Raw genomic sequence first — 110,278 nt, forward strand, 5'->3', positions numbered from 1 at the left:
TTTCTTTGCCTACTTTCTTTTGGCGAAGCAAAAGAAAGTAGGTCGCCCGCCGGGGCGAGACCCGGCCAACGGCCTAACCAAAAAGCGCACCCTCAAAAAACATCAAGCCCTGAACCTCTTCCGAGTCAAAGCCAACGCCACCCAAAACGCCACCCCCGCATAGACCACCAACACAGCAGCATGCCGAGCCCACCCAACAGGCCACTGGTCCATGAACAAAGGCCGAACCAACGCCACCGCATTAGCCAACGGCAACCACCCCGCCACCACCTGCACAGCCTCAGGCAGTTGCTCGAGCGGAAAGAACACCCCACTCAAGAACATCATCGGCGTCATGAACAAGGTGAAGTAGTACGTGAAGAAGTCATACCCCTTCGCCATCGCATTGAAGATCAGCGCGATCGATGAAAACGCGACCCCCGCCCCCGCCAACACCAGCCAGGCCACGAACAGCTTCGGACTGTGACTGATCCCCAGCCCCAGCATCACGAACAGGATCGCCGTCACCGTGAAGATCGACTTGAATGCCGCCCACAGCATCTCCGCCAGCACGATGTCGTCGAGCCCCACCGGCGCGTTCATGATCCCGTCCCACGTCTTCTGCACGTGCATGCGCGAGAAGGCCGAGTACAGCGCCTCGAACGAGGCCGCGTTCATCGCGCTCATGCAGATCGAGCCGCTCGCCAGGAACAGGATGTAGGGCACCTTCGTCTCGCCCACGCTCACCTGTCCCACCAGCGCCCCCATGCCGTAGCCGAAGGCCACGAGCCAGATCAGCGGCTCGGCGATGTTGCCGATCAGGCTCGGGATCGCGAGCTTGCGCCACACCAGCAGGTTGCGCAGGAACACGGGCCACCAGCGCATCGACAGCTGCGGCGGCCGCCACGCGGAAGGCGAGGGTGGCGAAGAAGAGGAGAAGGGCTCGGTGGCGAGGGTCGGAGTGGTCATGCGATCGGTGTGTCTCTGGGTTGTCGTTCTGCGGCGTGCACGAGGCGAGGCCCTCAGCCGTCCTCGCGAATCTGCCGCCCCGTGAGCTTGAGGAACAGGTCCTCGAGGTTCGCGGGCCGGTGGAAGGTGCGCAGGCCCGGGTGCTGCGACAGCGCCTCGAGCAGGCGGCGCGCGTCCTGCGTGTAGAAGAACACCGTCTCGCCGCTGACCTCGACGCGCGCGGCCAGGGCGCGCAGTGCGTCGACGTTCGCCAGCGCGAGCGCACCGTTGCCGTAGACCTCGACCACGTCGGGCTCGAGGTGCTCGGCGATCAGGTCGCGCGGGCGGCCCTCGGCGATCTTGCGGCCGTGGTCGAGCACCAAGAGGCGCGAGCACAGGCGCTCGGCCTCGTCCATGAAGTGGGTGGTCAGCAGGATCGACTTGCCCTGCTGCAGCAGCACCTGCAGGCGCTCCCACATCAGGTGGCGCGCCTGCGGGTCGAGGCCGGTGGTGGGTTCGTCGAGCAGCAGCAGCTTGGGGTCGTTGACCAGCGCGCGCGCCAGCGAGAGCCGGCGCCGCATGCCGCCCGAGAGCTCGCCGGGCTTGGCATCGGCCTTGTGCGAGAGCGCCGCGAACTCGAGCAGCTGCGGCACGCGCTCGCGCACCTGCTTCTTCGCGAAGCCGAAGTAGCGGCCGTAGACCACGAGGTTCTCGGCGCAGCTGAAGTCGGGGTCGAGGGTGTCGAACTGCGACACCACGCCGAGCTGCGCCTTGATCGCGAGCGCGTCGCGCGGCATCTGCAGGCCCAGTGCCTCGATGCTGCCGCCATCGGGCGCCGTGAGGCCCAGGCACATGCGGATGGTGGTGGTCTTGCCGGCGCCGTTCGGGCCGATCACGCCCAGGCACTCGCCGGGCGCGATGTCGAACGAGAGATCGTCGACCACCGTGGTGTCGCCGTAGCGCTTGCGCAGGTTCGCCACGCGAAAGAGCGGCGCGGCGGGGGCGGCGGCCGGCGAGGGAGGGGAGGCAGCTTGGGAGGAGGAGTACACGGGCGGGACCAGAAAGAGGAAGACAAGGAGGACCGCGGAACGCGACGATTCTGACGCAGGCCCGCGCGCGGCGCCGTCCGTCGGGGGACCAGGGTTCACCGCGAGCCCATGGCGCGCGCGAGCGAGACACAATCGCGGCTTCGCCGGCCCTGGCCGCAGTCCGTCCACGCATCCTTTCGTCCGACCTTCCATGCAGACAAGCCACAGGCCGTGCACTTCCTTCTTCTTCCGGGTCCGCGGCCGATGACGGCAGCGACCGCGTCGCGGCCGTGGCGCGCGCTGCTGCTCGTGCTGTGCAGCGCGCTGCTCGCGGCCTGCGCGCCCTTCCATCGTTCGATCGGCGCGGCGGAGCGCGCGAAGCTGCCCGAGGTCGACGTGCGCGTGGTGGTCGCGCAGGAGAGCTTCATGTTCTCGGCCCAGCCGCCCGGCGCGGCCGCGGCGCTCGGCGGCGGCATGATCGGCGCGCTGATCGACTCCTCGGTGCAGCAGGCGCGGCAGAAGGAGATGAGCGCCGAGGTCGGCGCCACGGTCGGGCCGCTGCTCGACTACGACTACCGCACCGAGGCCGGCATCGCGCTCGGCGAGATCGGTGCCACCGGCCTCTATCCGCCGCTGCGCATCGCCTCGGCGCAGGTGCTGCCCGCGATGCCGCCCAAGGCACAGCACGAGGCGCGCATCGCGGCCACGCGCAACGGACCCGCCTACCTCGTGCTGCTGCTGCAGTACGCGCTCGAGCCGGGGCTCGGTGCCTTCACCACGCGCACCACCGCGCTGCTGTGGCAGGACGGCGGCAGCGAGCCGGTCTACCGCGCGGGCGCGATCTACCAGTCGCCGATCGGCGGCGGCACGCGGCCCACGGTGGTGCGGCGGCTGGTCGCCAACGATGGGCAGGCGCTGCGCGCCGTGATGCGCGACTCGGTGATGCAGACGATGCGCCTGTTCGCGCTCGACATCGCGGGCGCACGCTCGGGGCCGGTGAAGACCGGGCGCTTCAACGTCAACGGCACCTGGGTCGTGATCGGCGGCCAGGGCATCGAGGACACGCAGGCCGGTCCGCCGCGCGTGCTGTTCCGCGACGAGGACAAGGCGCTGTATTCGATCCGGAGCACCGTGCCATGACGCGCCTTCGCTTCCATCGCGCCGCCGTGCTCGTGCTGTTGGCCGGCGCGCTGACGCCGTTGGCGCACGCGGTCGACGAGAACGAGCCGCTGAGCATGGTCTTCGAGTCCTCGCCCGAGCCCGGGCAGCGGCCCGACGAGGCACCGGTGCTGGCGTTCCGCATCGCGCAGCGCTGCACCTTGTTCCTCGCGCGCGTCGACGACATCCGTCGCAACAAGAGCCACATGGGCAACCTCACGCGCATGCTGCCGACGGTGCATGCCACGCCGCGCCGCGTGGAGTCGCTGCGCGGCGGCGATGCCGTGCCCTGGGTGCGCGACGCGCTGCTGGCGACGCGCCGCTACGGCTTCGACACGCTCGCGGCCGCGCCGCCGGCCGCGGGCCTGGCGCGCCGCCAGCTCGGCGCCGAGGTCTCGCTGCGGCTCGCGCATGCCTGGTCGGTCGACCTCAACCTGGTGTCGCACGTGGCGATCAAGGTCGACTACCGGCTGCCGGGCGGCGCCACCGTCTCGCGCCAGTACCACGGCATGGGCACGCGCGCCAACTGGGCCAGCGCCAACGGCGAGTTCATGGCGGTGCTGAACCTCGGCCTCGAGGAAGCGGTGCGCGGCATGGTCAACGACGCCGAGCGGCTGTGCGACGGCCGGCCGCTTCCGCCCGAGGCGCCCTGAGCCCGGCACCAGCTACATCCGCAGCCCGGTGAACTCGTCCTTCATCCAGTCGATGAAGGCGCGTGTGCGCGCCGGCAGCAGCCGCGCGTTCGGATAGATCACGCTGACCGGCCGCGGCGGCGGCTCGAAGTCCTCGAGCACCAGCGCGAGCCGGCCCTGCGCCACCAGCGGCAGCACCTGGTAGGAGAAGAAGGTGCCGAAGCCCATGCCCGCGGCGCAGGCCTCGACGGCCGGCGCGAGGTGGTTGAACTCGAGCCGCGTGACGGTCGCGACATGGATCGTGCGGCTGCCTTCGTGGAAGCTCCATTGCGCGGGCGCATCGAGCCGGCCGCGCACCGCGGGCGCGCCGGCCAGGTCGCGCGGATGGCGCGGCGTTCCGTGGCGCTTCAGGTAGGCGGGGCTCACGGCCACCACGCGGCGGATGCTGCCGAGCGTCTGCGCGACCAGCGAGGAGTCTTCGAGGCTGCCGATGCGGATGCCCACGTCGATGCCTTCCTCGAGCAGGTTCACCGTGCGGTCGTACAGCAGCACGCTGCAGCGCACGCGTTCGTGGCGCTGCATGAAGCGCGTGATCGCGGGCGCCACGTACATGTGGCCGAACAGCACCGGCGCGGTGATCGTGAGCCGGCCCTCGGGCTCGCGCGCCTCGGCCTGCAGCGCGAGGTCGGCGGCGTCGGCCGCCAGCAGCACCTCGCGCGCGGCGGGCAGGTAGTGGCTGCCTTCCTCGGTCAGCGACAGCCGCCGCGTGGTGCGGTGGAACAGCCGCACGCCCAGGTGCGCCTCGAGCGCGGCGAGCGCGCGCACCACCGCGGGCAGCGAGGTGCCGAGCGCCTCGGCGGCGCGGGTCAGGCTGCCCTGGTCGGCAATCTGCACGAAGGTCTGCATGGCCTTGAAGCGATCCATCGGGCGATTAGAGCGGATTAATCCGAAAAACGCAGCAGTCAAATCCGATGACGTGTATTCCTTCGATCGACGCAAGAGAGAAGAATCCATTCCGACGCCACCACTTCGAGGATTCCGACCATGACCGCTTCCCGCCAACCGGCCCAGTTCATCAAGCTCTACGGCACGCCGATCTCGGGCCACGTGCACCGCGTGCGCCTGTTCCTGTCGCTGCTGGGCCTGCCCTTCGAGGCGATCGAGATCGACATGCGCGCCCGCGCCAACCGCACGCCCGAGTTCCTCGCGCGCAATGCCTTCGGCCAGGTGCCGGTGATCGAGGACGGCGAACTCACGCTCGCCGATTCGAATGCGATCCTGGTCTACCTCAACGAGCGCTATGCCCCCGACCCCGGCCGCTGGATGCCGCGCGATGCCTTCGGCGCGGCGCAGGTGCAGCGCTGGTTCTCGGTGGCCGCGGGCCAGCTCGCCTTCGGGCCGGCGGCCGCGCGTGTGTTCGCGCTGTTCGGCCGGCCCGACGATCCGAGCGAGGTGCGCAAGCGCGCCCATGCGCTGTTCGAGGTGATGGAGCAGCACCTCGCGGCCCAGCCCTTCCTGGTGGGCGAGTCGGCCACGCTGGCCGACATCGCGAACTACGCCTACGTGGCCCATGCGCCCGAGGGCGGCGTGTCGCTCGATCCCTATCCCCACGTGCGGCAATGGCTCGCGCGCGTCGAGGCGCTGCCGGGCTTCGTGCCGATGGTGCGCTCGCCCGTCGCGCTGGCCGCCTGATCGCGTCCACCCTCACCGAAGAAACTCGCGGAGGTCCGCCATGATCGATGTTCCCTTCCACGCCGGCGAACGCGCGATGCAGCTGCAGGCCGGCTCGCGCGAGGTCATGGCCGCGGCCGGCTCGCGCGTGATCCGCGACTTCATGCCCGACCAGCACCGCGACTTCTTCGCGCTGCTGCCCTTCCTGGTCACCGGCAGCATCGACGCCCAGGGCCAGCCCTGGGCCAGCATGCTGGCCGCGCCGGCCGGCTTCGCGCATTCGCCCGACCCGACGCACCTGCGCATCGATGCGCTGCCCGATGCCGGCGATCCGCTCGCGGCCTCGCTGCGCGACGGCGCGACGCTCGGGCTGCTCGGCATCCAGCCGCACACCCGGCGGCGCAACCGCATGAACGGCACGGTCGAGGCGCTCGACGCGGCGGGCTTCACGCTCGAGGTGCAGCAGAGCTTCGGCAACTGCCCGAAGTACATCCAGGCGCGCGAGCCCGCCTACCGGCCGCCGGCCTCGGCACCCGCGGCGGCGCAGTGGCTCGATGGCCTCGACGACGCGGCGCGCGCGCTGATCCGGCGCGCCGACACGCTGTTCATCGCCAGCGCCCATCCCGCGAGCGCGGCCATCGATGGCGACGAGGTCGATGCCAGCGCGCGCGGCGTCGACGTCTCGCACCGCGGCGGCCGGCCCGGCTTCGTGCGCGTGGACGACATCGGCGGCGGCGTGCTGACGGTGCCCGACTTCACGGGCAACCGCTTCTTCAACACCTTCGGCAACCTGCTGGCCTATCCGCGCGCGGGCCTGTTGTTCGTCGACTTCGACAGCGGCGAGATGCTGCATGTCGCGGCCACGGCCGAGATCGTGATCGACGGGCCCGAGCTCGCGTCCTTCGAGGGCGCCGAGCGGCTGCTGCGGCTGCGCGTGCAGCAGGTGCTGCGCCGGCCCGGCGCGCTGCCGCTGCGCTGGGGCGCGGCACAGCTGTCGCCGTTCCTGGAGCGCATGGGGCAGTGGGCCGAGGCAACGGCCTGAGTACCGGGCGCCGTGTTCAGTCGAACTGCGGAATGCGCCCGTTGACCGAGGGCCGATAGCGCCAGCCGCGTTCGAGCAGCCCCCCGACCTCGGCGCGGCGCTCGCGCAGCAGGGCCTCGAGTCCGGCCGCCGCGAGCGTGCAGGCCAGCGCCTGCCCCGGGCACGCATGCAGGCCATGCCCGAAGCCCAGCATGCGGCGCCGCGCGCGCAGCGGCTGGAAGCGATCGGGCTCGGGGTTGAAGGCCGGATCGCGGTTCGCGGCCGCCAGCACCAGCAGCACCGCATCGCCCGCGGCCAGCGTCGTGCCCGCGATGTCCACCGGCTCGGCCACGAAGCGCCGCGTGTTGTGCACCGAGGGATCGTGGCGCGCGGTCTCCTGCACCACCATCTGCAGGCCGTCGCGCGTGGCCGCGGCCTCGCGTGCGGCCGGTTCGCGCCGCCAGGCGATCAGGCCGTTGCCGAGCAGGCCGGCCGTGGCATCGCAGGTCTGCGACAGCAGGCCGACGAGGTTCGCGAGCAGCGCGCGCGAGGGCGGTGTGCTCGCGGGCTCGGCCTCGCGCACCGCCGCGAGCAGCGTGCCGCGCGCGGCCGGTGCGTCGGCCACCAGGGCCTCGAAGCGCGTCATCAGCGCGGCCGCGGCAACGCTCGCCGCACGCAGCTGCGCTTCGCTCGACAGCGGCGACAGGCAGGCCACGAAGTCGCGCATCCAGCCATCGACCCGCGGCAGCGCCGCATCGCCGAAGCCCAGCAGCCGCGCCACCGCGCGCAGCGGGATCGAGAACAGCGCGTCCGACAGCGGCAGCGCGCGCGTGCCCGTGGCCGCCTCGAGCGCGGTGGCATGCGCGCCCTGCAGGTCGAGGCCCGCGAGCGCGCGCTGCAGCGCGGGCCGGTGCGCCTGGTGCGCCGCGCCTTCGTTCATGCGCACCAGGTGGCCGAAGACCTCGCCCGCGGGCTGGCCGACGATGGCGCGCGGCACCGGCTCGGCGGCCGGCCGCACGCGCAGCGCGCCATGGGCCTGCAGCAGCGTCTCGATGACCTCGGCGCGGCTCGCGACCCACAGGCGCAGCGTGGCGTTCCAGGCCAGCGGCGGGCCGTCGCGCAGGGTGGCGTAGTAGGGATAGGGATCGGGATGCACGACGGCCTTGACGGGGTCGGTCGGGGCCATCGTCTCGAGGGTGGGGTGCGGCGTGCTCATGGCCGAAGTCTGCGCCGCCCGTGTCCGCCACACTTCGCTCGCGACCGAAGTGTGGGATGGCATGGCACCTTAGGATCGCCGCATGAACACCGCCGCCTCCGCGAACCCGGACCTCCAGCTCGCCCGCCTCGCCGGCGCCATCGCCGAGCCCGCGCGCGCCCGCATGCTCAGCTGCCTGATGGACGGCCATGCGCGCACCGCCACCGAGCTCGCGACCGTGGCCGAGGTCGCGCCCTCGACCGCGAGCGCGCACCTCGCGCGGCTCAAGGAGGAGCGGCTGGTCGCGCTGCTGGTGCAGGGCAAGCACCGCTACTTCCGGCTCGCCGACGACGACGTGGCGGCCGCGCTCGAAGGACTGATGGTGGTGGCCGGCGCGCCGCGCGTGGCCGGGTTCAAGCCCAGCACGCCGAGCCGGCTGCGCAGCGCGCGCACCTGCTACGACCACATGGCCGGCACGGCGGGCGTCGCGCTGCACGACCGGCTGCATGCGCAGGGCTGGCTCAGCGGCCTCGCGAGCGGCTCCTACGAACTCACGGCCGAGGGCGCGGTCGCGCTCGAGAGCCTGGGCGTGGAGGTCGATGCGGTGCGGCGCTCGCGCCGCCGCTTCGCCTGTGCCTGCCTCGACTGGAGCGAGCGCCGCCCGCACCTGGGCGGCGCGCTCGGCGCCGCGTGGCTGCAGCTCTCGCTGAAGCGCGGCTGGGTGCGCCAGGAGCTCGACGGCCGCGCGCTCGCGCTCACGCCCAAGGCCGTGCGCGAGATGCCCGAGCTGTTCGCCGGTGCCTGATCGGGCCTCGAGTCAGGCCTTGAGCTTGAGCAGGTAGATCAGCGGGCCCGCCATCGCGGTGTCGAGCTCGAGGAAGCCCTCGAAGTCCTTGCCCGCCATCCAGTAGGCGTCCCAGTTGTTCTTCCGGATGGTCTTCTGCCAGAGGTCGGCCACGGTCGCGCGGCGCACCGCCTCGAGCAGCACGGCGCGCCGCTCGGGCGTCACCTTCTTGCCGGTGAGCACGCCGCGCCAGTTGGCGAGGTCGGCGTCCACGCCCTGTTCGCGCACCGAGGGGATGCCGAGGAAGGGCCGCCTGGCCGACACGCCGATGGCGCGCAGCTTGCCGCTCGCGAGGGCCTCGCTGAATTCGCTGTAGCCCGAGATGCCGGCCGCCGACTTGCCCGACTCGAGCGACTCCACCACCTGCGCGCCGCCCGGGTGCGGCTGGTAGACCAGCGCCGCGGTGTTGCCCGCCACGCGCGCCAGCATGCCGGCGTACATGTGGTCCACGCCGCCGGCCGAACCGCCGGCGATCACGGTCTTGGCGGCGTCGGCGCGCAGCTGGGCGATCAGGTCCTTGGGCGTCTTGATCGGTGAATCGGCGCGCACCGCCACCACCTCGTAGTCGCTCGTGAGGCGCGCCACCGGCGCCACCTGGGCCAGCGTCACGGCCGGTTTCTGCAGCGCCACCGCGCCGACCATCACCATGCCGCTCATCAGGATCGCGTCGGGGTCGGCGTCGTACTTCTCGACGTACTTCGCGAGCCCGATGGTGCCGCCCTTGCCGCCGATGTTCTCGTAGACCACGTCGCCCACCGCGCCCGAGGCCAGCATCGCGGCGCCGAGCGCGCGGCCGGTCTGGTCCCAGCCGCCGCCCTCGTTGGCGGGGATCACGATGCGAAGCTTTGCGGTCAGCTGCGGCTCGGCCGCGCGCACCGCCCCCGTTCCCAGCACGGCCATCGCGCCCAGCCAGGCATGGAAGCGCCGGCGTCCGGGCGAAGGCGGCAGGGCAGTCGGGTGCGGCATGTTTGTTTCCGATTGTCTAAAAAGGTAAACAAATGATGACGCAAGGCGCCTGTCGTGTCGGTGACAGGCACCCAGGGGAAAACCCGGGGAATGGGCCCTCAGTCCCTCTAAATGCGGAACTAAGTCACGCTTTTGGCGGGCCAGGCCTTACTGGAACGCCACTTCCGCGAAGCTGCGCAGCTTGCGGCTGTGCAGCCGGGTCGAGCCTTCCTGGCGCAGGATCTCGATCGCCCGCATGCCGATGCGCAGGTGCTGCTCCACGCGCTCGCGGTAGAAGTGGTTGGCCATGCCGGGCAGCTTGATCTCGCCGTGCAGCGGCTTGTCGCTGACGCACAGCAGGGTGCCGTAGGGCACGCGGAAGCGGAAGCCGTTGGCCGCGATGGTCGCGCTCTCCATGTCGAGCGCCACCGCGCGGCTCTGGCTGAAGCGGCGCTGCGGCTGGTTGCCGGGCAGCAGTTCCCAGTTGCGGTTGTCGGTGCTCGCCACGGTGCCGGTGCGCATGATCTTCTTGAGCTCGGGCCCCTCGCACTTCGTGACGTCGGCCACCGCCTGCTCGAGCGCGAGCTGGATCTCCGACAGCGCCGGGATCGGCACCCACAGCGGCAGTTCCTCGTCGAGCACGTGGTCCTCGCGCACGTAGGCGTGGGCCAGCACGTAGTCGCCGAGCTGCTGCGTGTTGCGCAGGCCCGCGCAGTGGCCCAGCATCATCCAGGCATGCGGGCGCAGCACCGCGATGTGGTCGGTGATGGTCTTGGCATTGGCCGGGCCGACGCCGATGTTGACCATGGTGATGCCGCTGTAGTCCTCGCGCACCAGGTGGTAGGCCGGCATCTGCGGCAGCCGCGGCGGCGCCGTGCCCTGGCTGCCGTCGAGCAGGTGGCCGAAGGTGGCGCTGGCGCCGGCCGAGAGCCCGCGCCGGCGCGTCACCACGTTGCCGGGCTCGATGAAGGCGATGTACTCGCTGTTCTCGTCGGCCATCGCCTCGTGGCCCAGGCGCACGAACTCGTCGATGTAGAACTGGTAGTTGGTGAACAGCACGAAGTTCTGGAACCAGTCGGGCAGGGTGCCCGTGTAGTGGCGCAGCCGGTGCAGCGAGTAGTCGACGCGCGCGCCGGTGAACAGCGCCAGCGGCTGCGCCTCGCCGGGCAGCGCCTCGAAGGTGCCGTTGGCGATGCCGTCGTCCATCGCGCCCAGGTCGGGCAGGTCGAACACGTCGCGCATCAGCGCGCGCCGCTCGGGGCTCATCGTGCCCTCGATGTGGTCGTTCTCGGCGAACGAGAAATGGATCGGGATCGGCTGCGTGCTGGTGCCCACCTCGAGCTCGACCTGGTGGTTCTCGAGCAGCAGCCGGAACTGGTCGAGGTAGTAGCGCGCATAGAGGTCGGGCCGCGTCAGCGTGGTCTCGTAGCGCCCCGGTCCGGCCACGAAGCCGTAGCTCAGGCCGGCATTGGCCGGCGGCGTGTGGCGCGCCACCGTGTGGGTGTGGACCCGCACGAAGGGATAGCAGGCGCGCACGCGGCCCGGCAACTCGTCGCCGTCCACGAAGCGCAGCATCGATTCGCGCAGATGGGCGAGTCCGCCCTGGTAGATGGCCTTCACCTGGTCGAGCGCGGCGGCGGCGTCGGTGAAGCGGGCGGGTGCGACGAAGGGGGGCATGTAGGGCATGGCGGCATTGTGCAATGCCGTCGTGACCGCTTTCGGAACGCTTCCGGCCGGCTCGCCCTTCAGGCCAGCAGGCAGCCCAGCACCTTCGCGAGCATGTCGTCCGCATCCGCCGCCTGCACCGCGCCCGGCAGCTCGACGTCGCCATGCATCACGAACACCGGCTTGCCCCACTTGAGGCCCATCGCCATTTCCGACAGCGTGCCCATGTTGCCGCCGATGGCGACCAGGCACAGGCCGCTGCGCGCGACGATGCCGTTGCGCAGCTCGCCCATGCCGGTGGGGATGGCCACGCTGAGCCATTCGTTGGCGTTGCGGTCGTCGTCCTCGGGCAGGATGCCCACGGCGATGCCGCCGGCCTCGGCGGCGCCGCGCGAGGCCGCGGCCATCACGCCGCCGCGCCCGCCGCACACCACCGCCATGCCCGCGCCGGCCAGCGCATGCGCCACCGCATAGGCGGCCTCGCACTCGGCCGGGCCGCCGTCGCCGGGACCGATGATCGCCACCGGCTGGCGATGGCGATCGGGCCCGCGCTGCCGTTGCGCGAGGCGCGCCAGCGCCTCAATGACCGGCGCCGACCACCGCACCGCGTTCGCGCCTTCGCGTAAGCACATCGCCCACTCCCATCACGATCACACACACCACCATCAGCACCAGCGACAGGGCCGCCGCCACCGCGAAATCGGAACCGCCGTCGCCCACCTGCGCCAGCAGCATCAGCGGCAGGATGTTGAGCTGCGTGCCCACCAGCGCCAGCGCCGTGCCGTAGGTGCCCATCGCGATCGCGGCCACCATGCAGGCGTTCGACAGCACCGAGGGCGCGACCTCGGGCAGCACCGTGTCCCAGAAGGCGCGTGCGCGCGAGGCGCCGAGCGTGCGCGCGGCCTGCGCCGGGCGCGGGTCGAGGTTGGCGAACACCGGGTACAGCGACAGCGCCACGCGCGGGATCAGGTAGTAGGCATAGGCGAAGCCCAGGCCCGACACGCTGTAGATCCAGCTGCCGAGCACGGCAGGATCGGCGCCGAGCCCGGCCATGAGCTGGGTCACGAAGCCCGCGCGGCCGAAGGCCAGGATGAAGCCGTAGGCGATCACCAGCCCCGAGAACGCCAGCGGCAGGCCCAGCAGGGTCATCAGCCACTGGCGCCGCGCGGCCGGCTGGCGCGCGAGCTCGATCGCGATGCAGGTGCCGACCAGCGCCGACACCGCGCCCGCCGCCAGCCCGAGCGCCAGCGTGTTGCGCAGCGCGCCGAAGAACAGCGGGTTGCCGACCAGCCGGCCGAAGGCGCTGCCGCGCTCGGCGAAGGCCTCTGGCAGCAGCGCCGCCAGCGGCACCGCGAAGAACAGCGCCATGAAGGCCCAGGCGGGCCAGGCACCGAAGCGTCTCATCACGAAGCGCCTACTTCCCCAGCGCGGCCTGGGCCCAGAGCTTGTCGAGCTCGGCCTTGCGCTCCGAGGCCTTCACCACGTCGAGCGGCTTGATCTGCGGCGCGGCCGGCATCTTGGCCGCGACGTCGGCGGACAGCGGCGTGCCCGGCACCGCGGGCCGCACGAAGCCCTGCGCGAACAGCGACTGGCCGGCTTCGCTCATGATGAAGTTGAGCCACAGCTTGCCGGCGTTCGGGTTCGGGCCGTTCTTCACCAGGCTGATCGCATAGGGCGCGGCCACGCTGGCCTCCTTCGGGATCACGACCTCGACCGCGTCGCCCATGCCGTCGACATGCTTGGCCTTGAGGCCGTCGTTCTCGTAGCTGATCCAGACCGGGATCTCGCCCTTGAGGAACTTGGCGTACGGCGTGGTGCCTTCCACGCGCAGCACGTTGCCGGCCGCATGCAGCTTGCCGAGGTAGTCGGTGCCGGGTTGCACGTTGTCGACGCCGCCGCCGTTGGCATAGGCCGCGGCGAAGGTCAGCACCTGGCCGATGCCGGTGGAGCGCGGGTCGAGGTAGACGACCGTGCTCTTGAACTCGGGCTTGAGCAGGTCGGCCCAGCCGGTGGGCACGTTCTTCACCAGCTTCTTGTTCACGAGGAAGGCGATGTTGAGCGTGTGGATGGTGAACCAGCGGCCCTCGGCCTCGCGGAACACGGCCGGCAGCTTGTCGAAGTTGACGGGCTTGAACGGCGCGACCACGTCCTTCTTCGCGGCATCGACGGCCGAGGCCGCGAAGTAGTAGGCGGTGTCGGCCTGCGGGCGGCGCTTGGTCTTCTCCAACGCGACCACGGTGGCGGCCGAGCCGATGTCGTTGTAGGTCAGCTCGATCTCGGGATAGCGCTTCTTGAAGTCGCGGAACAGCGACTTCCAGTTGGCCCATTCGGGGCCGGTGTCGAAGGAGACGCACAGGCCTTCCTTCTGCGCCTCGGCGTAGAGCGCCTTCTCGCCCGCGTAGAGCTCGGGGCCGTCGAAGGCGAAGGCGGTGCGCGCGAGCGCCAGCACGGGCAGGGCGCCGGCGGCCTGGATCAGATGTCTGCGTTGCATGGGTGACTCCTCGGGAGTAGATGATTCAGTGGTCGAGCAGGCGAAGGTGTTCGGGCGCGATCGCGATGGCCTCCGTGGCCGGCCGCGCCGATTCGGCGAGAAAGGGCCTGGCGGCGCCCGGCACCTCGAAGTCGTAGCGCGTGAGCGAGCCGAGGTAGCGCTGCGCGCCGCAGCGGCCCGCGATGCGGTTCGGCGTGCCGGGCGCGGGATCGGCCGCGATGTGCTCGGGCCGCACCAGCACGTGCAGCGCGGTGCCGGGCGCGCGCATGCCGGTGGGCGCCGCGAGCTGGGCGAAACCCAGGTCGAGCTTGTTGAGGCCCGCCACTTTGGCCGGCAGGATCGTCGAGAGCCCGACGAACTCGGCCACCGCGCGGCTCGCGGGCTCTTCGTAGATCTCGCGCGGCGTGGCGATCTGCAGCAGCCGGCCGTCCTTGAGCATCGCCACGCGGTCGGCCATGGCGAGCGCCTCTTCCTGGTCGTGCGTGACCAGCAAGGTGGTGGCGCCGAAGCGCTGCTGGATCGCGCGGATCTGGTCGCGCAAATGGCCGCGCACGCTGGCATCGAGCGCCGACAGCGGCTCGTCGAGCAGCAGCGCGCGCGGGTCGATCGCGAGCGCGCGCGCCAGCGCCACGCGCTGCTGCTGCCCGCCCGAGAGTTGCGCGACGGCGCGCCGCGCGTACTCGCCCAGGCCCACGGTGTCGAGCAAGGCCTGCGCGCGCTGGCGGCGCTCGGCGGTCGCCACCTTGCGCAGCTTGAGGCCGTAGGCCACGTTGTCGAGCACGCTCAGGTGCGGGAACAGCGCATAGCTCTGGAACACCATGCCGATGTGGCGCCGGTGCACCGGCGTGCGCGACATGTCCTCGCCGTCGAGCGCGATGCGGCCCGTGTGGCCGGTCTCCAGGCCCGACACCAGCTTGAGCAGCGTCGACTTGCCCGAGCCGCTGGGCCCGATCACCGCGACCAGCTCGCCGGTGCGCACGTCGAGCGAGACCTCGTGCAGGCCGTGCGTGCTGCCGGGGTAGTTGTAGCTGACCGTGTCGAGGAGGAGGCTCATGGCGTGACGGCGCGTTGCTTCACCAGGGAGGAGGAAAGAAGCGCCGACGCGCTCGCCAGCACCAGGAGGATGACCGTGGCCGCGCAGGCGAAGCCCGTGGCGCCGTAGAAGGCCTGCAGCAGCACCACCGGATAGGTGCGGTTCTGGAAGCTGGTGAGCAGGTTCGACACGCCGAACTCGCCGACCGAGATCGCCGCCACCATCACCAGCCCGCTGATCAGGCTCTGGCGCAGGCTCGGCAGCACGATGCCGCTGAACTGCTGCCAGCCCGAGGCGCCGAGCGTGGCCGCGGCCTGCTCGAGCCGGTCCAGGTCGAGGTGGCGCAGGTCGGTCAGCAGCGTGTTCGTGAGGTAGGGCAGCGTGAGGATCGCGTGCGCCGCGATCAAGAGCGGCATCGAGCCCAGCCAGGGCGCGAGGTCGGTGTTGAACACGATCATGTAGCCGAAGGCCAGCGTGATCGCCGGCACCGCCACGGGCGTGGCGCTCACGATGCGCGCCGCCAGGCTGCCGCCGCGCCGCGCGCCGTGATAGAGCGCATAGGCCAGCGGCAGCGCCAGCACGGTGTTGATCGCGCAGGCCGAGAGCGCCACCACCAGGCTGCTCACGAAGGCCTTGCGAAACGAGGTGTCGAGCCAGAGGTCGACATACCACTGCCCGGTGAGGCCGGTGGGCAGCAGCGTGTTGGTCCAGTTGCCACCCACGCTGCCGACCAGCAGCAGGGCGATGGGCAGCAGCAGGTACAGGCCGTAGAGGAGCGAGATGCCGCGAACCAAGGGTTTGTCTCCGTGTCACGCGCGGCCGGCATACTTTCCGGATGCGCTACTGTCTGCGCCGGGTCTTCCGCCGCATCGGGCTGAATTCTAGGAAGCGCCTGCGTATTCATGGGTGAAAGTTGGATGACGACACTTGAGTGCTTGGCAACTGTTTTTCACCGAACTTTCATCAACCGGAGCCATGCATGAAGCGCGACTGCCCCACCATCCAGGAGCTGCTGGCCTTCGACGCGGTGGCGCGCCACGAGAGCCTGACGCTCGCGGCCGGCGCCCTGTGCATCACCGTGAGCGCGGTCAGCAAGCAGATCGCGGGGCTCGAGGCCTTCCTCGGCCGTGCCCTGCTGCAGAAGAACGGGCGCGGCGTGCAGCTCACGCCGCAGGGCCGCGTCTACTGGCAGAAGATCGCGGGCGGCCTGCGCGCGATCGAGACCGCCACCTTCGAGGCGCGCTCGGGCGATGCCGGCGCCGGCCTGCTCACGCTCGCGAGCGTGCCCACCTTCCTCACCAAGTGGCTGATCCCGCGGCTGCCCGCCTTCAGCCAGAAGAGCCGCCACGTCATGCTGAGCTTCAGCCGCCATCTCGAGCCCAGCGACGGCATCCCGGCCGGGGTCGACGCGGCGATCCGCTACGGCCCCGACGGCTGGCCCGGCGTGGTGTCCGAATACATCGCGGGCCGCGAGTTCGTGCTGATCGTCGCGCGCTCGCTGGTCGAGGGGCGGCACCGCATCGCGCAGCCGGCCGACATCCTCGGCCATACGCTGCTGCATCACGAGGGCGCGCCCACCGCCTGGCGCCAATGGGCCGCGCAGCACGGCGTGCCCGAGGTGCAGACCGTGGCCGGCCCGCGCTTCGCGCAGTACTCGGCGCTGATCCAGGCCGCGCTCAACGGGCTTGGCATCGGCCTGGTGCCGAAGCTGCTGGTGCAGGAGGAGTTCGCCGAGGGCTCGCTGCTCAGTCCCTGCGGCACGCCGGTCGGCGTGAACCAGGGCCACTACCTCTGCTACCGGCCCGACCGGCTCGACCTGCCGGCCTTCGCGGCCTTTCGCGCCTGGCTGCTCGACGAGGGCCAGAAGTCGCGCGGCGTCGAGGCCGAGGCATGAAAACGCGCGAGTGGTTACGCTCGCCATCCCTTCTCACGACAAGGACGATGCATCGATGAAAGTCGCAGTCATGGGCGCCGGCGCGGTCGGCTGCTATTACGGCGCCATGCTGGCGCGCGCGGGCCACGAGGTGGTGCTGATCGGCCGGCCCGCGCACGTGGAAGCCGTGCAGGCGCGCGGCCTGCGCCTCGAGGCCCAGAGCTTCGACGAACACGTGCCGATGACCGCGAGCACCGAGCCCGACGCCGTGCGGGGCGCCGACCTCGTGCTGTTCTGCGTCAAGTCGACCGACACCGAGGCCGCCGCCGCGCAGATCGCGCCGCACCTCGCGCCCGGCGCGCTGGTGCTCACGCTGCAGAACGGCGTGGACAACGACGAGCGCGCGCGCTCCGTGCTGCGGTCCCACGAGGTGGCCGCGGCCGTGGTCTATGTCGCGACCGGCATGGCGGGCCCGGGCCACGTCAAGCACAACGGCCGCGGCGAACTCGTGATCGCGCCCTCGGCCCGCGGCGAGGAAGTGGCGCAGGCGTTGCGCGCGGCTGGCGTACCGACGGAGATCTCCGACAACGTGCGCGGCGCGCTGTGGGCCAAGCTGGTGCTCAACTGCGCCTACAACGCGCTGTCGGCGATCACGCAGCTGCCTTACGGCGTGCTGGTTCAGAACGAGGGCGTGCCCGGCGTGCTGCGCGACGTGGTGGCCGAATGCCTCGCGGTCGCGCGGGCCGAGGGCGTGACGATCCCGGGCGACATCGATGCCGCGGTGGCGGGCATCGCGCGCACCATGCCCGCGCAGTTCTCCTCCACCGCGCAGGACCTCGCGCGCGGCAAGCGCAGCGAGATCGACCATCTCAACGGCTTCGTGCTGCGCCGCGGCGAGGCGCTGGGCGTGCCGGTGCCGGCCAACCGGCTGCTGTGGACGCTGGTGCGGCTGCTCGAGGACAAGCCGGCGCAGGCCTGAACCGGGCCTCAGCCCGGCATCGGCTCGCGCATCGTCACGAACTCCTCGGCAGCAGTGGGGTGGATGCCCACCGTGCTGTCGAACATCGCCTTGGTGGCGCCCGCGCGCATCGCGACCGCGAAGCCCTGCACCACCTCGCCGGCGTCGGCGCCCACCATGTGCAGGCCCACCACGCGGTCGCTCTTGGTGTCGACCACCAGCTTCATGAAGGTGCGCTCGCTGCGGCCCGAGAGCGTGTGGCGCAGCGACTTGAACTCGCTCGAGAACACCGTGACCTGGCCGAACTTCGCGCGCGCGTCGAGCTCGCCGTAGCCGCAGGTGCCGATGTTCGGGTGCGTGAACACGGCGGTGGGAATGAACTCGTAGTCGAGTCGGCGCTTGCCCTTGCCGAACAGTTCGTCGACCACCACCATCGCCTCGGCCAGCGCCACCGGCGTGAGCTGCACGCGCGTGGAGACGTCGCCCACCGCGTAGATCGAAGGCACCGAGCTGCGGTAGTGCGCATCGACCGCGATCGCGCCGCGTTCGTCGAGCGCCACGCCCGCGGCCTCGAGGCCCAGGCCCTGCGTGTTGGGCACGCGGCCGGTGGCGAACAGCACCGTGTCGGCTTCGATCTGCTGGCCGCGCGCGAGCGTGGCCACCAGGCCGTCGGCGGTGCGCGTGACCGAGGCCACCTCGCAGTTCAGGCGCACGTCGACGCCGGCCTTGCCCATCTCGTTGGCGAGGAACTGCCGCACGTCGTCGTCGAAGCCGGTCAGCAGGTGCGCGCGGCGGTGCAGCAGCGTGACCTGCGCGTCGAGCCCGTTGAAGATCGAGGCGAATTCGCAGGCGATGTAGCCGCCGCCCACCACCAGCAGGCGGCGCGGGAACGGGTCGAGGTCGAACATCGCATCGGAGGTCACGATGTGCTCGCGGCCCGGGATGTCGGGCACGAAGGGCGTGCCGCCGGTGGCCACCAGCAGGTGGCGCGCGGTGTAGCGCTTGCCGTCGACCTCCACCGTGTGGGCATCGGCGAGCTGGGCCCAGCCCGTGACCAGCGTGACGCCCGAGTTCTTGAGCAGCGAGGCGTAGATGCCGTTGAGCCGCGAGATCTCCGTGGCGCGCTGCGACTTCAGGTGCGACCAGTCGAACACCGGCTCGCCCGGCAGTTGCCAGCCGTAGCCCGCCGCTTCCTCGAAGGATTCGGCATAGCCGGCCGCGTAGCTGTAGAGCTTCTTGGGAATGCAGCCGACGTTGACGCAGGTGCCGCCGAGTTCGGCGGCCTCGGCCAGGCCGACGCGGGCACCGGTCTGCGCGGCCATGCGCGCGGCGCGCACGCCGCCGCTGCCGCCGCCGATGACGAAGAGATCGAAGTCGTAGGGGGTGGACATGGAACAAGGCTCTCCTTTGCGAGCGCACTGTAGCCCTCGCCGATGACCGCTGCCGGGCACGGGGCTTGGGGCCCGCGCGCGCCGGTGGCGGCGGTGGAGCGAGAATCCGCGCTCGTCGGCAACGAAGGACAGAGACAAGCGCATGAAGAACGACCCCAGGCACCTTCCACGCGGCGCGGTTGCGCGCCGGCTCGCGCTGTTCGTGTCGTGCCTGTCCGTTCTCGTGCCCCTGCCCGCCGATGCGCAGCTCGCGCGCAAGCCCTCGTTCTATGACGCGCAAAAGCGCGTGGAGGAACCGGCCTCGCCCGTGCGTCCCGCCGGCGGCGCCTCGTCGCTGCCCGCGCTCGCCAGCCGCGCCGACTTCGACGCGCTCGCGCGCACCTACGACGCCGGCACGCCGATGGCGCTGCCGCATGTGCTGTTCGTGATCGACCGGCGCGCGAAGCCGGCGCCGCGCGTGTACTACCTCGACACGCCGCGCTGGCAGCTCCATGTGCGTTTCGTGCGCGACACCGGCCTGGCGCCCCACGCGGGCAAGCGCGAGATCGATCGCAACTACCTCGTGCCCGACCGCCGCTTCCTGTTCGGCACGCTGAGCTGGCAGCAGAACGTCGCGGGCTTCGGCTACGAATTCTGGGAAGGCGACCGGCTCACCGCGCCGCTGCTGCGCGAGGCCGACCGCGCGGTGAAGGCCAGCTTCTTCGCGCCCGTGAAGTTCAAGACCAACTCCACGCTGCACGAACGCGTGGCACGCGAGGCCGGCGTCGACTTCGTGACGCAGGAGGCGCTGATCCGCGAGCAGCCCTACCTGCCGATGAACCTCGGCACCGCCAGCGGCCGGGTGCGCATCGTCGAGGACGATGGCGCGGTCAACGCCCTGCTGCCCGAGGACATCGCGGTGCTGCGCCAGGTGCCGATCGCGCTGCCGCCGGTGGCGGGCGTGCTGACCGAGCGGCCGTCCACGGCGCTGTCGCACGTCAACCTGCTGGCCAAGGGCTGGGGCATTCCCAATGCCTACGTGCGCGACGCGGCCGAGGCGCTGCGCGCGCATGCGGGCCAGTGGGTGGCGCTCAAGGTCGCGGCCTCGGGCTACCAGGTGCGCCCGCTCACGCCGGAAGAGATCGCGGCGCTGCCCACGCGCGCCGCGCGCACGGCCGCCATGGGCCGCGGCAGCGCCGCGCCGGGTGGCGCCGCGGCCGTGCGGCCCGACCTGCGCGAAGCGCGGCTGCTGCCGCTGGCTTCGCTGCGCGCTCGCCACAGCGCGCAATGCGGCGTGAAGGCGGCCAACCTCGGCGCGCTGCAGGCCGCGCGCATCCCGTCGACCAGCGTGCCCGACGGCTTCTGCATTCCGTTCGCGCACTACGACCGCTTCATGCGCGCCAACGGCCTGGCCGAGCGCATCGCGCGCATGCAGCAGGCGCCGGGCTTCGCGGCCGACCCGCTGGTGCGCCAGCGCGCGCTCGAGGCACTGCGCGCCGAGATCGTGCAGTGGCCGGTCGATCCCGCCACCGCGGCCGCGTGGCGCGCGGCCTGGCAGTCGCAGCTCGGCGGCGGCGGCGTGTTCGTGCGCAGCTCGTCCAACTCCGAGGACCTGCCGGGCTTCAGCGGCGCCGGCCTCTACACCACCGTGCCCAACGTGAAGAGCGGCGACGCGCTCGAGCTCGCGGTGAAGAAGGTCTGGGCCTCGGTCTTCAATGCCGAGGCCTGGGAGGCGCGCGGCGCCGCGGGCTTCGGTGCCGAGTCGGTGCTGATGGGCGTGTTCGTGCAGACCGCGATCGACGCCACCAGCGCGGGCGTGATGATCACGCGCGACCCCTTCGACGCCGGCCATCCGCACGTCACCTACATCTCGGCCAAGCGCGGCATCGGCATCCGCGTGGTCGAGGGCCGGCGCGTGGCCGAGCAGCTCATGTACTCGAGCTGGTCGAAGGCGATCCAGGTGCTGAGCCGCTCGGCCGAGGACAGCGCGCTGCAGCTCGACAAGGACGGTGGCGTGAAGGAGGTGCCGCTGGAGGCCGGCCGCGGCGTGCTGACCGACGAACTCGTGGTGCGGCTCGCGAACGTGGGCGCGGCGGTCAAGCGCGGCTTCGGCGGCGTCGACCAGGACATCGAATGGGCCACCGTGGGCGAGCGCATCGTGCTGCTGCAGGCGCGGCCCTACGTCGAGCGCCGCCGCTGAGGCACGGGCCCACGCCATGAACCTGCACCGCCTCGACCTGGTCTCGCTGTCGCTGTTCAACCTGGTGGTGCGCACCGGCAGCATCAGCAAGGGCGCCGAGCTCGCGCACCTCGCGGTGGGCGCGGCCAGCAAGCGCATCTCCGACCTCGAGGCGGCCGTGGGCACGCCGCTGCTCGAGCGCCATTCACGCGGCGTCACGCTCACGGTGGCGGGCGATGCGCTGCACCGCCATGCGCAGCGCATCCTCGACGACGTCGACCAGCTCGCGGCCGACCTGTCCGACTACGCCTCGGGCGTGCTCGGCGTGGTGCGGCTGTGGGTCAACACCTCGGCCGTCACGCAGTTCCTGCCGCGCGGGCTGTCGGGCTTCGTGGCGGCCAATCCCGGCATCCGCATCGAGCTCGAGGAACGCAACAGCAGCGAGATCGTGCTCGCGGTGCTCGACGGCCGCGCCGACGCGGGCATCTTCGCGGAGGGCACGCCGAGCCTCGGGCTGCACCTCGTCAACTACCGCGTCGACCGGCTGGTGATGGTGGTGCCGCGCGGCCATCCGCTGGCGCGCCGGCGCAGCGTGCGGCTCGAGGAGGCGACCGAGTACGACTTCGTGAGCCTGCCGGCCGAGACCTCGCTCGCGCAGCGGCTGCAGGCCGCGGCCGAGGCGCTGGGCCGGCGGCTGCGGCTGCGCATCCAGGTGCGCAGCTTCGATGCCGTGTGCCAGATGGTGGCGGCCGGCATGGGCGTGGCCGTGCTGCCGCACGCGGCGATCCAGCCGCACCTGCGCTCGATGGGCCTGCGCGAGATCGCGCTCGACGACGCCTGGGCCGAGCGCCGGCTGCTGATCGGCCTGCGCGACGCCGGCGTGGTGCCGCGCCACGTGCGCACCCTGATCGACCACCTCTGCCAGGGTTAACCCTCGGGCGCTTTCGCGTTCCGCGAAAGCTGCGTGCGCGCCTTTGTCGTTCTCCCGCGCGGCCGCGCTGCCCAGAATCCGGGCAACGAATGCGGCGTCGTGCTGGCGAGCCGCGCAGACAAAGGCTCCCATGGCTACCCCCACCTCCCTCCTCGACGACGACGGCGCCATCGTGCGCAAGGTCGCGTGGCGAATCATGCCGCTCATCATGGTGTGCTATCTCTTCGCCTTCTTCGACCGCATCAACATCAGCTTCGCCAAGTTCGCGCTGCAGAGCGACCTGGGCCTGAGCGACACCGCCTACGGCTTCGGCGCCGGGCTGTTCGTGGTCGGCTACGTGCTGTTCGAGGTGCCGAGCAACCTGATGCTCTACAAGGTCGGCGCGCGGCGCTGGATCGCGCGCATCATGGTCTCGTGGGGCGTGGCCACCGCGCTCATGATGTTCGTGCAGACCGAGTGGCAGTTCTATGCGCTGCGCTTCGTGATCGGCGCGATGGAGGCGGGCTTCGCGCCCGGCGTGCTGTTCTACCTCACGCTGTGGTTCCCCGCCGCGCACCGCGGCCGCGTCACCTCGATGCTGTTCCTGGCCTCGGCCTTCGCGGGCCTGTTCGGCGCGCCCGCCGCGGGCCTGGTGCTCGCGCACTTCGATGGCCTGCTCGGCATGGCCGGCTGGCACTGGCTGTTCCTGGTCGGCGGGCTGCCGTGCATCGCGCTCGGCCTGCTGGTGTTCGTGCGGCTCGACGACCGCATCGCCGACGCGCACTGGCTCACGCCCGACGAGCGCACGCGGCTGTCGCAGCGCATCGCCGAGCAGGGTGGCGCGGCCGGCGCCCATGGCTCGCTGCTCGACGCGCTGAAGACGCCGGGCTTCCTCATGCTCGGGCTGATCTACTTCCTGATCCAGGTCGCGTCCTATGGCCTCAACTTCTGGGCCCCGCACCTGATCCGCGCCTCGGGCAGCACCGATCCCACGGCGATCGGCCTGCTGACGGCCGTGCCCTACCTGTGCGGCGCGATCGCGATGGTGGTGGTCGGGCGGCTGTCGGACCGCAGCGGCGAGCGCCGCCGCTTCGTGATCGCGCTGCTGCTGCTCGCGGCCATCGGCTTCTTCGCGGCCGGCCTGTTCGACCACCACACCGACCTGCTGGTGCTCGCGCTGGCCGTGATGGGCGCGGGCGTGATCGCCTCGATCCCGGCCTTCTGGGCGCTGCCGCCCAAGCTGGTGAGCGGCGCGGCCGCGGCCGGCGGCATCGCGCTGATCAACACGCTGGGCCAGCTCGGCGGCATCGTGAGCCCGGTGATGGTGGGCCGCATCAAGGACCTGAGCGGCAGCACCACGCCCGCGCTCTACGTCATCGGCGCGCTGGCGCTGCTGTGCGCCGCGCTGCTGGCCTTCGCGCTGCCCGAATCGCTGCGCCGGCGCGAGCCGCGCCCGTCGGTCGCTTCACGTTCCCCCGCGAGCGGCGCGCTGCATGCGTCCGCCGTCGCCTTCGCCGAGAAAGCCCCCAAGCCATGAACCTTCCCCTGAGTCCCGGCGCGCTGCAAGGCCTGCGCGTCATCGAGATGGGCCAGCTGATCGCCGGCCCCTTTGCCGGCAAGACGCTCGGCGAGTTCGGCGCCGACGTGATCAAGATCGAGCCGCCCGGCAGCGGCGACCCGCTGCGCAACTGGCGCCTGCTGCAGGACGGCACCTCGGTCTGGTGGCAGGTGCAGTCGCGCAACAAGCGCTCGCTGGCGCTCGACCTGCGCAGCGAGGAGGGCCAGCAGATCGCGCGCCGGCTGATCGCCGAGGCCGACGTGCTGATCGAGAACTTCCGCCCCGGCACGCTCGAGGGCTGGGGCATGGGCTACGAGGTGCTGCGCGAGCGCAACCCGGGCCTGGTCATGCTGCGCATCTCGGGCTATGGCCAGACCGGCCCCTACCGCGACCTGCCGGGCTTCGGCGCCATCGGCGAGGCCATGGGCGGGCTGCGCCACCTCACGGGCGAGCCGGGCCGGGTGCCGGTGCGCTGCGGCATCTCGATCGGCGACACGCTGGCCGCGCTGCACGGCACCATCGGCGTGCTGACCGCGCTCTACCACCGCAAGGTCAACGGCGGCCAGGGCCAGGTCATCGACGTGGCGCTCAACGAGGCGGTGTTCAACGTGATGGAGAGCCTGGTGCCCGAGTACAGCGCCTTCGGCGCGGTGCGCGAGGCCGCGGGCAGCGCGCTGCCGGGCATCGCGCCCTCGAACGCCTACCGCTGCGCCGACGGCTACGTGCTGATCGCGGGCAACGGCGACAGCATCTTCCGCCGGCTCATGCAGAGCATCGGCCGCGACGACCTCGGCGCCGATCCCGCGCTCGCGAACAACGCGGGCCGCGTGGCGCGCGTGCCCGAGATCGACCAGGCGATCGAGGCCTGGACGCTGCCGCAATCGGTGGCGACGGTGCTCGAAGTCCTCGGCGCGGCGCGCGTGCCCGCGGGCAAGGTCTACACCGCGAAGGACATCGCCGAGGACCCGCACTACCGCGCGCGCGAGATGCTGCTGCGCCAGTCCACGCGCGACGGCCACGAGATCGAGGTGCCCGGCGTGGTGCCCAAGCTCATGGGCACGCCGGGCACGGTGCGCTCCTCGGCGCCGCGGCTGGGCGACGACACCGACGCGGTGCTCGGCGAGATCGGATTCACATCGGAAGACATCGCCGCCTTGCGCGGCAGGAAGGTGGTTGCATGAACGACGCGGTCTGGAACGGAAGAACATTCGACGGCGATCGCCGCGTGCGGATGTGCGAGGTGGGCCTGCGCGACGGCCTGCAGGTCGAGGCGGCCTTCGTGCCGACCGAGGACAAGATCGCGCTGTGCAACGCGCTCTCGCGCGCCGGCATGGCGAAGATCGAGGTCTCGGCCTTCGTCTCGCCGCAGGCCATTCCCGCGCTGCGCGACGCCGAGGTGGTGCTGCGCGAGATCGAGCGCGTGGACGGCGTGGCCTACACCGCGCTGGTGCCCAACGTGCGCGGTGCCGAGCGCGCCATCGATGCGCGCGTGGACGAGATGAACCTCGTGATGTCGGCCAGCGAGAGTCACAACCTCGCCAACCTGCGCATGATGCGCGAGCAGTCGTTCCGCGCGCTGGCCGAGGTGGCCGCGCTCGCGCGCCAGGCCGGCGTGGCGGTCAACGTCTCGCTGTCGTGCAGCTTCGGCTGCCCGATCGAGGGCGACGTGCCCGAGGCCGGCGTGCTCGGCTGGTGCGAGCGCTTCGTCGAGGAGCTCGGCGCCGGCGGCGTCACGCTGTGCGACACCACCGGCATGGCCTGGCCCGGCCAGGTGCACGGGCTCGCGCGCGCTTTCCGGCAGCGCTGGCCCGGCACAGAGCTCACGCTGCACTTCCACAACACGCGCGGCATGGGGCTGGCCAACGTGCTGGCCGGCATCGACGCCGGCGCACGCCGCTTCGATGCCTCGATCGGCGGCATCGGCGGCTGCCCCTATGCGCCGGGCGCCACCGGCAACGTCTGCAGCGAGGAGATCGTGCATGCGCTCGAGCTCTCGGGCTGGGACACCGGCGTCGACCTCGAGCGCGTGATCGATGCCGCGCGCCGGCTGCCGGCGCTGATCGGCCACGACATCCCGAGCCAGATCGTCAAGGCCGGCCGCCGGCTCGACCTGCATGCGCCGCCCGCGGACTTCGAGGCCACGCGCGAACGCGCGCTGGCGCGCGAGGCCGCGCGCGCGCACTGAGACCGCTTCGCTTCCCTTTCATCCCACAAGACCAGGAGACATTCGAATGCAACCCCTTCGCTTCATCGCCGCGCTGGCCGCGGCCGCGCTGCTCGCCGGCCCGGCCATGGCCCAGACCTATCCCTCCAAGCCGATCACGATGCTGGTGCCCACGGCCGCCGGCGGCACCACCGACATCGCCGGGCGCATGCTCGCCGACCCGCTGGGGAAGGCGCTGGGCCAGCCGGTGGTGGTCGACAACCGCGGCGGCGCCAGCGGCGTGATCGCGGCGGTGGCGGTCAAGCGCGCCGAGGCCGACGGCCACACGCTGCTGATGCAGTACTCGGGCTACCACGTGATCTCGCCCCACGTCACGAAGCAGAAGGCGCAATGGGTGCCCGAGGACTTCCGCGCCGTGGCCAACGTGCTGAGCGCGCCGCAGGTGGTGGTGGTGCGCGAGGGCCTGCCGGTGAAGACCATGGCCGAGCTGATCGCCTATGCCAAGGCCAACCCGGGCAAGCTGACCTATGCCTCCTCGGGCCCGGGCTCGCTGCAGCACGTGACCGGCGCCATGCTCGAGCAGCAGGCCGGCATCCAGCTCACGCACATCCCCTACAAGGGCACCGGCCCGGCGCTGCAGGACCTGCTGGGCGCGCAGGTCGACATGACCTTCGGCACGCCGCCGCCGTTCATGCCCTTCATCCAGTCGGGCAAGCTGCGCGCGGTGGCCGTCACCGGCAAGGCGCGCGTGGCCTCGCTGCCGAGCGTGCCGACCGCGGCCGAGGTCGGGCTGCCGAACCTCGACGCGACCTCGTGGTTCGCCGTGTTCGCGCCCGCCAAGACGCCGCAGCCCGTGATCGACAAGCTCAGTGCCGAGATCGCCAAGGTGGTGGCCACGCCGGCCTTCCAGCAGAAGGCCGCCGAGCTCGGCGCCACGGCCGACTACATGAACCCGCAGAAGCTCGCCGACTACAGCAAGGCCGAATACGTGCGCTGGGGCAAGGTGGTCGAGGCCGCGAAGATCGAGGGCGAGTGAGACCGCGCGCATGGCGGCGGTCGGTGGTCGGCCGCCGCCATGCGTTTCCCCTCCGCCGTCGTTCTTACTACTTGTAGAGCAGCTGCGGCAGCCACAGGCCGATCTGCGGCCACATGTAGAGCAGGAAGATCGCGAGGACCTGGATGCCCATGAAGGGCAGCATGCCGAGGAAGATCTGGTTCAGCGTGACATGCGGCGGGCTCACGCCCTTGAGGTAGAAGGCCGCCATCGCCACCGGCGGCGACAGGAAGGCGGTCTGCAGGTTCAGCGCCACCAGCAGGCCGAAGAACAGCGGATCGACGCCGAAGTTGTCGAGCAGCGGGATGAAGATCGGCATGAAGATCACGATGATCTCGGTCCACTCGAGCGGCCAGCCGAGCAGGAAGATGATCACCTGGCTCAGCAGCAGGAACTGCACCTTGGTGAGGTTCATGCTCAGCACCCATTCCTCGACCAGCGCCTGGCCGCCGAGCAGCGCGAAGGCGGCCGAGAAGATGGCCGAGCCCACGAACAGCCAGCACACCATCGCCGAGGTCTTGGCGGTGAGGAACACCGACTCCTTGAGCACCGTGAAGTTGAGCCGCCGGTAGGCCGCCGCCAGCAGCATGCCGCCGAGCGCGCCCATGGCCGCGGCCTCGGTGGGCGTGGCCAGGCCCAGCACGATCGAGCCCAGCACCGAGAGGATCAACAGCAGCAGCGGGAAGAAGGAGGCCAGCAGCATCTTGAAGATCTCGAGCCGCGCGAAGCTCAGGAACAGGTAGAACAGCGCCGTGAGCGCGCCCAGCACCGAGAAGGTCGCGACCCACCAGGTGGGCGGCGGCCTGGTGCTGGCACCGGCCGGCGTGGTCTGCGCGGTCTCCGTGGTGGCGGGCGCGGGCGCCGCCGGCGGTGCTTCGGCACCCGGCGGTTCGGCGACGGCGCCGGCCGCGGGCTCCTCGCTCGGCGGTTCCTGCAGCCCGCCCTCGCTCGGCGGCTCCTGCAGGCCACCCTCGGCCGGCGGTTCCTGCAAGCCGCCCGAACTGCTGCCGCTGCTGCTGCCGCGCGAGGCACCGATCTCCTCGATGTCGTAGCGTGCCTCGGCCTCGACCGTGGTCACGGCCTTGTAGCTCGACAGCGCCAGCAGCGCGTAGATGACGGCGGGCAGCGCCACGATGCCGAGCTGCTTGAGCACGTGCGAGAACGGCACGTCGCCGTTGCGCTTGCCCTTGAGCAGGCCGACCAGCGCATGCGCGGTCGGGCTGCTCGCGAGCCGCTGCGTCAGCGGCGGCAGCGGCACCACGCGCTCGGCGGCCGACAGCGGCGGAGCCCACTGCGGCTTGAGCTTCGCGATCAGGATCACGTAGAGCACGTAGAGGCCCGACAGCATCAGGCCCGGGAAGAAGGCGCCCGCATAGAGCTGCACCACCGACACGCCGGCCGTCGCGCCGTAGACGATCAGCAGCACCGAAGGCGGCAGCAGGATGCCCAGGCAGCCGCCCGCGGTGATCGCGCCCGCGGCCAGCGGCACGCTGTAGCCGCCGCGCAGCATCGCGGGCAGCGCCAAGAGGCCCATCAGCGTGACCACCGCGCCGACGATGCCGGTGGCGGTCGCGAAGATGGTGCAGGTCACGAGCGTGGCGACCGCGAGCGCGCCCGGCAGCCGCGCGAGCGCGAGGTGCAGGCTCTTGAACAGCGACTCGATGAGGTTGGCGCGCTCGACCAGGTAGCCCATGAAGACGAACAGCGGCACGGCGATCAGCACGTCGTTGGCCATGGTCTTGTAGGCCGACTGCACCATCAGGTCGAGCGTGCGGTGCCAGTCGCGGTCGTAGGCCAGGAAGGTGAAGAGCATGCCCATGCCCATCAGCGTGAAGGCGGTGGGAAAGCCCAGCATGATCGCCACCACCACGAGCGACAGCATCAAGAGGCCCAGGTGGCCGTTGGTGATGGTCTCGGCGCGCAGCAGCACGGTGGCGCCGCCGATCACGATCAGGGCCATGAAGGTGAGGCCGAACCAGAGTTCGCGGCGGATCTTCATCGCGCGCCCTCCCGTGCCTCGTTGGCGACCACCACGCGGTCGAGCGCGGCGATGTCGGCGTCCTTCACGTGCACCATCTCCTTGAGCTTCTCGACGTCGACCTCCTCGACGTCCTCCTCGCGCGAGGGCCAGGCGCCGTCGCGGATGCACTGCACGCAGCGGATGATCTCGACGATGCCCTGCAACAGCAGCGTGAAGCCCGCGAGCGGGATGACGAACTTGAACGGGTACAGCGGCAGCGGCTCGGCCGAGAAGGTCTGCTCGCGGATTGCGAGCGCCTCGCTCGCGTAGATCCAGCCGGCCCAGGTCAGCGCGATGATGCCGGGCAGGAAGAAGACGATGTAGAGCACCAGGTCGACCAGCGCCTGCGTGCGCGGCATGAAGAAGCCGTAGAGCACGTCGCCGCGCACGTGGCCGTTCTTCGAGAGCGTGTAGGCCCCGGCGGTCATGAACATGGCGCCGTAGAGCATGATCTGCGCGTCGAGCACCCAGGCATGCGGCCGGTTGAGCACGTAGCGCGAGAACACCTCCCAGCTGATCAGCAGCGTGAGCAGCAGGGCACACCAGGCGAAAGTCTTGCCGATCCACGTCGAGAACCGGTCGACCGCCAACAGGAAGGATTGCATCGGGACGAACTCCTCGCCGGGCGCTGCGCGTGTCGTGCGCGGCCCGCGCCTGGCGAAATCGGGAATGAGAAGAGGGCACCCGCCTCGGGGTGCCCTCGCGTTCTTTCTCTGGCCGGAAGACCCGTTCAGGTCTTCTTGGCCTGCCGTCCGAAGTAGTGGTTGTAGGCCATCTTGAAATCGACCGAGTAGTCGTTCTGCCACTGGCCCGCGCGCTCGGCGAAGGCGCGCTGCGAATCGAGCACCTTCTTGAACAGCGGGTTCTCGGCCGACTTCTTCGCGATGGTCTTGTCCCACGAGGCGAGCTGCGCGCGCAGCACCGAGTCGGGCGTCTTGTAGAACTTGATGCCGCTCTTCTTGAGCTCCTCGTAGTCCTTGGAGTTGCGGTCGATCGCCTTCCAGCTCATGTCGGCGCTCGCGGCCTGGGTCGCGTACTCGATCACGGCCTTGAGCTCGGGCGGCAGCGCGCGCAGCTTGGCGCCGTTCCACAGCACCTCGAACTGCTCGCCGCACTGGTGGAAGCTCTGCAGCATGCAGTTCTTCGCCACGTCGGGGAAGCCCAGCACGCGGTCGCTCGAGGCGTTGTTGAACTCGGCCGCGTCGATCAGGCCGCGGTCGAGCGCGGGCACGATCTCGCCGCCGGGCAGCGGGTTCACGGCCGCGCCCATGTCGGTGAACACGTCGACCGCGAGGCCCACGGTGCGGAACTTCAGGCCCTTCATGTCCTCGGCCTTGGACACCGGCTTCTTGAACCAGCCCAGCGGCTGCGTGGGCATCGGGCCGTAGAGGTACGAGGCGACGTCGAGGTTGAGGCTCTTGTAGATCTCGTCCATCAGCGCTTTGCCGCCGCCGTAGGTGTGCCAGGCCAGGATCATGTTGGCGTCCATGCCGTAGCCCGGGCCCGAGCCCCAGAGCGCGAGCGCGGAGTTCTTGCCGTACCAGTAGGCGACCACGCCGTGGCCGCCGTCGAGCGTGCCCTTGGCGACGGCATCGAGCAGCTGGAAGGCCGGCACCACCGAGCCCGCGGGCAGCACCTCGATCTTGAGGCGGCTGCCGGCCATGTCGTTGACCTTCTTGGCGTAGTCCTGCGCGTACTCGTGGAAGATGTCCTTGGCCGGCCAGGTGCTCTGGAAGCGCAGGGTGGTGGTCTGGGCCATGGCGACCATCGGCGCCGACATGGCGCCTGCGGCCACCGCGGCGCCCTTGAGCAGGCTGCGACGGCGGGTCGATTTGCTGTCTGTCATGTTGTCTCTCTCCATAGGTCTGACTGGGGAAATCCCAGGCCGCCGTCTTGGAGTTATGGTTGACAGGCCCAAGCCGCCATCTTTGGCGCGCAGCAAAACACGACAAACAGGGTTTTCACGAACCGGTGAAAAATTTCACCATCCGACGGCCACCGGGAACCGGTAAAGATGGCCGCCGCTTCGTGGGAACCCTCTTGCCATCGATCGAATTGGAAGGAATGCAAAAGATGACCGAACCCGTGGGTGAAAAAGGCTATGCCGGCGACGTGACGCCCGAGCAGGCGGCGCAATGGATGGCCAGCGGCGAGGCCGTGCTGGTCGACGTGCGCACCGATGCCGAGCGCGAGTGGGTCGGCTTCGTGCCAGGCGCGGTGCCGCTGGCGTGGAAGCAATGGCCGGGGATGGCGTTGAACCCGGGCTTCGACGAGGGCGTGCGCGCGGCTGGCGAAGGTGGGAAGAAGGTGGTGCTGTTGTGCCGCAGCGGTGTGCGTTCGATCGCGGCGGCGAAGCGGGCGACGGAGCTGGGGGTGGAGGCTTACAACATCCTCGAGGGGTTCGAGGGGAATCCGGACGAGAACGGCCACCGGGGGTTTGTTGGGGGGTGGCGCAAGCGTGGGCTGCCCTGGAAGCAGAACTGAGCCGCTAAGGGGACAGCAGATCGGGCCGATGGGCGCGCAGCCAACCCTCGGCACCAGCCAGCAATTGCGCGGCTTGGTCGATGCAGGCCTGGAGCGCGGCATTGGAGATCGGGTCGCCCTCGTAGTCGCTCACGTTGCGTTGCCGGCGCAGCGCATCGAGCACGATGATGTCCGGTTGCGCCACGCCGATCGTCAGCCCCAGGCTCTGGATGGCCGTCTGGTGGTGGCCCGGTTGGCTGGTGGCCGTGCGGTAGCCGTTGGCCCACAGGCCCAGCATCGCGCATTGCATGATGCACTTGTAGGCCGCATCGAAGCGGTTGTCGGTGCTGACCTGTGCGACATGCGCGTCGGCCAGGTTGCGACGCGCCGCCTGAAGCAGCTTGGCGATGCCCGCGGCATCAGGCTGGTGGACCTGCAGCCGCCCGATCGCCTGCAAGTTCTGCAAGCTCATCCGCTCCTCCCTTCACGAGCAGTTTGGGTTTGGCGAGTATGTCGCGTGCGAAGGCATCGCCGGCGCGTGCGCGCCGTGCAAATTCCTCGGTTGTGTAGAGCACCGTGTTCACTTCGCGGCCCAGCGTCGCGTGCAGGGGAAACACCGCCTGCGCGAGCGTCATGAAGTCGACGCTGCCCAGCACGAGAAGATCCACGTCGCTGCCCGGAGACGGCGTGCCGCGCGCGATCGAGCCGAACACCAGCGCGAACCGGATCTGCGCATCCAGCGGTGCCAGTGCTTCGCGCACGGCGGGCACCACGCCATGTGTCTTGCGAAACATCGCCGCGAGGTCCTCGAACAGAGGATGGCGGGTGTCAGCGTTGTAGCGCACCTGGTTGCCTTGTTCGCTGCGCTTGAGCAGGCCGGTGCGCGCCAGCTTGTCCACCTCGCGCGCGAGCGTGCCCGCATGGCTGTCGGTCAGGCGCGCCAGCTCGCGCAGATGGAATGCGGACTGCGGCTGCAGCAGCAGCACCGCCAGCACGCGCTGCCGCGCGGCGGGGAACAGCAGGTCCATCAAGGAAGAATCGTTGCTCATTGGGCGACGATTGTTGCTATTGAGGCGACATTCGGCAAGTCGCCGAGTTCAAAGAAAAAGGCCCGCGGGCAAGCCGCGGGCCTTTTCCTGTACGAGTCGCGAAAGATCAGTTCAAAGGCGGAATCCGCAGCTTCTGCCCCGGATAGATCTTGTCCGGATGCGAAAGCATCGGCTTGTTGGCCTCGAAGATCGCGTTGTACTTGTTGGCGTCGCCGTAGTACTTCTTGGAGATGGCCGACAGCGTGTCGCCCTTGACCACGTCGTGGTACTGCGCGGGCGGTGCCGCGGGCGCGACCAGGTTGTTCTCCACGCTCGTCACGTTGGCCACGTTGCCGGCCGCGAGCGAGGCTTTCTCGCTGGCTTCCTGCGAGGGCGCGTTGCCCGCCAGCGTCACGATGCCGGTGCTCGCGACATAGGTCACGGCGAGGTTCGTGAGGCCGAGGTTCTGCGTCTCGATGTAGGTCTTGATGGCGGCCGCGGCCTTGTCGTTGGCATCGGGTTCGGCCGCCTGGGCCGACGAGCCGCCGAACAGCTTCTCGCCCGCTTCCTTGATGAAACTCAACAATCCCATGGTTCTCTCCTTGGTCGGTGGTCGATGGAATTCGCGAATGTAGCGGCGCGCCGGGGTGCCCCCGCGTAGTCCCCGACCGCGACCGACAACACCGCGACAGCAGGAATAGTCACAAAGTCGCAATAATGCCGCGCATGTCCGCAGCCACCGCTCCCTTTCTCGCGATCGACATCGGCAACACGCGCCTCAAGTGGGCGCTCTACGATGCGGCTCGCCCCGGCGCCGCCCTGCTGGCGCAGGGTGCAGAGTTCCTCGATCACATCGAGCGGCTCGCCGACGGCCCCTGGGCCGATCTTCCATCGCCTTCCAGCATGCTCGGCTGCGTCGTCGCCGGCGATGCGCTGCGCCGCCGCGCCGAGGAGCAGGTGGTCGAGCGCTTCGACTGTCCGCCGCGCTGGGTCATGCCCAGCCTCGCCGAGGCCGGCATCGTCAACGGCTACGACCATCCCACGCGCCTCGGTGCCGACCGCTGGGTCGCGATGATCGGTGCGCGCCACCGCATGCTGCGCGAAGGCGCGCCGCGACCCATGGTGGTGGTGCTGATCGGCACCGCGGTCACGGTCGAGGCCGTCGATGCCGACGGCAAGTTCCTCGGCGGCCTGATCCTGCCGGGCCACGGCATCATGCTGCGCGCGCTCGAGTCGGGCACCGCGGGCCTGCACGTGCCCACCGGCGAGGTGCGCGAATTCCCCACCAACACCAGCGATGCGCTGACCAGCGGCGGCACCTACGCCATCGCCGGCGCGGTCGAGCGCATGGTGCAGCACGTGCGCTCGCACTGCGGCGCCGAGCCGGCCTGCTACATGACCGGCGGCGCGGGCTGGAAGATGGCGCCCGTGATGAACGGCCACTTCGAGCTGGTCGAGAGCCTGATCATGGACGGGCTGCTGGTGATCGCGCAGCAGCGCGCCGGCTGAAGCTCGCCGCTCAGGCGCGCAGCAGCTGCGTCGCCGCGTGGATGAGCAGCCCCACGAGCCCGCCCACCAGCGTGCCGTTGACGCGGATGAACTGCAGGTCGCGCCCGATGTTGCGCTCGAGCTCGGCCGTCATCTCCTCGGTGTTCCACTGCGCCACGCGCTCCACGATGTAGCGCCGGATGTCCTCGCGGTAGCGCTCGATCGCGAGCGGCGCCGCGGCCTCGATCTGCTCGTTGATCCAGCGCCGGATCGCCTCGTCGCCCTGCAACCGCTGGCCGAGCGCGGCCGCCATCGTGGCGATGCGCCGGCGGATCGTCGAGTCGCCGCGGCCGAGGTCCTCGTGCAGCCACGCCAGCAGCTCGCCCCACAGCCCGTGCAGGTAGTCGCCCAGCGCCGGATGCGCGATCAGCTCGGCGCGGATGCGCTCGCCGCGCGCATGGAACTCGGGGTCGTGCCGCAGCCGCACGATGAAGTCGTCGACGAAATGGTCGAAGCGCCGCCGCATGGGGTGTTCAGGCTCGGCCGCGAGCTCGGCGATGGTGTGGGCCACGGCCGCCACGATCTTGCGCGTGGCCAGGCGCGCCGCCACCTGGTCGAGGCCGACGAAGCGCAGCGTCTTGATCTCGCGCGCGATCGCCTCCGTGATGTGCGCCTGCACCTCCTCGCCGTCGAGCACGCCCGCGATCTGTTCGAGCACCCCGTCGAGCAGCGCCTGGTGGCGCCCGCCCGCGGTCAGCGCGCCCAGCGTCTGGCCCATGAGCTGCGACAGGTCGATCTTCTCGAGCCCGGCCGCCGCGGCCTTGCCGATGAAGTCGCGCACGCGCGCGTCGTCGAAGGCCGAGAGCCCGTAGCGCGTCGCGGCCACGCCCCATTCGCCGAGCCGCTCGCCGCTGGCCGGCCGCGCGAGCCACTCGGCCATGCGGCCGGCCGGATCGAACTCGCGCAGCTTCGCGAGTACCTGCGCGGTGCTCAGGAAGTTGTTGCAGATGAAGCCCGCGAGCTTGGCGCCGATGCGGTCCTTGTTGCTCGGGATGATCGCGGTGTGCGGGATCGGCAGCCCCAGCGGATGGCGGAACAGCGCCACCACCGCGAACCAGTCGGCGATGGCGCCGACCATCGCGGCCTCGGCGAAGGCCGCGAGGTAGCCGAACACCGGGTGCCGGTCGTGCAGCACCGTGGCGACCGCATAGAGCGCCGCGGCGGCGCACAGCAGGCCCAGCGCCACGCGCTTCATGCGCCGCAGCGCGTCGTCGCCCTCGGCGGCCGGGGTCGTCAACGCAGCCTGTTCAGCCGATGGCCGGCGAGGACGCCAGGCGGTGCATGAACAGCTCGCAGCGCGCGAGCTGGTCGAGGCTCACGTACTCGTCGGGCTGGTGCGCCTGCTCGATGCTGCCGGGGCCGCACACCACGGTGGGGATGCCCGCGTTCTTGAACAGGCCCGCCTCGGTGCCGAAGGCCACCAGCGTGGTGCGCTCCTCGCCCGCCAGGCGCTGCGCGAGCTTGGTGATGGCGTCGTTGGCGCTGCCGAGGAAGCTCGGGATCTCGCAGATGGTGTCGAAGCTGAAGCCGGCGTCGGGCGCGACCTTCTTCATCGCCGGCTCGAGCGAGCCCGCATAGGCCAGCACCTCCTGCTGCATGCGCTTCGCGTCGGCCGTCGGCAGGTCGCGGAACTCGTAGCGGAACTCGGCGTCGCGCGGCACCACGTTGTCGGCGATGCCGCCGTGGAACTGGCCCACGCTGGCGGTGCTGAAGGGCACGTCGAAGCCCTCGTAGCGCGGCTCGTCGCGCTCGAAGCCCTCGGCCATGTCGCGCACCTTGCCGATCACGCGCGCGGCCATCTCGATGGCGTTGACCGACTTCGGCGTGAGCGAGGAGTGCGCCTCCTTGCCACGCACGCAGCACTTGTAGCGGTACACGCCCTTGTGCGCGATGGCCGGCACCATGCTCGTGGGTTCGCCCACGATGCAGGCCAGCGGCTTGATGCCCGCGTCGCGCATGTCGGCGATCAGCTCCTTCACGCCGAAGCAGCCGATCTCCTCCTCGTAGCTGAAGGCGAAGTGCACCGCGAAGGGGGCCTCGCTCTCGAGGAAGCGGTGCGCATTGGCCAGCGCCACCGCGATGAAGCTCTTCATGTCGGCCGAGCCGCGGCCGTACAGGCGCCCGTCGCGCACCGTGGCCGAGAGCGGGTCGACGCTCCAGTCCTGGCCGTCCCAGGGCACCGTGTCGGTGTGGCCCGAGACGATCACGCCGGCCGGCTTGCCCTCGCCCAGCGTGGCGAACAGGTTGGCCTTGGTGCGTTCGGCGTTGTAGGTGATGCGGCTCTTCACGCCGAGGGCGGCGAGATGGGCCTGCGCGAAGTCGATCAGTTGGAGGTTGCTGTTGGCGCTGATGGTGTTCATGCGCACCAGGGCCTGGGCCAGTTCCAGGCTGCGGGGGGAAAGCGTGAGGGACATGCGGCGCATTGTCCCGGAACTCGGCGCGGCGCGCGCGGATGGCCGCGGCCGCCGGTTTCCGGTATCTTGGGGCGAGCCGGGCACGGCGATTGCTGAGATCGTCGGTCCGCTGCGACTTGCAACGGATTCCATCGACATGAACACACCCGCCTCCCCATCCGCCGACCTGTCCCCCCGCGACCTCGAGCTGCTGCGCATGACGATCGCGCTGTCCGAGGAATCGAAGGCCCGCGGCCGCCACCCGTTCGCGGCGCTGGTGGCCAACGAGCACGGCGAGGTCGTCGTCAGCGCCGGCAACAACTCGATGCCGCCCGAGGGCGATCCCACGCAGCATGCCGAGCTGGTCGCGGCCGCGCAGGCGGCGCGGCTGCTCACGCCCGAGCAACTCGCGCGCTGCACGCTCTACACCAGCGCCGAGCCCTGCTGCATGTGCGCCGGCGCGATCTACTGGACGAACATCGGCCGCGTGGTCTATGCGCTGTCGGAGCACGCACTGCTCGGCCTCACGGGCGACCATCCGGAAAACCCGACCTTTTCGCTGCCCTGCCGCGAAGTCTTCGTGCGCGGCCAGCGGCAGGTGGAGGTCGTCGGACCGGTGCTCGAGGACGAGGCGGCCGCGCCGCACCGCGGCTTCTGGACCCACACCCCATGAAGCCCTTGGGTCGGGTGTTTTCCGGTGTGCTCGGAAATGCCTTAGTGGATAGACTGGCGTTTTGAGAGCAAGCCATGAAACTCATCGATTCGCTCGTCACGCAGGCGGCCGGCATCGCCGCCGTCCGACGTGACCTCCACGCCCACCCCGAACTCTGCTTCGAAGAAGTCCGCACCGCCGACGTGGTCGCGGGCAAGCTCACCGAATGGGGCATCCCGATCCACCGCGGCCTCGGCACGACCGGCGTGGTGGGCATCGTCAAGAACGGCACCAGCAACCGAGCGGTCGGTCTGCGTGCCGACATGGATGCGCTGCCGGTCACCGAGCTCAACACCTTCGCGCATGCGAGCAAGCACCACGGCAAGATGCACGCCTGCGGCCACGACGGCCACACGGCGATGCTGCTTGCCGCGGCGCAGCATCTGGCCAAGAACCGCAACTTCGACGGCACCGTCTACCTGATCTTCCAGCCGGCCGAGGAGGGCGGCGGCGGCGCGCGCGAGATGATCAAGGAGGGGCTGTTCGAACAGTTCCCGATGGACGCCGTGTTCGGCATGCACAACTGGCCGGGCATGAAGGCCGGCCAGTTCGCGGTGAGCCCGGGCCCGGTGATGGCCTCGGGCAACAAGTTCTACGTCAACGTGGTGGGCAAGGGCGGCCATGCGGCGCTGCCGCAGACCGGCATCGACCCGGTGCCGATCGCCTGCGAGATCGTGCAGGCCTTCCAGACCATCCTCACGCGCAAGATGAAGCCGACCGACTCGGCCGTGATCTCGGTCACCACCATCCATGCCGGCGAAACCAACAACGTGATCCCCGACAACTGCGAGCTGTCGGGCACGGTGCGCACCTTCTCGCTCGAGGTGCTCGACATGATCGAGGCACGCATGAAGCAGATCTGCGACCACATCTGCGCGGCGCACGACGCGACCTGCGAGTTCCGCTTCGAGCGCTACTACCCGCCCACCATCAACACCGAGGCCGAGGCCGACTTCGCGCGCCGCGTGATGGGCGGCATCGTCGGCCCCGAGAACGTGCTCAAGCAGGAAGCCGCCATGACCTCGGAAGACTTCGCCTTCATGCTGCAGGCCAAGCCCGGCGCCTATGCCTTCATCGGCAACGGCGACGGCGCGCACCGCGACGTGCACCACGGCGAGGGCCCGTGCACGCTGCACAACGCCAGCTACGACTTCAACGACGACCTGATCCCGCTGGGCGCCACCTGCTGGGTGCAGATCGCCGAGCAGTACCTCGCCACCGGCGCCGCGAAGAAATGATCGGCATCGGCGAGGCTTTCGCGCCGCGCTATGCGCAGGCGCGCCAGAAATTCCTGCAGGCCTGCCTGAGCGCGGGCCTGACCGTGGAACCCCATCTGCTGCCGATGCGCGGGCGCGACGGCGAGGAACTCTCGTGCGACGTGGCCTTCGACGGCGCGCCTGACGCCGACCGGCTGCTGATCCTCAGCAGCGGCTGCCACGGCGTGGAAGGCCACTGCGGCAGCGGCGTGCAGGTGTTCGCGCTGCACGACGCCGAGTGGCGCGAGAAGGCGCGCTCGGCCGGCGTGGCGGTGCTCTACGTGCATGCGCTCAATCCGCACGGCTTCTCGTTCGGCCGCCGCGTGACGCAGGAGAACGTCGACCTGAACCGCAACTTCGTCGACTTCACGCAGCCGCTGCCGGTCAATGCCGCCTATGCCGAGCTGCATGCGCTGCTGGTGCCCGACACCTGGCCGCCCACGGCCGAGAACCAGGCCGCGGTCAATGCCTGGATCGAGAAGAACGGCATCGGCGCCTACCAGACCGCGGTGAGCGGCGGCCAGTACCAGTTCGAGGACGGCCTGTTCTTCGGCGGCAAGGCGCCGACCTGGAGCCACCGGATGATCCGCGCCGTGCTGCGCCGCCATACGCGGCGCACGCGCCGGCTGGCCTGGATCGACCTGCACACCGGCCTGGGCCCGAACGGCATCGGCGAGCGCATCTTCGCCTGCCGCGACGACAAGATCGCCTACGAGCGCGCCAACGCCTGGTGGGGCAACGGCGCCGGCCAGGCCGACGCGGCGCCGGTCACCTCGATCTACGACGGCTCCTCGACCTCGGCGCTGCTGCGCGGCCTGATGTGGGATGCCGTCTACGATGAATGCCCGCAGGCCGAGTACACGGGCATTGCGATGGAGTACGGCACCGTGCCGGTGCTCGACGTGCTGACCGCGCTGCGCGGCGACCACTGGCTGCACCGCCATCCCGAGGCACCGGCCGACCTGTCGGACGCGATCCGCCGGCGCACGCTCGAGGCCTTCTACACCGACACCGATGCCTGGCGCGGCCAGATCGTGAGCCAGGCGCGGCAGGCCATGTTCCAGGCCGCCGACGGGCTCAGCGGGCGCTGAGCCGCCCGAACCGGGCGGACCGCTTCAGGTCCGCACCTTGCCGTCGCCCGTGAGCATCGAGAGCTCGACGAACTTCGAGCCCACGTGGTTCTTCGCCGAGAACGAGACCTCGAAGCCGCCGAGTTGCAGCCGGTCGATGCTCTCGAGGCCGGTGATCAGCCCCTCGCGCGACAGCTTGCCGGGCGCCTTGCGCAGGCCCTCGACCAGCACCTTGGCCGCGAGGTAGCCCTCGAGGCTCGAGAAATTGGCGCTGGCGCCGTTGCCGGCCTTGCGCACCGCCTCGGTGAACTCGCGCGCGATCGCGTTGGCCTGGCTGTAGGGCGAGGGCACGACCTGGGTCACGAGCACGCCCGCGGCCTCCTTGCCGAGCTCGTCCGACAGCGCCTGGGTGCCGACGAACGAGAGGTTGAAGAAGGTGCCGCCGAAGCCGGCCTTGCGCGCCTCGCGGATGAAGGCTGCGCAGGCCTTGTAGGCGCCGACCTGGACCACCGCGTCGGGCCGCGCCGCCAGCAGCGTCTTCACGGCCGGCGCCACCTCGGCCGAGTTGCGCTCCACCGTGGCCTGCGCGATCGGCTTGAGCTGCTGCTCGGCCAGCGCCAGCGTCACGCCGTCGAGGCCGGCCTTGCCGTAGGCGTCGTTCTGGTGGAACACCGCGATCTTCTTCAGGCCCAGGTGGGTGAGCTGCCTGACCATCAGCGCGGTCTCGTCGTTGTACGAGGCGCGCAGGTGGAACACGTTCTTGTGGAAGGGCTCGCGCAGCGCCATCGCGCCGGTGAAGGGCGCCACGAACGGCACCTTGTCCTTCACCGCCAGCGGCAGCGCCGCCAGGCTGGTGGGCGTGCCGATGTAGCCGAACAGCGCGAACACGTCCTCGTCGATCAGCTTCTGCGTGTTGGCCGCGCAGCGATCGGGCTCGTAGCCGTCGTCGAGCGTCTTGATCTGCACCGCGCGGCGGCCCGATTGGGCGTTGTAGGCGTCGAGGAACACCTTGGCGCCCTGGTGGAACTGGATGCCCAGTTGCGCCGCCGGGCCGGTGAACGGCGCCGACTGGCCGAGCACGATCGGGCCGTCGCCCTGGGCCCGGGCGACGGCGGCGAAACCGCCGAGCGCGGCGGCACCGGCCGCCATCGAGAAATGCCTGCGATTCATCATTGCGAAAACCCCCTCCTGCCATACGTCATGCGCCGAACCCGCCGCATGCCCTGAAAACGCCAAAAACTTTAGACTCGCCCGATGGCCCACGCCTCGAACGACACCCCCCACGACTCCTCGCCTGCCGCTGCCGCCACGGTGCTCGGCGCCTGCCCCCACGACTGCCCGGACACCTGCGCGCTCGTCACCACCGTCAAGGACGGGGTGGCGGTCAAGCTGCAGGGAAATCCGGCCCATTCGCACACGGGCGGCGTGCTGTGCACCAAGGTGTCCCGCTACATCGAACGCAACGACCATGCCGAACGGCTGGTCCAGCCGCTCAAGCGCGTCGGCCCCAAGGGCAGCGGCCGCTTCGAGCCGGTGAGCTGGGAGGCCGCGCTCGACGGCATCGCCGCGCATCTTCGGTCATTGCGCGCCGATCCCGAGGCCATTCTCCCCTACAGCTATGCGGGAACCATGGGCCTGGTGCAGGGCGAATCGATGGACCGGCGCTTCTTCCACAAGCTCGGAGCCAGCCTGCTCGACCGCACCATCTGCTCGATGGCCGGCGGCGAGGCCATGGTCCACACGCTGGGCGGCAAGGTGGGCATGCGCATCGAGTTCTTCGCCGAGGCGAAGCTGATCCTGATCTGGGGCAGCAACTCGATCGCGAGCAACCTGCACTTCTGGCGCCATGCCCAGGCGGCCCGGCGCGCCGGCGCGCGGCTGGTGTGCATCGACCCGCGCCGCACCGAGACCGCCGACAAGTGCGACGAGCACATCGCGCTGCTGCCGGGCACCGATGCCGCGCTGGCATTGGCGCTGATGCACGAGCTGATCGTGCACGACTGGCTCGACCACGACTACATCGCGAACCACACGCTGGGCTGGGAGCAACTGCGCGAACGCGCGCTGCAATGGCCGCCCGCGCGCGCGGCACGCGTGTGCGGCGTGCCCGAGGAACAGATCGTGGCGCTGGCCCGGGCCTATGGCACCACGAAGCCGGCCGCGATCCGCCTGAACTACGGCATGCAGCGCGTGCGCGGCGGCGGCAACGCGGCGCGCGCGGTCGCCTGCCTGCCGGCGCTGGTGGGCGCCTGGCGCGACCGCGCGGGCGGGCTGCTGCTGAGCAGCTCGGGCCATTACCCGGTCGACCGCGCCGCGCTGCAGCGGCCCGACCTGCTGGCCGGCCGCCGGCCGCGCACCATCAACATGAGCACCATCGGCGACGCGCTGCTCGACACCGCGAAGCCGGTCCAGGCGATCGTGGTCTACAACAGCAACCCGGTGGCGGTGGCGCCCGAATCGGCCAAGGTGGCGGCGGGCTTCGCGCGCGAGGACCTGTTCACCGTGGTGCTCGAGCAGTTCCGCACCGACACCGCCGACTATGCCGACTACCTGTTGCCGGCCACCACGCAGCTCGAGCACTGGGACATCCACTGCAGCTACGGCCACACCGACGTGCTGCTGAACCGCCCGGCCGTGGCGCCGCGCGGCGAGGCGCGCAGCAATGCCTGGGTGTTCCGCGAGCTGGCGCGCCGCCTGGGCTTCGACGAGCCCTGCTTCGCCGAGAGCGACGAGTCGCTGTGCCGCACCGCCTTTGCCGAGGGGAGCATCGACTTCCCGCAGCTGCTGGCGCAGGGCTTCACCAGCGTGAAGCTGGCCGAGGCGCCGTTCGCCGAGGGCCGCTTCCCCACGCCCTCGGGCCGCTGCGAGTTCTTCAGCGCGCGCCTGGCGGCCATGGGCATGGACGGCCTGCCCGACCACGTGCCCAACTGGGAGCCGGCGGGCAGCTCCACCGAATTCCCGCTCGCGATGATCTCGCCGCCGGCGCGCAACTTCCTCAACTCCACCTTCGTCAACGTGACCAGCCTGCGCGCGATCGAGGTCGAGCCGCTGCTCGAGATCCACGCCGACGACGCGGCCGTGCGCGGCATCGAGGACGGCGCGCTGGTGCGCGTGTTCAACGGCCGCGGCGAGCACCGCTGCCGCGCCGAGGTCTCGCGCCGCGCGCGCCCCGGCGTGGTCAACGGCATGGGCATCTGGTGGCGCAAGCTCGGCATGGACGGCACCAACGTCAACCAGCTCACGAGCCAGCGCCTGACCGACATCGGCCGCGGCCCGACCTTCTACGACTGCCTGGTCGAGGTCGAGCGCGTGGCCGGCGCGCAGGCGGCGGCCGCGTGAAGGCCGCCTCCATCGTGGCGCTGGCCGGCGCGTTGCTGCTCGGCGGTTGCGCCGACCTGCGCTACTACTGGCAGTCGGCCAGCGGCCACATCGGCATCATGCGCGCCGCCAAGCCGGTGCCCGACTGGCTGGCCGATCCGGCGGTGCCCGCGGCGCTCAAGGCCAAGCTCGAGCTCACGCAGCGCATCCGCCGCTTCGCGAGCGACGAGCTGGGCCTGCCCGACAACCCTAGCTACACCGCCTACGCCGACCTGCACCGCGCGGCCGCGGTGTGGAACGTGGTGGCGGCGCCGCCGTATTCGCTCACGCTCAAGAGCTGGTGCTTCCCCGTGGCGGGCTGCGTGGGCTACCGCGGCTACTACAGCGAGGAGGCGGCCAAGGCCGAGGCCGAGGCGCAGAAGCGGCAGGACCTCGAGGTCTCGGTCTATCCCGTGCCCGCGTATTCCACGCTGGGCTGGATGAACTGGGCCGGCGGCGATCCGCTGCTGTCGACCTTCATCGGTTACCCCGAGGGCGAGCTCGCGCGGCTGGTGTTCCACGAGCTCGCGCACCAGGTGCTCTACGTGGCGGGCGACACGGTGTTCAACGAGTCCTATGCGACGGCGGTCGAGCGCATCGGCGGCGCGCTGTGGCTGCAGCGCGAGGCCGGCGAGCCGGCGCGCCGCGAGTACGCGCAGTTCGACGCCCAGCGCCAGCAGTTCCGCGCGCTCGCGCTCGACACCCGGCGCGCGCTCACGCGCGTCTACGAATCGCCCGAGGCCAAGGCCCAGGACTGGAAGGCCGTGGCCGCGATGAAGCAGGCCGCGATGGACGACTTCCGCGCCCGCTACGCGGCGCTGCGCGAGGGCTGGGCCGGCCCGCGCCAGCATGCCTACGACGGCTGGGTGGCGCGCGCCAACAACGCGGCCTTCGGCGCGCAGGGCGCCTACGACGACCTGGTGCCGAGTTTCGAGGCGCTGTTCGAACGCGAGGGCAGGAGCTGGCCGCGCTTTTACACTGAGGTCCGCCGCATCGGCCGGTTGCCGACCATGGAGGAGCGCCGCCAGGCGCTCGCCACGGCCAGCGGCATCCTGCAGACGCGGCGCGGCCGCGGCCACGACAACAACGGAGAACACGACGGTGCCTGACATCCATATCGAACGCCAACACACCCTGGGCATCGCCCGCGCACGCCAGGTGGCACGCAAGTGGGTGCGGCAGGCCGAGCAGGAGTTCGGGCTCGATTGCGTCTACACCGAGGGCGAGGAGCGCGACGTGGCGACCTTCACGCGCGCCGGCATCGACGGCACGGTCGAGGTGACGGCCCAGACGCTCACCTTCGATGCGACGCTGGGCTTCCTCTTCAGCAGCTTCAGCGAAATGATCGAGCAGAAGATCAGCCGCAACCTCGATGCGCTGCTGGGGCCGGCCGAGGGCGGCAACCGCTTCGCCTGAAGCGCCGCCGTTTCAGGCGATGGTGTAGCCGCCGTCCACCGGCAGCGATGCGCCGCTGATCATCGACGCGCCCTCGCTCAGCAGGAAGAGGATCGGCGCGACCACTTCCTCCACGCGCGCGAAGCGCCCGAGCGGAATGCCCGCGATGGCGGCCGCGCTCTTGGCCGGATCGGCCCAGGCCTGCGCGGCCATGGGCGTGAGGGTGACGGTGGGATTGACGCTGTTGACGCGGATGCCGTGCGGCCCGAGTTCGAGGCACAGCGAGCGCGTGATCGCATCGAGCGCGGCCTTCGAGGCGCAGTAGCAGAGGTGGTCGTCGAGCGCGACCAGCGCGGCCTGGCTCGAGACATTGACGATGCTGCCGCGCACGCCGGCCGCGGCCATCGCCTTGCCGCAGCGCGCGGCGACCAGCGCGGCGGCACGCGCATTGACGGCCATGACGGCATCGAAGCTCCGGGCCTGCAGCTCGAGCGCCGGTTCGAGCAGCGCGATGCCGGCGCAGTTCACGACCAGGTCGAAGGCGGGGAGCTTTGCCAATGCCTGGTCGAGGGCTTGCGGGTCGGACACGTCGAGCACGAGTGGGGTGCAGCCGGTCTCCACTGCCAGCTCGTGAAGGGCTTCGGCGTTGCGTCCCACGGCGGTGACTGCGGCGCCCAATCGTGCGAGCTGCGTGGCCACGGCCTGGCCGATGCCGCTGCTGGCGCCGGTGACCAGGGCTTTGCGGTTGCTGAAATCGAAGGTGAGGGTCATGTCGGGTGGCTCTTGTTCGGGGGGCGTGCACAGGACAGCGGGTACTTCCCTCCGCGAATGTCCCCCGGCCTTCGGCCTCCTCCTTGATTTCGCTGCGGGAAGCACCCGCTGCCCTGTGCACGGGAGGCGTGGCGGTAGTTCGGTCGGTGCAGTGGGTGTGCGTTCATTGGAGCCGGTGCATCGCATCGCGCAATGCGGGGTACAGCGACTTGTATATCTCGAAGCGTTCGCGGTAGATCGCCTGCGCTTCGGGCTCCGGCCTTGCGCGTTCCACCAGCGTGACCCAGCCTCGCTCGGCCGTCGCCGCATCGACCAGCCCCGCGCCCAGCGCCGCGAGCATTGCCGCGCCGAGGGCAGCCTCGACCTCTTCCTCGATGGTGAACACGGGGTAGCCGGTGATGTTGGCCACGATCTGCATCCAGAGGTCGGAGTGGGCCGCGCCGCCGACCACGATCAGGCGCGGGTCCAGCGGCTGGCCGCTTTGGCGTCCGGCCTCGATGTTGTGCTGCAGCGCGAAGCTCACGCCCTCGAGCACGGCGCGGTAGAGGTGGGCGCGGCCGTGCGCGAGCGAGAGGCCGATGAAGGCGCCCTTGGCCTGCGCATCCCAGATCGGGCTGCGCTCGCCCATCAGGTAGGGCAGGAACACCAGGCCCTGCGCGCCCGGCGGCACGTCGACGGCCTGGCGCTCGATCAGCGCATGCGCGTCCTCGCCGGTGCGCGCGGCCTCGGCCAGCTCGGCCTGGCAGAAGGTGTCGCGAAACCAGGTGACGGCCGCGCCCGCGGCGATGGCGCCGCCGAACACATAGCTGCGGTCCGCGCCGCGGTACACGTGCGGCATGCCGATGAGCCGGTGGCGCGCATCCACGCTCGGGCTCACGAAGCCCCAGCACATGCTGGTGCCGATCATCGCGACGTGGTCGCCGCTGCCGGTCACGCCCGCGCAGAAGGTGGCCACCGCGGCATCCACGCCGCCGCCCATCAGGGGCATGCCTTCGGCGAGGCCGAGCCGCGCGGCCCATTCGGCCTTCAGGCCGCCGACCACGTCGCTCGATTCGACCAGCCGCGGCGGCATCATGCGCGCCGGAATGCCCAGCATGCCGAGCGCCTCGTGGGACCAGCCGCGCCGCGCCGCGTCGTACACGCCGCCGATGTTGCCGGCCGAGCTGTGGTCGACCGCGAGCTCGCCGGTGAGGCGCCAGTTGACGTAGCTGTTGGGCGGCAGGAACCAGCGCGTCTTCGCCCACACCTCGGGCCGGTGCTCGCGGAGCCACAGCATCTTGGTGTAGCCGTAGTAGCTGTCCACGCCGTTGCCCGTGATCGCCTGCAGCTTCTCGACGTCGACCGTCGCGTTCACCGCATCGACCTGTGCGGTGGCGCGGCGGTCCATCCAGATCAGGCAGGGGTGCAGCGGCTGCATGGCCTCGTCGACCGGGATGCCGGCGCCGCCATAGAGGCTGCTCACGCACATCGCGGCGATGTCGCCCGGCGCGACGCCGCTCTTCGCGACGCAGGCGCGCACGCTCTCGCACACGGCATCGAACCACACGGCGCAGTCCTGCTGCGCCCACAGCGGCTTCGGCGTCTCGGGCTGGTAGGCCACGCCGGCCTGCGCGCGCACGCGCCCGTCGATGCCGACCAGCAGGCACTTGGTGCTCTGCGTGCCGATGTCGACGCCGATCACGTACTTCATGGGGCGGTCCGCGGCTGCGGCTTGAGCAGCACCTTGATCGAGTCGAGCGAGTTGGCGAGCGCGAAGGCGCGTTCCCATTCGGTCAGCGGGAAGTCGTGCGTGACGATGCCCTTCGAGGTCACGAGCCCGCGCGCCAGCAGGTCGATGGCGATCGGGTAGCAGTAGGGCCCGAGGTGGGCGCCGCGCACGTCGAGCTCCTTGCGGTCGCCGATGATCGACCAGTCGGCGCTGGTCTCCGAACCGAAGACGCTGAACTCGACGAAGCGGCCGAGCTTGCGGATCATCTCCAGGCCCTGCGTCACGCCGATCGGCGCGCCCGTGGTCTCGATGTAGACGTCGCAGCCATAGCCTTCGGTCAGGCCCTTGACGATGGCGTCGGCGTTCTCCGTCTTCGGGTTGATGACGACGTCGGCGCCGTACTGCTTCGCGAGCGCGAGGCGCTCGGGCACGAGGTCGATCACGATCAGCTGCCTCGGCGTCTTGAGCGCCGCCACCTGCGTCATCATCAGGCCGAGCGGACCGGCTCCCGCGATCACCACCACGTCGTCGAGCTGGATGTCGCCGCGGTTCACGGTATGGATCGCGCACGACAGCGGCTCGATGATGGCCGCGTCCTCGAGCGCGATGCCATCGGGGATCCTGTGCACGCGCGCGGTCGGCGGCAGCCGCATGTAGTCGGCCATGCCGCCGTCGGCCACGATGCGCTGGAAGCCGAAGATGTTGTGCACCTCGCACATCCAGTACTTGCCCGAGGTGCAGAAGCGGCACTTGCCGCAGGGCACGATCTGCTCGGCGATCACGCGGTCGCCCTTGCTGACGCCGAAGTGCTCGGCCGCGCCTTCGCCGAGCGCCTCGACGTAGCCGAAGAACTCGTGGCCCGGGATCACCGGCGGCTTGACCCACGAGGGCTGGCCGTCGCCGCCCCAGAACATCTTCGCGCCCGAATGGCACTTGCAGTCGGAGGCGCAGATGCCGCAGGCCGCGATCGAGATCAGCAGTTCGTTGGCGCCGATGGCGGGCACCTCGACGGTCTCGAGGCGGTAGTCCTTGGGGCCGTGGCAGACGACAGCCTGCATGGCGAGTTGGGCTATGGCGCCCGTGCTGCCGGACTGGAGCTTTTGATAAGACATGGGTTCCTTGTGAGGAGAGAGGGTTGGGTGTTTCTCCCTCCCCCGCTGGGGGAGGGCCGGGGTGGGGGCACGCAGCCTCCCGAACGAGCGCCGCGTGCCCCCATCCCGGCCTTCCCCCAGAGGGGGAAGGAGCAAGGCGGAAGAGGGAGGGGTCTAGCGCTTCGCTTCGCGGCTGATGAAGATCGCGAGCAGCACGATGCCGCCCTTGATGATCAGTTGCAGGTACGGCGACACGCCGATCATGTTGAGCCCGTTGTTGAGCACGCCCAGCAGCAGCGCGCCGACGAGGGTGCCGACGATCGCGCCGCGGCCGCCGGCGATCGAGGTGCCGCCCATCACCACGGCGGCGATGGCGTCGAGCTCGAAGCCCACGCCCACGCCGGGCTGGCCGCTGGTCACGCGCGAGGCCTGCACGATGCCGGCGACCGCGGCCGTGAAGCCGCTGAGCGCATACACCAGCAGCTTGTAGCGCGCCACCCGCACGCCCGACAGCCGCGTCGCTTCCTCGTTGCCGCCGATGGCGTAGACGTAGCGGCCGAAGGGCGCCATGTTCAGCAGCACGTAGGCCGCGAGGTAGGTGGCGAGCATGAGCAGGATCGGCACCTTGATGCCCGCGAGCGTGCCGCCGCCGAGGAAGGCGAAGGACTCGGGCAGGCCGTCGATCGGGTAGCCGCCGGTGTAGATCAGCGCGATGCCGCGCGCGATGCCCATGGTGGCCAGCGTCACGATGATCGGCGGCATGCGCAGGTAGGCCACGCAGTAGCCGTTGAACAGGCCGATGACCGCGCCCACGGCCAGGCCCAGCGGCACCGCAAGCAGCGGCGGCAGCCCGAACTGCACCATCAGCCCCGAGGCCAAGGTGCCCGACAGCGCCACCACCGCGCCCACCGAGAGATCGATGCCGCCGGTGAGGATGGCCGCGGTCATGCCGACCGCGATGATGGCGTTGATCGAGGACTGCAGCGCGATGTTCTGCAGGTTGCCCCAGGACAGGAAGTTGTCGGTCGCGACGATCATGAAGACCGAGATCGCGACCAGCCCGACCAGCGGCAGGAAGGCCGTGGAGCGGCGCAGCTCGGTGAGGAATCCGCCGGCGGGAGCGGGCGGCGCGGGATGGCTGGCGGTGGCGTTCATGGCGAACCCCCTGTGGTTGCGTGGCGCATGATGTCGCCGGAATGGATGGAGGCGCCCTCGAGCGTGGCCACGATGGACCCGCCCGAGAACACCGCGACGCGGTCGCACATGCCGACGATCTCGGGCAGCTCGCTCGAGATCATCAGCACCGCCTTGCCCTGGCGCGTGAGCTCGCGCATCAGGGCGTAGATCTCGGCCTTGGCGCCGACGTCGATGCCGCGCGTGGGCTCGTCGAAGATCAGCACCTCGCAGGAGTGGCCGAGCCAGCGCGCGATCACCACCTTCTGCTGGTTGCCGCCCGAGAGCGTGGCCACGCGGGTCTCGAGGTCCGGCGCCTTCACGCCCACGCGGCGCGCGAGCTCGGCGGCCTCGCGCTTCTCGGCGCCCTCGCGCACCAGGCCCGCGCGGCGGTGCCGGCCCAGGTTGTTGAGCGTGATGTTGAAGCGGATCGTGAAGTCGGTGATCAGCCCCTGCACCTTGCGGCTCTCGGGCAAAAGGCCGATGCCGTGCGCCAGCGCCTGCGTGGGATCGTCGAGCCGCACGGGCGTGCCGTTGCGCAGCACCGTCTTGCGGTGCGCGCGGTCGGCGCCCATCATGCCGAGCGCGAGCTCGGTGCGGCCCGAGCCGACCAGGCCCGCGAAGCCGAGGATCTCGCCCGCATGCAGCTCGAAGGCGTTGACCGGCCCGCCCTTCGCGAGCTGGATCGCGGGCACCTCGAGCAGCTTGCGCGCGCCGGCCGCATGCGGTGCCGGTTGCGGCTTGGGCGGAAAGCTCTGCTCGATGCGCCGGCCCACCATCATCTCGACCAGCGCGTCGATGTCGGTCGCGCCGACCTCCGCATGGCCCGCGTTGGCGCCGTCGCGCAGCACGCTGATGCGGTCGCAGACCTCGAAGATCTCGTCGAGGTGGTGCGAGATGAAGATCATCGCCACGCCCCGGTCGCGCAGCGAACGCATGATCCGGAACAGGTGGTCCGCCTCGTTCGGCGTCAGCGTGGCGGTCGGCTCGTCGAGCACCAGCAGGCGCGCCTTCAGCGACAGTGCCTTGCCGATCTCCACGAACTGCTGCTGCGCCACCGAGAGCCGGCACACCGGCACGCGCAGGTCGATGCGCACGCCGAGCTCGTCGAACAGCTGCTGCGCCGCGCGCCGCATCGCGGACTTGTCGATCAGGCCGAAGCGGCGCGTGGGGTAGCGCCCCAGGAAGATGTTCTCGGCCGCGTCCAGGTGTGGGATCAGGCTGAACTCCTGGAAGATGATCCCCACGCCCGCCGCGATGGCGTCGGCATAGCCCGCGAAGCGGCGCTCGCTGCCGTCGATGTAGATGCGGCCCTCGTCGGCCTGGTGGATGCCGCAGAGGATCTTCATCAGCGTCGACTTGCCCGCGCCGTTCTCTCCGAGCAGCGCATGCACCTCGCCCTTGCGGATCGAGAGGTCGATGCCCGAGAGCGCCTGCACGCCGGGAAAGCGCTTCGAGACGCCCTCCAGCCGCAGCATCTCGGCGGTGTCGTTCGTGGTCACGGCCAGGGTCCGCCCGCGCCTTACCAGCTGAAGCTCTTCGCGCCTTCGGCGTCGATCAGCTTCACGTCGACCGGCACCGCCGCCGGCACGTTGGCGCCCCACTTCTTCGCGAGCGCGATGCCGATGGCCAGCCGGATCTGGTCGCGCGGGTACTGCGCGGTGGTGGCGATGAACTTCGAGCCCGGCTTCTGCATCGCCTTGATGGCCTCGGGCGCGCCGTCGACGCTGGTGAGCTTCACGTCCTTGCCGCTGGCCTCGATGGCCGCGAGCGCGCCCATCGCTCCGCCGTCGTTGACGCTGAACATGCCCTTCAGGTCCTTGTTGGCCTGCAGGATGTTCTCGGTCACGGTGAGCGCGGTGGCGCGTTCCTGCTTGCCGTTCTGCGTGCTCACCACCTTGATGCCCGGGTACTTGGCGAGTGCCTCGCGGCAGCCCTTCACGCGCTCGAGGATCGGCACCACCGGAATGCCGTCGAGGATCGCCACGTCGCCCTTCTCGCCGATGGCCTTGGCCAGGTGCTCGCAGGCCAGCCGGCCCGCGTCGGTGTTCTTCGAGCCGACGAAGGAGTCGACCGGGCCCTGCGCGTTGGCATCGACCGCCACCACCACCAGCCCGGCCTTCTTGGCCGAGCGCACCGCCGACTGCACGCCGGTGGAGTCGGTCGGGTTCAAGAGCAGGATGTCGACCTTCTTCTGGATCATGTCCTCCACGTCGCCGATCTGCTTGGCCACGTCGTGGCGCGCGTCGGTCGCGACCACGCTGGCGCCGATGCTCGCGGCCGCTTCCTCGAGCGCCTGCTTCATGGTCACGAAGTAGGGGTTGTTGAGCTCCTGGAAGCTCATGCCGATGCGCAGCGGCTGCTTCGGCGCCTGGGCCTGCGCGGCGGAGGCGGCGCACAGCAGCGCGGCGAGGGTGGCGGTGGCGAGGATGTTCTTCTTCATGGCATGTCTCCTTGGGTGATGACGGTTGAAACGACGCGGGCAAGGCTTCGCCCCGCGCGGTGCCCGGACGGGCCCGCGCCGATGGCGATGCGGGAAACGGGGGCGGGCCGCCTACGGCGGGCTGGCGCCGCGCAGGTGCGCGGCCTGCGCCGCCTGCATGCGGTGGAAGTTGCGGAACTTGGTCGGCGGCATGCGCTTGTGCAGCAGGAACTGCCGGTTGAAGTTCGACACGTTGTTGAAGCCCACGTCCATGCAGACGTCGAGCACCGGCTTCTCGCTGCTGGTCAGCAGCTCGCAGGCGCGGCTGATGCGCAGCCGGTTCACGTAGCGCACGAAGGACTGGCCCGTGTGCTTGCGGAAGGCGCGCGAGAAGGCGCTCGGGCTCTGGCCCACCAGCTCGGCCAGCATCGGCTCGCGCAGCTCGTCGCCGAGGTTGGCCGCGATGTGGGCCAGCACGTTGTTGATGGCGTGCGACATGAAGGCCTTGGGATCGGGCTTGAAGGCCGGGCTCGCGAGCCGCTGGCGGTCCTGGCTCGCGGCCAGCAGCTCGAGCAGCGACAGCAGCAGGATCACGCGGCGCAGCCCGCGCGCCTCGAGCAGCGCCTCCATCAGCGGCTTGGCGGCCGCCGCGGTCTCGGCCGAGAACAGCAGGCCCGCGCCCGACTCGGCGATCAGCGGCGCGATGCGCGCGAACTCGGGGAAGCTCGCGGCCATGCGCTGCACCAGGCCGGCCGGGAACTGGATCACGATGCCGCGCCGCTCCACGCTCTGGCCCGCGGGCACGTCGCTGATCCAGTTGTGCGGCAGGTCGGGGCCCATCATCACGAGGTTGCCGGGCTCGAAGTGGCCGACGTGGTCGCCCACGAAGTACACGCCCTGGGTCTCGACGATGAGCTGGATCTCGTACTCCGGATGGAAGTGCCAGCGCACGGTGCGGTAGGGATAGCCGTGGGCCCAGCAGGCGAACGATTCGTCACCGCGGACTTCGACGATTTCCAGATCGGGTTGCATGGGGCTCGGTTTCCTTGTCTCTGCCGCTGGGCGGTTCTTCGGGATGCGTGACAGCTGGGGCGGACTGTACGAATCGCTCCCGATGCCAACAACCAGAGATGGCGGCTCGAATCGATACTTTTTTGATGCGAGGGCGAGGGCGGGTGGCGTGCATCGCGGCCCGCGCTGCGGCGCAGCAAAGGGCTTTCTCCCCGAGGGAAACGGCCTGGGCGGGCCTGGATTGTTGCGGCGCGGAAGGGCGGCCGCGACCGCGCCTTGCCAGCGTCAAGAATTCATAGGTGTTTTCCCGCCCCGAAGCCTCGCGGAACCCGCGCGACGGCGCGCGGCACACTCGCAGGCCATGACGACATCCACCGCTTCCTCCTCCGCTCCCGCCGCCGGCCCGCTCGCCGGCCTCAAGGTCATCGAGCTCGGCCAGCTGATCGCCGGCCCCTTCGCGGCCCGCACGCTGGCCGACTTCGGCGCCGAGGTGGTCAAGATCGAGCCGCCGGGCGCGGGCGATCCGCTGCGCAGCTGGCGGCTGATGAAGGACGGCACCTCGGTCTGGTGGCAGGTGCAGTCGCGCAACAAGCGCTCGCTGGCGCTCGACCTGCGCGAGGCCGAGGCGCAGGCCATCGTGCGCCAGCTCGCGGCCGAGGCCGACGTGCTGATCGAGAACTTCCGCCCCGGCGCGATGGAGGGCTGGGGCCTGGGCCCCGAGGCGCTGCTCGCGGCCAATCCCGCGCTCGTGATGCTGCGCATCAGCGGCTATGGCCAGACCGGGCCCTACCGCGACCGGCCGGGCTTCGGCGTGGTGGCCGAGGCCATGGGCGGGCTGCGCCACCTCACGGGCGAGCCGGGCCGCGTGCCGGTGCGCGTGGGCGTGTCGATCGGCGACACGCTGGCCTCGCTGCATGGCGTGGTCGGCGTGCTGATGGCGCTGCAGCACCGCCATGCCACCGTGAGCGCCGAGCATCCCAAGGGCCTGGGCCAGGTGGTCGACGTGGCGCTTTACGAGGCCGTCTTCAACTGCATGGAGAGCCTGCTGCCCGAGTACGGCGCCTTCGGCGCGGTGCGCGAGGCCGCGGGCAGCGCGCTGCCGGGCATCGCGCCGACCAATGCCTACCGCTGCGCCGACGGCGGCTATGCCATCGTCGCGGGCAATGGCGACAGCATCTTCCGCCGCCTCATGGGCTGCATCGGCCGGCCCGATCTGGCGGCCGATCCCGCCCTGGCGAACAACACCGGCCGCGTGGCGCAGGTGGAACTGCTCGACGCCGCCATCGGCGACTGGGCCGCCAGCCGCACGGTCGACGAGGTGCTGGCCGCGCTCGATGCCGCGCACGTGCCGGCCGGGCGCATCTACACCATCGCCGACATCGCGGCCGACCCGCACTACGCGGCGCGCGGCATGCTGCAGCGGCTGCGCATGAACGACGGCAGCGAGCTGTCGGTGCCGGGCTTCGTGCCCAAGCTCTCGCGCACGCCGGCCGCGCACCGCCTGAACGCGCCCGCGCTGGGCGCGGACACCGACGCGGTGCTCGAGGAGATCGGATTGACCGCCGGCCAGATCGCGGCGCTGCGCGAGCGCGGGATCATCGGCGGGGCGTGAGGGAAGCCGGCGCTCAGCCGCGCAGCGACTCGATCAGCGCGATGTACTGTTCCTTCGCCTCGTCGCCGCTCAGGCCCTTGCGCGAGGTCCAGGCATCCCACTTGGCGCGCGCGACGATGTCGCTGAAGCTGGGCTTCTTGGCCGTGTTGTCGCCCTCGGTCGCCTGCTTGAACAGGCCGTAGATCTTCAGCAGCGTGGGGTTGTCGGGGCGTTCGGCCAGCAGCTTGGAGTTGGCCTGGGCGGTCTGGAAGCGTTCGTCGAGGTCGGACATGGCGGGGGATGCGTAGGTGGGTGGAAGGAGTCGGGCATCTTACTGACCCGACAGTCACCCGCGTTCGAGCCCGCGCCGCGTGAAGGGCCTCAGGTCGTGGTCTGCACGTGCAGCCGGCTCGACTTGCAGCGGTGCAGCGCGCGGTAGTGCTCGAGCGGCCGGCCATTGAGCCCGTAGGCGATCGACTCGATGCGCAGCAGCGGCTCGGGCGCGGGCAGGTTCAGCAGCTCGCAGGTCTGGGCGTCGGGCAGCACGGCGTCGATCCAGCGCTCGGCGCGCACCAGGCGCAGGCCGTACTGGCGGCGCAGCACGTCGTAGAGCGAGCGGTCTTCCAGCCGGATGCGGTGCAGGCCCGGCGCCATGTCGGCCGGCACCACGGTCTCGACCAGCAGGCGCAGCTCGCCGTCCACGCTGCGCAGGCGCTTGAGCGCGACCACCTGCGTGTCCTCGGTCAGGCCGAGCGCGCCGGCCTCGAGCGCGGTGGGCAGGCGCAGTTCCTGGGTCAGGATCTGGGTGCGCACCGAGCGGCCCTTGCGCTCCATCTCGTCGGAGAAGCCCAGCACGGTGGAGACGAAGTCCTCGTCGCGCTCGCGCGCCGCGACGAAGGCGCCGCGGCCCTTGATCTTGTAGATGAGGCCGTTGCGCACCAGGTCGGCCAGCGCCTCGCGCACCACGATGCGCGAGATGCCGTACTGGTCGCCGAGTTCGGCCTCGGACGGCAGCTTGGCGCCGATCGGCAGTTCGCCCTGCAGGATCTGCAGGCGGACGGCGTCGCGAAACTGGGCCCACAGGGGCGATTCGGAATTCCGGTCGAGGGCGGGCGCGGTCAAGGTCGGGCTGTTCACGTGAGGACGGGCTTCGAGGCCATCAATGATGCATCCAAAGGGGAATCCGCGGCCGGGGCGGCGGTCTGCAGGCGCACGCCGTGGCGTTCGCGCAGCGCGGTGGCGCAGGCATGGAGCTCCTCGCGCTGGCGCTGCGCATCCCAGCCCAGGGCCTCGGCCGCGATGCCGGCGATCTCGGCCAGCGCGGCGTCGGTGACCTGGCCGCGGATCGCCAGCAGGGTGCGGCGCACCACCAGGTCCGACAGGTGGATCACGCCGGTCTCGAGGCACAGGTAGCCGATCTCGGCCACCGAGTGGTCGGGCGCATGCCGCAGCGGCACGTCGCCCGAGGCCGCGAGTCGTTGCGCCAGCGGCAGCGCCTTGGCGCCGTAGCGCGCGAACAGCGCCTGGGCGCGGCGGCGGCTCGCGCCGGTGGCCATCAGGCGCTCGAGCAGGCGCTCGGTGGCGGCCGCGTCGGCCGGGAACTCGGCGCCGCCGCCGATCGGCAGCATGTCGGTGGAGGCGGTGCGCGCGCGGCCGAGGTGGCGCAGCACCGCGTCGGTGGCCTCCTCGGCCAGCGCGCGGAAGGTGGTCCACTTGCCGCCCACCAGGCAGACGATCGGGATGTCGCGCGTGGCATTCGGCGGGTCGATGGCCACCGAGTGGTCGCGCGAGATCTGGCCCGGCTTGTCGGCATCGGAGCGCGCCAGCGGCCGCACGCCGACATAGGTGTAGACCACGTCGGCCGGGTCGAAGGCGAGGTTCGGGAACACCTCGCGCAGCACCTCGAGCAGGTAGTCGACCTCCTCGGGCTCGGTGGCGATCTGGTCGGGGTCTTCCACCGGGATGTCGGTCGAGCCGACCAGCACGCGGTCGAGGAAGGGATAGACGATGCACACGCGCCCGTCCATCGCCTCGAAGTAGGCCATGCGGCCGTCGAGCGCATCGCGCAGCGCGGGATGGTCGAGCACCAGGTGCGAGCCCTTGGTGCCCATCACGCGCGGGCCGCCGCCGCCGAGCACCGCGGTGCTGCGGTCGAGCCAGGCGCCGCTGGCATTGACCACCGTGTCGGCCGTCACGCGCACCAGCTCGCCCGTGATCTCGTCGCGCAGGGTGAGGATGTTGCCGGCGCAGCCCATCACGCGGCAGTGGTTGACCGCGGTGGAGCGCGGCTGGTCGCGGCAGGCATCGGCGATCAGCTCGAGGATCAGCCATTCGGGATGGCTGATCCAGGCATCGAAGAAGGTGGCGGTCCAGCGGATCGCCGCGCGGAACAGCTGGCGGTCGCGCGGCGGCACGCGGTCGATGCGATGGCCCGGCATCACGCGCTGGCGCCGGCCCAGCAGGTCGTAGAGACGCAGCCCCAGCGCCACCGCGAGCAGGCCGCGCGTGCGCGGCGAGGCCGGCCGGCCGAGGAAGCGCAGCGCGCTGCCCAGCATGCCGCCGAACAGGCTCGCGAGCGGCACCACCGTCTTCAGCGGCTTCACCAGGTGCGGCGCGTTGCGCAGCAGCAGGTTGCGTTCGCGCGTGGCCTCGGCCACCAGCGAGAAGCTGCCGTTCTCGAGGTAGCGCAGGCCGCCGTGGATCATGCGCGAGGGCGCGCTGCTGGCGCCGGCGCCGAAGTCGCCCTTGTCGACGATCAGGCAGTCCACGCGCTGCAGCGAGAGGTCGCGGAACACGCCCACGCCGTTGATGCCGGCGCCGACGATGACGGTGGAGAAATGGCGTCCGGCGAGCGAGGCGGGACGGGTGAAGGGCAGTTGCCAGGCGCTCATCGTGCGGAATCCGGCATGCGGGTGGTGCCGGTGGTCAGGGTGAAGGCCGGTGCGAGGCTGTCGAGCAGCGCATCGAAGCCGGCCAGGAAATCGGCGCAGGCCGGGATGTCGCCCGCTTCGGGCGCGAGGGTCTCGCAGGGCGCGAGCAGGTGGGCGTTGGCGGGCGCGTCGAGGTCGAGGCCCTGCGAGATGGCGGCATAGAGCGCCGCGCCGCGCGCGCCGGTCTCGTCGTCGCCGCAGCGCGCGACCGGCCGGCCGAGAAAGCCGGCCAGCAGCCGCGCCAGCCGGGCGTCGCGCGCGCCGCCGCCGAGCATGGTGAGCGCTTCGGGCAGCAGGCCGTGGGCCGCGAGCCGGCCCAGGTGGCGCGCATGCAGCGCCACCACCGCGTCGACCACCGCGCGCGCCATGTCGGCGCGGCCATGGTGGCTGCGCAGGCCGACGAAGCCCGCGCTCGCGCCTGGCGGCGCGCTGCCCCCGTTGACGAAGGGCAGGAAACGCACGCCATGCGCGCCCAGCGGCGAGCCCATGGCGGCATCGATCACGGCCTGTTCGCTGCCGAAGCCCAGCGCCTCGGCGGCCCAGGCGATGTTGGCCATCGACGAGGGGCTGTTCTCCATGTAGAGCCGGCGCTCGGCCGGCCCGAAGTTCACCACCGCGGCCACCGGCGGCTTGGGCGCGCCCACGGGCGTGGCCGGGCCGATCGCGGCATTCACGCTCCAGGTGCCGAACACCGCCACCGCATGGCCGCGCGCCTCGGCGCGGATCGCGGTCATCGAGGCCAGCAGGTCGATCGCGCCCATGGCCACCGGCACGCCCGCGGGCAGGCCGCAGGCCGCGGCCTGAGCCGGCAGCAGCCGGCCGAACACCTCGCCGCTGGGCACGATGCGCCCGAGCGTGCGCGGCGACAGGTCCGACAGGCCCGCGGCGTCGAAAGCCTGCTGCGACCAGCGGCCGCTGGCCAGCGAGACCAGCCCGGCGGTGCTCGCGTCGCTGAGGTCGGTGGCGGTCTCTCCGGTCAGCAGGAAGCCCAGGTAGTCCTTGGCGAACAGCAGGCGCTGCAGTTCGCCGCGCTGCACCGCGTCGTGGCCGAACAGCTCGGCCGCGATCAGCGTCGGCTGTCCGGGCCAGGGGCCGCAGCCCACGTCGTCGAACAGCGCGGCGCCGTGGCTTTGCGCGAGCTTCAGGGCGCGCGCGGTGGCGCGCTGATCGGTGGAGGCGACCGCGCTGCCGCCGACGAGGCGGCCCGCGCCATCGAGCGCATAGAGGCCGGCGCCGTGGCCGGTGCAGCCGATGGCGCGCACCGCGGCGGCCAGCGGGCCGAGCTGGCCCGCGATGGCGCCGAGCACGCGGCCCAGCGCCGCATGGATCGCCGCCTCGGCCACCTCGCAACCGCCGCCGGGGCGCCGGTCGTGCGGCAGCGCGGCGCGCGCCAGCGCCACCGTGCGCCCGCTGTCGGCATCGAGCGCGAGCGCCTTCAGGCTGCTCGACCCCATGTCTATACCCAGGTAGATGTTCGTTGTCATGTCATAACAGCTTCGGGCAATTTGGTTCGGATCGCAGTAGCGTTTCCCCTAGTATTCCAGCCAAAACGAGCCGCATACATTCTGACCTGTCATGACAACATGCATGACGCCAAGAGATCCAAAGCCACCCTCCAAGGCGGCCCATCTGCCAGGTCTGAGCAACACGAGGAGACAGAAGTGAGAAGAGATTTCCTGAAGTCCGCGGCGGCCGCCGCAGCCACCACCGGCCTGGGCCTGGCCGGCTCCAGCGCCTTCGCCCAGCAGCCCGCCGCACCGGCCGCCACCGGCCTGCGCGGCAACCCGAACGACGTCTACGTGATGAACGTGATGGTCTCGGGCGTCGAGTACTGGTTTCCGGTCTACGAAATGATGAAACAGCTGGGCCGCACGCTGGGCGTGCGCACCCGCTACACCGGCACGCCCGAGTACGACGTGAACAAGCAGCTCGCGTCCTTCGAGCAGGAACTCGCGCGCAAGCCCGCGGGCATCCTGCTGCACCCGATGAACCCCGACCCGTTCATCGAGCCGATCAACCGCGCGGTGGCGGCGGGCATCCCGGTCGTGACCTTCGCGGCCGACTCGCCGAACTCCAAGCGCGCCTCGTTCATCACCTCCGACAACGACCGCGAGGGCACGCAGGCGGCCGACGCGATCGCCGCCGCGCTCGGCGGCAAGGGCGAGTACGCGGTGCTCGAGAACCCGGGCCAGGACAACCACGACCGCCGCATCGCCGCCTTCGTCAACCGCATGAAGACCAAGCACCCGGGCATGAAGCTCGCGGGCCGCGCGGCCAGCAACCAGGACCCGAGCAAGGCCTACCAGGCGGTGCTGAGCCTGGCGCAGGCCAACCCGAACCTGGGCGCGCTGTTCATGCCCGAGGCCAACTCGGCGCTCGGCGCGGCGCAGGCCAAGATCGAGTCGAAGAAGAACATCCGCGTGATGTGCTGCGACGTCAACGCCAAGATCCTCGACATGATCAAGGCCGGCGACGTGTTCGGCGCCATCAATCCCAACCAGGGCATGCAGGGCTACATGGGGATGATGATGCTGTTCCTGGCCAAGAACCCGCAGCTCATCGATCCGATGAACGACGCCAAGCGCAACGGCACCAACCCGATGTCGGTGCCCTTCCTCGACAACGGCCTGTCGGTGGTGAGCAAGGCCAACGCCGACGACTTCTACTGGGACAAGTACCTGGCGCGCCGCGGCACCAAGGGAATCGGCGAGTGAGCGACGACCCGAAGCCGCTGCTCTCGCTGCGCGGCATCAGCAAGCGCTTCGGCGCTTCGCGCGCGCTCGCGGGCGTGGACTTCTCGCTGCGTGCCGGCGAGATCCACGCCCTGTGCGGCGAGAACGGCGCCGGCAAGTCGACGCTGATGAACATCATCGACGGCATCCACCAGCCCGACGAGGGCACGATCGCGCTCGACGGGCTGGATGTGCGCATCGACGGCCCGGCCCATGCCATGCGGCTGGGCATCGGCCTGGTGCACCAGGAGATCGCGCTGTGCGGCGACGCCACCGTCGCCGAGAACATCTTCATGCCCGAGATCAACGCGGGCGGCCGCGCCTTCATGGACTACGGCGGCCTCAACGCGCGCGCCGCCAAGGTGCTGCGCCGGCTCGGCCAGGACATCGACCCGGCCGCGCGCGTCGACGAGCTCGGCATCTCGAGCCAGCAGCTGGTGGAGATCGCCAAGGCGCTCACGCTCGACTGCAAGGTGCTGATCCTCGACGAGCCCACGGCCGCGCTCACCGAGCTCGAGTCGGCCGCGCTGTTCCGCGTGCTGCACGACCTCAAGGCGCAGGGCATCGGCATCATCTACATCAGCCACCGCATGGCCGAGATCTTCGCCAACTGCGACCGCGCCACCGTGCTGCGCGACGGGCGCAACGTGCACTGCGGCCCGCTCGCCGGCACCACGCCCGACGAGCTGGTGCGCCGCATGGTGGGCCGCGACCTCGGCAACTACTACCCGCCGCGCGCCACGCTGCCCGAGGCGCCCGAGACGCTGCTGCAGGTGGACGACATCGCCGATGGCGAGCGCGTGCAGGGCATCTCCTTCGCGCTCAAGCGCGGCGAGATCCTCGGCATCGCGGGCCTCATGGGCGCCGGGCGCAGCGAACTCGCCGAAACGGTGTGCGGGCTGCGGCCCGCGCGGCGCGGCAGCGTGCGGCTCGGCGGCAAGACGCTCGCGATCCGCAAGTACGCCGACGCGCTGCGCCACGGCATCGCCTACCTCAGCGAGGACCGCAAGGCCGCGGGCGTGTTCCTCGACCTGCCGATCGCGCAGAACGTCTGCGCGATGGCGCTGCGGCGCGTGAGCTCGCGCTTCGGCCTGATGGAACGCGCGGCCGAGCGCAAGCTGGCGCAGGACCTCGGCGCGCAGCTCAACCTCAAGTCCGACGGCGTGGCGATCGAGGTCGCGAGCCTGTCGGGCGGCAACCAGCAGAAGGTGGCGATCGCCAAGCTGCTGGCCACGAAGCCGTCGGTGCTGCTGATGGACGAGCCCACGCGCGGCGTCGACGTGGGCGCGAAATCCGAGATCCACCACATCCTGCGCGCGCTCGCGAACCAGGGCGTGGGGGTGATCGTGATCTCGTCGGAACTGCCGGAAATCATCGGTCTGTGCGACCGCGCGCTGGTGATCCGCGAAGGCCGGCTGGCCGGCGAGCTCGGCACGGCCGAGATGACGGAAGAGGGCCTGCTGCGGCTGGCCTCGGGACTGGGCGAACAGGAGATGCAGTGAGCTACCAATTCAGAATAGACGGCACCAACCCCGCGAGCACCGCCGGCACCGGCACGGCGGCGGGGGCCAAAGGAGACGCCGTGAACCTTCCCTTCCGACTCGGCAGCATGCGCGAGGCCGGCCTGCTGCTGATCATCGCGGTGCTGTGCGTGGGCATGAGCTTCGCGTCGCCGTACTTCCTCACCTGGGAGAACATCCGCGCGATGCTGCTGTCGTTCTCGATCGAGGGCATCGTGGTGGTCGGCATGACCATCCTGCTGATCGTGGGCGGCATCGACCTCTCGGTGGGCTCGGTGGTGTGCCTCGCGATGGTGATCACCGGCAAGCTGTTCCTCATGGGCGTCGACCCCTGGCTCGCGAGCGCGATGGCGATCGGCGCCAGCGCGATGATCGGCGCCATGATCGGCGGCTGCGTCACGCGCATCGGGCTGAACCACTTCATCGCCTCGCTGGCCTTCATGGTGATCGTGCGCGGGCTGTGCCTGGCCTTCACGCAGGGCACGCCGCAGTCGCTGTTCTCGCTGCCGGCCGAGTTCAAGTTCATCGGCCAGGGCACGCTGTTCGGCATCCCGGCCGTGATCCTGATCTTCGTCGCGATCGTCGCCATCAGCGACTTCGTGCTGCGCCGCGCCACCCTGCTGCGCAAGGTGTTCTACGTCGGCAGCAACGAGAAGGCCGCGCTCTATTCGGGCATCCGCGTGGGCCGCGTGAAGTTCTGGGTCACGGTGCTGTGCTCGGCCTCGGCCGGCCTGGCCGGCGTGATCTACACCGCGCGCTTCGGCGCCGCCACGCCCACCTTCGGCATGGGCATGGAACTCAACGTGATCGCCGCCGCCGTGATCGGCGGCGCCAGCCTCAAGGGCGGCTCGGGTACCGTGCTCGGCGCGGTGCTCGGCCTGGCGCTGCTGTCGGTGGTGACGAGCTCGCTGATCCTGCTCGACGTCTCGCCCTACTGGCAGGACGTGATCAAGGGACTGATCCTGCTCGTGGCCGTGACCATCGACCACCTGCTCAACGTGAGGAAGACCAAGAGATGAAGACGACGACGCTGGGACCGTCGGGCATACGCTGCTCGGCGATCGGCCTGGGAACCTGGGCCATGGGCGGATGGATGTGGGGCGGCGGCGACAACGCGGGCGCGACGCTGGCGATCCAGGCCTCGCTCGACGCGGGCGTGACGCTGATCGACACGGCGCCGGCCTACGGCCTGGGCCGCTCCGAACGGCTGGTGGGCACCGCCCTCAAGGGCCGGCGCCACGAGGCCGTGATCGCCACCAAGTGCGGCCTGGTGTGGCATACGCAGAAGGGCACGCACTTCTTCGAGGAGGACGGCCACCCGGTCTACCGCTACCTCGGCCGCGATGCGATCGCGTACGAAGTGGAGCAGAGCCTCGCGAACCTGCAGACCGACTACATCGACCTCTACATCACGCACTGGCAGGACGCCACCACGCCGGTGGCCGAGACCATGGGCGCGCTGCTCGACCTGAAGAAGCAGGGCAAGATCCGCGCGATCGGCGTGAGCAACGTCGATGCCGCCACGCTCGCCGAGTACCTGCGCCACGGGCCGGTCGACGCGGCGCAGGAGCGCTACAGCCTGATCGACCGCGAGATCGAGGCCACGCTGGTGCCGCTGTGCAAGGAGCATGGCGTGGCGGTGATGGGTTATTCCTCGCTCGCGCTGGGCCTGCTCGCGGGGCCGATCGATCCCTCGCGCACCTTCACGGGCGACGACCAGCGCGCGAGCAATCCGCGCTTCAGCGCCGACAACCGCGCGCGGCTCGCGGCCTTCTTCGCCGACCTCGAACCGCTGCGCGCCGCGCTGGGCTGCTCGTTCTCCGAAATGATGATCGCCTGGACGCTCGAGCACGGCGCCGTCTCGCTGTCGCTGTGCGGCGCGCGCAACCGGCAGCAGGCGATCCAGAACGCCGCGGCCGGCTCGGTCGCGCTCGGCGCCGACGCGCTGCTGCAGATCGATACCGCCGCGAAGCGGCACCTGGGCGCGCTCGGCTGAGACGCGTCCCGCCCCTCGAACCATCTTCCACCTTCAAGGAGTTCTTTCGTATGTCGAAAGGCAAAGAGGTCCGCATCGCCCGCCTGCTGAAGGCCGGCCGCGGCCTGGACATCGCGCTCGATCACGGCGTGTGCAACGAGCCCAGCTTCCTCGACGGGCTCGAGGACATGCCGGGCGTCATCGACCGTCTGGTGGCCGCGGCGCCCGATGCGATCCAGCTCAACTACGGCCAGGCCGACCTGCTGCAGCTGCGCCCGGGCCGCGAGCGGCCGGCGCTGGTGATGCGGCTGGACATGGGCAATCCCTACAACGCCACGCGCCACCGCTCGATGTGGGCCGTGCTGCAGAACGAGCACGACCCGGTGCTGCCCGCAGTGCAGATGGACGCGGCCTGCGTGGTCGTCAACCTGTTCATGCTGCCCGACGAGCCCGAGCTGTTCCGCCAGTGCGTGCAGAACATCGCGCGCGTGCGCGCCGACTGCGACCGCTACGGCATGCCGCTGATGATCGAGCCGCTGGTGATGCAGGCGCACGGCGCGGGCCGCGGCGGCTACATGGTCGACGGCGACGCCGAGAAGATCGTGACCCTGGTGCGGCTCGCGCGCGAGATGGGCGCCGACATCGTCAAGGCCGACCCGACCAGCGACCCGAAGGACTTCCACCGCGTGGTGCAGGCCGCGCGCTGCCCGGTGCTGGTGCGCGGCGGCGGCCGCGAGGACCTGCAGCAGGTGTTCGCGCGCTCGCGCGTGCTGCTCGACCAGGGCGCGGTGGGCATGGTCTACGGCCGCAACGTCTACCAGCACGCCAATCCGTCCGCGGTGGTGAGCGCGCTGATGGCGATGATCCACGAGGGCGCCAGCGCGGAAGCGGCCTGGGCCCTCTACGAATCGGGCGGCGCGGTGCGAAGCCGATAGCGCGGCTGTAGGCGAACAGGTTTTTTTCGTCACGGCAGGCGACGCCCGTCGCCCGCCGGGATGCGCGCTGCGCGCGCATGTCGTGATTCGAGCCAGAGAAGAACGAGTCAGCAGATTCCCCTGCGAACTTCCAACAACACTTGGAGGCAAACGATGAAGATCCGGTATTACCTGATGGCATTGATGGTGCCGTTCGTCACCCTGTTGACGCACGCGGCGATCACCGGGGTCAGTCCGATGACGACCCTCGGCAACATGGCGACCGCGGTGTCCGAGGCCGTCGCCGATCCCCTCCCGCTGCAGGGGCCGGGGCTGGGCAACCTCACCTACACCTCGGAGGAACTGTTCAAGCCGGTGTCGGTGATCACCAGCCCGGCGCATCCGCTCGACCCCGCGCACAGCAGCGCCAACGAGTCGCGCGAGGTGCCCGCCACCTACCCGGGCCGCAAGGACTACGGCATGAACGCCGGCATCATGGTCAACGGCTATTTCCTCACGTCCTTCGCCCCCGACAGCGGCCTCGGCCCGGGCGGCTTCCTGCTGTACGACGTGTCGAACCCGCGCCAGCTCCGGCTCGTCAAGAAGATCTACGAGCCCGAGGGGCGCACCAGCGAGTTCCGCGAAACGCACTCCTTCGGCACCGCGCGGATCGGCGACAAGACCTACGTGGTGCTGCCCAGCATCAACGGCGTGGAGTTCTGGGACTTCACCGACGTCAACGACATCAAGCAGGTGAAGAAGCTGGCGCTGCCCGGTGTCAACGCCGGTGACTACGAGAACGTCGCCTGGCAGCTCTGGTGGCAGGCGCCCTACCTGTACGTGGCTTCGGCGGGCCGGGGCATGTTCATCGTCGATGCCGCCGACCCCGCGAACGCCGTGCTCGCCAACCGCGGCGCCGGCAAGTCCAACCCGGTGTCCACCGGCGAACTCGGCGGCTTTCGCATCGGCCCGATCTTCACGATGGGCAACCACATGGTGCTGACCGCGATGGAGAGCAACGGCGGCTTCGCGAGCCTCGATATCTCCGATCCGCTCAATCCCAAGGTGCTCGACTCCATCGTGGGCACCACGCCGTTCTACTATGCGACCTGCTTCGACGGCCGGAACCTGCATGTCTCCACCCGCAACAGCGGCGCGAAGATGTACAGCTACGACCTGAGCGACCGCTCGAAATTCGTGGCCGAGGACAACCGCCTGGTCATCGACGAGCAGCTGTACTGCGCCACGCAGGACCACTACGTGATCCAGGGCGCGCAGACGCGCATCCACAAGGTCGACGTGAGCAATCCGCTCAATCACGTGGAGGTGGGCCGCGGCAGCATCCTGCGCGAGGACGATCCGAACTTCTCGCATTCGGACAACGGCCAGGTCGCGATGTTCGGCAACCTCGTGTTCGTGGGCAACGACCACGGCTCGGGCAGCGGATTCGTCGTGCACCAGGTCGACCCCGACACCACCCGGCCCGAGGTCAAGCAGGTCTCGCCCGCCAACGGCGCGAAGCAGCAGGCGCTGACCTCGCGCATCGGCCTGGGCATGACCGACAACATCCGGCCCGAGAGCGTCAACGCCAACACCTTCATCGTGCGGCCCGTGGGCGGCAACACGCTCGCGGGCACCTACAGCGTGCAGCTCGGCATCGTCAACTTCCACCCCACGCAGCCGCTGCAGCCGGGCACCAGCTACGAGGTGTTCCTGCCGGCCAACGGCGTGAAGGACTATGCGGGCAACGCCATCGGCGCCGACTTCAAGTCCACCTTCAACACCGGCAACGCGGCCGAGGTGGGCCTGAGCTACCACTGGGCACTCAACGGCAAGCTCAGCGACCCGATCTCGAACAACGACGGCACGCCCGCCAGTGGCGACGCCTTCGAGAGCATCGGCCTGAACTTCGCGACCCGCGCCGGCGGCGTGCAGCTCAAGAACGACAGCGTGGCCACCGTGCTGGGCGGCACCGCCTCGCTGAGCTTCTACATGAAGACCACGCAGAACGGCAGCGCCAACGCCTGGACCGCGCCCGGCATCTTCGGGCGCGACCAGTCGGGCGGCGCCGACGACGTGTTCTGGGGCTGGCTCGACAACACCGGCCGGCTCAACCTGTCGGTGGCCAACGCGGCCACCAACAACCCGGGCACGCGCTCGACCTCGCCGGTCAACGACGGCAACTGGCACCACGTGGTGCTCACGCGCGACGCGGGCTCGGGCGCGCAGACCATGTACATCGACGGCGCCAAGACCAGCTCGAGCGGCCTCACCGGCGTGAAGGGCCTCGCGAACAAGTTCCAGTGGCTGGGCCAGATCCAGGGCAATGCCGACTTCTTCAAGGGCACGCTGGCCGACGTGCGGGTGTTCAACCGCGTGCTCGGCGACGCCGAGGTCGCGACCTTGCGCGGCCAGGCGGTCATCGGCGACCCCGGCATCGGCAGCGGGCCCAAGGTGGTCAACGGCACGCTGAACTTCAACCCGTCCACGCTCGGCAGCGGCGGCGCGCAGTTCCGCTGGAACTTCGGCAACGGCACGGTCACGGCCTTCTCGAGCCAGGCCGGCTACAGCTACACCTACACCACGCCCGGCCACTACACCGTGACCCTGACGGTGAAGGACAGCGCGGGCCGCGAGACCTACTACACCTACAACGTGACCATCATCGCGCCCGTCACCGCGAGCGCGCCGCGGCACACCGGCAACATCGCGGGCGACGCGAACCGGGTCTACGCGGTCAATCCCGACAGCGGCACGGTGGCGGCGATCGACGCCCAGAGCCTGGCCAAGCTGTGGGAGGTGTCGGTGGGCAGCGAGGCCAAGACGCTGGCGCTCGGCCCCGACGGCCGGGTCTGGGTCGCGGTGCAGGGCGAGGACAAGCTGGTCGCGCTCAACGCCGCCGACGGCAGCGTCTCGGTCACCGTGCCCTTCGACTACGGCAGCGGTCCCTACGGCGTGGTCTTCACGCCCGACGGCGCCAAGGGCCTGCTGACGCTGGAGAGCAAGTCGCGCCTCGTGAGCTTCAACCCGTCCACCGGCGCGGTCACGGCCACCCTGCCGCTCGACGGCACGGTGCGCGGCATCGCGGTCACGGGCGATGCGCAGATCGCCTACGTCACGCGCTTCAAGTCGAAGATGACCGGCGGCGAGCTCTACAAGGTCAACCTGGCCTCGATGAGCGCGCTGTCGACCATCGCGCTGCCGGTGGACACCACCACCATCGACACCGAGGCCGGCGCGCGCGGCGTGGCCAACTACCTGAGCCAGGTCGTGATCTCGCCCGACGGCAAGCGCGCCATCCTGCCCTCGAAGAAGGACAACATCGTGCGCGGCCGCTTCCGCGACGGCCGCGACCTGGTGCACGACCAGACCGTGCGCTCGATCCTGTCGCAGGTCGACCTGCAGTCGGCGGCCCACGTGGCCGGCGAGCAGATCGACTTCGACGACCGCGCGCCGGCGCGCGCCGCGCTGTTCTCGCCCGCGGGCGACTACATCTTCGTGGCGCAGATGGAAGGCAACCGGGTGGCGATCGTCGACTCCTACACGCGCTCGGTGCGCGGCGAGATCGACACCAGCAGCGCGCCGCACGGCCTGTTCCTCGACGCCGCGCGCAAGCGCCTGTTCGTCAACAACTTCCTCGCGCGCTCGGTGTCGGTGCACGACGTGGCGGCGGTGCTGGCCTCGGAGAGCAACGCGGCGGTCTTCGTGCGCAACGTGCAGACCGTGGCGACCGAACCGCTGGCCGCGGCCGCGCTGCGCGGCAAGCAGGTGTTCTACAACGCCGCCGACCGGCGCATGAGCAAGGACAACTACATCTCGTGCGCGAGCTGCCATGCCGATGGCGGCGACGACGGCATGGTGTGGGACTTCACCCAGCGCGGCGAGGGCCTGCGCCGCACCATCAGCCTGCAGGGGCGGCGCGGCACGAGCCACGGCAAGCTGCACTGGAGCGCCAACTTCGACGAGGTGCAGGACTTCGAGAACGACATCCGCAACGAGTTCGGCGGCACCGGCTTCCTGAGCAATGCCGACTACGCGGCCACCTCCAATCCGCTGGGCACGCCCAAGGCCGGACGCAACGCGCAGCTCGACGACCTCGCGGCCTACCTGTCGTCGCTCGACAAGTTCATGCGCAGCCCGGCGCGCACGGCCGACGGCAACCTCAGCGTGGAGGCCGCGCGCGGCCAGACGGTGTTCAACACCGCGCAGTGCGCGACCTGCCACACCGGCGGCACCTTCCGCGACGGCCAGCGGCACGACGTGGGCACGATCCAGCTCTCGTCGGGCAAGGGCGGCAACCAGCCGCTGGCGGGCGTGGGCTTCGACACGCCGACGCTGTCGGGCACCTGGAGCGTGACCTCGTTCTTCCACAACGGCCAGGCCGCCTCGCTGCAGGCGGTGCTCGACAGCGGCCACGGCAACGCCAACGGCCTGCCGCCGGCCGACGTGGTGGCGCTGCGCGAGTACGTGCGCTCGCTCGACACCGCGCCGCCGCTGGTCGCGCGCATCCGCTCCGACGCCAGCAACCTGTGCGTGAACATCAAGGGCGTGTCGACCGCCAGCGGTGCCACCGCGGTGCAGTGGCCCTGCGGCAACGACGCCAACGAGAAGTTCACCGTGACCAGCAGCGGCGGCTACGTGCAGTTCGTGGCGCAGCACAGCGGCCTGTGCCTGGCGCAGAGCGGCAACGCGACCACCAATGCCGCCGTGGTGCAACTGGCCTGCACGGCCGGCAATGCGACGCAGTGGACGGTGGTCGGCTCGACCCTGCGCAACCGCGCCTCCGGATCCTGCCTCGACGTCCCGAACGGATCCACCACGCAGGACACGGCCCTGATCACCTGGACCTGCAACGGCGGCAACAACCAGAACTGGACCCAGCTGCCCTGAGCGGGCGGCCTTGACCGGGGAGGGCGCGCCTGCGGGCGCGCTTTTTTTTGCGCCCGTCGGGCCTTGGCCAAGGTCGGGCGCGGGCGCGGGGCGGTGTCACCGGGCCCGGCGCGCTTCGGTCCACACCACGATCAGCAGGCCGGCCAGCACCATCGCGAGCCCCGCGAAGGCCCAGGGGCCAGGGCGCTCGTGCAGGACGACCAGGGCGAGCCCGAAGGCCGTGACGGGCTCGGCCAGTGCCAGCGTGACGCCCGAGGCGCCGGAGATGTGCCGCAGCGCATGGCTGAACAGCAGGTAGGCGATGCCGGTCGACACGAGGCCCAGGTAGGCCACGAGGACCCAGCCCGCGGGCGTGGTCGAGAAGGGGCCGGAGATCAGCAGCGCGGCCGGCATGGCCGCCACGGAGGCCGTCGCGAAGAGCCACAGCGTGACCGTCGCCGGCGGCGACCGGCGCACCAGGCGCTGGCTGACCAGCGTGTAGGTCGCGTAGCAGAGCCCCGAGCCCAGGCACAGCGCCAGGCCGGCGAGGTCGGCGCGCGAGCCTGCGCCCGATCCCGACATCACCATCAGGCCGCCACCGCCGATCGCGAGCAGGGTGCCCGCCCACCAGGCCGGCGCGGGCGGTGTGCGAGACACGAGCGCCTGCAGCAATCCGGCCCAGGCCGGCCCGCTGCCCACAGCGATCGCGGTGCCGATGGCCACGCCCGTGGCCCTGACGCCCGCGAAGAAGCTCAGGTTGTAGCCGGCCATGCACAGGCCCGCGAGCAGCACCCAGCGCCACGTGGCCGGCTCCATCGACAGCGCGATGGGCTCGCCGCGCTGCCGTCGCCAGCCGATGAAGGCCGCGAAGAACAGCGTGGCGATCGCCATGCGCAGCGTGCCGATCCAGAAGGGCGACGTGTCCAGGGGAGCGAAGCTCTGGGCGGTGCCGGTCGTGCCCCAGAGCGCGGCGGCGGCAAGCACCATGCCGGCGCCGGTGAGGGAAGCGTGCTTTGTCATGCGCGCATCCTCCAGCGCTGCGGCCGCGGCAACTGTCGAGAGACTCTCGACCTCGTCAGCCCGTGCGCGCGTGCCGGGCGCCCGACTGGCGGTCGCGTCGCAACGCGAAGCCGAGGGCGCTGGCCGAGCGGTAGCCCGTGCGCAGGGCCGTCGCTTCGAGCGGCAGGCCGCCGCGCAGCAGGCGCTGGGCGGCGTCGAGCCGGCGCGCGCGCAGGTAGGCCTGCGGCGACAGCCCCGTCAGTTCGAGCAGCCGCGCATGGAAGCGCTGCGGGCTCAGGAAGAACAGGGCGGCCATGCGCGCGGTGTTCCAGGGCTCGTGCAGCGCGCCGCCGAGGGCGGTGTCGAGCCGTGCCAGGTCGATGCCGCGGCGCGCGAGGATGGAGGGCGCCTCGAGCACGTGCGCCAGGTGCTGCGCGGCCCGGGCCGGGTCGACGTCGTTCCTGCAGGCGGCCGTGACCGCGAAGCGCCGGATGCGGTCGACGCCCGCGGCGGCGGGCGTGTCGATGACCACCATGCGCACGCCGCGCGGCGACATGAAGGTGTGGGCCACGCCGGCCGGAATGATCATTCCGCAGGAGCTGTCGGTGAAGGCGGCGCGGCCGCCGATCTCCAGCTCCATGCGGCCGTCCAGCGCGAACATGATCTGCGCGTGCGCATGGTCGTGGCCGGCGTATTCGCCCGCGTAGCTGCGCACGCTGTAGGCGATTCCGGAGACGAGCGGACTGTGCATGCGCGCGATTGTGCCCAGGCCCCGCGAACCCCGGCGCGCGGACGGCCGGGTCAGCGCTCCGGCCAGCGCTGCGGCACCCGGCGCAGCTTCGCGAGGTCGTAGCCCAGGGCCTCGATCTTGCGCAGCGCCTGGGCGTAGGCCTCGGGCGCCAGCTCGGGCGTGCGCGCCATCAGCCAGACGTAGTCGCGCTTGCTGCGCGCGACGATGGTGCTCCGGTAGTCGGGCGACACGTCGGCGATCACGTACTCGGCCTGGATCGGCCAGATGAACTGCATGCCCCAGACCGCGTTGCCGGTGCCGGGCCGCACGGTGGCCACCGGATGCAGGGTCTCGACCGGCGCGTCGAAGCTGCCGTCGCGGTAGCGGAAGTCGGTCTGGATGCGGCCATCGGGCCGCTGCGCGTAGGACTCGACGGCGTTGAACGCGTTCTTCTCCGGAAAGGTCGGGATGTGCGCGATCACGTACCAGTCGCCCATGAAGCGCGCGATGTCGACCGCCGGCACCGGCGCGATCGTCGGTGCCGGCGTCGCGCAGGCCGTGAGCGCGGCGCACGCACACACGGCCAGCCAGCCGAGCGGGTGCCTGGGGCGCGCCGCGGGGGCGCGTTCGGGATGGGGGTGTGGAAGGCGGGTCATCCGGTCAGTACGCAGCCGCGCGCCGACTGGATCCCCCGCCGTGGCCGCGGCCTATTCGGAGAGGCCGGCGCGCGCGAGTTCCACGTCCAGCCGCTCCTTCGCGTCGGCCGGCTTGAGCGCCGCGGCCTTCTCGTAGAGCCGCGTGGCCTCGGCCATGCGCGCGTCGCCATGCAGCATCAGCAGCGCGCGCGCGTATTCCATCAGCGCGCTGGCCGAATGCGGATGCAGCGCGATGCCGTGCTCGAACAGCTCGACCGCGGTCTCGGCGCGCACGCCGTAGGTCATGCGGCCGACCAGCGCGCCGACCTTGTCGATCACCTCGGCATGGAAGGCGGCGAGCGCGACATGGGCGTCGGCATGGCGCGGCTTGAGCGCGATCACGCGTTCGAGCGCCTCCTTGAGCCGCGTGCCCAGGCCCTGCGCGAGCGCGCGTGCCACGCTGATGCCCTGGCTGTAGCGGCCCATCGCATAGGCCTGCCAGTACAGCGCCTGGCAGTCGTCGGGCTCGGCCGCGACCTGCGCGCCGGCGCGTTCCACCACCTGGCGGAACATCGCGAGCCGCACGGCTTCGCGCGGCTCGAGGTAGTTGGCATAGATCGCGGTCGCCTGGTTGGCCAGCGCCAGGCCCTCGGCGCCGTGCAGCAGGCCGATGGCCGCGGCGCGTTCGAACTCGCCGCTGTGATAGAGCGCCCAGCCCTCGGCCAGCGCCTCGTTGTGCTCGGGCGCCGGCATCTCGTGGCCCGCATGCAAGCGCGCCCAGTGCGCGATCAGGCTGCGCGCATCGAAGCGCGGCACGTCGGCGTAGGGCAGCGGCGCCCAGGGGCTGGAACCGGCGGTGCCGGGCGTACCGCCGGCCGTCGCGGTCGACATCAGCGGGAGCGGTTTGAAATCGTGGGGGGACATGGTTCAGGCGGCCATATCGGCAGGGGACGAGGCGGAAGGGCTGCTGGCGGCATCTTCGCCGCCGTAGGCCTGGCCCAGTGTCAGCAAATGGCGCCGTTGCTCGGCGCCGAGATAGGGCGCGAGCTGGTGCAGGGTGTGGCGGGCGCCGCGCAGCAGCGCGGCCTGCGCATGGGCCGGCTCGAGCGCCTGGCGCGGGTTGCGCACGTACTCGTAGCTGAGCCAGTAGGTCAGCACCACCACCATGCTCTGCGCCAGCGTGTCGACCTCCTGCGCGTCGATCTCGAGGTGGCCGGCGCGGCCCAGGCCCGCGATCAGCTGGCGCATCGCGCGCACCTTGTGCTTGAGCACGAGCTGGAACTGGGTCTCGAGATGCCGGTTCTTGCTCAGCAGGTCGTTGAGGTCGCGGTAGAGGAAGCGGTGGCGCCAGATCAGCTCGAACAGGCTGTGCATGAAGAACCAGGCGTCCTCCACGTCGTGGATGCCCTCGCTCGCATGGAGCAGCTCGCCGAGCTCGGTCTCGTAGCCCTCGTAGAGCTTGTTGATCAGCTCTTCCTTGGCCGGGTAGTGGTAGTAGAGGTTGCCGGGACTGATGTTGAGCTCGCCGGCCACGAGCGTGGTGGAGACGTTCGGCTCCCCGAAGCGGTTGAACAGGTCCAGCGCGGCTTCGAGAATGCGTTGTGCAGTGCGGCGTGGCGCTTTCCTGGCCATGTCGGTGCTCCCGGGTTGTCTCTTGGAAACACTCTAGCGCAGGAACGCCGCGCGAAGCGCGCAGGGGGACATTGATTTGCGGGGCACTGCGTTTGTGCAGTGCCGCATGCGCGTGGCGCCGTGCAGCGCTTCATTGCGCATTCGGCGCCGGAATCGGCCGCTTCGAGGCCGGAAAGCGGCTTTATTCGGTGCCGCTCGATTTGTTGCGCCGCACCGTGGCCTTGCGTGCCGGGGTCTCGACCGACTTGGCGTGGCGCGCGGCGCGCGCACCGCGCGCCGGACTGGCGGCGGGTTTCGCGGTGCCGGCAGTGCCGCGCAGGGTTGCCAGCTCGGCCTCGAGCGCCGTCACGCGTGCCTGCAGCGCGGCCACTTCGGCCGGCGGCGGCATGCCGAGCTTGTCGAGCGCGCGCGCCACGCGTTCCTCGAAGATGTTCTCGAGCTTGCCCCACTGGCCCGCGGCCTTGGTGCCGAACTCGTTCGCGAAGCCGGCCATGCGGGCCTGGGCCTGCGACAGGGTTTCCTCGGCCGCCTGCTGGGTGCGCTTCTGCATGCCGGCGCCGTCCTTGACCAGCGACTCGAAGGCCTTGCTGCCCTCCTGCTGCATCTTGGCGAAGGCGCCGAGGCCGGCCAGCCAGATCTGCTGCGCGGAATCCTTGATGCGGTCGGAGGTCTTGTCGAAGCGGTCGTCGTCCTGGGTGGCCATGTGCGGTCCGAAGGGGTGGGGAGCGGGAAAGGGGGAAAGGGGCGGTCTGCCGGAAACCGCCGAACTCTAGCCGCGCGGGCCGCGTGCGGTTAGAGCCTTTTGCCTATTCAGGTCTTTGCGGACCGCTCAGGGGTTGCCCGAGGCCGCGCGGCTCGCGTCGAGGTGCGCCCGCGCGCGCTCGGCCAGCGCCATCTCGCCGGGCGTGCCCGGCACGTAGGCCTCGACCGGCAGCGGCCGGCCGTGCGAGTCGACCGAGACGAAGACGATCAGGCACTCGGTGGTCTTCTCCATCGCGCCGCCCTTCATGTCGCCGCTGCGCACCTCGACCGAGATGTTCATGCTGGTCTTGCCGGTGTAGGCCATGCGCGCCTCGACCTCGACCAGGTCGCCGATCATGATCGGGCGGTGGAAGCGGATGCTGCCGATGAAGGCGGTGACGCAGTAGCGCTTGGCCCAGCTCGTGGCGCAGGCGTAGCCGGCCTCGTCGATCCACTTCATGACCGTGCCGCCGTGGACCTTGCCGCCGAAGTTGACGGTGTTGGGCTCGGCGAGGAATCGCAGGGTGATGGAAGACATGCTGTGCCTTTGTGCTTTCGGGAAGGGGCCGTGGGGGGCCGGGACGTGGGGGAGGCGATTATGCGAGGGCGCGCATGACGGTTCGGCCGCCGCCCGTCGTCCAGGCATGCCCGCCGGGCCGCAAGCTCCATGCCACCGGCTCAGGCCGGGCCCGCCGCCTCGCCTTCGTTGAACAGCTGCGCCAGCGTGCGCCGCAGCCAGGCATTGCCGGCGTCGGCATGGAAGCGCTCGTGCCAGTGCTGCTTGACCGCGTACGAGGGCAGTTCGAACGGCGGCTCGAGCAGCTGCACCGGTTCCTGCGTGGCCAGCACCTGGCCGAGGATGCGCGGCACCACCACCAGCAGCTCGGTGTGGGCCACGATCCGCGCCACGCTCAGGAAGCTCGACAGCCGCGTCACGACGTTGCGCCGCAGCCCGAGCCGCGCGATGGTCTTGTCGACGATCGCATGGCCGGTGCCCGAGGAGGCCACCACCGCGTGCGCCTCGGCCTCGAAGCGCTTGCGCGTCAGCCGGGCGCCCACGCGCGGATGGTTGCGCGCCGCCAGGCAGACGAAGTTCTGCATGAACAGCGTCTGCTGGTAGAAGCCGGCCTCGAGCTGCGGCATGAAGCCCACCGCGAGGTCGACCGCGCCGTCCTCGAGCCGGCGGCCGCTCTCGGTCGAGATGATCTCGGTCTCGATGCGCACGCCCGGCGCCACGTGCCGCAGGTGGTCGAGCAGGCCCGGCAGCAGCACCACCTCGCTGATGTCGGTCATGCAGATGCGGAAGCTGCGCTCGGCCGTGGCGGGATCGAACACCGCGCGCCCGCCCTTGGCGCGGTTGAGGCGGTCGAGGATGTCGAGCACCAGCGGCTGGGTCTGGCGCGCATAGGGCGTGGGCTCCATGCCGCGCGAGGTGCGCACGAACAGCTTGTCGCCGAAGTGGGTGCGCAGCCTGGCGAGCGCCGTGCTCGCGGCCGACTGCGAGATGCCGAGCCGCTCGGCGGCGCTCGAGACGTTGGCGGTCTTGTAGACCTCGTCGAACACCAAGAGCCATTCCAGATCGAGTTGTGCCATGGGCGCGGCCCTCGCCGTGTGCGGCCCGCGGGCCACCATTATCGAAAAACAGGATCGGAGCTATCGCCGGTCCCCCATTGCGCCAATAGTAGTGCGGGCGGATGATCCCGTTGATTCGGAAGTTCTAACCAGGCCGGCGCCCGAAGTCGCCGCCGCGCCATGCACCGCGAGAGACACGCCATGAACCCCTCCACCGCCCGCGCCGCGCCCTCCAATGCGCAGGAGCGCCGCGACTACTACGACCGCATCCGCCCGCTGCACCTCACGCCGCTGTGGGAATCGCTGCATGCGCTGGTGCCGCGCGAGCCGCAGACGCCCTGCGTGCCCGCGCTGTGGCGCTACGACGAGATCCGCCCGCTGCTGATGGAGTCGGCCGACCTGATCACGGCCGAGGAGGCCGTGCGCCGCGTGCTGGTGCTCGAGAACCCGGCGCTGCCCGGCAACTCGTCGATCACGCAGTCGATCTATGCGGGGCTGCAGCTGATCATGCCGGGCGAGGTAGCGCCCTCGCACCGCCACGTGCAGTCGGCGCTGCGCTTCATCGTCGACGGCCAGGGGGCCTACACCACCGTGGGCGGCGAGCGCACCACCATGTACCCGGGCGACTTCATCATCACGCCCTCGTGGGCCTGGCACGACCATGGCAACGAGGGCATCGAGGGCGTGGTGGAGCCGGTGGTCTGGCTCGACGGCCTCGACATTCCGATGCTGCGCTTCTTCGACGCCGGCTTCGCCGAGAACGACGACGCCAAGGTGCAGCACGTGGCGCGGCCCGAGGGCCACAGCCTCGCGCGCTTCGGCCACAACATGGTGCCGGTGCGGCACGACCACGCGTCGCAGACCTCGCCGATCTTCAACTACCCCTATGCACGCAGCCGCGAGGCGCTGGCGCAACTGCAGAAGCAGGAAGCGCCCGATGCCTGGCTGGGCCACAAGCTGCGCTACATCAATCCGCTGACCGGCGGCTCGCCGATGCCGACCATCTCGACCAACCTGCAGCTGCTGCCCAAGGGCTTCGCGGGCAAGACGCACCGTGCCACCGACGGCAGCGTCTACAGCGTGGTCGAAGGCCATGGCAGCGCCGAGATCGCGGGCCAGCGCTTCGAGTTCGGGCCGCGCGACACCTTCGTCGTGCCCTCGTGGGCGCCGCTCACGCTGCATGCGCCCCACGGCGACTGCGTGCTCTTCAGCTTCTCGGACCGGCCGGTGCAGCAGGCCATGGGGATCCTGCGCGAAGCCTTCCTCGAGAACGCCTGAACCCCGGCCCTTTCGTTTTTTTCCTTTCCCTCGACCGTTGCCGCCCCATGCGGCAGGAGCCCTCATGTCCTTCGTCTTCACGCCCCCTTCCATCGTCGGCCTGCCCATCGTCGGCAGCGACAAGCAGTTCCCCGTGCGCCGCGTCTACTGCGTGGGCCGCAACTACGCGGCCCATGCGCGCGAGATGGGCTTCGATCCCGACCGCGAGCCGCCGTTCTTCTTCTGCAAGCCCAACGACGACGCCTCGGTGGTGCCGGTGGCCGAGGGCGCGACGGGCGCCATTCCCTATCCGGCGCTGACCGCCAACTACCACTACGAGGCCGAGCTGGTGGTGGCCATCGGCAAGGGCGGGCGCGACATCCCGGTCGAGCAGGCCGCGAGCCACATCCACGGCTATGCCGTCGGCCTCGACATGACGCGCCGCGACCTGCAGATGAAGATGCGCGAGCAGGGCCGGCCGTGGGAGATCGGCAAGGCCTTCGACTTCTCGGCGCCGATCGCGCCGCTGCGCACCCTGGCCGAGGTGGGCGAGATCAACGCCGGCGAGATCCGCCTCGAGGTCGACGGCGAGGTGCGCCAGAAGAGCGACGTCACGCACCTGATCTGGTCGGTCAACGAAGTGATCGCCAACCTGTCGACCCTGTTCGCGCTGCAGCCCGGCGACCTGATCTTCACCGGCACGCCCGAGGGCGTGGGCGCGGTGAAACCCGGCCAGACGATCAAGGTCAGCATCGAGCGGCTGCCGTCGCTGAGCGTGCGCATCGACTGAGCGAGCCGCGCATGAGCCCGACCCCTTCCCCCACCGTGCTGCTGGTCGGCGGCGGCATCGGCGGCATGGCCGCCGCGCTGGCGCTCGCGCGCCTGGGCGTGTCGATCGACCTGCTCGAGCAGAGCGCCGCCATCGGCGAGATCGGCGCCGGCCTGCAGCTCGGCCCCAATGCCTTCGCCGCGCTCGACGCGCTGGGCGTGGGCGAGGCGGTGCGCCGGGGCTCGGTGTTCACCGACCGGCTGGTGATGATGGACGCGGTCGACTGCTCGGAGGTGGCCTCGGTGCCGGTCGGCGAGGCCTTCCGCGCGCGCTTTCGCAACCCCTATGCGGTGAGCCACCGCGCCGACCTGCACGGCGCGATCCACGAGGCCGTGAAGCAGCATCCGCTGATCCGCTTCCACACCTCGGCGCAGGTCGAGACCCTCGACACCCGCGGGGAGGGCGTGGTCGCGGTCACGCGCGACGGCCGGCGCTTCCAGGCCGATGCCATCGTCGGCTGCGACGGCGTGAAGTCGGTGGTGCGCGCCGCGCTGATCGGCGACGCACCGCGCGTCTCGGGCCACGTGGTCTACCGCGCGGTGGTGCCGGCGGCCGACATGCCGGCCGATCTGCGCTGGAACGCGCCCGTGGTCTGGGCCGGCCCGAACTGCCACCTGGTGCACTATCCGCTGCGCCATGGCGAGCAATACAACCTGGTCGTCACCTTCCACAGCCGCGAGCGCGAGGAATGGGGCGTGACCGACGGCAGCAAGGAAGAGGTGCTGTCGTACTTCGAGGGCGTGCATGCGCGCCCGCGCCAGCTGCTCGATCGCCCGACCTCGTGGCGCCGCTGGAGCACCGCCGACCGCGATCCGGTCGAGCGCTGGAGCGAGGGCGCGGCCACGCTGCTCGGCGATGCCGCGCATCCGATGATGCAGTACCTGGCGCAGGGCGCCTGCATGGCGCTCGAGGACGCGGTGACGCTCGGCGAGGCCGTGAAGGCCTGCGACTTCGACCTGCCGGCCGCCTTCCGGCTCTACGAGGCGGCGCGCGTGGCGCGCACGGCCCGCGTGGTGCTGTCGGTGCGCGAGATGGGCCGGCTCTACCATGCCAGGGGCGTGGAGCGCCTGGTGCGCAACAGCCTCTGGACCGGCCGCACGCCCGAGCGCTTCTACGATGCGGTCGAGTGGCTCTATGCCTGGCGCCCCGAGCGCTGCCTGGACGACGCGCCCGAGGCGCTGCGCCCGGCGGCACGCACCGAGGCCACCGCGCTTTCGCCGCACTGACACCCGACGCCTTCAAGATCCACAACCATCGAGGCCCCAGGCCCACCGGAGACAAACGACCATGAACTTCCCGCGCGCACTGCTGACCGGCCTTCTCGCCCTGACCTCGCTGGCCATGGCCGGCGGCGCGGCGGCCCAGGCCGGCGACTATCCGAACAAGCCCGTGACGCTGGTCACGCCCTTCGCGGCCGGCAGCGGCCCCGACGCGGTGCTGCGGCTGGTCTCGGACAAGCTCTCGCGGCTGTGGAACCAGCGCGTGCTGATCGACAACCGGCCCGGCGGCGGCGGCTTCATCGCCATCGACCAGGCCCGGCGCGCCGCGCCCGACGGCTACACCCTGCTGCAGCTCGACAGCGAGCACGTGGCCGCGCTGCCGCACCTGTACAAGTCGCGCAACTTCGTGACCTTGCAGCACTTCGACCCGGTGGCTTCGCTGTTCCGCACGCCCTTCTTCGTGGCCGTGGGCAGCGACTCCAAGTGGAAGACCATGGCCGACCTGATCGCCGCCGCCAAGGCCGATCCCGACGCCATCGTCTACGGCTCCTGGGGCGTGGGCAGCCCGGGCCACCTGGGCGCGCAGCAGCTCGAGGCGCTGAGCGGCATCCGCATGCGCCACGCGCCCTACCGCGAGGTCTCGCAGCTGTATTCGAACGTGGGCACCGGCGAAGTGCCGTGGGCCTTCGCGAGCATTCCCTCGAGCCAGGGCATCTACAAGGCCGGCAAGCTGCGCTACATCGCGGTGGCCGCGCCCAAGCGCATCCCGCAGATGCCCGAGGTGCCGACCATGGCCGAGGCCGGCGGCCCGGCCGGGCTGGAGGTCAATTCCTTCGTCTCGTTGCTCGCGCCCAAGGGCGTGCCGGCGGCCATCAAGGCGAAGATCAACGCCGACGTGGCGAAGGTCATCGCCGACCCCGAGATCCGCGCCCGTTTCGACACCTTCGCCTTCGAGCCGCTGGCCTGGTCGCCCGAGGAGATCGAGCGCCAGGCCGAGGCCAAGTCCAAGGTCTACGGCGAGCTGGTGCGCAGGGGCAACATCAGCCTCGAATAGCGGCCCGTGCCTTGCTTGGGGCAGTTAAGCTGCCCGCCTGTTTTGACACTTTTTGACATTTCTTCCTCCATGCAAGCCACCAAGAGAGCCCTCCTGATCGCCTGCGGCCTGGCCGCCGCCACGCTGCCGCTGGCCGCGAGCGCGCAGGCGCCCGCCTGGCCCACCAAGCCCATCCGCCTGCTCGTCGGCTTCCCGGGCGGCTCCACGCCCGACATCGCCGCGCGCACCATCGCCGAGCCGCTGTCGAAGGCGCTGGGCCAGCCGATCGTGGTCGACAACAAGCCCGGCGCCTCGGGCAACATCGCGGCCGACACGGTGGCCAAGGCCAGCGACGACCACACGCTGGGCGTCGTCATCAACGGCAACCTCACGTCGTCGAAGCTGCTCTATCCCAAGCTGCCCTACGACCCGGCCAAGGACTTCACCTACCTCTCGCTGCTCGCGACCGCGCCGCTGGTGCTGGTGGCGCAGAACAACCTGCCCTCGGGCGAGGCCTTCTTCGACGCCGGCCGCAAGGCGGGCAACAAGTGGAACTATGGCTCGGTGGGCATCGGCTCGGTCGGCCACCTGGGCATGGAACTGCTCAAGAGCCGCGTGCCGGGCTTCAACCCCGAGCACGTGCCCTACCAGGGCAATCCGCAGGTCATCACCGGCATGCTCGGCGATCAGATCCAGATGGGCCTGATCCCGCCCGGCGTGGCGATGCCGCAGATCAAGGCCGGCAAGCTCAAGGCCATCGGCCTGACCGCCGGCCGCAGCGCGCTGGTGCCCGAGGTGCCGCCGCTGGCCAATGCCGGCGTGCGCGACTTCAACCTCGAGGTGTGGGTGGCGCTGCTGGGCCCGGCCAATCTCTCGAAGACCGCGCAGGCGCGCATCGGGCGCGAGCTCGAAGCGGTGATGAAGCAGCCCGAGGTGCGTCAGAAGCTGTTCGAGCAGGGCTGGCAGGCCGTGGGCACCTCGCCCGACGGCATGCGCGCGCGCGTCAACGACGAGGCCGCGATCATGACCAAGATCATCTCGACCAAGGGCATCACTCTCCAATGACGGCTGCAATGACGATGGCCGAGCCGTCGCGTTCGCTGCCGGTCTTCGGCAGCTACGACGTGGTGGTGGTCGGCGGCGGTCCCGCCGGCATCGCCGCCGCCGTGAGCGCCGCGCGCCACGGCGCGAACACCCTGCTGGTGGAACGCTACGGCTTCCTCGGCGGCATGGGCACGGCGGGCGGCGTCACCAACTTCGCGGGCCTGTACGGCAAGCGCCGCGGCCAGATGACGCAGCTGGTGCGCGGCGTGGTCGACGAGCTGGTCGAGCGCATCGTCGCGCTCAACGGCATGAACGATCCGCAGGACGGCATGGGCGGGCGCATCCGCGTGCGCTCGTACGACACCTCGGCCTACAAGCTCGCGGCCGACCAGCTGCTCGAGGCGGCCGGCGTGAAGCTGCTGTTCCATGCGCTCGCGGCCTCGGTGATCCACGACGGCGAGCGCATCGCGGCGCTGGTGGTCGAGACCAAGTCGGGCCGGCAGGCGATCCGCGCCAATGCCTTCGTCGACGCCAGCGGCGACGCCGACGTGGCGGCCTTCGCGGGCGTGCCCTTCGAGGTCGGCGACGGCCACGGCAGCGGCCTGTTCCCGACCACCATGTTCCGCATCGGCCAGGTCGACGCGCCGGCCGCGCTCGAGGCGGTGGGCGAGTTCAAGGCCATCAACGACTTCATGGCGCGCGCCGAGGCGAGCAAGCCCGGCGCCTACCGCTTCCCGCGCGAGGGCGCGATCCTGCGGCCCAACAAGGACCCGCGCGAATGGCGCGCCAACGTCACGCAGATCCGCAATGCCGAGGGCCGCGCGATGAACGGCGTCGACGCGCGCGAACTCACCGAGGGCGAGCTCGAGGGCCGGCGCCAGATCGCCGAGTACTTCCGCTTTCTCAAGGCCGAGGTGCCGGGCTTCGCGCAGTCGGCCATCGTCGAGATCGCGCCGCAGGTCGGCATCCGCGAGACGCGGCGCATCCAGGGCCTGTACGCGCTCGAGCGCGAGGACATCCTGTCGTCGGCGAAGTTCGACGACGCCATCGGCCTCAATGCCTGGCCGATGGAGATGCATGCCGATGGCCGCATCGAGTGGGCCTTCCCGCGCGATGCCGACAACGCCTACAACCACCTGCCCTGGCGCATGCTGGTGCCACGCACGGTCGCCAACCTGCTGGTGGCCGGCCGCTGCGCCTCGATGACGCACGAGGGCCAGTCGGCCGCGCGCGCCAGCGGCGGCTGCTTCGTGATGGGGCAGGCCGCGGGCACGGCGGCGGCCACGCTCGGCAGCGGCGCGTTCGCCGACGTGGACGTGGCGGCGCTGCAGGCGAAGCTGGCGGCCGACGGGGTTGACCTGGACCGCTGAGGGACGGCAGGGGGGAGTCAAGGGCGCCCGAAGCGCGCGCGACAGCCCCCTGGCCCCATGTTTGCTATCGTTTGCGGCTCTCTTTCGTCCAGCCGCTCCCGATGACCCCCGATACCGCCACCGCCGCCCGCCTCGTCGACGACCTCGTCGCCCTCATGCAGCTCGAACCGTTGGGCGGCGACCGCTTCCTGGCGCAGAGCGAGGACATCGGCACGCCGGCCGTGTTCGGCGGCCAGGTGCTGGGCCAGTCGTTGATGGCGGCCAACCTCACGGTCGGTGCCGATCGGCCCGTGCATTCGATGCACGCCTACTTCCTGCTGCCGGGCGAGCATGCGCCCATCGAGTACAGCGTGGACCGCGTGCGCGACGGCCGCAGCTTCACCACCCGTCACGTGGTGGCGCGCCAGCAGGAGCGCATCATCTTCGAGATGTCGGCCTCGTTCCAGACCGTGGACGACGGCGTCGAGCACCAGATCGACATGCCCGAGGTGGCCGGCCCCGAGGGCCTGGTCAGCGAGCTCGACCAGCGCATCGCGCTCGGCGACCGGCTGCCCGAGCCCTGGCGCAGCAAGGCGATCGAGCCGCACGGCATCGAGTACCGCCGGGTCCAGCCCGACGACCTGCTCGCGCCGGTGCCGCGGCCCGCGTCCGACAGCGTGATCTGGATGCGCGCGATCGCGCCGCTGCCCGACGACCCGATGGTGCACCGCGCGCTGCTGGCCTATGCCTCCGACCACGGCCTGCTGCGCGCCGCCATGCTGCCGCACGGCCTGAGTTTCATGACCGGCCAGGTGCGGCCCGCGAGCCTCGATCACGCGATGTGGTTCCACCGCGATTTCCGCTTCGACGACTGGCTGCTCTACGTGCTCGATTCGCCGAGCGCGAGCGGCGCGCGCGGCCTGTGCCGCGGCAGCATCTACACGCGCGACGGCCGGCTCGTGGCCTCGACGGCGCAGGAAGGCATGCTGCGCATCCGGGCGCTGAAGAAGGGGTAGACCCAGGCCTCAGAAGGTGTGGGCGATGCCGAGCTCGAAGCCCGTCGACCGGCCGCCCGCGAAGTTGCCCGCGTTGACCGCGGGCCCGCCGGGCAGCGCCATGAACGAACGCCCGCGGTTCTCGATGCGTGCCGCCTGGGTGTAGAGCGTGGTGCGCTTCGACAGCGAATGCGCATAGCCCAGCACCCACATCGAACCACCGTTGCCGTCGACGGGACCGGCCACGGTGCCGGGCGCGAGCTGGGTCGTGACCGTGCCGTACAGCCGCGTGCGGCCGTGCGAGAGCTGGATCTTGCCGGTAGACACCGGCACCGTCGCGGCCAGCATCCAGTTCGCCTGCCGGCTGCCGGCCGCGCGGAACTGGCGCCAGGTGCCGGCCAGCCGCACGGCGCCGAAGTCCCAGGCCAGGGTGGCGACCGAATCGTCGAGCCGGTTCGTCGGCGTTCCGGCGCGCAACTGCACGTCCGAGACCGCATGCGCGACCGCCGCGCTGAAGGGCCCGCCGGCGTTGTAGCCGAGCCGGATCAGCCGCAGCCGGGCCGCGCCGGTGGCGACGGTCTCGTTCTCGCGCGGGGCCAGGGCCAGCGTGCCCGAGAAGCCGTTGAGGCTGGGGCTGAAGTACTGCAGCATGTTGCGCGCGTAATGCAAGGTGGTGTCGTTCTTCGAGAGCGGGCCGAACACCGAGCGCAGCGGGCCGTTCTGCAGCGTGTCGTAGAGATTGCCCGAGCTGCCCATGCCGATGTTGAGCCAGGGATCGTTCTCCATCCAGGTGACGTAGACCGGATGCAGGTCGTAGCCCAGGCGCAGCGTGCCCCAGCCGCGGTCGAGGATCTCCACGTAGGAGCCGCGGTTCCAGAACTGGCCCGGCATGCTGGTCGAGCCCACGTTGCCGGTGTCGACGCCGATCAGGGTCTCGAGCTTGATGCCCACGCGCAGGCCGCCGCCGAGGTCCTCCGAGCCGCGGATGCCGAGGCGGCTGGTGCGGTAGCCGCCGCTGGACAGGCTGTCGATCGAGCCGACGCCGCTGTTGCTCACGTGGCGAAAGCCCGCGTCGACGATGCCGTAGAGCGTGAGCGACGACTGCGCCTGGACCTGCGATGCAAGGCCCGCGCACAGGGGCAGCGCGAACCGTAAAGCTCCGAACTTCATGATCTCCTCCTTGGGGTGACGTGGAATGGGCGACAGCGCTCCGCCCAGGGGCGATGCGCCCCTGGGGTGTTGTTCTTCGCGGCCCGCGGGCCGTGGGTGGGAAGGGAGGCGCCTGCGCGGCGCTAGGGTCCCGGCTTCGAGAAGGCGCGGGCCTTCATTCGGGCGCGGCCTCGGCGACCACGGGGTTCGACAGCAGGCCCACGCCTTCGATCTCGATCTCGATGCGGTCGCCGGGCTTCATCCACACCGGCGGGTTGCGCGCATAGCCCACGCCCGAGGGCGTGCCCATGGCCACCACGTCGCCGGGCTCGAGCGTCAGCGCCTCGCTGAGCAGCACCAGGGCCTGCGCCACCGTCACCAGCATGTGGTCGGTCCGGTCGCTCTGCATCAGGCCGCCGTTGAGGCGCGATTCGATCCGCAGCCCGCTCGCGCCGGGCGGCAGCGCCGAGGCCGGCACCAGCCAGGGGCCGAAGGCGCCGGTGCCGTCGAAGTTCTTGCCGATGGTCCATTGCGCGGTGCGGCGCTGGTAGTCGCGCAGCGTGCCGTCGTTGAAGCAGGCGTAGCCGGCCACGGCGTCGAGTGCCTGCGCGGGCGTGAGATGCCGGACGCGGCGGCCGATGACCACGGCGAGCTCGGCCTCGAAGTCGAGCTTGTCGGACACGCGCGGGCGCACCAGCGGTGCCTCGTGCGCGATCAGCGAGGTGGCGCCGCGCAGGAAGAAGCTCGGGTAGTCGGGCGCGGCATTGCCGCCCTCGGCTGCGTGCGCGGCGTAGTTGAGGCCCAGGCAGATCACCTTGCCGGGGCGCGCCACCGGCGTTTCCCAGCGCAGCCGCGCGGGGTCGAGCAGGGTGGCGCGCGACAGCATCGCCGCGCCCGGTCCCGAGGCCACGAGCGCCTGCCAGGCCGTGTCGTGCGCGCCGGCCGGCACCTCGGCGCCCAGGCCCCAGAGTTCGCCATGGCGTTCCACCGCCCACTGGAGGACGCCGTCCGCGGGCGTCACGCGTGCATAGCGCGCCATGTCAGAGGCTCCCCGCCGGATGGGCGGCCAGCACGGTGCCGGCCGCTTCGCCGAAACCCACGCGCGCGCGTCCCGGCGCCTCGCACCAGCCGCGCAGGATCACGCGGTCGCCGTCGTGCAGGAAGGCGCGCCGGTCGTCGCTGTTCGCCAGCGCGACAGGCTCGCGGCCGCGCCGGCTCAGCTCGATCAGGCTGCCGGCCTCGGGCGCGGTCGGCCCCGAGATCGTGCCGGTGCCCAGCAGGTCGCCCGCGCGCAGGTTGCAGCCGCCCACCGTGTGGTGCGCGACCATCTGGCCGATGCTCCAGTACTGGTGGCGGAAGTTGGTGCGGCTCAGGCGCGAGGCCGGCTTGCCTTCGGGTTGCAGCCAGGCCTCGAGCTCGATGTCGAGCGCGCCCGCGGCGCGATGGCCCGCGGACTCGAGATAGGGCAGCGGCTGCGGATGATCGGCCGGCCGGCGCCAGGGCACGCTGAACGGCGCCAGCGCGTCGAGCGTGACGATCCAGGGCGAGAGCGTGGTCGCGAAGTTCTTGGCCTGGAACGGGCCCAGCGGCGTCATCTCCCAGGCCTGCACGTCGCGCGCCGACCAGTCGTTGAGCAGGGTGAGGCCGAACACATGGTCCATGGCATGGGCCAGCGCAACGGGCGTGCCGCGCGCGTTGCCCCGGCCGATGACCACGCCGAGCTCGAGTTCGTAGTCGAGCATCTCGCAGGGCCGCAGCACCGGCGGCTCGTCGCTCGAGGGCCGGGCCTGGCCCCAGGGGCGATGGATGCGCTCGCCGCTCACGCCCAATGACGAACTGCGGCCGTGGTAGGCGATCGGCATCCACTGGAAGTTGGGCGCGAGGCCCACGGGCGGATTGCGCAGGCGGCCGCCGTTCTCGGCATGGTGGATCGAGGTGTAGAAGTCGGTGAAGTCGCCGACGCGGATCGGCAGCGCATGCTCGATGTCCGCGAGCGGAACGAGCGCGGCCTGCAGCGCCGCGGCCTTCGGATGCGGCTCCTGCGCATCGAGCAGGCGCACCAGCGCATGGCGCAGCGCGCGCCATGCGGGCGGGCCCAGCGCGAGCAGCTCGTTGAGCGTCGAGCCGCCCGCGGCGCTCGCGGCCTGGCCGGCGAGACCGTCGAAGCAGCCGCGCGCCTGCGCATCGGCCAGGCACAGGGCCTGATCGCCGATCGCGATGCCGCCCTGGAACGGGTCGTTGCCGCCCTTGCGGCGGAACACGCCGAACGGCAGGTTCTGCAAGGTGAAGTCGCAGCCGGGCGCATGCGCGGACGCGACGATGCAGCGGCGCGCGGGGTCGTGGGTGAAGTCGAGTGCCATGGAATCCTCGCTGGAGTGGATGGACGGTGCGTGGACGACGATCAGCCCGCGTTCAGGCGTTCGTCGAAGATCGCGACGGCGCGGGTCCAGCCGGCGGAGGCGCTGCGGATCTTGTGCGGGAAGCAGGCGACGTGGAAGCCGTCGGCGGGCAGTGCCTCGAGGTTGTGCAGCTTCTCGAGGTGGCAGTAGCCGATGTCGCGGCCGGCCTTGTGGCCTTCCCAGATCAGGCCCGCGTCGCCGGTCGCCTCGTACTTCTTCGCGGTGTGGACGAAGGGCGCGTCCCAGCTCCAGCCATCGGTGCCCGTGAGCCGGATGCCGCGCTCCAGCAGGTACATGGTGGCTTCGTAGCCCATGCCGCAGCCCGAGCTCACGTAGACCGGATCGCCGTAGAGGGCGCCGGCGCGCGTGTTGATCATCACGATCTCGAGCGGCCGCAGTGCATGGCCGATGCGCGCCAATTCGGCCTCCACGTCCTCGGGCTGGACCACGTAGCCGTCGGGCAGGTGGCGGAAGTCGAGCTTCACGCCGGGCTGGAAGCACCACTCGAGCGGCACCTCGTCGATGGTGATCGAGGGCCGGGGCTCGCCGAGCGCCTTGTCCATCGTGCTGTGGAAGTGATAGGGCGCATCGAGGTGCGTGCCGTTGTGCGTCGACAGCGACACGCGCTCCACGGCCCAGGCTTCGCCGTCGGGCAGGTCTTCTTTCTGCAGCTTGGGAAAGAAGTTGCTGAGCTGGTGGTGCGAGTTCTGGTGGTGGAAGTACTCGATCTTCGGGCCCTTGCCGGGCGGGTCCGAGAGCACGTCGTTCTCGAGGTAGATGGACAGGTCGACGAACTTGCGATGCATGGCGGTCTCCGGGGTGGGGTTCGTGGGGATGGGGTTCATTCGGGCGCGATGCCGGCCGCGGCCAGTGCCTTGGCCCACAGCGGTTCCTGGTCCTTGATGAAGCGGGCGAACTCGTCGGCCGACATCGGCATCGGCTCGCCGCCGAGGCCGCGCAGGAAGCTCGCGGTGTCCTCGCTCGCGAGGATCTGCTGCAGCGTCTCGTGCAACTTGTCGACCACGGCCTTGGGCGTGCCGACCGGCACGACGAAGCCGCTCCAGCCCGTGAACTCGGTGGCGCCGGGCAGCACCTCGCGCAGGGTGGGAACCTCGGGCAGCAGCGCGGAGCGCTGCGCCGAGGTGACCGCCAGCGCCTTGAGCTTGCCGGCGCGGATCTGCGGCAGCACCGCGCCGAGGTCGGTGAACAGCAGCGGCATCTCGCCCGAGAGGGTTTCGACCACCGCCTGCGGGCCGCTCTTGTAGGGCACGGCGACGATGTCGATGGCCGCGGCCTGCTTCACGCTCGCGCCCGCCACCGCGCCGGTGGCATGCGAGTAGGCGTACGACAGCTTGCCCGGGTTGGCGCGCGCATGGGCCAGCATCTCGGCGAAGCTGCCGAACGCGCTGCCGCGGGAGTTCGTGACGACCGCGGACGGTATCTGGAACAGGCTCGCCACCGGCACCATGTCCTTGCGCGGATCGAAGGGCAGGCGCTTGAACATGTGCAGCGCCGCCACCGTATTGGTGTTCGAGATCTGCGTGATGGTGTAGCCATCGGGCGCGGCGCGCAGCCCCTGGGCGAGACCGATGGTGCCCGCCGCGCCGACCACGTTGTCGACCACGAAGGGCTTGCCGAGCGCCAGGCTCATCTTGTGGGCGAGGTGGCGCGTGACCGCATCCGCCGTGCCGCCGGCCGGGAACGGCAGGATCAGCCGCACGGGCCTGGCCGGGTAGGCCTGGGCCCAGCAGCCCAGCGCGGGAAGGCCGAGCGCGAGTGCCGTGAGACTGGCGCGAAGCCAGCCCCGGCGTTGCATCGAAGAAATCATGTCTCCTGCTCCTTGTGGTTGCCGGCGCATCGAGGCTGCCGGTCGGGATGAATCGAAGGTCTAGACGCCCAATCCGGGCATGCCGCTCGGCAGGCCCAGCCGCACCCGGCCATAGGCCGGGCCCGACACGTCCCACTGCAGGCCGAACTGCGCGGCGCCCGCATGCACGTCGCGCCACATGCGCTGGATCGGATCGGTCTCCTGCAGGCCGGCGCCGCCGGTGCCCGCGAACACCAGGTCGACGGCCTGCGTGACGAGGCGCGCGCAGAAGGCCGAGTCGCGACGCAGGCGCGCGCCGAGGGCGCCGGGGATGGCGGGATGGCTCTCGAGCGAATCCATCGCATCGCACCAGCTGCGCCGCGCGACGAGCTGCGCCGTGTCGAGCAGCGCCTCGACATGGGCGACGCGGTCCTGCACGCCGGGCAGCTCGGCCTGGCTGCGCGCGCCGACCGTGGTCTTGCGCTGCCGCGTGCGTTCGACGTACTCGTTGGCCGCCGCGCGTGCGGCGCCGAGCAGCACCGGCAGCAGCACGAAGCCGCCGACGCCCTGCATGGTCACGCGGAACAGCGGCGCCGCATGCAGGGCCAGGCCCGGCGCCTGCGCGGCGGCGACCTCGTCGAAGGACAGGCTGCGGTAGCCCGGCACGAAGGCCTTGCCGACCGCGACGTCCTTGCTGCCGGTGGCGCGCAGGCCCACCACATGCCAGGTGTCGAGCACCTCGTAGTCCTCGCGCGGCAGCAGGAAGTAGCGCGGCCGCGGCGGCTCGCCGGGCGCGTCGCTGGCCATGGCGCCGAGCACGCACCAGCCGCAGGGATCGATGCCGCTGGAGAACGGCCACTGCCCCTCGAGCTCGTAGCCGCCGTCGACCTGGCGCGCCGTGCCGCGCGCGAAGATGTACGAGGAGCCGACCAGTGTGTCGGGCGAGGGGCCCCAGACCTCCTGCTGCGCCCGGTCCGGCCAGAGCGCGAGGAACTGGTGGTGATAGGCCAGGTTCGACAGCACCCAGGCGCTCGAGGCGCAGCCCTGCGCGATCTCCGCGCAGATGTCGAAGAAATCGGCCGGGTGCAGCTCGGCGCCGCCCACTTGCGCCGGCTGCAGGGCGCGGAACAGGCCCGCGCGATGGAAGTCGTCGATGGTCTCGTCGGGCACGCGGCGCAGCTGCTCGGCCTGCGCGGCGCGTTGCCGCAGCACGGGCTGGAGTTCGCGCGCGCGCCGCAGCAGTTCGCTGGCGGCGGTGTCGGATGAAGTGCGGGAGGGGGCCTGTGTTTGCATGGTGGACGCGGCGGGTGGTGAGTCGTTGCGTCCGGATGCTAGTGATAGAACTATCAATTATTGATAGGGTTATCACCATGCGTGCGGGCATCCAACGCATCCTGAATCAATTGTTAATGCCTTGAATGAGGCATCTAGCCCGCAGGTGCCTAGAAAGGCGGCAGGATATTTTGGTGATAACCCTATAAAGAAAGAGCGGGCCGCTCGATACGATCGCCCGAGGCCGGCAATCGCGCCCCAGGCCACTCACGGGAGTTCTTCATGGGCATTCGCAGACTCGAACACTTCAACATCCGCACCGAACGGCTCGAGGCCACGCTGGATTTCTATACGCGCGTGCTGCTGCTGCGCGACGGGCCGCGGCCCGGCAATCCGCCGCGCGCGACCGGCGCCTGGCTCTACGACGCGGACGACGTGCCCGTGGTGCATGTCACGGCCTTCGACCGCAACGACGCGCAGCGGCTGGCCTGGATCGACGACTACCTGGGCCCGCGCGATCCCGATTCGTTGCACGGCAGCGGCGCCATCGACCACGTGGCGCTGCTGGCCGAGGGCTACGAGGACACCATCGCGCGCTGCCGGGCGCTCGGCGTGCCGTACCGCGAACGGCTGGTCGCGGCGCTGGACCTGCGGCAGATCTTCGTCACCGATCCCAACGGGATCTCGATCGAACTCAACTACCGCTGAGCCGCCACGCCATGCACGCAGCCACCCCTTCCGCCATCGACCGCCGGCAGTTGCGCGACGTCTTCGGCGTCTACATCACGGGCGTCGCCGTCATCACCACGCTCGACGCCGAGGGCCGCCCCTGCGGCGTGACGGCCAACTCGTTCAGCTCGGTGTCGCTCGACCCGCCGCTGGTGCTCTGGAGCCAGGCGCTCAATGCGCGCAGCTTCCCCGCGTTCAGCCGGCACGAGCGCTTCGTCGTGAACGTGCTCGCGAAGCACCAGCGCGAGCTGTCGCAGCGCTTCGCGACGCCGGGCGCCGACAAGTTCGCCGGCGTCGATTGCCGCCCGGGCCTCGGCGGCCTGCCGATCCTCGCGGACTGCTGCGCCCATTTCGAATGCCGCAAGGTCACGACCTGGCCCGGCGGCGACCACGCGGTGTTCCTGGGACTGATCGAGCGCTTCGAGCGCTCGGCCGCCGAGGGCCTGGCCTTCGGCGGTGGCCGCTACCTGGTCACGCGCGCCCATGCGGAGGCGGCGGGCGCGCCCGGGTGAACTGGTATCGTGCCGGCTCCCGCCGCACCGGCACCGGCCACCTTCCCAGCGATCTCGCATGCCTCGCGCCCCTTCCGCCCCCAGACCCTCGGACTCCGCGGCCCCCGCCACCGGCGGCGTGGTGCGCCTGCGGCGCGCCGACCGCGAGCGCGAGATCGTGCAGGGCGCGATCCAGTACTTCGCCGACGTCGGCTTCGCGGGCGACACCACCGGCCTGGCGCGCCAGCTCGGCGTGGCGCAGCCGCTGCTCTATCGCTACTTCCAGAACAAGGAGGCGCTGATCGAGCGCGTGTTCCAGGAGACCTTCCTGTCGAACTGGAATCCGCTGTGGGAGGAAATGATCCTCGCGCCCGAGCAGGCCGTCGCGCAGCGCCTGCTCGAGTTCCACCGCGACTTCGCGCGCGTGCACCTGCGGCGCGAGCGCGTGCGGCTGTCGCTGTTCTTCGCCCTGCACGGCTGGGACATGTCGCCGTATTTCCGCGTCATGCGCCAGCGCGTCTACGAACCGATCGCGCTCTCCCTGCGCCAGTACACGGAAGCCGGCCGCGACGGCCAGCCCTTTGCGGTGCAGGAGATCGAACTCGCGAAGACGGTGGTCGAGAAGATCCAGTACCACGGCATCCGTCAGTGGGTCTATGGCCTGCCGGTGCCCGAGATCGAGCCCGTGATCCAGGCCAGCGTGGCCAGCCTGCTCGACGGCGTGGGCGCGGTGCTGGGCAAGCCGGCGGCCAAGTCCTCGTGAGCGCGGGCGCCGCCTAGGCGCCGTTGCTCAAGGCCAGCGGCGGATCCTGCGCGACCGCGCTGCCGGCGCGCTCGTCGAGCACGCGCTGGTAGTTGTCGCGCAGCAGGATGCCCGCGTAGTACACGTGCTCGCGCATCAGCTGTTCGGCGCGCGCCGCGTCGCCGTCGATCACGGCCTGCACGATGCGGTGGTGGTCGTCGTGCGAACGCAGGATCACGCCGTGGTCGTGCCACAGCATGATGCGGTCGGAGGCGAAGGGCACGGCCTGCGCCTGCGCGCCGAAGCGCACCACCCAGGGGTTGCGCGCGCCCTGCATCAGCGTGTTGTGCAGCGTCACGTTCATCTGCTGGTAGGGCGCGAGGTCGTCGAGCAGCAGCTGCCCCTTGGCCAGGATCTCGTCGCCGGTGCGCAGGCAGTCGCGCAGCAGCGCGGCGGTCGCATCGTCCACGCCGAGCGCGGCGAAGCGCCGGCAGGCCAGGCCCTCGAGCACCGAGCGCACCTCGTAGGCGGCCAGGATGTCCTCGAGCGCGAAGGCGCGCACCAGGTAGCCCTTCTTCGGCTGGTGATCGATCAGCCCTTCCATCGCCAGCGCGGCGAGCGCGGCGCGCACCGGCGTGCGCGACACCTTGAGGGTCTCGGCGATCGGCACCTCCTCCACCCGCGTGCCCGGCGTGAGCCGTCCGTGCAGGATCCAGGTGCGCAGCGTCTCGGTGACTTGTTGGGAGAGTGTGTCCATGTCAGGTATACATGATGCCGTGGAAACTGGTTCAATAGTCGTCGAATAAGGGAAAACGAGGGCGTCCAAAGATGGGCATGTATACACAATGCGGTCCTCGATTCACTTTCACGCCGCATCCGACGCGGCTTCGGAGACCTCGCATCCCATGGCGGAACATCATGCACAAGCCCCCGGCCGGCTGGCCCTCGTGACCGGCGGCGGCCGCGGCATCGGCGAGGCCGTGTGCCGGCGCCTCGCGGCCAGCGGCCTGCGCGTCGTCGTGGCCGACATCGACGGCGACAACGCGCGCGCCGTGGCCGCCTCGCTCGGCGCGGGCCACCATGCGCGCCAATTCGACGTGAGCGACGAGGCCGCGGTCGAGGCCGCCTTCGAGGACATCGAGGCCGGCATCGGCCCGGTCGGCGTGGTGGTCTGCGTGGCCGGGCTGCTGCTGATGCCCGGCGGCGAGCGCTCGCCGATCAAGGACACCTCGCTCGAGGACTGGGAGCGCACCTTCGCCGTGAATGCGCGCGGCGTGTTCCTCTGCGGCCGCGCCTACCTGCGCCGGCGCGAGGCTCGGCCGGTGGCGCACGGGCGCATCGTCACCTTCGGCTCAGTGGCCGCGCAACTCGGCGGCTACCGCTCGAGCGCCACCTACATCGGCGCCAAGGCCGCGGTGCTGGGCCTGACCAAGGCCATGGCGCGCGAGTCGGCGCACCTGGGCGTGACCGTCAACTCGGTCGCGCCGGGCCTGATCGACACCGAGATGCTGCGCGGCACCGTGCAGAGCAGCGGCGCGCTGACGGCCGCGGCCGCCAACATCCCGCTCGGGCGCATCGGCACGGTGGACGACGTGGCCGGCGCGGTCGACTACCTGGTGTCGGAGCAGGCGGCGTACATCACGGGCAACGTGATCGACGTCAACGGCGGCTACCGCATGCAGTAACGCCCCGCGCCGGCTCGCCCTCGGCGCCTTCCACTCACCCATACCAACGGAGACACGTCATGAAGAAGAATTTCCTCGCCCTGGCATTCGGCGCCGCGCTGTGCGCCCTGGCGGGCACCGCCGCCGCGCAGGCCGAACCCGGTCTGACCGACAAGACCATCAAGATCGGCATGTTCTCGCCGATGTCGGGTGCGTCGATGAACTACGGCTTCGACGTCATCAACGCCGCGAAGATGTACTACGACAAGGTCAACAAGGAAGGCGGCGTGAACGGCCGCAAGATCGAGCTCGTGGTGGAGGACGACCGCTGCAACGCCAACGACCTGCTGGCCGCGGTCAAGAAGCTCACCGAGCAGGACCAGGTGTTCCTGCTCAACGGCGGCTCCTGCTCGGCCGCCGTGGTCGGCGCGCGCGAATACGTCGAGCGCGCGAAGATCCCGCTGGTGATGCTCAACGCCTCGGGCGACGGCGCGCTGTATCCGCCTTCCAAGTACATCTACGGCGCGTTCTCGATCTCGCAGCACGCGGTCGGCGGCTCGATGGTGCAGTTCGCGAGCGAGCACCTGAAGGCGAAGAAGATCGGCTACATCAACCACGACGACGCCTACGGCGGCTGGAACCTCGAGTCGGCCCAGGCGCAGGCCAAGGCGCTCGGCGGCGTCGACCTGCAGGTGCAGTCGGTCAACCCGAACATCACCGACGTCACGGCGCCGATGCTCAAGATCAAGGCCGCCAACCCCGACGTGCTGCTGCTGACCACCTACGCGCGGCCCGTGAGCCTGATCGTCAAGCGCGCCTTCGAGCTCGGCTTCAACAAGCCGATCGTGCTGGCCGTGAACTCCACCGCCGACCTCAAGCAGCTGGTGGAGAACGTGGGCAACAAGGACGCCTTCAAGAACGTCTACATCCAGGAAGTGCTGGCCGACGTGCCCGGCGGTCCCAAGCTCAAGTGGGTCTACGACATGTACAAGGCCGCCTACCCCGAGCTGGCCGCCAAGCCCGGCTACCCGCAGACCTACATGCCCTACGGCATTCCCTCGGCCATGGCGGTGGTCAACGCGCTGAAGGCGGCCGGCCCCAGCCCCACGCGCGAGAAGGTGCTCACGGCGCTGTCGACCATGAAGTTCGACTCCGGCGTGATGGCCGGCCCGATCGAGTTCGGTCCCGACGACCGCGCGGCGCAGGAAGCGGCCATCTACATCAAGTTCGACGCAACCAACATGACGCTCGTGCCCGGCAGCTACAAGAGCGTGTGGAAGTACAAGCCCTAAGGGCGGCTGCGATCTCATGAGCCTTTCCGACATCTGGCTGTTCGTGCAGCAGGGCGTGCTGTCCGGCATCGTCACCGGCAGCGTCTACGCGCTGCTCGCGGTGGCGATCGTCATGGTCTTCAAGACCACCGACGTGCCGAACTTCTCGCAGGGCGAGATCTTCATGGCCGGCGGCTACCTCGCGCTGTTCCCGCTGGTGGTGTGGGGCTGGCCCTACTGGGGCGCGGTGCTCGCGAGCCTCGCGGTCACGGCGCTCGTGGCCGCGCTGTTCCAGCGCGTGGTGATGCAGCGCGTGACCGCCTCGCGCGGCGTCGGCGTGCAGCTCGTGATCGCCACGCTGGGCTTCGCCTACCTGCTCAAGGGCCTGGTGCGCAAGACCGGGCTGGGCGACACGCCGCGCTCGCTGCCCTCGCTGGTGCCGCAGGACCCGATCACCATCGGCCAGGCCTCGCTCACGCTGCTCGACCTCGCGATCTTCGGCACCGCCGTGGTGGTGATGGTGCTGCTGTACCTGATGTTCACGCGCACCCGCACCGGCCAGGCCATGCGCGCGGTCGGCATGAACCCGCGCGGCGCGCAGATCGTGGGCGTGAAGCTGGGCACCATCCGCATGAAGATCTGGGCCCTGACCGGGCTGCTGTCGGCCATCGCAGCGCTGCTGATCACGCCCAAGATCCTGATCACGCCCGACATCGGCCACATCGCGATCCTGGCCTACGCGGCCGCCATCGTCGGCGGCTTCACCAGCCTGCCGGGCGCGGTGGTCGGCGGCTTCGTCATCGGCATCGTCGAGAACCTGGTGGGGCTGTTCATCTCGTCCAACGCCATCGTGGTCGCGCCCTTCGTCGCGATCATGGTGGTGCTGCTGGTGCGGCCGCAGGGCCTGTTCGGCGGCAAGCCGCAGGTGAAGAAGGTATGAGCATGCAGACCACTTCTCCCTGGTGGGATCGCGGCGTGCTGATCGCCATGGCCGCGGTGCTCGCGGTGCTGCCGTTCGCGGCCAGCGGCTATGTGCTGTACGTGGTCAACCTGTTGATGGTGTTCAGCGTGCTCGCGCTCGGCATGCACCTGGTGATCGGCGAGACCGGCCAGTTCGCGCTCTCGCACGCGGCCTTCTTCGGCATCGGCATCTACACGGCAGGGCTCATCAACAACCAGTGGCAGCCGCCGTTCGTGGTGTCGATCCTCGCGGGCGCGCTGCTCGCGGCCGCGCTGGGCTGGGTCATCGGCCTGCTGGCGCTGCGCATGCGCGACATCTACCTGGCGCTCGCCACCTTCGCCTTCGGCGAAGCGATGCAGTGGGTGTTCCTCAACTGGGAGCAGGTGACCAACGGTTCGAACGGCCTGCAGATGAAGCCGGCCGCGCTCGGCGGCCTGCGGCTGATGAACGACCTGCAGGCCTATCCCTTCGTGGTCGCGATCGCGGCGCTGATGCTGTGGCTCACGGTGGCGCTGTCGCGCTCGCGGCTGGGCTCGTCGTTCCGCGCGGTGCGCGAGAGCGACGTGGCGGCGATCGCGATGGGCGTGAACACGCGCGCGGTCAAGGTCACGGCCTTCGTGCTGTCGGCGGCCTTCGCGGGCGTGGCCGGCGGCATGTACACGCTGTTCACCTCCTTCATCCATCCCGAAAGCCTGGGCTTCCAGACCACGATCCTGATCCTCACCATGGTGGTGGTCGGCGGGCTGGGCTCGGTGCGCGGCGCGGTGGCGGGCGCCATCGTGTTCGGCCTGGCCTCGGAGCTGCTGCGCCAGGCACCGTCCTACCAGGAGATCATCTACGGCGGCATCCTGATGCTGTTCATGATGTTCCTGCCCAAGGGCATGGCCTCGCTGTTCGCGGCACGCAAGGCCACGCGCCGCGCGGCCCCGGCGGGAGGCGCGCGATGAGCACGAACAACGCCACCGCCTTCCTCGACGTGCGCGACATCAGCGTCGTGTTCGGCGGCCTCAAGGCGGTCAACGGCCTGTCGTTCCAGGTCGAGCAGGGCCGCATCCACGCGCTGATCGGGCCCAACGGCGCCGGCAAGTCGACCACCTTCAACTGCATCTCGCGCTTCTACACGCCCAGCAGCGGCAGCGTCGTCTTCGAGGGCCGCGAGCTCACGCGCGTGTCGCCCTACCGCATGGCCTCGCTGGGCATCGCGCGCACCTTCCAGAACCTCGAGCTGTTCGCCGAACTCTCGGTGCTCGAGAACGTGCTGCTCGGCACCCATGCGCGCGGCACCGGCACGCTGGGCCGGCTGCTGCGCCGCCCCGACCGCGAGACCGAGGACTTCGCGCTGCACCTGCTCGAGCGCGTGGGCCTGGCCGACGAGCGCCACCAGCCGGCGCGCGACCTCGACTTCGGCCGCCAGAAGCTGCTCGAGCTGGCGCGCGCGCTGGCCATCAAGCCGAAGCTGCTGCTGCTCGACGAGCCCGCGGCCGGCCTGCGCAACCGCGAGATCGAGAGCCTGGACCGGCTGCTCAAGGAGCTGGTGGCGCGCGACGGCATCACGGTGCTGCTGGTGGAGCACGTGATGCAGCTCGTGATGTCGATCTCGGACCGCATCACCGTCATGGCCTTCGGCGAGAAGATCGCCGAGGGCACGCCCGCGCAGATCGGCAGCGACGCGCGCGTGATCGAGGCCTATCTGGGCAAGGGAAGTGCAAAGGGGGCCGCGCATGGCTGAATCGCTGTTGTCGTTGCGCGCCATCTCGGCCGCCTACGGCCGCATCCAGGCGCTGAGCCATGTCTCGGTCGACGTGCCCGAGGGCGAGATCGTCGCGCTGCTCGGCAGCAACGGCGCGGGCAAGACCACCACGCTCAACTGCATCTCGAACATCGTCGACTGCACCGAGGGCGAGGTGCGGCTGGCCGGCGAGCGCATCGACCGGCTGGGCTCCGACGCGCTGGTCCAGCGCGGCATCGTGCAGGTGCCCGAGGGCCGGCAGGTGTTCCGCGACATGAGCGTGCGCGAGAACCTCGACCTGGGCGCCTACCTGCGGCGCGACCGCGCGGGCATCCGCAACGACCTCGAGGCCGTGTATGCGATGTTCCCGCGCCTGAAGGAGCGCCAGGGCCAGATGGCGGCCACGCTGTCGGGCGGCGAGCAGCAGATGCTCGCGATCGGCCGCGCCGTGATGGCGCGCCCGCGCGTGATGCTGTTCGACGAGCCCTCGATGGGCCTGTCGCCGCTGCTGGTGGAGCAGATGTTCGAGATCATCGAGCGGCTGCACCGCGAACAGAAGATCACCATCCTGCTGGTCGAGCAGAACGTGCAGCTCGCGCTCGCGGTGTCGAGCTACGGCTACATCCTCGAGAACGGCGAGATCTCGCTGCACGGCCCCGCCGCGCAGCTGGCCAACGACGAGGCCGTGCGCCGCGCCTACCTCGGCGTCTGAACGGCGCCGCTTTCGCAAAGGAATTCCCATGCTTCTGAAGGACAAGCTCTCGCTCGTCACGGGTGCCGCGCGCGGCCTCGGCGAGGCCATCGCGCGCCGCATGGCGGCCGAAGGCGCGCACGTGCTGGTGGTCGACCGCGACCTCGAGCCCGCGCAACGGGTGGCGGCCTCGATCCGCGCCGCGGGCGGGCGCGCCGATGCCGACAGCGTCGACGTCAGCGACGCGGCGGCGGTCGACGCGCTCGCCGCGCGCATCGCCGCGGCGCACGGCGACATCGACGTGCTGGTGAACAACGCCGGTATCTCCGCGCGCTCGAAGTTCGACGAGCCCGGCGCGCGCGAGGCCTGGGACCGCGTGCTGTCGGTCAACCTGCAGGGCGTGTTCAACGTCACGCAGGCCTTCGTGCCCGCGCTCAAGCGCACGCACGGCAGCATCGTCAACCTGTCGTCGATCGTGGCCTTCGGCGCGGGCATCTCCTCGGCCGGCTACGTGGTGGCCAAGGGCGGCGTGCGTTCGCTCACGCAGGTGCTGGCGCGCGATCTCGCGCCCTGGGGCGTGCGCGTGAACGCGGTGGCGCCCGGCCTCATGGTGACCGACATGACGGCCGGCCAGCGCGAGACCGAGCACGGCACCGACTGGTACATGAGTCGCGTGCTCACCAAGCGCCACGGCGAGGCCGACGAGATCGCCGGGCCGGTGGTCTTCCTCGCCTCCTCGATGGCCAGCTACGTCAATGGCGTGGTGCTGCCGGTCGACGGCGGCTACCTCGCGGCCTGAGCGCCGCTTCGACGGAACAACGATGAACAACAGCAGTGAAGAAGGCAAGCCGCTGGTCCTGGTGACCGGCGGCGCCAGCGGCATGGGCCGCGCCATCGTCGAGCGCCTGGCGCGCGACGGCTGGCGCGTGGTGATGGCCGACTACAACGGCGAGCTGGCCGAGCGCGAGACCCAGGTGCTGCGCGCCGCCGGCCTCGACGTCGACTACCGCGCCATCGACCTGACCGACGAGGTCGCGGTGCGCGCGATGGTGCAGTCGCTGCCGCCGCTCGCCGCGCTGGTGAACAACGCCGGCATCTTCGACGAGCGCGCCTTCATGGACGTGAGCTCGGCCGACTTCCGCCGCATGTACGAGGTGAACCTGCTCGCGGTGGCCACGCTCACGCAGGAGGCCGCGCGCAAGATGGCCGACGGCGCGCGCATCGTCAACATCGCCTCGCGCGCCTACCTGGGCGCGAAGAACCATCCGCACTACGTGGCCTCGAAGGCCGCGCTGGTGGGCTACACGCGCGCCAGCGCGATGGAGCTCGCGCCGCGCGGCATCCTCGTCAACGCGATCGCGCCGGGCCTGATCGACACGCCGCTGCTGCGCGCGCTCACGCCCGAGCGCCGCGCCGCGCAGCTCGCGCTGCAGCCCACGGGCGCGGCCGGCCGGCCCGAGGACATCGCGCAGGCCGTGGCCTTCTTCGCCTCGCCGGCGACCGGCTTCGTCACGGGCCAGGTGCTGTTCGTCGACGGCGGCAAGTCGCTCGGCGGCTCGGGGGCGTGATGGCGCAGCCCCAGGAGAAGACCGGCTACGACGTGGTCGTGATCGGCAGCGGCGCGGGCGGGCTCGCGGCCGCGCTGACGGCGAAGCTCGAAGGCCTCGACGTGCTGGTGATCGAGAAGACCGACCGCACCGGCGGCTCGACCGCGATCTCGGGCGGCGCGGTGTGGGTGCCGCTCAACGACCAGGCCGAGGCCGCGGGCCATCCCGACACGCCCGAGAAGGCGCTGACCTACCTGCGCAACACGGTGGGCGCGGCCGGCGACGAGGCGCTGCGCCATGCCTTCCTCGAGGCCGGGCCGCGCGCGCTGCGCTATTTGCGCGAGCGCACCGACGTGCAGCTTGCCGCGCGCACCTATTCGCCCGACTACCACCCCGACCGCGAGGGCGCCGCGATGGGCGGCCGTTCGCTCGATCCGATCGAGTTCGACGGCCGGCTGCTCGGCCCGCACTTCCGCACCCTGCGCGATCCGCTGCCCGAGTTCTGCGTGCTCGGCGGGATGATGGTCAACATGACCGACGTGAAGCACCTGCTCGCGGTCACGCGCTCGTTCGCGTCGTGGAAGCACGGCATGAAGCTGGTGCTGCGCTACTTCGCCGACCGCCTGAGCGGCCACCACCGCGGCACGCGGCTGCTGCTGGGCAATGCGCTCGCGGGGCGGCTGTTCCACGGGCTGCTGAAGCAGAAGATTCCGTTCTGGCTCGAGACGCCCGCGCTGGCGCTCGAACAGGATGCGGGCGGTGCCGTGACCGGCGTGCGCGTGAAGCGCGATGGCCGCGAGATCGTGCTGCAGGCGCGGCGCGGCGTGGTGGTCGCGACCGGCGGCTTTCCGTGGAATGCGCAGATGCGCGCCGAGCACTATCCCGCGCCGACCGGGCCCTACTCGATGTCGCCGCAGGGCAATGTCGGCGAGGGCATCGCGATGGCGCGGCAGGCCGGCGGCGTGCTCGGCACCGGCCACACGGGCCCGGCGCTGTGGGCACCGGTGTCGATGATGCAGCGCCCCGACGGCAGCATGCTGCGCTATCCGCACCTGGTGTGGGACCGCGCCAAGCCCGGGCTGATCGCGGTCGATGCGCGCGGCGAGCGCTTCGTCAACGAGTCGACTTCGTACCACGAGTTCGTGCGCGGCATGTACCAGGCCAACGAGGCCGGCACGAGCATCCCGGCGCTGCTGGTGTGCGACAGCGACTTCATGGAAAAGTGGGGCCTGGGCCTCGCGCTGCCGGGCGGGCGCTCGCGCGAGCACCTGGTGCGCGCCGGCTACCTGTACCGCGCCGACACGCTCGAGGCGCTGGCACGCCAAGCCGATGTCGACCCCGACGGCCTCGCGCGCACCGTGGCCGCGTTCAACCCACCGGCCGCGCGCGGCGAGGACCCGGCCTTCGGCAAGGGCAGCACGGCCTACAACCGCTACCTCGGCGACCCCGAGCACCAGCCCAATGCCTGCGTGGCGCCGGTCGCGAAGGCGCCGTTTTACGCGGTCAAGGTCTACCCCGGCGACATCGGCACGGCGCTGGGCGTGCGCGCCGATGGCCATGCGCGCGTGCTCGATGCGCGTGGCACGCCGATCGCGGGCCTGTACGTGGCCGGCAACGACATGCACTCGGTGATGGGAGGCGAGTATCCTGCGCCCGGCATCACGCTCGGACCGGCCCTGACCTTCGGCTGGGCCGCCGGCATGCACCTGGCCCATGGCCATGACGAACACGCCTGACCCCACACACTTCACACCCATCATGAAGATCTTCTATTCCCCCGCTTCCCCCTTCGTGCGCAAATGCATGGTCGTCGCGCACGAGCTCGGCATCGCCGAGCGCATCGAGCGCCTGCCGAGCGCGGCCGGCCCGGTGAAGCGCGACGCGACCATCCTGCCGACCAACCCGCTGGGCCAGGTGCCGACCTTCCTCACCGACGACGGCCAGGCGCTGTTCGACAGCCGCGTGATCTGCGAGTACCTCAACGACCAGCAGGGCGGCACGCTGTTCCCCGCCTCGGGCAAGGAGCGCTGGGCCCGTCTCACCGAACTCTCGCTGGCCGACGGCATGACCGCCGCCGCGCTGCTCGCGCGCTACGAGAACGTGCTGCGTCCGCAGGAATTCCGCTGGGCCGACTGGACCGACGGCCAGCTCGCCAAGGTGCGCACCGGGCTCGAATGGCTCGAGAAGGAAGCGGCCGGATTCGGCGAACGTGTGGACATCGGGACCATCGCTTTCGGGTGTGCGCTGGGGTACATGGACTTCCGGTTTCCGGATGTGGATTGGCGTGCTCAGGCGCCTCGCAGTGCTGAGTGGTTCGAGGCTTTCAATCGGCGGGCCTCCATGCAGGCTACGTTGCCTACTGCTTGAGGTTGGAGCGGGCTCACGCCGATGGGGTACTCCCCTCCGCGAATGTCCCCCGCCCTTCGGGCTCCTCCTTTATTTCGCTGCGGGGAGTACCCCATCGACGTGAGCCTGGACGCGACGGTCGTTGTGCGGCCGGCACTACCGCAGCGCCTCCCGTGCACAGGGCAGTGGGTGCTTCCCGCAGCGAAATAAAGGAGGAGCCGAAGGCGGGGGACATTCGCGGAGGGAAGTACCCGCTGTCCTGTGCACGCGCCCCGAAACAAAAAACGCCCAACCTGGCAAGACAACCAATTCCTTGGCTAAATGCCACCCTCCGCAAGAAACCAAGGACCCCGAATGTCTTCTGAGCAAAAAAAGGTAGCCATCGTCACGGCAGGCGGCAGCGGCATGGGCGCCGCCGCGGCCCGCAAGCTCGCGCAGGACGGTTTTCGTGTCGCCATCCTGTCTTCCTCGGGCAAGGGCGAGGCCCTCGCGAAGGAACTGGGCGGCATCGGCGTGACCGGCTCCAACCAGTCGAACGACGATCTCAAGCAACTCGTCGACCGCGTGATCGCCGAGTGGGGCCGCATCGACGTCCTCGTCAACAGCGCCGGCCACGGCCCGCGCGCGCCCATTCTGGAAATCACCGACGACGACTGGCACCGCGGCATGGACGTCTACCTGCTGAGCGCCGTGCGCCCCAGCCGCCTCGTCACGCCGCACATGGTCAAGCAGGGTGGCGGCGCCATCATCAACATCTCGACCTTCGCCGCCTTCGAGCCCGATCCCGTGTTCCCGACCTCGGGCGTGTTCCGTGCCGGCCTCGCCGCCTTCACCAAGCTCTTCGCCGACCAGTATGCCGAGCACAACGTGCGCATGAACAACGTGCTGCCCGGCTTCATCGACAGCCTGCCCGAGAAGGAAGTGTTCCGCGAACGCATTCCCATGGGACGTTATGGCCGTAGCGACGAGATCGCCGCCACCATCGGCTTTCTCGCTTCCGATGGCGCGGGCTACATCACCGGCCAGAACCTGCGCGTCGACGGGGGCATCACGCGCTCCGTCTGAGGCCGTCATGGGCGCTGCCTACAATCGGCGCCCATGTGCCCGAGGACGTCCCGCCACCCCAACAAGCTTCGCGCGGACGTCCTTCTCTTCAGCCGGCACGTGCGCCGGCGCGCCTCCTGCTATGCGCTCGCCCGCATCGCGCGCGACAGCCAGTCCCGGCAATCGGGCTGCTCGCGGCTGACTCCCCCTTGAGCCCGGCGCATTGAATGAAGCGCGGCGGCAGCGCCCGCCGCTTTCTCCCTTGCGCCGCCAGCCGGCGCGATGCCTTCCAACGTCCCGCGATGCCTTGCCGGCACGCGGGCTGCTTTCCGTTTTCTCCATGTCTTCCCGCTACAGCCGCCTGCGCACCGAGTGGTGCCCGAGCATTCCGCGCGAACTGATGGCCGGCGCCGTCGCCACCTTCGCGCTCATTCCCGAGGTCATCGCCTTTTCCTTCGTCGCCGGCGTCGATCCCGCGGTGGGGCTGTTCGCCTCCTTCGTCATCGGCATCGTCATCGCGTTCACCGGCGGGCGCCCCGCCATGGTCTCGGCCGCGGCCGGATCGGTGGCGCTGGTGGCCGCGCCGCTGGTGCATGCGCACGGCCTGGCCTATCTGCTCGCGGCCGGCCTGCTCGCGGGCGCGATGCAGATCGTCTTCGGGCTGCTGCGCCTCGGCGTGCTGATGCGCTTCGTCTCGTCGTCGGTGCGCACCGGCTTCGTCAACGCCCTCGCGATCCTGATCTTCGCGGCGCAGATGCCGCACTTCATCGGCGCCAATGCCGCCACCTGGGCGATGGTCGGCCTCGGGCTCGCGGTCATCTACCTGCTGCCGCGCCTCACCACCGCCGTGCCGTCGCCGCTGGTGTGCATCGTGGTGGTCACGCTCGCGGGCCAGTGGCTGGGCCTGCCGCTCAAGACCGTGGCCGACCTCGGCCAGCTGCCCGATGCCTTGCCCATGTTCGCGCTGCCCGCCGTGCCGCTGACCCTCGAGACCCTGCGCATCATCGCCTTGCCCGCCTTCGCGATCGCGATGGTCGGCCTGCTCGAATCGATGATGACCGCGAGCGTGGTCGACGAGCTCACCGACACCCCGAGCTCGAAGAACCGCGAGTGCGGCGGCCTCGGCCTCGCGAACGTGGCGGCCAGCTGCTTCGGCGGCATCGCGGGCTGCGGAATGATCGGCCAGACCGTGAGCAACGTGCGCTACGGCGGCCGCGGCCGGCTCTCGACCCTGTTCGCGGGCGCCTTCCTGCTGATCCTCATGGTGCTGCTCAAGCCCTGGGTGTCGCAGGTGCCGGTGGCGGCGCTGGTCGCGATCATGGTGATGGTCTCGGCCTCGACCTTCGACTGGGGCTCGCTGCGCACGCTGGTGCGGCATCCGCGCCTGTCGAGCGTCGTGATGCTCGCCACCGTGGCCGTCACCGTCGCCACCGACAACCTGGCCGCGGGCGTGGGCATCGGCGTGCTGCTCAGCGGCGTCTTCTTCACCTTCAAGGTGGCGCGGCTGCTGCGGGTGCAGGGGCGACAGGACGACGAGGGCGCCTGGCGCTTCGCCGTGAGCGGCCAGGTTTTCTTCGCCTCGGCCGACATGCTGGTCGATGCCTTCGACGTGCGCGAGATCGACGGCGCGCCGGTGAGTATCGACGTCTCGCAGGCGCACTTCTGGGACGTGACCGCCGTGGCGGCGCTGCGCAAGGTGGTCGAGCGGCTGCGCAAGCATGGCAGCGCGGTCGACGTGAGCGGCATGAACCAGGCCAGCCGCGACCTCGTGCTGCGCCTCGACGCGGCGCCCGAGTGAAGCGGCTCAGGCTTCGGTGGCCGCCTCGGCGCGCACCTGGCTGCGAAAGCGCCCCGGGCTCTCGCCCACCGCGCGCCGGAAGGCCGCGCTGAAGGCCGTCTCCGACTGGTAGCCCACGCGCTCGGCGATGCGCGCGATGCCCTCGTCGCCATGCCGCAGCGCATGGCGCGCCACCGTCATGCGCCAGCCGCCGAGGTAGTCGAGCGGCGTCGAGCCCGTCAGCGCCTTGAAGCGCAGCGCGAAGGCCGTGCGCGACATGCTGGCCGTCCGCGCCAGCCGCTCCACCGTCCAGGGCTGCGCGATGTCGGCATGCATGCGCGACAGCGCGGTGCCGATGCGCGCATCGGTCATCGCGCCGAGCCAGCCCTCGGGTTGCGGCGCGTTCGCGAGATGCACGCGCAGCGCCTGCACCAGCACCAGCGCCGCGAGGTTGGTGCGCGCCAGGGTGGAGCCCGGGCGCAGCTCTGCCGTCTCCCAGCCCATCAGGTCGAGCAAGCCCACGAGCGGCCGCGCGCCCGGATCGCTCGCGCGCAGGTGGATCAGCGGCGGCAGGTGGCGCAGCAGCAGTTCGCCGGCCTCGCCCGAGAGCGCGAAGCGCCCGCTCGCGAGCACCACGCGCGTCGCGTCGCTCGCATCCAGGCCGTCGTGGCGCAGCACCCCGTCGGGGCCGCGCTGCTCGCGGCTCAGGCGCGTGCCGTCCTGCAGCGGCCCGGGCGGATCGCTCGCGGCCGAGAAGGGCAGGCCGTTGGTCAGCAGGAAGAAGTCGCCGGCCTCCAGCATCACCGGCGCGGCCGTGCCCTCGACCTGGATGCGAAAGCGCCCCTCGAGCACGCAGCCCAGCTTGATGTGCGAGGCGTAGTGCCCGTAGCGGAAGGCCCAGCGGCCGCGCGCCTCGAAGCGCGACGAGAGCGTGCTGCTCACCGTGAGCATGGCCAGCACGTCGGACAAGGGATCCATGATTCTGTACGAATGAATAGGAAATGCGTGCTGATGATTATTCAATCATTCAGCCCAACGCGCGACCATCGGGGCATGTCCTCCTCGAACGCTCCAGTTTTCCGTCACGCCGTCGTGCTGGGCCTGCTCACTACCATCGGCCCCTTCGCCATCGACATGTACCTGCCCGCGCTGCCCGCCATCGGGCGCGCGCTGGGCGCCGATCCGCATGCGATGCAGGCCAGCCTGATGGCCTTCTTCATCGCGGTCGGCGCCGGCCAGCTGGTCGCGGGCCCGCTGTCGGACATGTTCGGCCGCCGCCGGCCGATGGTCGCGGGCCTCGTGCTGTTCATGCTCGCCAGCATCGGCTGCGCCTTCGCGCCCGACGCGGGCGTGCTGGTCGCGCTGCGCTTCGTGCAGGGGCTCGGCGCCTGCGCCTGCATGGTCACGCCGCGCGCCGTGGTGCGCGACCTGTACACCGGGCCCGAGGCGGCGCGGATGATGTCGCTGCTTCTCATGGTCTACAGCGTGTCGCCGATCCTCGCGCCGCTGGCCGGCAGCCTCGTGGCCGAGAGCCTGGGCTGGCGCGCCGTGTTCGTCGCCGTCGCCGCCGTCGGGCTCGCGGGCCTCGCGATGCTGCTGGCCCTGCTGCCCGAAACCCGGCCCGCGGCCGCGCGGCTGTCGAGCAACTTCCGCAGCGCCATGGCCGGCTACGGCGTGCTGCTGCGCGACCGCCACTTCATGGCACTGGCCTTCATGGCTTCGTTCACCGTCTCGAGTTTCTTCGTCTACGTGGCCAACTCGCCCTTCGTGATGAACACGCACTTCGGCGTCTCGCCGCGCATGTACGCGGTGCTGTTCGCGCTCAATGCCGTGTCGCTGCTCGCGCTGTCGCAGGCCAACGGCCGGCTGGTGGCGCGCTTCGGTATCCGGCGCGTGCTGCGCACGGCGGTGATCGCACAGGCCGCCACCATCGGGCTGCTGCTGGTGCTCACGCTCGCGGGCATGGACCGGCTCTCCGTGTTGGTGGCGCTGCTGATGATCGGCTTCGGCCTCAACGGCCTGATCGTGCCCGCGGCCTTCGTGCTCGCGATGGAAGGCCATGCCGCGCTCGCGGGCACGGCCTCGGCGCTGATCGGCACGATGAACTTCGCGGGCGGTGCGGTGATGGTGGCGCTGGTCGCGCCGTTCGCCGACGGCAGGCCGCTGCCGATGGTGGCGGGCATCGCGGCGTGCGCCGCGGTGGTGCTGACGCTGGCCTTGCGCACCCTGCGGCCGGTGCGGCGCGTGCCCGGTGTCATGCAGGGGTTCTAAGTGATTGCCCCGTGAGCAAGGTGCGGCCTTGGGCCTAGCCTTTGCGCGTTCCGTCGGCGCCCGATGGACCGGAAAGGCTTCCATGGACATCCCCGCCCCGGTGCTCGACAGCATGCAGCGCACCCTCCAGTCCTACGAGGCGTCCGCGCGCGACTACGACGCGATCGTGGCGGACCATCCGCCGCCCGAGATCGAGGACGCGCTGCGTCGCATGGTGGCGTGCATGCCCGCGGGAGGCAGCGTGCTCGAGGTCGGCTCGGGCACGGGGCGCGATGCCGACTTCGTCGAGTCCCTGGGCGCGAGCGTGCGGCGCACCGATGCCACGCAGGCCTTTCTCGACCTGCAGGCCGAACGCGGCAGGCAGGGCGCGCTGCTCAATGTCGTCACTGACCCGCTGGGCGGGCCCTTCGACGCCATCCTCGCGATGGCCGTGCTGATCCATGTCGATCGCGCGCAGATCGCGCCGGTGCTGCGCAAGGTGTTCGACGCGCTCGCGCCCGGTGGCGTCTTCCTCGCGGGCATGCGCATCGGCGAGGGCGAGACCAACGGCGACTACCAGACCGTGTATTGGGACCGCGACCGGTTCGTCGCGCAGCTCGCGGCGGCCGGGCTGCAGCTGGATTGGGAGCGGCAGTGGATCGGCCGCGAGGACGTGCGCTGGGCCAGCTTCCTGGCCTGCCGTCCGCGCGGATGAACGCCGCCTACACGCCCAGGTAGCGCGTCCACAGCGAGCGGTCGGCATCGAGCGCGGCCGAGTCGCCCTGCCACACCACGCGCCCGCGCTCGAGGATCACGTGCCGGTCGGCCAGCGGCAGCAGGCGCTGCACGTACTTGTCGACCACCAGGATCGCCTCGCCCTCGGACTTGAGCGTGGCGATGCAATGCCAGATCTCCTCGCGGATCACCGGCGCCAGGCCTTCGGTGGCCTCGTCGAGGATCAAGAGGCGCGGATGCGTGGACAGCGCGCGCGCGATCGCCAGCATCTGCTGCTCGCCGCCCGAGAGCTGGTTGCCCGCGTTGGCCTTGCGCTCCGCGAGGCGCGGGAACAGGCCGTAGAGCGCCTCGACGGTCCAGCGCGGCGCGCTGCCGGGGCGCGGGCGCGCGAAGGCGCGCAGGTGCTCGTCGACGCTGAGATTGGGGAACACGTGCCGGCCCTCGGGCACGATGGCCACGCCGCGGCGCGCGATGGCGTCGGGCTTGTGGCCGCCGATGGCCGCGCCGCCGAAGCGCAGCTCGCCGCGCATCGGCGCGAGCATGCCGGTGATGACCTTGAGCAGGGTGCTCTTGCCCATGCCGTTGCGGCCCAGCAGCGCGAGCACCTCGCCCGCGCCGATGCGCAGGTCGATGCCGAACAGCACCTGGCTTGCGCCATAACCGGCTTCGATGGCCTGCGCCTCGAGCAATGTCGTCGAACTCATGCGTGACCTTCCGCTTCGGTGCCCAGGTAGACCGCCTGCACGTCGGGATGCCCGCGCACCTCGTCGGCCGTGCCGCTCATCAGCACGCGGCCCTGCACCAGCACCGTGAGCCGGCTGGCGAGGCGGAACACGGCGTCCATGTCGTGCTCGATCAGCAGGATCGCCATCGAGGCGCGCAGCGACTCGATCAGGTCCACCATGCGCGCCGACTCGTCGGGGCCCATGCCGGCCATCGGCTCGTCGAGCAGCAGCAGCTTGGGTTCGGCCGCGAGCGCCAGCGCCACGTCGAGCGCGCGCTGCGCGCCGTGCGGCAGCGTGCCGGCGATGCGGTCGCGCTCGCGCGCCAGGCCCACGCGCTCGGCCAGCGCGGCGGCGCGGTCGGCCAGGTCCTTCTCGCGCGAGCGCGGCGCGAGGAAGCGCAGGCTGCTGCCCGCGTGCGCCTGCGCGGCCAGCATCAGGTTGTCGTGCACCGTGTCCTTGGCGAACACGCGCGTGACCTGGAAGCAGCGCGACATGCCCGCGGCCACGCGCTGGTGGTCCTTGAAGCCGGTGATGTCCTTCTCGTCGAGCAGGATGCGGCCCGCATCGGCCTTGAGCAGGCCGGTGATGAGGTTCACCAGCGTGGTCTTGCCCGCGCCGTTGGGGCCGATCAGCGCATGCACTTCGCCGCGCTCCACGGTGAGGCTCACATGGTCGGTCGCCAGCAGGCCGCCGAAGCGCTTGACCAGTCCTTCGATCCTGAACAGGCTCATGGCGTGGCCTTTGCAAGCGGTGCGCGGCGGCGCGACAGCGCGGCCAGTCCCTTGGGCGCCCACAGGGCGACGGCGATCAGCAGCAGGCCCAGCGGCATGTGCCAGTGTTCGGTGTGCTGCTTGAGCGCCTCCTCGAGCAGCAGCCACACGGCGGCACCCACCGGCCCGCCCCAGCTGCGGCCGAGGCCGCCGATCACCACCATCACCAGCAGCGTGGCCGACTGCGTCCAGTGCATGGTGGCCGGGCTCACGAAGCCGTTGCCGCCCGCGAGCAGCGCGCCCGCCAGGCCGGCGATGGCGCCCGCGATCGCGAAGGCCGCGAGCTGCAGCCGGAACACCGGGTAGCCGAGCGCGCGCATGCGCGTCTCGTTGTCGCGGATGCCCATCAGCGCATGGCCGAAGCGCGACTGCGTGGCGCGCTGCAGCCACCACAGCGCGAGCGCCACCAGCGCGAGCACCACCCAGTAGAAGTTGCTCTCGTTGCCGAGGTCGAGGCCCGGCAGCAGGGTGGGGCGGCTCATCAGCGTGTAGCCGTCGTCGCCGCCGTACTTGCGCAGCGAGACCGCGACGAAATACAGCATCTGCGCGAAGGCCAGCGTGGTCATGATGAAGTAGACCCCACGCGTGCGCAGCGCCACCGTGCCGATCAGCGCGGCGGCCAGGCCGGCCACCACCACGGCCGCGGGCCACAGCACCCAGGCCGAGGTCGTGCCGGCATCGCTGAGCGCCACCACCGTGTAGGCACCCACGCCGATGAAGCCCGCATGGCCGAGCGCGACCATGCCGCCGAAGCCGAGGATGAAGTTGAGGCTGGCCGCGGCCAGCGCGACGATCAGCACGCGGCGCACGAAGCCGATGTAGAACTCGAAGCCGAACAGCGGTGCGATCAGGGGAAAGGCGGCGAGCAGCAGCAGGAGCAGCCCGAGGCCGATGTGACGGGTTTTCATGCGCGTGCCGAGAAGAGGCCCGAGGGCCTGAAGAGAAGGACCGCCACCATCAGCGCGTACATCGCCACCTCTGCCACCAGCGGACCGAGGTCGGCCGCGGTGGCCGGCGGCAGCGTGGCGCGCAGCAGCATGGGCACGAAGGCGCGGCCGATGGTGTCGACGATGCCCACCAGCAGCGCGGCCACGAAGGCGCCGCGCACCGAGCCGATGCCGCCGATCACCAGCACCACCAGCGCCGGGATCAGGATCTGTTCGCCCATGCCGACCTGCACCGCGACGATCGGGCCCATCAGCGCGCCGGCCAGCGCGGCGAGTGCCGCGCCGAGCAGGAACACGCCGTTGAAGATGCGGCCCACGCGCACGCCCATCAGTTCGGCCATCGGCCGGTCGGAAGCGCCCGCGCGCACCCGCATGCCGATGCGCGTGTGGTTCACCAGCAGGTAGAGCGCCAGCGCGACCAGCATGCCGCCGACCAGGATCACCAGCCGGTACGAGGGATAGGGCAGGCCGTCCATCAGCTCGACCGGGCCCGAGAGCGCGGCGGGCGTCGGTGCCATCACCGGCGACGGACCCCAGATCATCTTGACCAGGTCGTCGGCCACCAGGATCA

104 protein-coding genes (1 of these 104 cut by a window edge) are annotated in these 110,278 nt (G+C 70.6%); 52 read left to right on the top strand and 52 right to left on the bottom strand.

Annotated elements, in window-relative coordinates; all coding sequences use genetic code 11:
• Nucleotides 1–102: 102 nt before the first annotated feature.
• Together AC07RM_RS30870 and AC07RM_RS30875 are read right to left on the bottom strand one after the other, a co-directional pair.
• Nucleotides 103–948, bottom strand: a complete 846-nt coding sequence (locus AC07RM_RS30870) for an ABC transporter permease (protein WP_495336932.1) — start codon at nucleotides 946–948, stop codon at nucleotides 103–105.
• Nucleotides 949–1,001: 53 nt separating this feature from the next.
• Nucleotides 1,002–1,976: an ATP-binding cassette domain-containing protein gene (locus AC07RM_RS30875; protein WP_093354132.1), complete on the bottom strand. Its 975-nt coding sequence runs from the start codon at nucleotides 1,974–1,976 to the stop codon at nucleotides 1,002–1,004.
• Nucleotides 1,977–2,219: 243 nt separating this feature from the next.
• Between AC07RM_RS30875 and AC07RM_RS30880 the strand changes: the two genes are divergently transcribed.
• Nucleotides 2,220–3,095, top strand: coding sequence for a hypothetical protein (locus AC07RM_RS30880; RefSeq protein WP_208514155.1), 876 nt, complete (start codon nucleotides 2,220–2,222; stop codon nucleotides 3,093–3,095).
• Nucleotides 3,092–3,766: a hypothetical protein gene (locus AC07RM_RS30885; RefSeq protein ID WP_495336933.1), complete on the top strand. Its 675-nt coding sequence runs from the start codon at nucleotides 3,092–3,094 to the stop codon at nucleotides 3,764–3,766. Before AC07RM_RS30880 ends, AC07RM_RS30885 begins: the two co-directional genes overlap by 4 nt.
• Nucleotides 3,767–3,778: 12 nt before the next feature.
• On the opposite strand, the gene AC07RM_RS30890 is transcribed toward AC07RM_RS30885, so the two are convergent.
• Nucleotides 3,779–4,669, bottom strand: a complete 891-nt coding sequence (locus AC07RM_RS30890; RefSeq protein ID WP_093354140.1) for a LysR family transcriptional regulator — start codon at nucleotides 4,667–4,669, stop codon at nucleotides 3,779–3,781.
• Nucleotides 4,670–4,789: 120 nt separating this feature from the next.
• On the opposite strand from AC07RM_RS30890, the gene AC07RM_RS30895 reads away from it, so the two are divergent.
• Together AC07RM_RS30895 and AC07RM_RS30900 are read left to right on the top strand one after the other, a co-directional pair.
• Nucleotides 4,790–5,437: a glutathione S-transferase family protein gene (locus tag AC07RM_RS30895; protein ID WP_495336934.1), complete on the top strand. Its 648-nt coding sequence runs from the start codon at nucleotides 4,790–4,792 to the stop codon at nucleotides 5,435–5,437.
• A gap of 40 nt (nucleotides 5,438–5,477) precedes the next feature.
• On the top strand, nucleotides 5,478–6,458 hold the full coding sequence (locus AC07RM_RS30900) for a pyridoxamine 5'-phosphate oxidase family protein (protein ID WP_495336935.1): 981 nt from the start codon (nucleotides 5,478–5,480) through the stop codon (nucleotides 6,456–6,458).
• A gap of 16 nt (nucleotides 6,459–6,474) precedes the next feature.
• Here AC07RM_RS30900 and AC07RM_RS30905 read toward each other — a convergent pair whose 3' ends face one another.
• On the bottom strand, nucleotides 6,475–7,623 hold the full coding sequence (locus AC07RM_RS30905) for a cytochrome P450 (protein WP_495336936.1): 1,149 nt from the start codon (nucleotides 7,621–7,623) through the stop codon (nucleotides 6,475–6,477).
• Between the two features lie 112 nt (nucleotides 7,624–7,735).
• Between AC07RM_RS30905 and AC07RM_RS30910 the strand changes: the two genes are divergently transcribed.
• Nucleotides 7,736–8,437 (top strand): ArsR/SmtB family transcription factor, encoded by a 702-nt coding sequence (locus AC07RM_RS30910; RefSeq protein WP_495336937.1) that lies wholly within the window; start codon nucleotides 7,736–7,738, stop codon nucleotides 8,435–8,437.
• A gap of 12 nt (nucleotides 8,438–8,449) precedes the next feature.
• Here AC07RM_RS30910 and AC07RM_RS30915 read toward each other — a convergent pair whose 3' ends face one another.
• From AC07RM_RS30915 to AC07RM_RS30945, 7 genes are all read right to left on the bottom strand, one after another.
• On the bottom strand, nucleotides 8,450–9,442 hold the full coding sequence (locus AC07RM_RS30915) for a Bug family tripartite tricarboxylate transporter substrate binding protein (protein ID WP_495336938.1): 993 nt from the start codon (nucleotides 9,440–9,442) through the stop codon (nucleotides 8,450–8,452).
• A 147-nt stretch (nucleotides 9,443–9,589) separates the two neighbouring features.
• Complete coding sequence (locus AC07RM_RS30920) at nucleotides 9,590–11,107, bottom strand: AMP nucleosidase (protein WP_093354454.1); 1,518 nt, start codon at nucleotides 11,105–11,107, stop codon at nucleotides 9,590–9,592.
• A gap of 59 nt (nucleotides 11,108–11,166) precedes the next feature.
• Entirely contained in the window at nucleotides 11,167–11,718 is a 552-nt protein-coding gene (locus tag AC07RM_RS30925) for a TIGR00725 family protein (RefSeq protein WP_495336939.1), read from the bottom strand.
• Nucleotides 11,666–12,490: an ABC transporter permease gene (locus tag AC07RM_RS30930; protein WP_296788809.1), complete on the bottom strand. Its 825-nt coding sequence runs from the start codon at nucleotides 12,488–12,490 to the stop codon at nucleotides 11,666–11,668. Before AC07RM_RS30930 ends, AC07RM_RS30925 begins: the two co-directional genes overlap by 53 nt.
• 10 nt (nucleotides 12,491–12,500) lie before the next feature.
• Nucleotides 12,501–13,577, bottom strand: coding sequence for an extracellular solute-binding protein (locus AC07RM_RS30935; protein ID WP_296788811.1), 1,077 nt, complete (start codon nucleotides 13,575–13,577; stop codon nucleotides 12,501–12,503).
• 25 nt (nucleotides 13,578–13,602) lie between these two features.
• The gene (locus AC07RM_RS30940) at nucleotides 13,603–14,631 is read right to left on the bottom strand and encodes an ABC transporter ATP-binding protein (protein WP_495336940.1); all 1,029 of its coding nucleotides are present in this window, start codon (nucleotides 14,629–14,631) and stop codon (nucleotides 13,603–13,605) included.
• Nucleotides 14,628–15,404: an ABC transporter permease gene (locus tag AC07RM_RS30945; protein WP_203203201.1), complete on the bottom strand. Its 777-nt coding sequence runs from the start codon at nucleotides 15,402–15,404 to the stop codon at nucleotides 14,628–14,630. Before AC07RM_RS30945 ends, AC07RM_RS30940 begins: the two co-directional genes overlap by 4 nt.
• 185 nt (nucleotides 15,405–15,589) lie before the next feature.
• On the opposite strand from AC07RM_RS30945, the gene AC07RM_RS30950 reads away from it, so the two are divergent.
• Both AC07RM_RS30950 and AC07RM_RS30955 read left to right on the top strand, forming a co-directional pair.
• The gene (locus AC07RM_RS30950) at nucleotides 15,590–16,504 is read left to right on the top strand and encodes a LysR substrate-binding domain-containing protein (protein ID WP_057592576.1); all 915 of its coding nucleotides are present in this window, start codon (nucleotides 15,590–15,592) and stop codon (nucleotides 16,502–16,504) included.
• A 55-nt stretch (nucleotides 16,505–16,559) separates the two neighbouring features.
• Nucleotides 16,560–17,462 carry a ketopantoate reductase family protein gene (locus AC07RM_RS30955; RefSeq protein WP_495336941.1) on the top strand — a complete coding sequence of 301 codons (903 nt, stop codon included), beginning with the start codon at nucleotides 16,560–16,562 and terminating at the stop codon, nucleotides 17,460–17,462.
• 8 nt (nucleotides 17,463–17,470) lie between these two features.
• Here the strand turns inward: AC07RM_RS30955 and gorA are convergent, their stop codons facing one another.
• Entirely contained in the window at nucleotides 17,471–18,832 is a 1,362-nt protein-coding gene (gorA, locus tag AC07RM_RS30960; protein WP_495336942.1) for a glutathione-disulfide reductase, read from the bottom strand.
• Nucleotides 18,833–18,974: 142 nt separating this feature from the next.
• On the opposite strand from gorA, the gene AC07RM_RS30965 reads away from it, so the two are divergent.
• From AC07RM_RS30965 to AC07RM_RS30990, 6 genes are all read left to right on the top strand, one after another.
• A complete protein-coding gene (locus tag AC07RM_RS30965) occupies nucleotides 18,975–21,011 on the top strand; it encodes a PEP/pyruvate-binding domain-containing protein (protein ID WP_495336943.1) in 2,037 nt (678 codons plus the stop codon).
• A gap of 16 nt (nucleotides 21,012–21,027) precedes the next feature.
• On the top strand, nucleotides 21,028–21,921 hold the full coding sequence (locus AC07RM_RS30970; protein WP_203203197.1) for a LysR family transcriptional regulator: 894 nt from the start codon (nucleotides 21,028–21,030) through the stop codon (nucleotides 21,919–21,921).
• Between the two features lie 130 nt (nucleotides 21,922–22,051).
• Nucleotides 22,052–23,437, top strand: coding sequence for an MFS transporter (locus AC07RM_RS30975; RefSeq protein WP_495336944.1), 1,386 nt, complete (start codon nucleotides 22,052–22,054; stop codon nucleotides 23,435–23,437).
• Nucleotides 23,434–24,639, top strand: coding sequence for a CaiB/BaiF CoA transferase family protein (locus AC07RM_RS30980; protein WP_495336945.1), 1,206 nt, complete (start codon nucleotides 23,434–23,436; stop codon nucleotides 24,637–24,639). Before AC07RM_RS30975 ends, AC07RM_RS30980 begins: the two co-directional genes overlap by 4 nt.
• Complete coding sequence (locus AC07RM_RS30985; protein ID WP_495336946.1) at nucleotides 24,636–25,643, top strand: hydroxymethylglutaryl-CoA lyase; 1,008 nt, start codon at nucleotides 24,636–24,638, stop codon at nucleotides 25,641–25,643. Before AC07RM_RS30980 ends, AC07RM_RS30985 begins: the two co-directional genes overlap by 4 nt.
• A gap of 46 nt (nucleotides 25,644–25,689) precedes the next feature.
• Complete coding sequence (locus tag AC07RM_RS30990) at nucleotides 25,690–26,658, top strand: Bug family tripartite tricarboxylate transporter substrate binding protein (protein WP_398499335.1); 969 nt, start codon at nucleotides 25,690–25,692, stop codon at nucleotides 26,656–26,658.
• 67 nt (nucleotides 26,659–26,725) lie between these two features.
• On the opposite strand, the gene AC07RM_RS30995 is transcribed toward AC07RM_RS30990, so the two are convergent.
• The 3 genes from AC07RM_RS30995 to AC07RM_RS31005 form a co-directional block, all read right to left on the bottom strand.
• A complete protein-coding gene (locus AC07RM_RS30995) occupies nucleotides 26,726–28,675 on the bottom strand; it encodes a TRAP transporter large permease (protein WP_495336947.1) in 1,950 nt (649 codons plus the stop codon).
• The gene (locus tag AC07RM_RS31000; RefSeq protein ID WP_495336948.1) at nucleotides 28,672–29,301 is read right to left on the bottom strand and encodes a TRAP transporter small permease subunit; all 630 of its coding nucleotides are present in this window, start codon (nucleotides 29,299–29,301) and stop codon (nucleotides 28,672–28,674) included. Before AC07RM_RS31000 ends, AC07RM_RS30995 begins: the two co-directional genes overlap by 4 nt.
• Nucleotides 29,302–29,426: 125 nt before the next feature.
• Nucleotides 29,427–30,542, bottom strand: coding sequence for a TRAP transporter substrate-binding protein (locus AC07RM_RS31005; protein WP_208514018.1), 1,116 nt, complete (start codon nucleotides 30,540–30,542; stop codon nucleotides 29,427–29,429).
• A 227-nt stretch (nucleotides 30,543–30,769) separates the two neighbouring features.
• Between AC07RM_RS31005 and AC07RM_RS31010 the strand changes: the two genes are divergently transcribed.
• A complete protein-coding gene (locus AC07RM_RS31010; RefSeq protein WP_203203189.1) occupies nucleotides 30,770–31,180 on the top strand; it encodes a rhodanese-like domain-containing protein in 411 nt (136 codons plus the stop codon).
• 4 nt (nucleotides 31,181–31,184) lie between these two features.
• On the opposite strand, the gene AC07RM_RS31015 is transcribed toward AC07RM_RS31010, so the two are convergent.
• From AC07RM_RS31015 to lysM, 3 genes are all read right to left on the bottom strand, one after another.
• Entirely contained in the window at nucleotides 31,185–31,631 is a 447-nt protein-coding gene (locus AC07RM_RS31015) for a DNA-binding protein (RefSeq protein ID WP_093354190.1), read from the bottom strand.
• Nucleotides 31,579–32,208, bottom strand: a complete 630-nt coding sequence (locus tag AC07RM_RS31020) for a nucleotidyltransferase domain-containing protein (RefSeq protein ID WP_093354193.1) — start codon at nucleotides 32,206–32,208, stop codon at nucleotides 31,579–31,581. Before AC07RM_RS31020 ends, AC07RM_RS31015 begins: the two co-directional genes overlap by 53 nt.
• A 106-nt stretch (nucleotides 32,209–32,314) precedes the next feature.
• Complete coding sequence (gene lysM / locus AC07RM_RS31025) at nucleotides 32,315–32,779, bottom strand: peptidoglycan-binding protein LysM (RefSeq protein ID WP_093354195.1); 465 nt, start codon at nucleotides 32,777–32,779, stop codon at nucleotides 32,315–32,317.
• 134 nt (nucleotides 32,780–32,913) lie between these two features.
• Between lysM and AC07RM_RS31030 the strand changes: the two genes are divergently transcribed.
• Nucleotides 32,914–33,696 carry a type III pantothenate kinase gene (locus AC07RM_RS31030; RefSeq protein WP_093354459.1) on the top strand — a complete coding sequence of 261 codons (783 nt, stop codon included), beginning with the start codon at nucleotides 32,914–32,916 and terminating at the stop codon, nucleotides 33,694–33,696.
• 10 nt (nucleotides 33,697–33,706) lie between these two features.
• On the opposite strand, the gene AC07RM_RS31035 is transcribed toward AC07RM_RS31030, so the two are convergent.
• Both AC07RM_RS31035 and argE read right to left on the bottom strand, forming a co-directional pair.
• Nucleotides 33,707–34,972 (bottom strand): DUF445 domain-containing protein, encoded by a 1,266-nt coding sequence (locus tag AC07RM_RS31035; protein WP_495336949.1) that lies wholly within the window; start codon nucleotides 34,970–34,972, stop codon nucleotides 33,707–33,709.
• A 10-nt stretch (nucleotides 34,973–34,982) separates the two neighbouring features.
• A complete protein-coding gene (gene argE, locus AC07RM_RS31040) occupies nucleotides 34,983–36,149 on the bottom strand; it encodes an acetylornithine deacetylase (RefSeq protein WP_495336950.1) in 1,167 nt (388 codons plus the stop codon).
• 136 nt (nucleotides 36,150–36,285) lie between these two features.
• Here argE and AC07RM_RS31045 point away from each other — a divergent pair, with 136 nt between their 5' ends.
• The 3 genes from AC07RM_RS31045 (at nucleotide 36,286) to AC07RM_RS31055 (ending at nucleotide 39,187) form a co-directional block, all read left to right on the top strand.
• Entirely contained in the window at nucleotides 36,286–36,801 is a 516-nt protein-coding gene (locus AC07RM_RS31045; protein ID WP_495336951.1) for a nucleoside deaminase, read from the top strand.
• 74 nt (nucleotides 36,802–36,875) lie between these two features.
• Nucleotides 36,876–38,078, top strand: coding sequence for a M20 aminoacylase family protein (locus tag AC07RM_RS31050; protein ID WP_495336952.1), 1,203 nt, complete (start codon nucleotides 36,876–36,878; stop codon nucleotides 38,076–38,078).
• Nucleotides 38,075–39,187 carry a M14 family metallopeptidase gene (locus AC07RM_RS31055; RefSeq protein WP_398499197.1) on the top strand — a complete coding sequence of 371 codons (1,113 nt, stop codon included), beginning with the start codon at nucleotides 38,075–38,077 and terminating at the stop codon, nucleotides 39,185–39,187. Before AC07RM_RS31050 ends, AC07RM_RS31055 begins: the two co-directional genes overlap by 4 nt.
• 24 nt (nucleotides 39,188–39,211) lie before the next feature.
• On the opposite strand, the gene AC07RM_RS31060 is transcribed toward AC07RM_RS31055, so the two are convergent.
• Nucleotides 39,212–40,339 (bottom strand): ABC transporter substrate-binding protein, encoded by a 1,128-nt coding sequence (locus AC07RM_RS31060; RefSeq protein ID WP_208514010.1) that lies wholly within the window; start codon nucleotides 40,337–40,339, stop codon nucleotides 39,212–39,214.
• Nucleotides 40,340–40,420: 81 nt separating this feature from the next.
• On the opposite strand from AC07RM_RS31060, the gene AC07RM_RS31065 reads away from it, so the two are divergent.
• From AC07RM_RS31065 to AC07RM_RS31075, 3 genes are read left to right on the top strand one after another with little or no spacing between them, the layout of a single operon-like run.
• Nucleotides 40,421–42,505, top strand: coding sequence for a molybdopterin-containing oxidoreductase family protein (locus AC07RM_RS31065; RefSeq protein WP_495336953.1), 2,085 nt, complete (start codon nucleotides 40,421–40,423; stop codon nucleotides 42,503–42,505).
• Nucleotides 42,502–43,632, top strand: coding sequence for an aminopeptidase (locus AC07RM_RS31070; RefSeq protein WP_261212319.1), 1,131 nt, complete (start codon nucleotides 42,502–42,504; stop codon nucleotides 43,630–43,632). The genes AC07RM_RS31065 and AC07RM_RS31070 overlap by 4 nt, the downstream gene beginning before the upstream one ends.
• Complete coding sequence (locus AC07RM_RS31075) at nucleotides 43,625–43,939, top strand: polyhydroxyalkanoic acid system family protein (RefSeq protein ID WP_057592553.1); 315 nt, start codon at nucleotides 43,625–43,627, stop codon at nucleotides 43,937–43,939. The genes AC07RM_RS31070 and AC07RM_RS31075 overlap by 8 nt, the downstream gene beginning before the upstream one ends.
• Nucleotides 43,940–43,951: 12 nt before the next feature.
• On the opposite strand, the gene AC07RM_RS31080 is transcribed toward AC07RM_RS31075, so the two are convergent.
• From AC07RM_RS31080 to AC07RM_RS31110, 7 genes are all read right to left on the bottom strand, one after another.
• Nucleotides 43,952–44,689, bottom strand: a complete 738-nt coding sequence (locus tag AC07RM_RS31080) for an SDR family oxidoreductase (protein ID WP_495336954.1) — start codon at nucleotides 44,687–44,689, stop codon at nucleotides 43,952–43,954.
• 163 nt (nucleotides 44,690–44,852) lie between these two features.
• Nucleotides 44,853–46,379 carry an FGGY-family carbohydrate kinase gene (locus AC07RM_RS31085; protein WP_495336955.1) on the bottom strand — a complete coding sequence of 509 codons (1,527 nt, stop codon included), beginning with the start codon at nucleotides 46,377–46,379 and terminating at the stop codon, nucleotides 44,853–44,855.
• Nucleotides 46,376–47,509 carry an alcohol dehydrogenase catalytic domain-containing protein gene (locus tag AC07RM_RS31090; protein ID WP_495336956.1) on the bottom strand — a complete coding sequence of 378 codons (1,134 nt, stop codon included), beginning with the start codon at nucleotides 47,507–47,509 and terminating at the stop codon, nucleotides 46,376–46,378. The genes AC07RM_RS31085 and AC07RM_RS31090 overlap by 4 nt, the downstream gene beginning before the upstream one ends.
• Before the next feature lie 153 nt (nucleotides 47,510–47,662).
• Nucleotides 47,663–48,643, bottom strand: coding sequence for an ABC transporter permease (locus AC07RM_RS31095; RefSeq protein ID WP_057592549.1), 981 nt, complete (start codon nucleotides 48,641–48,643; stop codon nucleotides 47,663–47,665).
• Nucleotides 48,640–50,139 carry a sugar ABC transporter ATP-binding protein gene (locus AC07RM_RS31100; RefSeq protein ID WP_495337030.1) on the bottom strand — a complete coding sequence of 500 codons (1,500 nt, stop codon included), beginning with the start codon at nucleotides 50,137–50,139 and terminating at the stop codon, nucleotides 48,640–48,642. Before AC07RM_RS31100 ends, AC07RM_RS31095 begins: the two co-directional genes overlap by 4 nt.
• A gap of 44 nt (nucleotides 50,140–50,183) precedes the next feature.
• A complete protein-coding gene (locus tag AC07RM_RS31105; protein ID WP_057592548.1) occupies nucleotides 50,184–51,104 on the bottom strand; it encodes an ABC transporter substrate-binding protein in 921 nt (306 codons plus the stop codon).
• A gap of 111 nt (nucleotides 51,105–51,215) precedes the next feature.
• Entirely contained in the window at nucleotides 51,216–52,115 is a 900-nt protein-coding gene (locus tag AC07RM_RS31110; RefSeq protein WP_093354231.1) for a helix-turn-helix domain-containing protein, read from the bottom strand.
• Nucleotides 52,116–52,455: 340 nt separating this feature from the next.
• On the opposite strand from AC07RM_RS31110, the gene AC07RM_RS31115 reads away from it, so the two are divergent.
• Nucleotides 52,456–53,706, top strand: coding sequence for a CaiB/BaiF CoA transferase family protein (locus AC07RM_RS31115; protein WP_495336957.1), 1,251 nt, complete (start codon nucleotides 52,456–52,458; stop codon nucleotides 53,704–53,706).
• Nucleotides 53,707–53,719: 13 nt separating this feature from the next.
• Here the strand turns inward: AC07RM_RS31115 and AC07RM_RS31120 are convergent, their stop codons facing one another.
• From AC07RM_RS31120 to AC07RM_RS31135, 4 genes are all read right to left on the bottom strand, one after another.
• Nucleotides 53,720–53,977 (bottom strand): acyl-CoA-binding protein, encoded by a 258-nt coding sequence (locus AC07RM_RS31120; protein WP_057592544.1) that lies wholly within the window; start codon nucleotides 53,975–53,977, stop codon nucleotides 53,720–53,722.
• An 89-nt stretch (nucleotides 53,978–54,066) separates the two neighbouring features.
• Complete coding sequence (locus tag AC07RM_RS31125; protein WP_093354236.1) at nucleotides 54,067–54,822, bottom strand: GntR family transcriptional regulator; 756 nt, start codon at nucleotides 54,820–54,822, stop codon at nucleotides 54,067–54,069.
• Complete coding sequence (locus tag AC07RM_RS31130) at nucleotides 54,819–56,576, bottom strand: glycerol-3-phosphate dehydrogenase/oxidase (RefSeq protein ID WP_495336958.1); 1,758 nt, start codon at nucleotides 56,574–56,576, stop codon at nucleotides 54,819–54,821. Before AC07RM_RS31130 ends, AC07RM_RS31125 begins: the two co-directional genes overlap by 4 nt.
• On the bottom strand, nucleotides 56,573–58,099 hold the full coding sequence (locus tag AC07RM_RS31135; protein WP_495336959.1) for an FGGY family carbohydrate kinase: 1,527 nt from the start codon (nucleotides 58,097–58,099) through the stop codon (nucleotides 56,573–56,575). Before AC07RM_RS31135 ends, AC07RM_RS31130 begins: the two co-directional genes overlap by 4 nt.
• A 177-nt stretch (nucleotides 58,100–58,276) precedes the next feature.
• Here AC07RM_RS31135 and AC07RM_RS31140 point away from each other — a divergent pair, with 177 nt between their 5' ends.
• From AC07RM_RS31140 to AC07RM_RS31165, 6 genes are all read left to right on the top strand, one after another.
• Complete coding sequence (locus AC07RM_RS31140; protein ID WP_057592540.1) at nucleotides 58,277–59,329, top strand: substrate-binding domain-containing protein; 1,053 nt, start codon at nucleotides 58,277–58,279, stop codon at nucleotides 59,327–59,329.
• Nucleotides 59,326–60,849, top strand: a complete 1,524-nt coding sequence (locus tag AC07RM_RS31145; protein ID WP_495336960.1) for a sugar ABC transporter ATP-binding protein — start codon at nucleotides 59,326–59,328, stop codon at nucleotides 60,847–60,849. Before AC07RM_RS31140 ends, AC07RM_RS31145 begins: the two co-directional genes overlap by 4 nt.
• A 107-nt stretch (nucleotides 60,850–60,956) precedes the next feature.
• Nucleotides 60,957–61,886: an ABC transporter permease gene (locus AC07RM_RS31150; RefSeq protein ID WP_208509805.1), complete on the top strand. Its 930-nt coding sequence runs from the start codon at nucleotides 60,957–60,959 to the stop codon at nucleotides 61,884–61,886.
• Nucleotides 61,883–62,863: an aldo/keto reductase gene (locus tag AC07RM_RS31155; RefSeq protein ID WP_495336961.1), complete on the top strand. Its 981-nt coding sequence runs from the start codon at nucleotides 61,883–61,885 to the stop codon at nucleotides 62,861–62,863. The genes AC07RM_RS31150 and AC07RM_RS31155 overlap by 4 nt, the downstream gene beginning before the upstream one ends.
• 50 nt (nucleotides 62,864–62,913) lie before the next feature.
• Nucleotides 62,914–63,777: a class I fructose-bisphosphate aldolase gene (locus tag AC07RM_RS31160; RefSeq protein ID WP_296795346.1), complete on the top strand. Its 864-nt coding sequence runs from the start codon at nucleotides 62,914–62,916 to the stop codon at nucleotides 63,775–63,777.
• 153 nt (nucleotides 63,778–63,930) lie between these two features.
• Entirely contained in the window at nucleotides 63,931–68,646 is a 4,716-nt protein-coding gene (locus AC07RM_RS31165; protein WP_495336962.1) for a LamG-like jellyroll fold domain-containing protein, read from the top strand.
• A 96-nt stretch (nucleotides 68,647–68,742) separates the two neighbouring features.
• On the opposite strand, the gene AC07RM_RS31170 is transcribed toward AC07RM_RS31165, so the two are convergent.
• From AC07RM_RS31170 to AC07RM_RS31205, 8 genes are all read right to left on the bottom strand, one after another.
• Nucleotides 68,743–69,645, bottom strand: a complete 903-nt coding sequence (locus tag AC07RM_RS31170; RefSeq protein WP_495336963.1) for a DMT family transporter — start codon at nucleotides 69,643–69,645, stop codon at nucleotides 68,743–68,745.
• A 55-nt stretch (nucleotides 69,646–69,700) separates the two neighbouring features.
• Nucleotides 69,701–70,375, bottom strand: a complete 675-nt coding sequence (locus AC07RM_RS31175; protein WP_495336964.1) for a helix-turn-helix domain-containing protein — start codon at nucleotides 70,373–70,375, stop codon at nucleotides 69,701–69,703.
• 50 nt (nucleotides 70,376–70,425) lie between these two features.
• A complete protein-coding gene (locus tag AC07RM_RS31180; protein WP_495336965.1) occupies nucleotides 70,426–71,010 on the bottom strand; it encodes a lipocalin family protein in 585 nt (194 codons plus the stop codon).
• Nucleotides 71,011–71,061: 51 nt separating this feature from the next.
• On the bottom strand, nucleotides 71,062–71,880 hold the full coding sequence (locus AC07RM_RS31185; protein ID WP_281078242.1) for a tetratricopeptide repeat protein: 819 nt from the start codon (nucleotides 71,878–71,880) through the stop codon (nucleotides 71,062–71,064).
• A gap of 36 nt (nucleotides 71,881–71,916) precedes the next feature.
• Nucleotides 71,917–72,621 (bottom strand): TetR/AcrR family transcriptional regulator, encoded by a 705-nt coding sequence (locus tag AC07RM_RS31190; protein ID WP_093354255.1) that lies wholly within the window; start codon nucleotides 72,619–72,621, stop codon nucleotides 71,917–71,919.
• 181 nt (nucleotides 72,622–72,802) lie between these two features.
• Entirely contained in the window at nucleotides 72,803–73,324 is a 522-nt protein-coding gene (locus AC07RM_RS31195) for a phasin family protein (protein WP_495336966.1), read from the bottom strand.
• Nucleotides 73,325–73,450: 126 nt separating this feature from the next.
• Nucleotides 73,451–73,900 carry an acyl-CoA thioesterase gene (locus AC07RM_RS31200; RefSeq protein ID WP_203203155.1) on the bottom strand — a complete coding sequence of 150 codons (450 nt, stop codon included), beginning with the start codon at nucleotides 73,898–73,900 and terminating at the stop codon, nucleotides 73,451–73,453.
• Between the two features lie 140 nt (nucleotides 73,901–74,040).
• Nucleotides 74,041–74,955 carry a LysR family transcriptional regulator gene (locus tag AC07RM_RS31205; protein WP_495322764.1) on the bottom strand — a complete coding sequence of 305 codons (915 nt, stop codon included), beginning with the start codon at nucleotides 74,953–74,955 and terminating at the stop codon, nucleotides 74,041–74,043.
• Between the two features lie 180 nt (nucleotides 74,956–75,135).
• On the opposite strand from AC07RM_RS31205, the gene gtdA reads away from it, so the two are divergent.
• The 7 genes from gtdA (at nucleotide 75,136) to AC07RM_RS31240 (ending at nucleotide 82,682) form a co-directional block, all read left to right on the top strand.
• The gene (gtdA, locus tag AC07RM_RS31210; protein WP_495336967.1) at nucleotides 75,136–76,212 is read left to right on the top strand and encodes a gentisate 1,2-dioxygenase; all 1,077 of its coding nucleotides are present in this window, start codon (nucleotides 75,136–75,138) and stop codon (nucleotides 76,210–76,212) included.
• 64 nt (nucleotides 76,213–76,276) lie between these two features.
• Nucleotides 76,277–76,981, top strand: a complete 705-nt coding sequence (locus tag AC07RM_RS31215; RefSeq protein WP_495336968.1) for a fumarylacetoacetate hydrolase family protein — start codon at nucleotides 76,277–76,279, stop codon at nucleotides 76,979–76,981.
• An 11-nt stretch (nucleotides 76,982–76,992) separates the two neighbouring features.
• Nucleotides 76,993–78,246: a 3-hydroxybenzoate 6-monooxygenase gene (locus AC07RM_RS31220; protein WP_495336969.1), complete on the top strand. Its 1,254-nt coding sequence runs from the start codon at nucleotides 76,993–76,995 to the stop codon at nucleotides 78,244–78,246.
• 61 nt (nucleotides 78,247–78,307) lie between these two features.
• Nucleotides 78,308–79,294 (top strand): Bug family tripartite tricarboxylate transporter substrate binding protein, encoded by a 987-nt coding sequence (locus AC07RM_RS31225; RefSeq protein ID WP_093354268.1) that lies wholly within the window; start codon nucleotides 78,308–78,310, stop codon nucleotides 79,292–79,294.
• A gap of 69 nt (nucleotides 79,295–79,363) precedes the next feature.
• On the top strand, nucleotides 79,364–80,338 hold the full coding sequence (locus AC07RM_RS31230) for a Bug family tripartite tricarboxylate transporter substrate binding protein (RefSeq protein WP_296779052.1): 975 nt from the start codon (nucleotides 79,364–79,366) through the stop codon (nucleotides 80,336–80,338).
• A complete protein-coding gene (locus tag AC07RM_RS31235; protein WP_495336970.1) occupies nucleotides 80,335–81,687 on the top strand; it encodes an FAD-dependent oxidoreductase in 1,353 nt (450 codons plus the stop codon). The genes AC07RM_RS31230 and AC07RM_RS31235 overlap by 4 nt, the downstream gene beginning before the upstream one ends.
• Before the next feature lie 101 nt (nucleotides 81,688–81,788).
• Nucleotides 81,789–82,682 carry an acyl-CoA thioesterase gene (locus AC07RM_RS31240; RefSeq protein ID WP_495336971.1) on the top strand — a complete coding sequence of 298 codons (894 nt, stop codon included), beginning with the start codon at nucleotides 81,789–81,791 and terminating at the stop codon, nucleotides 82,680–82,682.
• Between the two features lie 9 nt (nucleotides 82,683–82,691).
• On the opposite strand, the gene AC07RM_RS31245 is transcribed toward AC07RM_RS31240, so the two are convergent.
• The 6 genes from AC07RM_RS31245 to AC07RM_RS31270 all read right to left on the bottom strand — a co-directional run bounded on the left by AC07RM_RS31245 (nucleotide 82,692) and on the right by AC07RM_RS31270 (nucleotide 89,309).
• On the bottom strand, nucleotides 82,692–83,831 hold the full coding sequence (locus tag AC07RM_RS31245) for a porin (protein WP_495336972.1): 1,140 nt from the start codon (nucleotides 83,829–83,831) through the stop codon (nucleotides 82,692–82,694).
• A gap of 154 nt (nucleotides 83,832–83,985) precedes the next feature.
• Nucleotides 83,986–84,849 carry a fumarylacetoacetate hydrolase family protein gene (locus AC07RM_RS31250; protein ID WP_495336973.1) on the bottom strand — a complete coding sequence of 288 codons (864 nt, stop codon included), beginning with the start codon at nucleotides 84,847–84,849 and terminating at the stop codon, nucleotides 83,986–83,988.
• A 1-nt stretch (nucleotide 84,850) separates the two neighbouring features.
• Complete coding sequence (fahA, locus tag AC07RM_RS31255) at nucleotides 84,851–86,170, bottom strand: fumarylacetoacetase (protein WP_495336974.1); 1,320 nt, start codon at nucleotides 86,168–86,170, stop codon at nucleotides 84,851–84,853.
• Nucleotides 86,171–86,211: 41 nt separating this feature from the next.
• Complete coding sequence (locus AC07RM_RS31260; protein WP_495336975.1) at nucleotides 86,212–87,015, bottom strand: cyclase family protein; 804 nt, start codon at nucleotides 87,013–87,015, stop codon at nucleotides 86,212–86,214.
• Between the two features lie 35 nt (nucleotides 87,016–87,050).
• Nucleotides 87,051–88,037, bottom strand: coding sequence for a Bug family tripartite tricarboxylate transporter substrate binding protein (locus tag AC07RM_RS31265; protein WP_495336976.1), 987 nt, complete (start codon nucleotides 88,035–88,037; stop codon nucleotides 87,051–87,053).
• Nucleotides 88,038–88,097: 60 nt separating this feature from the next.
• On the bottom strand, nucleotides 88,098–89,309 hold the full coding sequence (locus AC07RM_RS31270) for an acyl-CoA dehydrogenase family protein (RefSeq protein WP_495336977.1): 1,212 nt from the start codon (nucleotides 89,307–89,309) through the stop codon (nucleotides 88,098–88,100).
• Between the two features lie 261 nt (nucleotides 89,310–89,570).
• On the opposite strand from AC07RM_RS31270, the gene AC07RM_RS31275 reads away from it, so the two are divergent.
• From AC07RM_RS31275 to AC07RM_RS31285, 3 genes are read left to right on the top strand one after another with little or no spacing between them, the layout of a single operon-like run.
• Nucleotides 89,571–89,996 carry a VOC family protein gene (locus AC07RM_RS31275; protein WP_495336978.1) on the top strand — a complete coding sequence of 142 codons (426 nt, stop codon included), beginning with the start codon at nucleotides 89,571–89,573 and terminating at the stop codon, nucleotides 89,994–89,996.
• Between the two features lie 11 nt (nucleotides 89,997–90,007).
• Complete coding sequence (locus AC07RM_RS31280) at nucleotides 90,008–90,529, top strand: flavin reductase family protein (protein WP_495336979.1); 522 nt, start codon at nucleotides 90,008–90,010, stop codon at nucleotides 90,527–90,529.
• 58 nt (nucleotides 90,530–90,587) lie between these two features.
• Nucleotides 90,588–91,271, top strand: a complete 684-nt coding sequence (locus AC07RM_RS31285; protein WP_495336980.1) for a TetR/AcrR family transcriptional regulator — start codon at nucleotides 90,588–90,590, stop codon at nucleotides 91,269–91,271.
• Between the two features lie 13 nt (nucleotides 91,272–91,284).
• On the opposite strand, the gene AC07RM_RS31290 is transcribed toward AC07RM_RS31285, so the two are convergent.
• On the bottom strand, nucleotides 91,285–92,007 hold the full coding sequence (locus AC07RM_RS31290; protein WP_203203138.1) for a GntR family transcriptional regulator: 723 nt from the start codon (nucleotides 92,005–92,007) through the stop codon (nucleotides 91,285–91,287).
• Between the two features lie 148 nt (nucleotides 92,008–92,155).
• Here AC07RM_RS31290 and AC07RM_RS31295 point away from each other — a divergent pair, with 148 nt between their 5' ends.
• The 12 genes from AC07RM_RS31295 to AC07RM_RS31350 all read left to right on the top strand — a co-directional run bounded on the left by AC07RM_RS31295 (nucleotide 92,156) and on the right by AC07RM_RS31350 (nucleotide 104,301).
• Complete coding sequence (locus AC07RM_RS31295; protein WP_203203137.1) at nucleotides 92,156–92,935, top strand: SDR family NAD(P)-dependent oxidoreductase; 780 nt, start codon at nucleotides 92,156–92,158, stop codon at nucleotides 92,933–92,935.
• Nucleotides 92,936–92,994: 59 nt separating this feature from the next.
• Nucleotides 92,995–94,206 (top strand): ABC transporter substrate-binding protein, encoded by a 1,212-nt coding sequence (locus AC07RM_RS31300; protein WP_093354307.1) that lies wholly within the window; start codon nucleotides 92,995–92,997, stop codon nucleotides 94,204–94,206.
• 16 nt (nucleotides 94,207–94,222) lie between these two features.
• Nucleotides 94,223–95,125 carry a branched-chain amino acid ABC transporter permease gene (locus AC07RM_RS31305; RefSeq protein ID WP_057594695.1) on the top strand — a complete coding sequence of 301 codons (903 nt, stop codon included), beginning with the start codon at nucleotides 94,223–94,225 and terminating at the stop codon, nucleotides 95,123–95,125.
• 2 nt (nucleotides 95,126–95,127) lie between these two features.
• Nucleotides 95,128–96,093 carry a branched-chain amino acid ABC transporter permease gene (locus AC07RM_RS31310; RefSeq protein ID WP_203203135.1) on the top strand — a complete coding sequence of 322 codons (966 nt, stop codon included), beginning with the start codon at nucleotides 95,128–95,130 and terminating at the stop codon, nucleotides 96,091–96,093.
• Nucleotides 96,090–96,875, top strand: a complete 786-nt coding sequence (locus AC07RM_RS31315; RefSeq protein WP_495336981.1) for an ABC transporter ATP-binding protein — start codon at nucleotides 96,090–96,092, stop codon at nucleotides 96,873–96,875. The genes AC07RM_RS31310 and AC07RM_RS31315 overlap by 4 nt, the downstream gene beginning before the upstream one ends.
• The gene (locus AC07RM_RS31320; RefSeq protein WP_057594693.1) at nucleotides 96,868–97,587 is read left to right on the top strand and encodes an ABC transporter ATP-binding protein; all 720 of its coding nucleotides are present in this window, start codon (nucleotides 96,868–96,870) and stop codon (nucleotides 97,585–97,587) included. The genes AC07RM_RS31315 and AC07RM_RS31320 overlap by 8 nt, the downstream gene beginning before the upstream one ends.
• A 28-nt stretch (nucleotides 97,588–97,615) precedes the next feature.
• Entirely contained in the window at nucleotides 97,616–98,365 is a 750-nt protein-coding gene (locus AC07RM_RS31325; RefSeq protein ID WP_057594692.1) for an SDR family NAD(P)-dependent oxidoreductase, read from the top strand.
• A 22-nt stretch (nucleotides 98,366–98,387) separates the two neighbouring features.
• Nucleotides 98,388–99,134: an SDR family NAD(P)-dependent oxidoreductase gene (locus AC07RM_RS31330; RefSeq protein WP_495336982.1), complete on the top strand. Its 747-nt coding sequence runs from the start codon at nucleotides 98,388–98,390 to the stop codon at nucleotides 99,132–99,134.
• Complete coding sequence (locus tag AC07RM_RS31335; protein WP_495336983.1) at nucleotides 99,134–100,849, top strand: FAD-dependent oxidoreductase; 1,716 nt, start codon at nucleotides 99,134–99,136, stop codon at nucleotides 100,847–100,849. The genes AC07RM_RS31330 and AC07RM_RS31335 overlap by 1 nt, the downstream gene beginning before the upstream one ends.
• Nucleotides 100,850–100,871: 22 nt before the next feature.
• Entirely contained in the window at nucleotides 100,872–101,480 is a 609-nt protein-coding gene (locus AC07RM_RS31340; RefSeq protein WP_296739593.1) for a glutathione S-transferase, read from the top strand.
• Nucleotides 101,481–101,813: 333 nt separating this feature from the next.
• Nucleotides 101,814–102,524: an SDR family oxidoreductase gene (locus tag AC07RM_RS31345; RefSeq protein WP_093354325.1), complete on the top strand. Its 711-nt coding sequence runs from the start codon at nucleotides 101,814–101,816 to the stop codon at nucleotides 102,522–102,524.
• Between the two features lie 319 nt (nucleotides 102,525–102,843).
• Nucleotides 102,844–104,301, top strand: a complete 1,458-nt coding sequence (locus AC07RM_RS31350; protein ID WP_495336984.1) for a SulP family inorganic anion transporter — start codon at nucleotides 102,844–102,846, stop codon at nucleotides 104,299–104,301.
• Between the two features lie 6 nt (nucleotides 104,302–104,307).
• Here the strand turns inward: AC07RM_RS31350 and AC07RM_RS31355 are convergent, their stop codons facing one another.
• Nucleotides 104,308–105,258 (bottom strand): cupin domain-containing protein, encoded by a 951-nt coding sequence (locus AC07RM_RS31355; RefSeq protein WP_495336985.1) that lies wholly within the window; start codon nucleotides 105,256–105,258, stop codon nucleotides 104,308–104,310.
• 75 nt (nucleotides 105,259–105,333) lie between these two features.
• Between AC07RM_RS31355 and AC07RM_RS31360 the strand changes: the two genes are divergently transcribed.
• Together AC07RM_RS31360 and AC07RM_RS31365 are read left to right on the top strand one after the other, a co-directional pair.
• Nucleotides 105,334–106,551, top strand: coding sequence for a multidrug effflux MFS transporter (locus tag AC07RM_RS31360; RefSeq protein WP_495336986.1), 1,218 nt, complete (start codon nucleotides 105,334–105,336; stop codon nucleotides 106,549–106,551).
• 82 nt (nucleotides 106,552–106,633) lie between these two features.
• Nucleotides 106,634–107,245 carry a class I SAM-dependent DNA methyltransferase gene (locus tag AC07RM_RS31365; RefSeq protein WP_495336987.1) on the top strand — a complete coding sequence of 204 codons (612 nt, stop codon included), beginning with the start codon at nucleotides 106,634–106,636 and terminating at the stop codon, nucleotides 107,243–107,245.
• A gap of 7 nt (nucleotides 107,246–107,252) precedes the next feature.
• Here the strand turns inward: AC07RM_RS31365 and AC07RM_RS31370 are convergent, their stop codons facing one another.
• The 4 genes in view from AC07RM_RS31370 to AC07RM_RS31385 are tightly spaced (each overlapping or abutting the next) and all read right to left on the bottom strand, a layout consistent with a single transcriptional unit that may run on beyond the window.
• A complete protein-coding gene (locus AC07RM_RS31370) occupies nucleotides 107,253–107,969 on the bottom strand; it encodes an ABC transporter ATP-binding protein (RefSeq protein WP_281078207.1) in 717 nt (238 codons plus the stop codon).
• Entirely contained in the window at nucleotides 107,966–108,721 is a 756-nt protein-coding gene (locus AC07RM_RS31375; RefSeq protein ID WP_057594685.1) for an ABC transporter ATP-binding protein, read from the bottom strand. Before AC07RM_RS31375 ends, AC07RM_RS31370 begins: the two co-directional genes overlap by 4 nt.
• The gene (locus AC07RM_RS31380; protein ID WP_209542916.1) at nucleotides 108,718–109,668 is read right to left on the bottom strand and encodes a branched-chain amino acid ABC transporter permease; all 951 of its coding nucleotides are present in this window, start codon (nucleotides 109,666–109,668) and stop codon (nucleotides 108,718–108,720) included. The genes AC07RM_RS31375 and AC07RM_RS31380 overlap by 4 nt, the downstream gene beginning before the upstream one ends.
• Nucleotides 109,665–110,278 carry the 3' portion of a branched-chain amino acid ABC transporter permease gene (locus AC07RM_RS31385; protein ID WP_495336988.1) on the bottom strand. It continues 307 nt past the right edge of the window, so the window shows 614 of its 921 coding nt (coding positions 308–921); its start codon lies off the right edge, out of view; the stop codon is at nucleotides 109,665–109,667. The genes AC07RM_RS31380 and AC07RM_RS31385 overlap by 4 nt, the downstream gene beginning before the upstream one ends.

Source organism: Variovorax sp. GW821-FHT09B05 (genome assembly GCF_059418265.1).

Excerpts from the sequence above, each read along its gene's own strand:
- AC07RM_RS31365 (WP_495336987.1), top strand. The coding sequence starts at position 106,634 with ATGGACATCCCCGCCCCGGTGCTCGACAGCATGCAGCGCACCCTCCAG.
- AC07RM_RS31065 (WP_495336953.1), top strand. The coding sequence starts at position 40,421 with ATGGCCCACGCCTCGAACGACACCCCCCACGACTCCTCGCCTGCCGCT.
- AC07RM_RS31320 (WP_057594693.1), top strand. The coding sequence starts at position 96,868 with ATGGCTGAATCGCTGTTGTCGTTGCGCGCCATCTCGGCCGCCTACGGC.
- AC07RM_RS30910 (WP_495336937.1), top strand. The coding sequence starts at position 7,736 with ATGAACACCGCCGCCTCCGCGAACCCGGACCTCCAGCTCGCCCGCCTC.
- AC07RM_RS31120 (WP_057592544.1), bottom strand. The coding sequence starts at position 53,977 with ATGTCCGACCTCGACGAACGCTTCCAGACCGCCCAGGCCAACTCCAAG.
- AC07RM_RS31175 (WP_495336964.1), bottom strand. The coding sequence starts at position 70,375 with ATGCACAGTCCGCTCGTCTCCGGAATCGCCTACAGCGTGCGCAGCTAC.
- AC07RM_RS31350 (WP_495336984.1), top strand. The coding sequence starts at position 102,844 with ATGTCTTCCCGCTACAGCCGCCTGCGCACCGAGTGGTGCCCGAGCATT.
- AC07RM_RS31270 (WP_495336977.1), bottom strand. The coding sequence starts at position 89,309 with ATGCAAACACAGGCCCCCTCCCGCACTTCATCCGACACCGCCGCCAGC.
- AC07RM_RS30970 (WP_203203197.1), top strand. The coding sequence starts at position 21,028 with ATGAACCTGCACCGCCTCGACCTGGTCTCGCTGTCGCTGTTCAACCTG.
- AC07RM_RS30965 (WP_495336943.1), top strand. The coding sequence starts at position 18,975 with ATGAAGAACGACCCCAGGCACCTTCCACGCGGCGCGGTTGCGCGCCGG.
- AC07RM_RS31090 (WP_495336956.1), bottom strand. The coding sequence starts at position 47,509 with ATGTCTTATCAAAAGCTCCAGTCCGGCAGCACGGGCGCCATAGCCCAA.
- AC07RM_RS31340 (WP_296739593.1), top strand. The coding sequence starts at position 100,872 with ATGAAGATCTTCTATTCCCCCGCTTCCCCCTTCGTGCGCAAATGCATG.
- AC07RM_RS31170 (WP_495336963.1), bottom strand. The coding sequence starts at position 69,645 with ATGACAAAGCACGCTTCCCTCACCGGCGCCGGCATGGTGCTTGCCGCC.
- AC07RM_RS30925 (WP_495336939.1), bottom strand. The coding sequence starts at position 11,718 with ATGTGCTTACGCGAAGGCGCGAACGCGGTGCGGTGGTCGGCGCCGGTC.
- AC07RM_RS30900 (WP_495336935.1), top strand. The coding sequence starts at position 5,478 with ATGATCGATGTTCCCTTCCACGCCGGCGAACGCGCGATGCAGCTGCAG.
- AC07RM_RS31250 (WP_495336973.1), bottom strand. The coding sequence starts at position 84,849 with ATGGCGCGCTATGCACGCGTGACGCCCGCGGACGGCGTCCTCCAGTGG.
- AC07RM_RS30955 (WP_495336941.1), top strand. The coding sequence starts at position 16,560 with ATGAAAGTCGCAGTCATGGGCGCCGGCGCGGTCGGCTGCTATTACGGC.
- AC07RM_RS31080 (WP_495336954.1), bottom strand. The coding sequence starts at position 44,689 with ATGACCCTCACCTTCGATTTCAGCAACCGCAAAGCCCTGGTCACCGGC.
- AC07RM_RS31180 (WP_495336965.1), bottom strand. The coding sequence starts at position 71,010 with ATGACCCGCCTTCCACACCCCCATCCCGAACGCGCCCCCGCGGCGCGC.
- AC07RM_RS31160 (WP_296795346.1), top strand. The coding sequence starts at position 62,914 with ATGTCGAAAGGCAAAGAGGTCCGCATCGCCCGCCTGCTGAAGGCCGGC.
- AC07RM_RS31205 (WP_495322764.1), bottom strand. The coding sequence starts at position 74,955 with ATGGCACAACTCGATCTGGAATGGCTCTTGGTGTTCGACGAGGTCTAC.
- AC07RM_RS30950 (WP_057592576.1), top strand. The coding sequence starts at position 15,590 with ATGAAGCGCGACTGCCCCACCATCCAGGAGCTGCTGGCCTTCGACGCG.
- AC07RM_RS31245 (WP_495336972.1), bottom strand. The coding sequence starts at position 83,831 with ATGAAGTTCGGAGCTTTACGGTTCGCGCTGCCCCTGTGCGCGGGCCTT.
- AC07RM_RS31360 (WP_495336986.1), top strand. The coding sequence starts at position 105,334 with ATGTCCTCCTCGAACGCTCCAGTTTTCCGTCACGCCGTCGTGCTGGGC.
- AC07RM_RS31215 (WP_495336968.1), top strand. The coding sequence starts at position 76,277 with ATGTCCTTCGTCTTCACGCCCCCTTCCATCGTCGGCCTGCCCATCGTC.
- AC07RM_RS31240 (WP_495336971.1), top strand. The coding sequence starts at position 81,789 with ATGACCCCCGATACCGCCACCGCCGCCCGCCTCGTCGACGACCTCGTC.
- AC07RM_RS31050 (WP_495336952.1), top strand. The coding sequence starts at position 36,876 with ATGAAACTCATCGATTCGCTCGTCACGCAGGCGGCCGGCATCGCCGCC.
- AC07RM_RS31275 (WP_495336978.1), top strand. The coding sequence starts at position 89,571 with ATGGGCATTCGCAGACTCGAACACTTCAACATCCGCACCGAACGGCTC.
- AC07RM_RS31105 (WP_057592548.1), bottom strand. The coding sequence starts at position 51,104 with ATGAAGAAGAACATCCTCGCCACCGCCACCCTCGCCGCGCTGCTGTGC.
- AC07RM_RS31010 (WP_203203189.1), top strand. The coding sequence starts at position 30,770 with ATGACCGAACCCGTGGGTGAAAAAGGCTATGCCGGCGACGTGACGCCC.
- gorA (WP_495336942.1), bottom strand. The coding sequence starts at position 18,832 with ATGTCCACCCCCTACGACTTCGATCTCTTCGTCATCGGCGGCGGCAGC.
- AC07RM_RS31315 (WP_495336981.1), top strand. The coding sequence starts at position 96,090 with ATGAGCACGAACAACGCCACCGCCTTCCTCGACGTGCGCGACATCAGC.
- AC07RM_RS31000 (WP_495336948.1), bottom strand. The coding sequence starts at position 29,301 with ATGCAATCCTTCCTGTTGGCGGTCGACCGGTTCTCGACGTGGATCGGC.
- AC07RM_RS30930 (WP_296788809.1), bottom strand. The coding sequence starts at position 12,490 with ATGAGACGCTTCGGTGCCTGGCCCGCCTGGGCCTTCATGGCGCTGTTC.
- AC07RM_RS31130 (WP_495336958.1), bottom strand. The coding sequence starts at position 56,576 with ATGAGCGCCTGGCAACTGCCCTTCACCCGTCCCGCCTCGCTCGCCGGA.
- lysM (WP_093354195.1), bottom strand. The coding sequence starts at position 32,779 with ATGGGATTGTTGAGTTTCATCAAGGAAGCGGGCGAGAAGCTGTTCGGC.
- AC07RM_RS31295 (WP_203203137.1), top strand. The coding sequence starts at position 92,156 with ATGGCGGAACATCATGCACAAGCCCCCGGCCGGCTGGCCCTCGTGACC.
- AC07RM_RS30985 (WP_495336946.1), top strand. The coding sequence starts at position 24,636 with ATGAACGACGCGGTCTGGAACGGAAGAACATTCGACGGCGATCGCCGC.
- AC07RM_RS31265 (WP_495336976.1), bottom strand. The coding sequence starts at position 88,037 with ATGATTTCTTCGATGCAACGCCGGGGCTGGCTTCGCGCCAGTCTCACG.
- AC07RM_RS31345 (WP_093354325.1), top strand. The coding sequence starts at position 101,814 with ATGTCTTCTGAGCAAAAAAAGGTAGCCATCGTCACGGCAGGCGGCAGC.
- AC07RM_RS31155 (WP_495336961.1), top strand. The coding sequence starts at position 61,883 with ATGAAGACGACGACGCTGGGACCGTCGGGCATACGCTGCTCGGCGATC.
- AC07RM_RS31335 (WP_495336983.1), top strand. The coding sequence starts at position 99,134 with ATGGCGCAGCCCCAGGAGAAGACCGGCTACGACGTGGTCGTGATCGGC.
- AC07RM_RS31290 (WP_203203138.1), bottom strand. The coding sequence starts at position 92,007 with ATGGACACACTCTCCCAACAAGTCACCGAGACGCTGCGCACCTGGATC.
- AC07RM_RS31280 (WP_495336979.1), top strand. The coding sequence starts at position 90,008 with ATGCACGCAGCCACCCCTTCCGCCATCGACCGCCGGCAGTTGCGCGAC.
- AC07RM_RS31260 (WP_495336975.1), bottom strand. The coding sequence starts at position 87,015 with ATGCATCGCAAGTTCGTCGACCTGTCCATCTACCTCGAGAACGACGTG.
- AC07RM_RS30995 (WP_495336947.1), bottom strand. The coding sequence starts at position 28,675 with ATGAAGATCCGCCGCGAACTCTGGTTCGGCCTCACCTTCATGGCCCTG.
- AC07RM_RS31100 (WP_495337030.1), bottom strand. The coding sequence starts at position 50,139 with ATGCTGCGGCTGGAGGGCGTCTCGAAGCGCTTTCCCGGCGTGCAGGCG.
- AC07RM_RS31060 (WP_208514010.1), bottom strand. The coding sequence starts at position 40,339 with ATGATGAATCGCAGGCATTTCTCGATGGCGGCCGGTGCCGCCGCGCTC.
- AC07RM_RS31330 (WP_495336982.1), top strand. The coding sequence starts at position 98,388 with ATGAACAACAGCAGTGAAGAAGGCAAGCCGCTGGTCCTGGTGACCGGC.
- AC07RM_RS31185 (WP_281078242.1), bottom strand. The coding sequence starts at position 71,880 with ATGTCGACCGCGACGGCCGGCGGTACGCCCGGCACCGCCGGTTCCAGC.
- AC07RM_RS31055 (WP_398499197.1), top strand. The coding sequence starts at position 38,075 with ATGATCGGCATCGGCGAGGCTTTCGCGCCGCGCTATGCGCAGGCGCGC.
- AC07RM_RS31150 (WP_208509805.1), top strand. The coding sequence starts at position 60,957 with ATGCGCGAGGCCGGCCTGCTGCTGATCATCGCGGTGCTGTGCGTGGGC.
- AC07RM_RS31200 (WP_203203155.1), bottom strand. The coding sequence starts at position 73,900 with ATGTCTTCCATCACCCTGCGATTCCTCGCCGAGCCCAACACCGTCAAC.
- AC07RM_RS31005 (WP_208514018.1), bottom strand. The coding sequence starts at position 30,542 with ATGACAGACAGCAAATCGACCCGCCGTCGCAGCCTGCTCAAGGGCGCC.
- AC07RM_RS31285 (WP_495336980.1), top strand. The coding sequence starts at position 90,588 with ATGCCTCGCGCCCCTTCCGCCCCCAGACCCTCGGACTCCGCGGCCCCC.
- AC07RM_RS31300 (WP_093354307.1), top strand. The coding sequence starts at position 92,995 with ATGAAGAAGAATTTCCTCGCCCTGGCATTCGGCGCCGCGCTGTGCGCC.
- AC07RM_RS31085 (WP_495336955.1), bottom strand. The coding sequence starts at position 46,379 with ATGAAGTACGTGATCGGCGTCGACATCGGCACGCAGAGCACCAAGTGC.
- fahA (WP_495336974.1), bottom strand. The coding sequence starts at position 86,170 with ATGGCACTCGACTTCACCCACGACCCCGCGCGCCGCTGCATCGTCGCG.
- AC07RM_RS31220 (WP_495336969.1), top strand. The coding sequence starts at position 76,993 with ATGAGCCCGACCCCTTCCCCCACCGTGCTGCTGGTCGGCGGCGGCATC.
- AC07RM_RS31135 (WP_495336959.1), bottom strand. The coding sequence starts at position 58,099 with ATGACAACGAACATCTACCTGGGTATAGACATGGGGTCGAGCAGCCTG.
- AC07RM_RS30915 (WP_495336938.1), bottom strand. The coding sequence starts at position 9,442 with ATGCCGCACCCGACTGCCCTGCCGCCTTCGCCCGGACGCCGGCGCTTC.
- AC07RM_RS30870 (WP_495336932.1), bottom strand. The coding sequence starts at position 948 with ATGACCACTCCGACCCTCGCCACCGAGCCCTTCTCCTCTTCTTCGCCA.
- AC07RM_RS30885 (WP_495336933.1), top strand. The coding sequence starts at position 3,092 with ATGACGCGCCTTCGCTTCCATCGCGCCGCCGTGCTCGTGCTGTTGGCC.
- AC07RM_RS30880 (WP_208514155.1), top strand. The coding sequence starts at position 2,220 with ATGACGGCAGCGACCGCGTCGCGGCCGTGGCGCGCGCTGCTGCTCGTG.
- AC07RM_RS31230 (WP_296779052.1), top strand. The coding sequence starts at position 79,364 with ATGCAAGCCACCAAGAGAGCCCTCCTGATCGCCTGCGGCCTGGCCGCC.
- AC07RM_RS31310 (WP_203203135.1), top strand. The coding sequence starts at position 95,128 with ATGCAGACCACTTCTCCCTGGTGGGATCGCGGCGTGCTGATCGCCATG.
- AC07RM_RS31190 (WP_093354255.1), bottom strand. The coding sequence starts at position 72,621 with ATGGCCAGGAAAGCGCCACGCCGCACTGCACAACGCATTCTCGAAGCC.
- AC07RM_RS31015 (WP_093354190.1), bottom strand. The coding sequence starts at position 31,631 with ATGAGCTTGCAGAACTTGCAGGCGATCGGGCGGCTGCAGGTCCACCAG.
- AC07RM_RS30975 (WP_495336944.1), top strand. The coding sequence starts at position 22,052 with ATGGCTACCCCCACCTCCCTCCTCGACGACGACGGCGCCATCGTGCGC.
- AC07RM_RS31370 (WP_281078207.1), bottom strand. The coding sequence starts at position 107,969 with ATGAGTTCGACGACATTGCTCGAGGCGCAGGCCATCGAAGCCGGTTAT.
- AC07RM_RS31165 (WP_495336962.1), top strand. The coding sequence starts at position 63,931 with ATGAAGATCCGGTATTACCTGATGGCATTGATGGTGCCGTTCGTCACC.
- AC07RM_RS31375 (WP_057594685.1), bottom strand. The coding sequence starts at position 108,721 with ATGAGCCTGTTCAGGATCGAAGGACTGGTCAAGCGCTTCGGCGGCCTG.
- AC07RM_RS30920 (WP_093354454.1), bottom strand. The coding sequence starts at position 11,107 with ATGCCCTACATGCCCCCCTTCGTCGCACCCGCCCGCTTCACCGACGCC.
- AC07RM_RS30990 (WP_398499335.1), top strand. The coding sequence starts at position 25,690 with ATGCAACCCCTTCGCTTCATCGCCGCGCTGGCCGCGGCCGCGCTGCTC.
- AC07RM_RS31355 (WP_495336985.1), bottom strand. The coding sequence starts at position 105,258 with ATGGATCCCTTGTCCGACGTGCTGGCCATGCTCACGGTGAGCAGCACG.
- AC07RM_RS30895 (WP_495336934.1), top strand. The coding sequence starts at position 4,790 with ATGACCGCTTCCCGCCAACCGGCCCAGTTCATCAAGCTCTACGGCACG.
- AC07RM_RS31225 (WP_093354268.1), top strand. The coding sequence starts at position 78,308 with ATGAACTTCCCGCGCGCACTGCTGACCGGCCTTCTCGCCCTGACCTCG.
- AC07RM_RS31115 (WP_495336957.1), top strand. The coding sequence starts at position 52,456 with ATGACGACATCCACCGCTTCCTCCTCCGCTCCCGCCGCCGGCCCGCTC.
- AC07RM_RS31045 (WP_495336951.1), top strand. The coding sequence starts at position 36,286 with ATGAACACACCCGCCTCCCCATCCGCCGACCTGTCCCCCCGCGACCTC.
- AC07RM_RS31020 (WP_093354193.1), bottom strand. The coding sequence starts at position 32,208 with ATGAGCAACGATTCTTCCTTGATGGACCTGCTGTTCCCCGCCGCGCGG.
- AC07RM_RS30890 (WP_093354140.1), bottom strand. The coding sequence starts at position 4,669 with ATGGATCGCTTCAAGGCCATGCAGACCTTCGTGCAGATTGCCGACCAG.
- AC07RM_RS31380 (WP_209542916.1), bottom strand. The coding sequence starts at position 109,668 with ATGAAAACCCGTCACATCGGCCTCGGGCTGCTCCTGCTGCTGCTCGCC.
- AC07RM_RS31195 (WP_495336966.1), bottom strand. The coding sequence starts at position 73,324 with ATGGCCACCCAGGACGACGACCGCTTCGACAAGACCTCCGACCGCATC.
- AC07RM_RS31095 (WP_057592549.1), bottom strand. The coding sequence starts at position 48,643 with ATGAACGCCACCGCCAGCCATCCCGCGCCGCCCGCTCCCGCCGGCGGA.
- AC07RM_RS30935 (WP_296788811.1), bottom strand. The coding sequence starts at position 13,577 with ATGCAACGCAGACATCTGATCCAGGCCGCCGGCGCCCTGCCCGTGCTG.
- AC07RM_RS30940 (WP_495336940.1), bottom strand. The coding sequence starts at position 14,631 with ATGAGCCTCCTCCTCGACACGGTCAGCTACAACTACCCCGGCAGCACG.
- AC07RM_RS31030 (WP_093354459.1), top strand. The coding sequence starts at position 32,914 with ATGTCCGCAGCCACCGCTCCCTTTCTCGCGATCGACATCGGCAACACG.
- AC07RM_RS30905 (WP_495336936.1), bottom strand. The coding sequence starts at position 7,623 with ATGGCCCCGACCGACCCCGTCAAGGCCGTCGTGCATCCCGATCCCTAT.
- AC07RM_RS30980 (WP_495336945.1), top strand. The coding sequence starts at position 23,434 with ATGAACCTTCCCCTGAGTCCCGGCGCGCTGCAAGGCCTGCGCGTCATC.
- AC07RM_RS31235 (WP_495336970.1), top strand. The coding sequence starts at position 80,335 with ATGACGGCTGCAATGACGATGGCCGAGCCGTCGCGTTCGCTGCCGGTC.
- AC07RM_RS31110 (WP_093354231.1), bottom strand. The coding sequence starts at position 52,115 with ATGCAACCCGATCTGGAAATCGTCGAAGTCCGCGGTGACGAATCGTTC.
- AC07RM_RS31305 (WP_057594695.1), top strand. The coding sequence starts at position 94,223 with ATGAGCCTTTCCGACATCTGGCTGTTCGTGCAGCAGGGCGTGCTGTCC.
- AC07RM_RS31325 (WP_057594692.1), top strand. The coding sequence starts at position 97,616 with ATGCTTCTGAAGGACAAGCTCTCGCTCGTCACGGGTGCCGCGCGCGGC.
- gtdA (WP_495336967.1), top strand. The coding sequence starts at position 75,136 with ATGAACCCCTCCACCGCCCGCGCCGCGCCCTCCAATGCGCAGGAGCGC.
- argE (WP_495336950.1), bottom strand. The coding sequence starts at position 36,149 with ATGTCCCTCACGCTTTCCCCCCGCAGCCTGGAACTGGCCCAGGCCCTG.